The following is a 111212-nucleotide window of genomic DNA, read 5'->3' as shown; positions in this document are numbered from 1 at the left end:
GACGGCATAGGACTCGAAGAGGTCGGCCGCCATGCCCGCGCAGTCGCCGACGTTGTCGCCCACGTTGTCGGCGATGGTCGCGGCATTGCGCGGGTCGTCCTCCGGAATGCCCTGTTCGACCTTGCCGACCAGGTCGGCGCCGACGTCGGCGGCCTTGGTGAAGATGCCGCCGCCGACCCGCATGAACATCGCGATCAGCGCGGCACCGAGGCCGAAGCCCTCGAGCACCTTCGGCGCGTCGGCCGCGTACACCAGCACCACACAGGACGCGCCGAGCAGGCCGAGGCCCACCGTGAACATGCCGACCACACCGCCCGTGCGAAATGCGATCTTCATCGCCTTGTGCGAGACGGTGGTCAGATCCTTTTCCGGCTCGCCTGCTGCCGGAGTCGCCTCACGCGCCGCCGCGGCGACGCGCACATTGCTGCGTACGGCGAGCCACATGCCGATATAGCCGGTGGCCGCCGAGAACGCCGCTCCGATCAAAAAGAACACCGATCGTCCGGCACGCTGACTCCAGTCGTCCGCGGGCAGCAGCATGAGCAGGAAGAACACGACCACGGCGAATACTCCGAGCGTGCGCAGCTGGCGTGCCAGATAGGCGTTCGCGCCTTCCTGGACCGCCGCCGCGATCTTCTTCATGCTGTCGGTGCCCTCGCCGGCCGCGAGTACCTGGCGTACCAGGACCCCCGCGAGCACCAGTGCCGCCAGGGCGACGATCGCGATGACCACGACGAGGACGCGGTTGCCATCGGTCAGTACGGCGGCTGCGAGGTCTGTGGGATGGCCCGACTGTTGTGAGAGAGAAAGCCCCGCCATTCGTCCTCCTTGACGCTTGGGCTGAGCTCAAGATGTGGACGGGATTGTAGGTACCGGAACCTGATCAAAACAGAGCGCGATAAACGCAATCGGCCTTCTGAAGTAATGCCCTGAAAGCATTCTCGGGCGGCCTTGGAGCATGCGAATGATCGTGAACGAATTCACGCGATGAACAGCACAGGAACCACTGTAAAGGCGAGCACTGACAACCGCACATGACGAAGGGCCCCACGGGTGGGGCCCTTCGTCGAAAACGCTGTGGTTGTGACCGGTCAGACCAGGATCGTCGGCGGCGGGGTGGTCGGCCAGGTCATCTTGATCGACCCGCCGTGCTCTCCCGCGCTGACCTCGACGTCGTCGACGAGTCCACTGATGACCGCGAGGCCCATCTCGTCCTCTTCGGCTTCTCCGTCGGGGTTGCCGGGTCCAGCACCGTCCGCGCGCTCGCCCGGGACAGCGTGGGGGGCCTCGTCGCCGACCTCGATGGAGAACTGTTTCTCCTCCTCGATCAGCAGCACCTTCACCGGTGCCGAGATCCCGCCGGTCTTGTGCAGTCCGACGGCCCGGCTGCACGCCTCGCCGACGGCGAGTCTGACCTCGTCGAGGACGGCCTCGTCCACCCCGGCCCTGCGCGCTACCGCGGCCGCCACCAACCGGGCGGTCCTGACGTGCTCGGGCAGCGCGCTGAAGCGGAGCTCAACGGTGGCCATGCATCCCCCTCGCAACTACGGGCGTGCTGTCGAGGGGCTCCGGGCCGCCGAAATCCCGGGCCCCCTCGGTCTTCACTTCTGCCGAACTCTTGCCGCACTTCGGCCGGCCCGGGCCCGGGGGCCCGGGTCCGTCATCAGTCGGTGGCCGCCACCGCTTCCTCGACCGAGGTGTGAATCGGGAACACCTTGGTGAGGCCGGTGATGCGGAAGATCTTCAGAATGCGCTCCTGGTTGCAGACCAGGCGCAGGGAGCCCTCATGGGCCCGCACGCGCTTCAGGCCGCCGACCAGCACGCCGAGTCCGGTGGAGTCGAGGAAGTCCACGCCCTCCATGTCGACGACAAGGTGGAAACTGCCGTCGTTCACCAGCTCGACCAACTGCTCGCGCAGCTTGGGCGCGGTATATACGTCGATTTCGCCACCAACCCTGACGATCGTGCGATCGCCCATGGTTTCGGTCGACAGGGACAGGTCCACGGATCCTCCAGCACCTTGCTATCGAGCGGTCGCCCTCGGGGCATCTCGGCTTCAGCCCTTGGACGCTTCGCCAGCCGCGATGGCATTCAATCACTTACCGGCAGGCGTGTACGACGCCTTGGCTCCATTGTCCGTCACGCCAGTGACACACTCGGTGCCGATGGCCAAGAATCACCGATCCGATCGAACCCCGACGGACCCCGCCCCCGGGCCCGCGCCGGGCGCGGTCCTGGACCGGCTCGCGTCCGGTCCGAGCAGGGCTTCGCGCATTACTCATACGGAGCACCTGCCCCCGCGCGAGGGTCGGCATGCCGTCTGGCCGGACCGGATCCGCGCCGAAGTGGTGGCCGCCGTACGGGCCGCGGGTATCGAGCATCCCTGGGCCCACCAGGCACACGCGGCCGAGCACGCCCTGGACGGCGACTCCGTCGTGGTCGCCACCGGCACGGCCTCGGGCAAGTCCCTGGCCTATCTCGTGCCGGTCCTGTCCACCCTTCTGGAGGGCGCCGAGGCCCCGAACGGCCGCGGCGCGACCGCCCTCTACCTGGCCCCCACCAAGGCCCTTGCGGCGGATCAGTGCCGCTCCGTGAAGGAATTTTCACATCCACTGGGCCATTCGGTGCGCCCGGCCGTGTACGACGGCGACACTCCGTTCGAGGAACGCGAGTGGATCCGTCAGTACGCCAACTACGTCCTGACCAACCCGGACATGCTGCACCGCGGCATCCTGCCGTCCCACCCCCGCTGGTCCTCCTTCCTGAAGTCGCTGAAGTACGTCGTCGTCGACGAGTGCCACACCTACCGCGGGGTCTTCGGGTCGCACGTCGCCCAGGTGCTGCGCCGGCTGCGCCGGTTGTGCGCCCGTTACGGCGCCTCGCCCGTGTTCCTGCTCGCCTCCGCGACCGCCGCCGAGCCCGCGGTGGCCGCCGGCCGCCTCACCGGCCTGCCGGTCGTGGAGGTCGCCGACGACGCCTCCCCCCGCGGTGAACTGGTGTTCGCGCTGTGGGAGCCGCCGCTGACCGAGCTGCACGGCGAGAAGGGCGCCCCCGTCCGCCGCACCGCCACTGCCGAGGCTGCCGACCTGCTGACCGACCTCACGGTGCAGGGTGTGCGTTCGGTCGCCTTCGTGCGGTCGCGGCGCGGCGCCGAGCTGATCTCCGTCATTTCCCAGGAGCGTCTGGCCGAGGTCGACCGTTCGCTGGCCGGGCGTGTCGCGGCCTACCGGGGCGGCTACCTCCCGGAGGAGCGCCGCGCACTCGAACGGGCCATCCATTCGGGTGAACTCCTGGGCCTCGCGGCGACGAACGCCCTCGAACTCGGCATCGACATCTCCGGTCTCGACGCGGTCGTCATCGCCGGCTACCCGGGCACGCGCGCCTCGCTGTGGCAGCAGGCGGGCCGGGCCGGACGGTCCGGGCAGGGCGCCCTCGCCGTCCTGGTCGCCCGCGACGACCCGCTGGACACCTTCCTCGTCCATCACCCCGAGGCCCTTTTCGACCAGCCCGTCGAGTCGACGGTCCTCGACCCGGACAACCCTTACGTCCTCGCCCCGCACCTGTGCGCGGCCGCCGCGGAAATGCCCCTGACGGACGAGGACCTCGACCTGTTCGGCCCGGCCTGCGAGGGCCTGCTGCCCCAGCTGGAGGCCGCGAAGCTGCTGCGCCGCCGCACCAAGGCCTGGCACTGGACCCGCCGCGAGCGCGCCGCCGACCTGACCGACATCCGCGGTGAGGGCGGACGCCCGGTCCAGGTCGTCGAGTCCGGCACGGGCCGGCTGCTCGGCACGGTCGACGCGGGCGCCGCGCACTCGACCGTGCACGAGGGGGCCGTCCACCTCCACCAGGGCCGCACCTACCTGGTGCGGTCCCTGGACCTGGAGGACTCCGTCGCCCTCGTCGAGGAGGCCGCCCCGCCCTACTCCACGGTCGCCCGGGACACGACGGCCATCTCCGTCCTGGAGACCGACGTCGAGGTCCCCTGGGGCGACGGCCGTCTCTGCTACGGCTCCGTCGAGGTCACCAACCAGGTCGTCTGCTTCCTCCGTCGCCGGCTCATCACCGGTGAGGTCCTGGGCGAGACGAAGCTCGACCTCCCTCCTCGTACGCTGCGCACCCGGGCGGTGTGGTGGACCGTCACCGAGGACCAGCTGGACCGGGCCCGGATCAACCCGGAGATCCTCGGCGGCTCCCTGCACGCCGCCGAGCACGCGTCGATCGGCCTGCTGCCCCTCTTCGCCACCTGCGACCGCTGGGACATCGGCGGCGTGTCGATCCCGCTGCACCCGGACACGCTCCTGCCCACGGTCTTCGTCTACGACGGCCATCCGGGCGGCGCGGGCTTCGCGGAGCGTGCCTTCCACACCGCCCGCACCTGGCTGACCGCCACCCGCCAGGCCATCGCCTCCTGTGAGTGCGACGCCGGCTGCCCGTCCTGCATCCAGTCCCCCAAGTGCGGCAACGGCAACGACCCGCTGCACAAGAGGGGGGCGGTGCGGCTGCTCACGGTGCTGCTGGAAGGGGCTCCGGAGGAGAAGGAGGCAGGTGACCATGCGGCTGAGCGGCCGACGGAAGGTCCGGCTGGGCCGCCGGAGGGCCCGCCCGTGCCCTGACCCGCGCCGTGAACGGCCCCCGGCCCGACGCCGCCGTCACGTCCGAGATCTCTCCGACGACCTCGCACCGCACCAGCCGCACGCCCTGTGCCCGGGCCACCCGGCCGGCCCGGGCACAGGCCGCCGCACCTCCCTCGGCCCAGTGGTCCGCCGCCGCGAGCGCCGCCAGATCCGCACCGCCCGCCGCCCGGTGCCGGACGACGACGGCCTGCCCCAGCGCGAGGACGACACCGAACACCACGCACAGGACGGCGATCGCTCCGACGCTCCAGACGGTGGCGGATCCCTGATCCGAGGCGGCCCCTCCGCTCACTCGCCGCCGTGTCTCCCGCCCCCGCACCTCCGCCGGTCGTCTCATGTGCCCACCCCCACGGCCTCCTCCACCGACGCCACGGCTTCCTCGCGCACGGTGAACGGCAAACCCCGCAGCATCGGCGCCTCCGCCACGACGACCACCCGGACGTGCTCCGCGTCCCGGCTGACGGTGACCTTCGCGCCGGGCGGTGCCGCCTCTCGGGTCATGCGCACGACCGCGCCGGGCGGGTCCTGGCGGGCCGCCGCGCGGGCGCCCGTCCGTGCCGCGTCCACGCACTGGATCTGGGCGGCCACCACCAGCAGCCCCCAGACCAGCGCCATCGCGAACATCACCAGCACGGGCAGCACGACCGCCGACTCCGCCGTGACGAACCCCCGGTCCGCGCCCCGCTCACATGCGCGCATTGAGGGCTTCCTGCACGATGCCCTGCAGCTCCGCGCCGACCGCACCGCTGGTGACGACCTTGTAGAGCACCACCGCGAACGCGACCGCCGCCACGATTCCCACCGCGTACTCGGAGGTGACCATCCCCGCGTCCCTCCGCGCCGTACGCATCCCACACACCAGGGCACGCAGCCGTGCCCGTACCGCCTGATACATCTCAACCCCCGTAGGAAAGAGTCCGAACTTCATTTGGTTGTCGCCGACTTGCCTCACCGACCCGTCTCCGCCTCAGCCACCACCTCCCTCGAGCACCCCGCCCGCGAGCCCGATCACCACGGGCAGCACACCGACCGCGATGAACGCCGGCAGGAAGCACAGTCCGACGGGCGCGCTGACGATGACGCCCGCACGGCGTGCCCTGGCCGTCGCGGCGCGGCCCCAGTCGGCGCGGGCCTCGGTGGCGAGCCGGGCGACCGGTGTGGCGGCGGGCAGCCCGGTCACACCGGCCCGCTCGAGCAGCCGGGCCAGGCCATCGGCACCCGGGAGGGCGGCCAGCCTCCGCCAGGCGGAACCCGGCTCGCCGCCCAGCCGCACCTCCGCCGCGCCATGGACCAGCGCGTCTCCCACGGGGCCGCCCAGGGCCTCGCCGACCGCCTGGGCCGCTATCACCGGGCCGGCGCCCGCGGCGATGCAGGCGGCCAGCAGGTCGGCGGCCAGGGGCAGTTGCCGTGCCGCCTCGGTCAGGTCGGGCGCCTGTACGGCCGCGGTCGCCTCCTGCCGCTGCCGCCACCGCCACATCCCCACCGCACCGGCCAGTCCCACCGCGACACCGGCGGGCCCGCCGACCAACGCCCACCCGGCGCACGCCACGCCGACGGGAGGGAGCCATCTGTGTGCTGCCCCGCGCAAGGCGAGGCGCGGGACGGGGGCGGTCGCCTCCCGGGCCGGCAGTCCGGTCAGCCGGCGCCGCATCCGCCGGCTGCGCCGCGCTTCCACCAGCCACCGCACGGACCAGCCGAGCCCCAGCAGCGTCCCCGCTGCCACCCCCAGCCTGTGGATAACTTCCCCGCTCATGCGGCCGCCTCCGCGCCCCGCACGATCCGCAGCACCCACCACAGCCCCAGGCCCTCCAGCGCCCCGCCGACCACCAGGCAGCCCAGGCCCGCCGTGGTGTGCAGCAGGACATGGAGGGGGTCGGCGCCGAGGGCGGTGCCGATGAGGAGCCCCAGGGCCGGCAGCCCGGCGAGCATCACGGCCGTGGTGCGGGCACCCGCCAACTGGGCACGCAGGTCGCAACGTTGGTCCCGTTCCGCGCGCAGAGCCGCGGTGAGCCGGTCGAGTCCGGCCGCGAGTCCCGCGCCCTGGTCCACGGCCACCCGCCAGCACGCCGCGAGTCCCCGCAGCCCTTCAGCGCCCGGTTGCCGTGCGGCGGTCGCGAGCGCGCCCGGCACATCGCCGCCGAACCGCGCCGCCGCCAGCACCGTCGCCTGTGCGTCCGCGAGTCCGCCGCGGTCCCGCGCGGCCCGCAGCAGCGCCTCACCCGGCTGGCGTCCGGCCCGCACCTCGCCGGCGAGCGTGCCGCACAACGCGATCACCGCGTCCGCCCGGCGCTCCTGGTCCCGCCGCGCCAGGCCGGCCAGCCGGACCCGCCGCAGCAGCGGTACCCCGGCGGCCCCCAGGACGGCCGGCAGCACCGACGCCCCGAGCACCGCCAGCACCAGCCCGGCCACCGGCGCCCACCACTCGGCCCGCAGCCGCCCGCGAAGGCGCCGCAGCGCGTCAGGGCGCACCCGCCGCCACCCGGGCGGCCCGCTCCCGGCGGTCCCGCCGCCGGCGAGCAGCAGCCGCGCCCGCCGCGCCGGGTTCCGCTCGCCCAGCAGCCAGACCGCCGCTGCCACACACGCCACCGCCGCACCCGTCGACATCTCAGCCACCGCCGCCATCCCCCGGTCCTCCCCGTCCGGTCGTCAACCGTCCGCCTCCGTCCCCGCCATCGCCGGCTCCTCCCACCGGCGCACGGCCGGCCGCACCCGCCCCGCCGCCGGTCACGTCGTCGCGGAGCAGACCCCGCAGCCGTTCCCACCCCCGCTCACGCACGAAGGCCTCCGCTCCCCACCGCAGGGCCGGCACCGTCCGCACCAGTCCCGTCGGGTCCCGCTCCAGCACGTGCACCTCGGCGATCCGCCGCCGCCCGGCCCGGTCGCGTACGAGGTGCAGCACCACGGAGAGGGCGGCGGCCACCTGACTGTGCAGTGCGGCCCGGTCGAGCCCGGCGGCCGTGCCGAGCGCCTCCAAGCGGGCCGGTACGTCGGCGGCGGCATTGGCGTGCACCGTCCCGCACCCGCCCTCGTGGCCGGTGTTCAGCGCGGCCAGCAGATGCACCACTTCGGGCCCCCGCACCTCGCCCACGACCAGCCGGTCGGGACGCATCCGCAGCGCCTGGCGCACCAGGTCCTCGAGCGTGACGAGGCCCGCGCTCTCCTGGTTGGCGGGTCTGCTCTCCAACCGCACGACGTGCGGATGGTCCGGCCGCAGTTCCGCCGAGTCCTCCGCCAGGACGATCCGTTCGTCCGCTCCCACCAGCCCCAGCAGGGCGCTCAGCAGCGTCGTCTTGCCGGTGCCCGTGCCCCCGCTGACGAGGAAGGACAGCCGCGCGTCGAGCAGCGCCCGCAGCACGCGGTCCCCGCCCGGCGGCACCGTGCCCGCCGTGACCAGCTCGCCGAGTGTGAAGGCACGCGGCCGTACGACCCGCAGCGAGAGGCAGGCACAGTCCACGGCCACGGGCGGGAGCACCGCGTGCAGCCGCGTTCCGTCGGGCAGCCGGGCGTCGGCCCAGGGCCGGGCGTCGTCCAGGCGGCGCCCGGCCACCGCGGCGAGACGCTGGGCGAGCCGTCGTACGGCCGCCGCGTCCGCGAAGCGCACCGGCGTGAGCTCCAGTCCGCCGCCCCGGTCCACCCAGACCCGGTCGGGAGCCGACACCAGCACGTCCGTCACAGACGGGTCGGCGAGCAACGGCTCCAGAGGCCCGCTGCCGACCAGCTCGGACCGCAACTGGGCGGCGGCCCCCAGGACTTCCGCGTCGCCGAGCACCCGTCCCTGCTCCCGCAGGGCCTGTGCCACACGCGCGGGTGTCGGCTCGGCACCGCTCTCGGCGAGCCACCGCCGTACTCCGTCGAGCAGGCCGGCGTCCTCGGCTCCGGACACCGTGCCGGTCGCCGCGCTCATGCGGCACCCGCCTCGACGAGCGCCCGCTCCCAGAACCCCTTGCAGAAGCGGGCGAGCGGTCCGCGCGGGACGCCACCCGGAGGCGCCGTGGCCCCGTCCGGGCGCAGCAGCCCCGGCTCGACCGGCACCTCGCCGACCAGGGGTAGTCCGAGCAGCCGTGCCACCTCGCGTTCGTCGAGCCCCGGCGGGTAGGGCCCGCGGACCGCCACCCGCAGATCGCGCAGGACCATGCCGACGGCGGACGCCACCCGCCCGGCCGCCGCGACGGCCCGCAGTTCCGCGGGCACCACCAGCACGCCGACGTCCAGCTGGGTGAGGACTTCGGCGACGCCGTCGTCGACGCGGCGCGGCAGATCGACCACGACGGTGCCGCCCCGGCGCCGGGCCGCCGCGAGGACCGCGCGCACCGCCTGGGGCGGGACGGCGATCCGGTCGCCCCGGTCCCAGCTGAGCACCCGCAGCGAGTGCAGCTCAGGGAGCGACTCCTCCAGGGCGCCGCCGCCGACCCGTCCGCGTGAGGCGGCGAACGCGGGCCAGCGCAGTCCGTCGGCCGTCTCTCCGCCGAGGAGTACGTCGAGCCCGCCACCCAGCGGATCGGCGTCCACGAGGAGGGTGCGCAGTCCCTCCCTCGCGGAGGTGACGGCGAGCGCGCACGCGAGCGTGGACGCTCCGGCCCCGCCCCGGCCGCCGATGACGCCCACGGTGAGCGCGGGCCGGCCGACGCCCTCTGCGACGTCGGCGATGCGGTCGACCAGCCACTGCTCGCCGTCGGGCAGCATCAGGACGTGCTCGGCGCCGATCTCGACGGCACGCCGCCACACCCCGGAGTCGTCCGGGTCGCGTCCGACGAGGACGACTCCCCGTCTGCGCGCGGCCCCGCGCAGGCGCCGCGCCGCATCGTCGCCCACGAGGACGAGGGGCGCGGCCTCCCAGCTGCCTCTGCGCTCCGGCACCCCGTGGTGCACCTCGGGTGTCGCGCCGGCCGCCGCGCACAGGCGCAGCAGATCGTCGAGGAGCTCGGTGTCCTCGGTGACGATCAGCGGTCCGCCCTGCCGCCCTCCGGCGGCCGGCGGCGGATCGTGTGTGACGGTTCCGGCCACGGTCTCCATCCCCCTTCGCTGCATGGCTCGCGCGGCCTCCGCGGCCCCGCGATTTCCGATCGTGGGAAGAACCGACAAGGCGGCCTCCCTATGAACGGCCGACGTAAACCGGCCAAACGCCCCCGCGAATCGGAACCGGCGATGAACTCGCCGCGACCGGGGCGCGCTGGAATCACGGTGCAGCGATCTCGGATTTCGTGTGGATCTTGGTGGATAACTGTGGACGTCCCGAGGGTTGTGAATATCGTCGTCACCCATACCGGTGGCCCCCGCAGACCCCTTGTGCGACTCCCGCAGGGCAGTCCGGCGGCTACATACGGTGAAGAGTCATGCCCATGACAATCTGCTGCCCCTCGCAGCACCCCGGCAGCACTCTGACCGCGCGAAGAAGGAGAAAACCCACCCGGACATGCGACGACCCCCGCCGGGGGGGAGAGCGGGGGTCGTCCCCACGGCCGACTCGGGGGGGGAGGAGTCGGGCCGGGTTAGCACGGTCGCGAACGATCCGTGACTTCCATGGTGTACCCGAGAGCCCTCTCAGGCAAACCCACGCGCCCCACCTTACGCCGAATGGGCTGCCCCTATGCTCAGGGGCGTGGAAAACCACTCCTTGCCCCGCACCGCGGCGTTCTTCGACCTGGACAAGACGGTCATTGCGAAGTCGAGCACGCTCACCTTCAGCAAGTCGTTCTACCAAGGCGGCCTGATCAACCGAAGGGCTGTCCTGCGAACTGCATATGCCCAGTTCGTCTTCCTCGCCGGCGGTGCCGACCACGAGCAGATGGAGCGCATGCGCTCGTATCTGTCCGCGCTGTGCCGCGGATGGAACGTGCAGCAGGTCAAGGAGATCGTCGCCGAGACGCTGCACGATCTGATCGATCCGATCATCTACGACGAGGCCGCCTCCCTCATCGAGGAGCACCACACCGCCGGCCGCGACGTCGTGATCGTGTCCACGTCGGGCGCGGAGGTCGTCGAGCCGATCGGCGAGCTGCTCGGCGCGGACCGCGTGGTGGCGACCCGCATGGTCGTGGGCGACGACGGCTGCTTCACCGGCGAGGTGGAGTACTACGCCTACGGCCCGACCAAGGCCGAGGCCATCAAGGAGCTGGCCGCGTCCGAGGGGTACGACCTCAGCCGCTGCTACGCCTACAGCGACTCGGCGACCGACGTCCCCATGCTCGAGTCCGTCGGCCACCCCCATGCGGTGAACCCGGACCGTGCGCTGCGCCGCGAGGCCCTCGCGCGCGGGTGGCCGATCCTGGACTTCCACCGTCCGGTCCGGCTCAAGCAGCGCATCCCCTCGTTCTCCGTACCGCCGCGTCCGGCGCTGGTCGCGGTCGCCGCGATAGGCGCCGCGGCGGCCACAGCCGGTCTGGTCTGGTTCGCGAACCGGCGCCGGGCGACAGCCGCTTGACCTGGGAACGACCCGACGTCGTATGCGCACCCGAAAGTAAAGAAGTGCAGTCCGGGCTTCCGCTTCCTGTGAGTCAGGAGTACAAAGGAGTCAACGGCCCGCGAGACCAAGGACATCCGAGAGGATCACCTTAAATACGCATTTGGCCCCACGGACCGCGCATGAACACCGGGCACCCACGCGACGTCGACCCGTCGATTACGGGCCAGCCGCACCAGGTGACGGGCAAAGTTCCCGACCTGATGGGCATATATCGAGGACGCTTGGTAACCCGGTGCTCATGCCAGCGGCGGTACGAGATCTCGTACCGCCGCATCTCTTTTCCCGTCAGCTTTCACGCCGCTCCGCGCTGCAACGCCTCGCACACCGCCGTCGACTCGCGCGCCCCCAGCTCCACCGCCCGGCCGCAGTGGGCGATCCAGGCGGCCATGCCTTCCGGGGTGCCGGAGACATACCCGTCCAGCGCTTCCAGGTAGGCCTCGCGGCCCAGCTCGGCGTGTCCGACCTCGGCCGGGCAGACCGACTTCGGGTCCAGGCCGCTGCCGACCAGGACGATGCGTTCGGCCGTGCGCGCGACCAGGCCGTTGTGGGACGTGAAGGGACGCAGCGCCAGCAGCTCGCCGTGCACCACGGCAGCCGTCACCAGGGCCGGCGCGGAACTCCCGGCGATGATCAGCCCGCCCAGCCCTTCCAGCCTGCCGTGCGCCTCCGCCGCACTCGGCAGCGGCAGCCCGTTGAGCGGGTCGTCGACCGGCTCACCCTCCTGCCGGGGCCGCCCCACCTGGTCCGCCTTGCCGGCCGCAGCCACCAGGTGCAGCCGGGCCAGCACCCGCAGGGGCGACTGCCGCCAGATCGACAGCAGCTGCCCAGCCTCCGCGGTGAGCCGCAGGGCCGCTCCCACGGCGCGGGCCTCGTCGTCACCGCTGAAGTCCGTACGCCGGCGCACTTCCTCGAGCGCCCAGTCCGCGCCGGACAGCGCCGCTGAGCCGCGTGCCCCGCGCAGGGCCGCCTCGGAGGTGATCGCGTTGCTGCGCCGGCGCATGATCCGGTGGCCGTAGACCCGGTCCACGGCCTTGCGCACGGACTCCACGGACTCGGCCACGCCGGGCAGGTCGCCCAGTGATGCGAGGGGGTCGGCGGTCGCGCCTGCTGTACTCATGAGTACGACCCTACGCACCCCGGGGGTCCGCCCGGCGGTGGAGTGGCCTTCTTCACGCGGCTATCCCCTGGCGGCCGGAGCCTTGGGCGCCCCCTTCTGAGCCGGAGTGGGCCGACCCGCGAGGAAGGACGCCCAGCCCTGCCTCGGCGCCTCGCCTACCTTGAGCGTCCGCAGCTTCTCCAGCGTCCTGGGGTCCTGGGCGTCCAGCCAGTCCGCCAGCTGCCGGAACGAGACACAGCGCACCTCCTTCTTGGTGCACACCGCCTCGATGACCTCCTCGACGGCCCGCATGTAGGTGCCGCCGTTCCAGGATTCGAAGTGGTTGCCGATGATCAGCGGCGCGCGGTTGCCGTGGTAGGCCCGGTAGAAGCCCCCGAGCAGGCCGTCGCGCATCTGGTCGCCCCAGAAGGCGTGCTTGGCGGGGTCGCCCTGGGTGTCGGTGCCCGACTGGTTGACCATGAAGTTGTAGTCCATGGTGAGCTGCTCGTAGGAGTGGCCGGGGAACGGCACGAGCTGCATGGACAGGTCCCACAGGCCGCCCTTTCTGCCCGGCCAGACCTGGTCGTTGACGCCGCTGGTGTCGTAGCGGAAGCCCAGGTCGCGGGCCGCCCTGATGAAGTTCCGCTGCCCCTCCAGACAGGGTGTGCGCGCGCCGATGAGCTCCTTGTCGTAGTCGAAGGGGAGCGGCGACGCGTTCTTCAGGCCGGTGTTGGTCTTCCAGGTCTTCACGAACTGCTTGGCCTGGGCGATCTCGTCCTTCCAGTCCTTCACCGACCACTCACCGACCCCGCCGCCGCTGCCGCAGAAGTGGCCGTTGAAGTGGGTCCCGATCTCGTTGCCCTCCAGCCAGGCCAGGCGGAGCTGCTGCACGGTGGCGGCGATGCCACGGCGGTCGTTGAAGCCGATGTCGGAGCGGCCCGGCGAGTGCTGCGGCGGCCGGTACAGTTCGCGCTTGTCGTCCGGCAGCATGTACACGCCGCTCAGGAAGTACGTCATGGTCGCGTCGTTCTCCCTGGCGACCTTGCGGAAGTGGGAGAACAGCTTCTGGCTGTCCTCGCCCGCGCCGTCCCAGGAGAAGACGACGAACTGCGGCGGCTTCTGACCGGGCCGCAGCCGCGCGGGCCTGGGCAGGTGGGGCTGCGCGCCGGTGTAGGCGGTGGAGCCGTCTCCGATCAGCCGGACCACGCTCTTCGGCGCCTGGGCCGGCTTCGGCTTCCGCGGCTCGGGGGCTTTTTCCCGGGGGGCGCCGGTCGCGCAACCGGCGAGGGATGCGGCGCACATCGCGGCAATCAGAGAACCTGCGGCGGTCCTGCGGGTGGCGGCCATGTGTCGCCCACCTTCTTCCTTCTCTCGGGTGCCGACAGCGCCGCCAAGTTCGCATGAGAAGAAGAAGGAATTAGTACGACAAGCCGATGAAATAGCCGCTTCACCCTTATAGGTGTTCCATTCACCCATTTGCCCGCAAAATCTATGCTCGCCCTTTACTCTGCATTACGATTCGTTTACTGAGCGTTGCTTCATCCCGCCGATTCACGCCGTAGTCACGGCCGCGACCAGAACCCCGCCCCCCGAGCGGGGACCCCACGTCACGCGACCGCGCAGCCCTGGAGGAGACGGGAAAACATGTCATCCTGCGTCCCCGCACGCGCCGCCGATTCGGACCGGACCGAGCGCACCCATCCACCCCACAGCCCGCCGCCGGCCGGGCCCCGCCGATTCAGGATCGCGGGTGCCGACGTGTCGGCCTCGATCGCGGTCTTCCTGATCGCCCTGCCCTTGTCCCTGGGCATCGCCCTCGCCACCGGCGCACCCCTCCAGGCCGGCCTCGTCGCCGCCGCCGTGGGCGGGCTCGTCGCCGGACGCATCGGCGGCTCCCCGCTCCAGGTGAGCGGACCGGCCGCCGGACTCACCGTCGTCACCGCCGACCTCATCCAGCGCTACGGCTGGCGGGCGACCTGCGCCATCACCATCCTCGCCGGCCTCGCCCAGCTGGGCCTGGGCTGCCTGCGTGTGGCGCGCGGCGCCCTTGCCGTGAGTCCCGCCATCGTGCACGGCATGCTCGCCGGGATCGGCGTCACCATCGCCGTGGCCCAGCTGCACATCGTGCTCGGCGGCACCCCCCAGAGCTCCGTCCCCGGCAACCTGCGTGCCCTGCCCGCCCAGTTGGCGCACATGCGCCCCGAGGCCGTGTCGGTGAGCGTGCTGACCCTCGCGCTGCTGCTGCTCTGGCCGAGAATGCCGGGCCGGAGAGGCCGCCTGCTGCGCAAGGTCCCGGCCGCGCTCGTCGCCGTCACCGGAGCCACCGCGGCCGCCGCCCTCACCGGCCTCCGCCTGCCCAAGGTCGACCTGCCCTCCTGGAGCAACCACGCCCTGGCCGGACTGCCCGAGGGCTCCGTGCTCGGCCTCGCCGCCGCGGTGCTCACCATCACCCTGGTGTGCAGCGTGCAGTCACTGCTCGGCGCGGTCGCCGTGGACAAGCTGGTCGCCCGCCGAGAGGGCGCGTCCGGCCACGTCGGGCGCTCCGACCTCGACCGCGAACTGCTGGGCCAGGGCGCCGCCAACATCGTCTCCGGTTCGCTCGGCGGACTGCCCATCGCCGGTGTCGCCGTGCGCAGTTCGGCGAACGTGAACGCGGGTGCGGTGAGCCGGAACTCCACGATGCTGCACGGCGTTTTCGTAGTGATCGCCACACTGCTGATGGTCCCGGTCCTGGAGCTCATCCCGCTGGCCTCGCTCGCCGCCCTGGTGATGGCCATCGGCATCCAGATGGTGTCCCTGCATCACATCCGCACGGTGACGCGCCACCGAGAAGTCTGGGTGTACGCCGTCACGACCCTCGGCGTCGTCTTCCTCGGCGTCCTCCAGGGCGTGGCACTCGGCATCGCCACGGCCGTCGGGGTCGCCCTGCACCGCCTCACCCGCACCCGCATCACACACAGGGAGAGGGAAGGAGTCCACCACGTACACGTCAGAGGGCAGTTGACGTTCCTCGCGGTGCCACGTCTCAGCCGGGCCCTGCATCTCGTGCCCCACGGCGCCGCCACGGTCGTCGAGCTGGACGGTTCGTTCATGGACCACGCGGCGTACGAGACCTTGCAGGACTGGCAGAAGACGCACACCGCGCAGGGAGGCACCGTCGAGATCACCGGACGGCACCCCGGCACGCGCATCTCCGAGCCGCAGGCCTCGACCGGCTGCCGTTGCCGGCCCTGGACGCCCTGGCGCAACCACCAGTGCGAACGCCCCCAGTCCACTCCCCCCGCAGAGCACGCCCCGGCCGGCACGGACCGCTCCGCGCCGGACCTGACGGGCACCGGAGGAGCCAGTGGGCATGAACTGGCGCGTGGCATCAGCGCGTTCCAGCGCAACACCGCGCCCCTGGTGCGCAGCGAGCTGGCCCGGCTGGCGCGCGAAGGGCAGCGGCCCTCGCAGCTCTTCCTGACCTGCGCCGACTCACGGCTGGTCACGTCGATGATCACCTCCAGTGGTCCGGGCGACCTGTTCGTGGTGCGCAACGTGGGCAACCTCGTCCCGCGGCCCGGCGAGGAGAGCGGCGACGACTCGGTGGCGGCCGCGATCGAGTACGCCGTGGACGTGCTCCAGGTGCGGTCCATCACGGTGTGCGGGCACTCGGGATGCGGCGCCATGCAGGCGCTGCTGGGCTCCGAGCCCGGCAGCACCCGGACACCGCTCGAGCGGTGGCTGCGGCACGGGCTGCCCAGCCTGGAGCGCATGACCCACGACGGCCTGCCGTGGGGCGGACTCGCAGGGCGGGATCCCGAGGACGCGGTCGAGCAGCTCTGCCTGACCAACGTGGTCCAGCAGCTGGAGCATCTGCGCGCCCACGAGTCGGTGGCCCGGGCCCTGGAGAAGGGCACGTTGGAGCTGCACGGCATGTACTTCCACGTGGGGGAGGCGGAGGCGTACCTGCTCACCGACGCGGACGGCGAGCGCGTCTTCGACCGGGTCCGGGAGGCGGACCTCACGGCGTGAGCCGCCACCCGGCCAGGGTGGGCACCCCGAACGACGGCGGGGTGCCCACCCGGACACGCACGGCACCCCCTGAGCAAGATCCGGTGATCGGCGCGGCACCGGCTGAACCTTCCCTGGTCGGCGTACGTGGGTACGGATGACCCCGGTCCCGACAGCGCCGCTGACAGGTCTAAACCAATCGGCGGTCGGCCCTTGTCATCGCACCCCCGGGTCTGATGAGCTGTGGCCTGGGACACAACGGACACCCTGGGAAAGGCAGATGCCGTGAGCAACGAAAGCCTGGCCAACCTGCTGAGGGAGGAGATGGGCGAGTGAGTGAGAATCCTTCCCTCTCCAACCTGCTCAAGGAAGAGCGCAGGTTCGCACCCCCCGCCGACCTGGCCGCGAACGCCAACGTCACCGCGGAGGCGTATGAACAGGCCAAGGCTGACAGGCTCGGCTTCTGGGCCGAGCAGGCCCGTCGGCTGACCTGGGCCAAGGAGCCCACCGAGACACTCGACTGGTCGAATCCGCCGTTCGCCAAGTGGTTCCAGGACGGCGAGCTCAACGTCGCCTACAACTGCGTCGACCGGCATGTCGAGGCCGGCCACGGCGACCGGGTCGCCATCCACTTCGAGGGCGAGCCCGGCGACAGCCGCGCGATCACCTACGCCGAGCTCAAGGACGAGGTCTCCAAGGCGGCCAACGCGCTGCTGGAGCTGGGAGTTCAGGCCGGTGACCGGGTCGCCGTCTACATGCCGATGATCCCCGAGACGGCGATCGCGATGCTGGCCTGCGCCCGCGTCGGCGCCGCCCACTCGGTCGTCTTCGGCGGCTTCTCCTCGGACGCGCTCGCCACCCGCATCCAGGACGCCGACGCGCGCGTGGTCATCACCTCCGACGGCGGCTACCGGCGCGGCAAGCCGTCCGCGCTCAAGCCGGCCGTGGACGAGGCGGTCGAGAAGGCGGGCAACGTCGAGCACGTCCTGGTCGTGCGCCGCACCGGCCAGGAGGTCGCCTTCACCGAGGGCCGCGACGTGTGGTGGCACGACCTCGTGGACCGCCAGAGCGCGGAGCACACCCCGCAGGCGTTCCACGCCGAGCACCCGCTGTTCATCCTCTACACCTCGGGCACCACGGGTAAGCCGAAGGGCATCCTGCACACGTCCGGCGGATACCTCACCCAGACCGCCTACACCCACCACGCCGTCTTCGACCTCAAGCCGGAGACCGACGTGTACTGGTGCACCGCCGACGTCGGCTGGGTCACCGGCCACTCGTACATCGTCTACGGCCCGCTCGCCAACGGCGCCACGCAGGTCATGTACGAGGGCACGCCCGACACCCCGCACCAGGGCCGCTTCTGGGAGATCGTGCAGAAGTACGGCGTGACGATCCTCTACACCGCGCCGACCGCGATCCGTACGTTCATGAAGTGGGGCGACGACATCCCCGCCAAGTTCGACCTGTCCAGCCTGCGCGTGCTGGGCTCGGTGGGCGAGCCGATCAACCCCGAGGCGTGGGTCTGGTACCGCAAGAACATCGGCGGCGACCGCACCCCGGTTGTGGACACCTGGTGGCAGACCGAGACCGGCTCGATGATGATCACCCCGCTGCCGGGCGTGACCGCGACCAAGCCGGGCTCCGCGCAGACGCCGCTGCCCGGCATCTCCGCGACGGTCGTCGACGACGAGGCCAACGAAGTGCCCGACGGCGGAGGCGGCTATCTGGTGCTGACCGAGCCGTGGCCGTCGATGCTGCGCACCATCTGGGGGGACGACCAGCGGTTCATCGACACGTACTGGTCGCGTTTCGAGGGCAAGTACTTCGCCGGTGACGGTGCCAAGAAGGACGACGACGGTGACATCTGGCTGCTCGGCCGGGTCGACGACGTCATGCTCGTCTCCGGGCACAACATCTCGACCACGGAGGTCGAGTCGGCGCTCGTGTCCCACCCGTCGGTCGCCGAGGCGGCCGTGGTCGGCGCGGCGGACGAGACGACCGGGCAGGCGATCGTCGCCTTCGTGATCCTGCGCGGTACGGCCGCCGAGACCGAGGACCTGGTCGCCGAGCTGCGCACGCACGTCGGCAACACCCTCGGCCCGATCGCCAAGCCCAAGCGGATCCTGCCGGTGGCCGAGCTGCCCAAGACCCGCTCCGGCAAGATCATGCGCCGGCTGCTGCGGGACGTCGCCGAGAACCGCCAGCTCGGTGATGTCACCACGCTGACCGACTCCACGGTCATGGACCTCATCCAGGCGAAGCTGCCGGCCGCGCCGAGCGAGGACTGAGCCCGGCATAGCGGAACCGAGGAGGGGCACCCGGCAGCCATGCGCGCCGGGTGCCCCTCGCGGCCGCTGGGGAAGATCACCCCGCACACCCCGACGCACACTTAGGTAAGCTAAACAAAACGAAGCTCATAGGGGTGCCGGGAAGTCTGGTCGGCAGATAGTCGCGTCCTGCCCAGAACCGGAGGTCTCCCCAGTGCCCGCGCCCCGCTCCACCGCCCCCCGCAAGGTCCTCGGCCGGCTCTCCCTCCCCGAGCGGACCTATGTGGCGGACGCGCTGCGCACCGAGACCGTCGGCGGGGTGCTGCTGCTCGCCGCCGCGGTCGCCGCACTGCTCTGGGCGAACATCCCCGCGCTGCAGGACAGCTACCAGAGCGTCTCCCACTTCCACCTCGGCCCCGCGGCTCTCGGCCTCGACCTGTCGATCGCGCACTGGGCCGCCGACGGCCTGCTGGCGATCTTCTTCTTCGTCGCCGGCATCGAGCTCAAGCGCGAGCTCGTCGCGGGCGACCTGCGCGACCCCAAGGCTGCCGCGCTCCCCGTGGTCGCCGCCCTGTGCGGCATGGCCGTACCGGCGCTCGTCTACACCGTCACCAACGCCACCGGCGGCGGCTCCCTGGCCGGCTGGGCCGTGCCCACGGCCACCGACATCGCCTTCGCCCTCGCGGTGCTCGCGGTCATCGGCACGTCACTGCCGAGCGCGCTGCGGGCCTTCCTGCTCACGCTGGCCGTCGTCGACGACCTCTTCGCGATCCTGATCATCGCGGTCTTCTTCACCGCCGAGCTGAACTTCGCCGCGCTCGGCGGCGCCGCGGCGGGCCTGGTCGTCTTCTGGCTGCTGCTGCGCAAGGGCGTGCGCGGCTGGTACGTGTACGTGCCGCTCGCCCTGGTCATCTGGGCGCTGATGTACAACAGCGGCGTCCACGCCACCGTGGCCGGCGTCGCCATGGGCCTGATGCTGCGCTGCCACCGGAACGAGGGCGAGGAGCACTCCCCCGGTGAGCACATCGAACACCTGGTACGGCCCCTGTCGGCGGGTCTGGCCGTGCCGCTGTTCGCACTCTTCAGTGCCGGTGTCGCCATCTCCGGCGGCGCGCTCGCCGACGTGTTCACCAAGCCGGAGACCCTCGGCGTCGTCCTCGGACTCGTCGTCGGCAAGACTCTCGGCATCTTCGGCGGGACCTGGCTGACGGCCCGCTTCACCCGGGCGTCACTCAGCGACGACCTCGCCTGGGCCGACGTGTTCGCGGTGGCGAGCCTCGCCGGTATCGGCTTCACCGTGTCGCTGCTCATCGGCGAACTCGCCTTCGAGGGTGACCAGACCATGACGGCCGAGGTCAAGGCCGCCGTCCTGCTGGGTTCCCTGATCGCCGCGACACTCGCGACCGTCCTGCTGAAGGTACGGAACGCCAAGTACCGCCGTCTGTGGGAGGAGGAGGAGCGCGACGAGGACCTCAGCGGTGTGCCGGACATCTACGAGGAGGACGACCCCGCGTACCACCTGCGCCTCGCCGACATCTACGAACGCAAGGCCGCCGAGCACCGCCGGATCGCCCAGGAGAAGGCGGACGCGCGGCACGGGCTTGCCGAAGTGCCGGGCGGGGCAGGCGATGACCGCGACGGTCCGGCATGATCTGACGAGACGGTACAAAAGACGGGACCGTACGCAGTCAGGCCGTACGCAGTGCAACGACTGTGTACGAGCCGGACAGAAGACGCGGACATCGGACCGTACGCAGAAGAGGGAGACCGCGATGAGCGCACCCGACGGCAGCCCGGTCGGCGCCGAACGCACCATCGGCCAGCTGTTCGCCTCGGCGACGGCGGAAATGTCGGCGCTGGTGCACGACGAGATCGCGCTGGCGAAGGCGCAGCTCAAGCAGGACGTGAAGCGCGGCGCGACCAGTGGCGGCGCCTTCTCGATGGCGGGGGCGGTACTGCTGTTCTCCCTGCCGATGCTGAACTTCGCGCTGGCGTACGGCATCCGCACCTGGAGCGACTGGAACCTGGCGATCTGCTTCCTGCTGTCCTTCGCGGCGAACGTGCTGATCGCGGTCGTGCTGGCGCTGATCGGCGTGGTCTTCGCGAAGAAGGCGAAGAAGAGCAAGGGCCCGCAGAAGGTCGCCGCCTCGATGAAGGAGAGCGCGGGCGTCCTGCAGAATGCGAAGCCGCACCCGCGTCCGGAGCTCGCGGCGCAGGACCGGGGCCCCGAGGCGATCGAGGCTGTGGCACGCTCGTCGTCATGACGGACCCCGCCCCTTCCCCGGCACAACCGGCCTCGGCCGTACTCCTGGACGGCCCCTGGAGCCACCGTGACGTCGCCGCCAATGGCGCCCGCTTCCACATCGCGGAGCTGGGCGACGGGCCGCTGGTGCTGCTGCTGCACGGCTTCCCGCAGTTCTGGTGGGCCTGGCGGCACCAGCTGGTGGCGCTCGCCGAGGCCGGTTTCCGGGCCGTCGCCATGGACCTGCGCGGCGTCGGGGGCAGCGACCGTACGCCGCGTGGCTACGACCCCGCCAACCTGGCGCTCGACGTCACCGGCGTGATCCGCTCACTCGGCGAGCCGGACGCCGCACTCGTCGGCCACGACCTGGGCGGATACCTCGCGTGGACGGCGGCCGCGATGCGGCCCAAGCTGGTGCGGCGGCTCGCGGTCGCGTCCATGCCGCATCCGCGGCGCTGGCGCGCGGCCATGCTGCGGGACGTCAAGCAGACCCGTGCCGGTTCACACATCTGGGGGTTCCAGCGGCCCTGGATTCCCGAGCGGCAGCTCACCGCCGACGACGGGGCGCTCGTGGCCGAGCTGATCCAGGACTGGTCCGGGCCGCGCCCGCCGGAGGACGAGACGCTGGAGAACTACCGCCGCGCCATGTGCATCCCCTCCGCGGCGCACTGCGCGGTCGAGCCGTACCGCTGGATGGTGCGCTCCCTGGCCCGCCCGGACGGCATCCAGTTCAACCGCCGGATGAAGCGGCCCGTGCGCGTGCCGACGCTCCATCTGCACGGCTCACTCGACCCCGTGATGCGCACACGCAGCGCGGCCGGGTCCGGCGAGTACGTCGAAGCCCCCTACCGCTGGCGCCTGTTCGACGGTCTCGGCCACTTCCCGCACGAGGAGGACCCGGTCGCGTTCTCCGCGGAACTCATCAACTGGCTGAAGGATCCCGAACCCGACCGGTGACCGAGTGAGCGCGTCCGGTACCGAGGTGTGAACGCTTGTCCGACGAACGGCCAATTGCCTGGCGCATAGGCCAATTGGAGGCGCCGGGAGCGGTTATCGACCATGGGCCGGGGGCAGACGTCGGGGTATGGGCTGGACGCACGACTACAGTGACGCAAGCCGCAATCGCCGCTCGGCGGGCGGTGCGAACCCCCGCCGGCGAAGCGGCGTATCGCAGATGGTGACCGCGGATCCCAGGGTCGGGATTCCGCGCATCCTCCGCCGCCGGGCCCGCTGGGTCTCCGTGCGCCTGCGCCCCACACGCGACTGAGTCGCCACTCGTGTGAGTGACGCCGCGACCACCTGACCGCCCGGCCGCTCCCTTCTAGTCCCTTCTAGAGGGCGCAGCTGTCGCTGGCCACCTGCTGGTTGGCGTTGCGGCCCTTGGTGATGTCGTCCTGGATCTCGTCCACGGTGAGCGCGTATCCCGTCTCGGCGTCGTCGAGGGACTTGGCGAACACCACGCCGTAGACCCTGCCCTCCGGGGTGAGCAGCGGGCCGCCGGAGTTGCCCTGGCGGACGACCGCGTAGAGGGAGTAAACGTCGCGGCGGACCGTGCCGCGGTGGTAGATGTCCGGGCCGTTGGCCGTGATGCGGCCACGCACGCGTGCGGCACGCACGTCGTACGCCCCGTTCTCCGGGAAGCCCGCGACGATCGCGCCGTCGCCGCTGTTCGCGTCCTCGGTGGTGAACCGCAGCACGGGCGCCTTGAGATCCGGCACGTCGAGTACGGCGATGTCGCGCCGCCAGTCGTAGAGCACGACCCTGGCGTCGTACTTCCTGCCCTCGCCGCCTATCTGCACGGTCGGCTCGTCGACACCGCCCACCACGTGAGCGTTGGTCATCACACGGCGGTCGTCGAAGACGAAGCCGGTGCCTTCCAGGACCTTGCCGCAGCTCGGGGCCGTACCCATGACCTTGACGATGGAGCGCTGGGCGCGGGCGGCCACCGGGCTGTTGGCCAGGGCCGGGTCCGGGGGCTGGACGTCGGTGATCGGTTCGTTCGCGAACGGGCTGAAGACCTGCGGGAAGCCGTTCTGCGCGAGGACGGAGGAGAAGTCCGCGAACCAGGTGGCGGCCTGGTCGGGCAGCGCCTGGGAGACGCCTTGCAGCATCTTGGAGTTGCGGACCTCCTTGCCCAGCGTCGGCAGCGTGGTGCCCGCGAGGGCCGAGCCGATCAGCCAGGCGACCAGAAGCATCGCCACGACGTTGACCAGGGCACCCCCGGTGGCGTCGAGGGCCCGGGCCGGGGACCAGGTGATGTACCTGCGCAGCTTGTTGCCGAGGTGGGTGGTGAGGGCCTGCCCGATGGAGGCGCAGACGATGACGACGACCACCGCGACGACGGCGGCGGTCGTGTTCACCTCCGCGTTGTCGGTGATCGCGTCCCAGATGACGGGCAGTACGTAGACCGCGACGAGGCCGCCACCCAGGAAGCCGATCACCGACAGGATGCCGACGACGAAGCCCTGGCGGTACCCGACGACCGCGAACCACACGGCGGCGACCAGCAACAGGATGTCCAGCACGTTCACGGAGGCCACCCTGTCATGCGTGCCAGTCGAGCGGGACCTGCTTCTCACGGTCCCAGGGCCGCTCCCAGCCCGAGTAGTGCAGCAGACGGTCGATGATTCCGGCCGTGAAACCCCAGACAAGGGCCGATTCGACCAGAAATGCCGGGCCTCGATGGCCTCTGGGGTGGACGGTGGTGGCGCGGTTGGCGGGATCCGTGAGATCCACCACGGGGACGGTGAAGACCCTGGCGGTCTCGTTCGGATCGACGACCCCGACCGGGCTGGGCTCACGCCACCAGCCGAGCACCGGGGTGACGACGAAGCCGCTGACCGGGATGTACAGCCGGGGCAGGACGCCGAAGAGCTGTACGCCCGAGGGGTCGAGCCCGGTCTCCTCCTCCGCCTCCCGCAGGGCCGCCCGCAGCGGGCCGTCGCCGCGCGGGTCGCCGTCCTCCGGGTCGAGGGCGCCGCCGGGGAACGAGGGCTGGCCGGCATGGGAACGCAGTGAGCTCGCGCGCTCCATGAGCAGCAGCTCCGGCCCCCGCTCGCCCTCACCGAACAGGATCAGCACGGCGGACTGACGCCCGGCACCGTCCTCCGGCGGCAGGAAGCGGCTCAGCTGCGTCGGCCGCACCGTCTCGGCGGCGTGCACGACCGGATCCAGCCAGGAAGGCAGCCCCTCCTTGCTGACTGTCACCCGGCCGCCCTGTGTGTCGCTCGCCCGCCTCATCGCCACCCCCGTCGTCCTGCCGCATCCAACGCCCGAGGGGCCCGAGATCGTTCCGGGTCCCGCGATGATTCACCGATCGAGCGAGTGAGCCGCCCGTCCCCGCGGGCGACCCGGGCCTCTCGGCGGGCCGCAGGGGCCTCTCGGCGGGTCGTCCGGCTCTCCCGGCGGATCGTCCGGCTCTCCCGGCGGGCCATCGGGCTCTCTCGGCGGGTCACCGGACCGACGGCGCGGCCGGGCCGGCCGTCCTGGCGGCTGGTCCCGTCGTCCGCGCGGTCGAGCCGGCTCTCCCCGTGAGTGGCCCGGCCGTCGACGTGGGTCATCCGGCCCCCAGCGGAGGTGCCGGCCTGCCGCCCGCGTCCAGGTACGCCTGCGGGGGGTTGAGGCGCTGGCCGGGGAAGCCGCCCTTCTCGTACTTGAGGAGCTTCTTCGCCTTCTCCGGGTCGGTCTCGCCCTCGCCGTACGCCGGGCAGAGCGGGGCGATGGGGCAGGCGCCGCACGCGGGCTTGCGGGCATGGCAGATGCGGCGGCCGTGCCAGATCACGTGGTGCGAGAGGTCCGTCCAGTCGCTCTTCGGGAAGAGCGCGCCGATGGCCGCCTCGATCTTGTCGGGGTCGGTCTCACCGGTCCACCGCCAGCGGCGCACCAGGCGCTGGAAGTGCGTGTCCACGGTGATGCCGGGGCGGCCGAAGGCGTTGCCGAGCACGACGAAGGCGGTCTTGCGGCCGACGCCGGGCAGCTTGACCAGGTCCTCCAGCCGGCCGGGAACCTCACCGCCGAAGTCCTCCACCAGGGCCTTGGACAGCCCTATGACCGACTTGGTCTTGGCCCGGAAGAAGCCGCACGGGCGGAGGATCTCCTCCACCTCCTCCGGGTTGGCGGCGGCGAGGTCCTCGGGGGCCGGGTACCTGGCGAAGAGGGTGGGTGTCGTCTGGTTGACGCGCAGGTCGGTGGTCTGCGCGGACAGGACCGTGGCGACGATCAACTGGAAGGGGTTGGCGAAGTCCAGCTCGGGGTGGGCGTACGGGTAGACCCCGGCGAGCTCGCGGTTGATACGGCGGGCGCGGCGGACCAGGGCGGTGCGCGACTCGTCGCCCGGCGGATGGACGACGGTCCTGGCCGGCGCGGTGCCCTTGACCCGAGCCGTGGCCTTCTTGGGCGCGACGGTGACCTTCTTGGCGGCAGCGGCCTTCCTGACAGGCGCCGACGCCTCCCTGGCAGCGGACGCCACTCGCTTCGAGGACGCCGCCTTCTTGGCAGACGCCGCCTGCTTCGCAGCGGACCCCGCCCGCTTCGAAGACGCCGCCTTCTTGCCGGGCGCCTTCTTGGTGGCGGACGCGCCCTTCTTCACCGAAGCCGCCTTCCTCCCGGCGGCCGATCCCCCCGCGGCCGACTTCCCCGCGGCCGACTTCCCCGCGGCCGACTTCCCGGCGGCCGACTTCCCGGCGGCCCGCTCCCTCGCGGGCACCGCCTCCTCTGTCGCTTTCGCCGTTTTCCTGCCGCCATCGGGATCCTGTTCGCCCACAGCGGAATCTCGACGTACAACCACCCGGGCAGCCCCCTCGGCCTGTGCTCTCACCGGCGATTTGGACACCCGGCCAGCCTAAGCCCAGGCTCCGACATCCGCCCCGGCCCCTGAAGATCGGCGCCCAATTGGACCCCTGCCGCGTACCCCGGGACATGTGTGCGGCATCCTTGTGACAGATCACACTGTTTGGACCGTCCGGCAAAATGGGCACCACGGTGCCTTGGTACGCGGGGGAGCAAGCTCCCCTGAGCAGGTCGACAAGGAGAAAACTCGTGGACGACGTTCTGCGGCGCAATCCGCTCTTCGCGGCGCTCGACGACGAGCAGGCCGCGGAGCTCCGCGCCTCCATGAGTGAGGTGACCCTGGCCCGCGGCGACTCACTGTTCCATGAGGGCGACCCCGGCGACCGCCTGTACGTGGTCACCGAGGGCAAGGTCAAGCTCCACCGCACGTCCCCCGACGGCCGCGAGAACATGCTGGCCGTGGTCGGCCCCAGCGAGCTCATCGGCGAGCTGTCGCTGTTCGACCCGGGCCCGCGCACCGCGACCGCCACCGCACTGACCGAGGTCAAGCTGCTCGGCCTCGGCCACGGCGACCTCCAGCCCTGGCTGAGCGCCCGTCCCGAGGTGGCCACGGCGCTCCTGCGTGCCGTCGCGCGCCGCCTGCGCAAGACCAACGACGCGATGTCCGACCTCGTCTTCTCGGACGTCCCGGGCCGCGTCGCCCGCGCTCTGCTGGACCTCTCCCGCCGCTTCGGCGTGCAGTCCGAGGAGGGCATCCACGTCGTCCACGACCTCACGCAGGAGGAGCTGGCCCAGCTGGTCGGCGCGTCTCGTGAGACGGTCAACAAGGCCCTGGCGGACTTCGCCCAGCGCGGCTGGCTGCGCCTGGAGGCCCGCGCGGTGATCCTCCTGGACGTCGAACGCCTCGCCAAGCGCTCCCGCTGAGGCGCGCACACCCCGCCGCACGTCATCGGGCCCCGTCTCCTCACGAGACGGGGCCCGACGTCGTACCCGGACACGGTCAGATGAGCCCGTGCTCCTCCAGATAGTCCAGCTGCGCCCGGACCGACAGCTCCGCCGCCGGCCACAGGGAGCGGTCCACGTCGGCGTAGACGTGGGACACGACGGCGGCGGGCGTGCGGTAGCCGTCCTCGACGGCCGTCTCCACCTGGGCCAGGCGGTGGGCGCGGTGGGCGAGGTAGTACTCGACGGCGCCCTGGGCGTCCTCCAGGACCGGGCCATGGCCCGGGAGCACCGTGTGGACGCCGTCGTCGACCGTGAGGGAGCGCAGGCGCCGCAGCGTGTCCAGGTAGTCGCCGAGACGGCCGTCGGGGTGGGCCACGACCGTCGTGCCGCGGCCGAGGATCGTGTCGCCGGTCAGGACCGCCCGGTCCGCCGGGAGGTGGAAGGAGAGGGAGTCGGATGTGTGGCCGGGTGTCGGTACGACCCTCAGCTCCAAGCCCCCGGTGGTGATGACGTCCCCGGCGGCCAGGCCCTCGTCGCCCAGCCGCAGTGCCGGGTCGAGGGCACGCACGCGTGTGCCGGTCAGTTCGGCGAAGCGGGCGGCCCCCGCCGCGTGGTCGGGGTGGCCGTGGGTCAGCAGGGTCAGGGCGACCCGCCTGCCGGCCTGCTCGGCCGTGGCGACGACACGGCGCAGGTGCCCGTCGTCCAGCGGGCCCGGGTCGACCACGACGGCCAGGTCCGAGTCCGGCTCGGCCAGGATCCAGGTGTTGGTGCCGTCCAGGGTCATCGCCGACGGGTTGGGCGCAAGGACGTTGACGGCCCGCTCGGTGGCGGGACCCGAGAGGACCTCGCCACGGGGCTGGCCGGGAAGGGCGCTTGCGTCCGTCATGCGGGGGCTCCACCGGTCGGGGCGGTCGGGATGTGCTTGGTGAACTCGTCGTGGCCCGGCCAGGAGAGCACGATGTCGCCGTCCACCAGGCGGGCGGTGGCCAGCACGGGCGTGAGGTCACGCCCCGGGGCGTCCGCGAGCGCCTGGGCGGCGCTGCCGTACGCGGTCAGCTGGCGCAGGGTCGCGATGGTCGGCGGCATCATCAGCAGCTCGCCCTTGTCGTACCCGGCCGCGGCCTCGCCCGGGGCGGTCCACACCGTGCGGTCCGCCTCCGTGGAGGCGTTGCGGGTGCGCTGCCCCTCGGGGAGCGCGGCCACGAAGAACCAGGTGTCGTAGCGGCGGGCCTCGAACTCCGGGGTGATCCAGCGGGTCCAGGCGCCGAGCAGGTCGGAGCGCAGGACCAGGCCGCGGCGGTCCAGGAACTCGGCGAAGGACAGGTCCCGGGCGACCAGGGCGGCACGGTCGGCCTCCCAGTCCGCGCCGGTGGTGTCGCCGACGACCGAGTCGGGTGTCTCGCCGGCGAGCAGTACGCCCGCCTCCTCGTACGTCTCCCGTACGGCCGCGCAGACGATCGCCTGGGCGGCCGTCTGGTCCACGCCGAGCCGGTCCGCCCACCACACGCGCGTGGGACCCGCCCAGCGGACGTGGTGGTCGTCGTCCCGGGGGTCGACGCCGCCGCCCGGATAGGCGTACGCGCCTCCGGCGAAGGCCATGGAGGCGCGTCTGCGCAGCATGTGGACGGCGGGGCCGCTGCCGGTGTCCTTCAGGAGCATGACGGTGGCCGCGCGCTTCGGGGTGACCGGGGTGAGCGTCCCGGCCGCGAGTGCGCGGATGCGGTCCGGCCACTCCGGGGGGTACCACTGACCGTTCGCCATGGGCGCGAGGCTATCTGGTGCCGGGCGGATGTTCGAGTGGCCCCCGGGACGGATCCCGCAGTTCGGGCCGCCGGGAGGGTGCTACGCGAGCTCCACCTGGATCTCGACCTCCACCGGCGCGTCCAGCGGAAGCACCGCCACGCCCACCGCGCTGCGCGCGTGCACGCCCTTGTCGCCGAGGACCTCGCCGAGCAGCTCGCTCGCGCCGTTCAGCACCGCGGCCTGGCCCGTGAAGTCGGAGGCCGACGCCACGAAGCCGACGACCTTCACCACGCGCGCGACGCGGTCCAGGTCACCGGCGACGGACTTGACGGCGGCCAGGGCGTTCAGCGCGCAGGTACGCGCCAGCTCCTTGGCCTCCTCCGGGGTGACCTCCGCACCGACCTTGCCGGTGACCGGAAGCTTGCCCTCCACCATCGGGAGCTGGCCGGCGGTGTACACGTACGGGCCGGACTGCACGGCCGGCTGGTACGCCGCGAGCGGCGGAACCACGTCGGGCAGGGCCAGGCCGAGCTCGGCCAGCTTCGCCTCGACGGCGCCCATTACTGCTTCTCCCGCTTCAGGTAGGCCACGAGCTGCTCGGGGTTGTTCGGCCCGGGCACGACCTGGACGAGCTCCCAGCCGTCCTCGCCCCAGGTGTCCAGAATCTGCTTCGTGGCGTGGACGAGCAGCGGCACGGTTGCGTATTCCCACTTGGTCATGTGGCCGACTCTAGCCCCTGCCGCAGGGGGCCTCACGGCCGACCACGGCCCGGCCGCGGGACGGCCGCGGCCCCGGTTGTCCACAGCCTCCCGCGTAGCCCGGGCGCGAACTGGTTAGGCTCGAATACGTGAGCAGGCTCCAGGTCGTCAGCGGCAAGGGCGGTACCGGTAAGACCACGGTGGCCGCCGCCCTAGCGCTGGCCCTCGCCACGGAGGGGAAGCGGACGCTTCTCGTCGAGGTCGAGGGCCGCCAGGGCATCGCGCAGCTCTTCGAAACGGAAGCGCTGCCTTATGAGGAGCGGAAGATCGCCGTCGCTCCTGGGGGCGGGGAGGTGTACGCCCTCGCCATCGATCCCGAACTGGCCCTTCTGGACTATCTCCAGATGTTCTACAAGCTGGGGAGCGCCGGACGGGCCCTGAAGAAACTCGGCGCGATCGACTTCGCCACCACCATCGCGCCCGGCCTGAGGGACGTGCTCCTCACCGGCAAGGCGTGCGAGGCGGTGCGGCGCAAGGAGCGCAGCGGGCGGTTCACGTACGACTACGTCGTCATGGACGCCCCGCCCACCGGGCGCATCACACGCTTCCTGAACGTCAACGACGAGGTCGCCGGTCTCGCCAAGATCGGCCCGATACACAATCAGGCCCAGGCCGTGATGCGGGTGCTCAAGTCGCCGGAGACGGCCGTGCACCTGGTGACGCTGCTGGAGGAGATGCCCGTCCAGGAGACCGTGGACGGCATCGCCGAGCTGCGCTCGGCCCGGCTGCCGGTGGGGCGGATCATCGTGAACATGGTGCGGCCGGAGGTGTTGGACGCGGCCGACCTGGAACTCGTACGGACGGTCCCGCGTTCCACGGTTGCGAAGTCGCTGTCGTCCGCCGGGCTCGGCGGGGCACGGCGCGGCGGGCACGCCGAGCGGCTGGTGGACCCGCTGCTCACCCAGGCCGAGGAGTACGCCGAGCGGTACATGCTGGAGCACGAGCAGCGCGCGGTCCTCACCGAGCTGGGCCTGCCGCTGCACGAACTGCCGCTGTTCGCCGAGGGCATGGACCTGGCGGGGCTGTACGAACTGGCCCGTGAGCTGCGCGAGCAGGGCGTGTCGTGAGCCGGGCACGCCGTGGGCCACGGCACCGCACGCAGACAAGGCCCGTCATGAGTCGGAAGCAGGGGATGTCATGAGTCGTCCGGACCCGGCCCACACCCACGACCCGGCCCGCCATCTGGCCCCATCGCGTCTGCTCGACGTCGATCCGCTGCTGGCGGACCCACGGACCAGGATCGTGGTCTGCTGCGGCTCGGGCGGCGTCGGCAAGACCACGACGGCGGCGGCTCTGGGCCTGCGCGCGGCCGAGCGGGGCCGCAAGGTCGTGGTCCTCACCATCGACCCGGCCCGCCGGCTCGCCCAGTCCATGGGCATCGACTCCCTCGACAACACCCCGCGCCGGGTGAAGGGAATCGACGACTCGGCGGGCGGCGAGCTGCACGCGATGATGCTCGACATGAAGCGCACCTTCGACGAGATCGTCGAGGCGCACGCGGACGGCGAGCGGGCGGCCGCCATTCTGGGCAACCCCTTCTACCAGTCGCTCTCGGCGGGCTTCGCGGGCACGCAGGAGTACATGGCGATGGAGAAGCTCGGGCAGTTGCGGGCCAGGGACGAGTGGGACCTGATCGTCGTCGACACCCCTCCGTCCCGTTCCGCGCTGGACTTCCTGGACGCGCCCAAGCGGCTCGGGTCGTTCCTGGACGGCCGGCTGATCCGCCTGCTGACCGCACCGGCGAAGCTGGGCGGCCGGGCCGGGATGAAGTTCCTGAACGTCGGGATGTCGATGATGACCGGCACCCTCGGCAAGCTGCTCGGCGGTCAGCTCCTCAAGGACGTCCAGACGTTCGTGTCCGCGATGGACACCACCTTCGGCGGTTTCCGCACGCGGGCGGACGCGACGTACAAGCTGCTCCAGGCGCCCGGCACGGCGTTCCTCGTGGTCGCGGCCCCGGAGCGGGACGCGCTGCGTGAGGCCGCCTACTTCGTGGAGCGCCTGGCCGCGGAGGACATGCCGCTCGCCGGGCTGGTGCTCAACCGGGTCCATGGCAGCGGCGCCGAAGGCCTGTCGGCCGAGCGGGCGCTCGCCGCCGCGGAAAATCTTGAAGAGCCCGGCATTGTGGATCAGGAGGGCGGGAAAGAAGGACTTCGTAACTCCCCCGACACATACGGCGGTTCAGACTCTCCCACGTCCAAGACTCCAGATCGTGCCTCTGCCCCGGCTTCCGAGGACGGCTCCCCCGCCGAGGACGCCGACCCCGTCGAGGGCACCGCAGACACCGCGGCCACCGCGGACACCGAGCGGTCCGTCGACCAGCTCACCGCAGGCCTGTTGAGGCTGCACGCCGAACGTATGCAGTTGCTCTCCCGTGAGCAGCGCACGCGTGACCGCTTCACCGCACTCCACCCCGAGGTGGCCGTGACGGAAGTGGCCGCACTGCCCGGCGACGTGCACGACCTCACGGGACTACGCGACATCGGCGACCGGCTCGCGGCCAACGAGCGCGAGCTTCCCGGCCCCGCCGAAGACCCCGGCCTGCCCGAGGCGAGTGCCTGAGGGCAGCCCGGCGATGGTGAAGGGCCCACCAAGGGCCCTCAGACCGCGGAGCGGCTCCGGGAGGGAACCCCTCAGCTCACGGCCGCGTAGTTCTCGTAGACCGCGTCGTCGTCGAGGGGCAGGACTCCCGTGCCGCGCTCGTACTCCGAGCGCGCGGTCTCCAGCAGCCGGCGCCAGGAGGTCACCGTGGGTCGCCTGCGCAGCAATGCGCGGCGCTCCCGCTCCGTCATGCCTCCCCACACGCCGAACTCGACGCGGTTGTCCAGCGCGTCGGCCAGGCACTCGGTCCGCACCGGGCATCCGGTGCACACCGCCTTGGCCCTGTTCTGCGCTGCTCCTTGAACGAACAGTTCATCCGGATCGGTAGTGCGGCAGGCCGCCTGCGCACTCCAGTCGGTTACCCAGCCCATACCGGCGCCGTCCTCTCCCGAATCGAGGCTCCCCCACGGCGGCAGCGGCATATTCACCGCTGCCAGTTGAGGACGTTACGGAAGGTGGGCACAGCGCAACACCCCCAGCGGGCCCAATCTTGAATGGCCCGAACGGACTATGGGTAAGCGGCAGATCACCCGGGGGAGTGAGCTGACGGCATACGTAACCTTCCCGGCAAACCGGGACAGTTCAGCCACGTCACAACGGACGCCGTATGACACACAAGGCGGATTCGGACACGACCCCAACAAAAAAGTTGGGGAACACCCAGAACGATTCGGGGTCGCCGGACGTATTGATACGTGGCCTCACTGCTGTGACAGTTGAGAGCAGCTTAGGCCAACGCCTATACGCGTGTCCGGCGAATGAGAACGTAGGCTGCCCTCATGCCAAAGAAGCGCTCGGGCGGTGGCCTGTCACCCACGCAGCAGGCCGCCAAGTTCCTCGGTGTCAGTGTTCTGGCGGGAGCCGTGCTGGCCGGCATCGCGCTGCCCGCGGTGGGCGCGCTGGGACTGGCGGCGAAGGGATCCGTCGAGAGCTTCGACGAGCTCCCGGCCAACATGAAGACCCCGCCGCTGAGCCAGCGCACCACCATCCTCGACGCCGACGGCGGCAAGATCGCCACGGTCTACTCGCGCGACCGCACGGTGGTCCCCCTCAAGGACGTCTCGCCGTACATGCAGAAGGCGATCGTCGCGATCGAGGACTCGCGCTTCTACCAGCACGGCGCCGTCGACCTGAAGGGCGTCCTGCGCGCCCTCAACAAGAACGCACGCAGCGGTGAGGTCGCCCAGGGCGCCTCGACCCTGACGCAGCAGTACGTGAAGAACGTCTTCGTCGAGGAGGCGGGCGACGACCCGACGAAGGTCGCGCAGGCCACCCAGCAGACCATCGGCCGCAAGATCCGCGAGCTCAAGTACGCGATCCAGGTCGAGGAGGAGCTCGGGAAGAAGAAGATCCTCGAGAACTACCTGAACATCACGTTCTTCGGTCAGCAGGCCTACGGCGTCGAGGCCGCGGCCCAGCGCTACTTCTCCAAGTCCGCCAAGGACCTGAACGTCCAGGAGGCGGCCCTCCTGGCCGGTATCGTCCAGTCGCCCAGCCGGTACGACCCGGTCAACGACGAGGCGGAGGCCACCAAGCGCCGCAACATCGTGCTGCAGCGCATGGCCGAGGTCGGAGACATCTCCCGGGCGCAGGCGGCCGAGGCGACGAAGGCGCCGCTGGGCCTGAAGGTCAGCAAGCCGAAGAACGGCTGCATCACGGCGGTCAAGGGCGCCGGCTTCTTCTGTGACTACGTGCGCCAGGTCTTCCTGACCGACCCGGTCTTCGGCAAGACCAAGGAGGAGCGGGCGAAGGTCTGGAACCAGGGCGGCCTCACCGTGCGCACCACCCTGGACCCGCAGGCCCAGAAGTCGGCACAGCGGTCCATCAAGGAGCACGTCTACAAGAGCGACGAGGTGGCGACCGCCGCGACCATCGTCCAGCCCGGCACCGGCAAGATCCTCGCCATGGGCCAGTCGCGTCCGTACGGCGTCGACATCAAGAACGGCGAGACGACGCTCAACCTGTCCGTCAACGACGACATGGGCGGCGGCATGGGCTACCAGCCCGGTTCGACGTTCAAGCCGATCGTGGCCGCCGCGGCCCTCGAGGACGGCATGCCGGCCAACAAGGTCTACTCCTCGCCCTATCAGATGGCCTACCCGAGCCCGGTCTCGGCCTGTGACGGCAAGCGGTGGGTGAACGACAGCGGCAACCCGGCCAAGCTCGAGAACGAGAACAGCTCCGAGGTCGGCCCGTACGACATGAAGGAAGCGACCGCCAAGTCGGTCAACACCTACTACGTCCAGATGATCAGCGACATCGGCATCTGCCCGGTGACGACGATGGCGAAGAAGATGGGCGTCGAGCGGGCCGACGGCGACAAGATGCCACAGGTGCCGTCCATCGCCCTGGGCACCCAGGAGGTGTCCCCGCTGACGATGGCGAACGGGTACGCGACCTTCGCCTCGCGCGGCATGTACTGCACGCCGGTCGCCATCGAATCGGTCAGCCAGCGCGTCGGCGACCGGAAGAAGTCCCTGGAGGTGCCGAAGTCGACCTGCTCGCGCGCCATGTCCGAGAAGACGGCCGACACGATCAACACGCTGCTGAAGGGCGTCGTCGAGGACGGCACGGGGTCGAAGGCGGGCCTCGGCAGCCGTCCCAGCGCGGGCAAGACCGGCACCACGGACGAGCGCTACGCGGCCTGGTTCGTGGGCTACACGCCGAACATGGCCGGCGCGGTGTGGGTCGGCGACCCGGCGCACAAGCGGAAGATGTCCGGCATCACGATCGGCGGCCAGTCGTACGGCAAGGTCTTCGGTGGTGAGGTCCCCGGCCCGATCTGGCGCGTGATGATGTCCGGCGCGCTGGAGGGCAAGCCCGTCGAGCAGTTCAACGACGTCCACATCCCCGACGGCATCAACCGGGACCGCGACAAGAACCGCGACGACGACCGCGGCGATGAGGACGACAACGACAACGGCGGCTTCATCGGCGGCCTGGTCGGCGGCAACAACAACGGCGGCGGGGGCGGCGAGCCCCTCCCGGCGCCCTCGTTCTCCATCCCGGAGGGATTCTTCCGGGGGCAGGACAACGGGGGCGGCAACGGGAACGGCGGACGTTTCGGCTGAGCCCGACGGTGTGACCGAACAGGGCGGCCCCCACCTCCCGCGCCGGGAGGTGGGGGCCGCCCCTGCTTTCCCCTGAGGGGGTCAGCCGGCGAGCAGCTTCTTGACCACTGCGGCGACCCGGCCGCCCTCGGCCTGGCCGGCCACCTTCGGGTTCACGATCTTCATGACGGCACCCATGGCGCGCGGCCCCTCGGCACCGGCGGCCCTGGCCTCCTCGACGGCCTGGGCCACGATCTGCTGGAGCTCCTCGTCGGAGAGCTGCTTGGGCAGGTACCCGGCGAGCACCTCGCCCTCCGCCTTCTCCCGCTCGGCCTGCTCGGCACGACCACCCTGCGCGAAGGCCTCGGCCGCCTCGCGCCGCTTCTTCGCCTCCCGGGTGATCACCTTCTGCACCTCGTCATCGGAGAGCTCGCGCTTCTCCTTGCCCGCGACCTCCTCCTTGGTGATCGCGGCGAGCGTCAGCCGGAGCGTCGAGGAGCGGAGCTCGTCGCGCTCCTTGATCGCGGCGTTGAGGTCGTCCTGCAGCTTCGACTTGAGCGTGGTCATGGGATTGATTGTCGCAGGTGCGGGTGGGAAGGCGCCCTTGATTTGTGGGGCGGTGGTCGCGGTGGTCGAAGCACCGGTGCGGGCAGGGGGTTTCGGGCACCGCCCCGGCACGGGCAACGGCCCGGGTCTGACACGATGGACGTATGCGCGCACGATACGGAGTTCCCCTGGGGTTCACGGCGGCCGGCGCCGCCGGTCTGTTGTACGCGGCGGGCTTCGAGGCCCGCTCGTTCCGCCTCCGCCGGGTGACCGTCCCGGTCCTGCCGTCAGGGATGCGTCCCCTGCGCGTGCTCCAGGTCTCGGACATCCACATGGTCAGCGGCCAGCGCAAGAAGCAGCGCTGGCTGCGGTCCCTGGCGGGCCTGCGCCCCGACTTCGTGATCAACACGGGTGACAACCTCTCCGACCCGGAGGGCGTCCCGGAGGTCCTGGACGCGCTCGGCCCGCTGATGGAGTTTCCCGGTGCCTACGTCTTCGGCTCCAACGACTACTACGGCCCGAAGCTGCGCAACCCGGCCCGCTACCTGCTCGAGAAGGTCCAGGGCCGCCACGGCCTGAACGGCAACCCGCCGGCCGTCGGCGCGGTGCACAACCCGTGGGAGGACATCCGGGACTCCTTCGACGCGGGGGGCTGGCTCAACCTGACCAACACGCGCGGCACGCTCAAGATCGAGGGCGTCTCGGTGGAGCTGACCGGCCTGGACGACCCGCACATCAAGCGGGATCGCTACGACCAGGTGGCCGGCGGCCCGTCGGACGCGGCGGACTTCTCGATGGGCGTCGTCCACGCCCCGTACCTGCGCACCCTGGACGCCTTCACGGCCGACGCGTACCCCCTCATCCTGGCCGGTCACACCCACGGCGGCCAGTTGTGCATCCCCTTCTACGGCGCCCTGGTCACCAACTGCGACCTGGACACGGACCGGGTGAAGGGCCTGTCGACGCACACGGCGGAGGGCCGTACGTCGTACCTGCACGTGTCGGCGGGCTGCGGGACGAACCGCTACACACCGGTACGGTTCGCGTGTCCGCCGGAGGCGACGTTGCTGACGTTGGTGGGCCGGGAGTAGTCGGGACGGCCGGGTCGACGGGCCGCGGGTCGACGGGGCGACGGGACGGCTGGTCGACCTGACGACGGGGGGCTGTTCGACGGGGCGACGGGGCAGTGGCCGCGGAGCTACGGGGCGGTCGGGGTAACCCACACAGCCCCACCCACATCGCCCGCTATGTCCGCTTCTGTCAGCTTGGGTGGCATGACCGCCCCGATACCCAGAGACATACCGGACCTCCCCGCGATTCCGGGCACGCCCAGACTGAAGCCCTCCCCCGTCCCCGCCACGGCCGTCGTCCCCCCGTTCCGCCGGCCCGCGACCGCGGCCTTCCGCCTGCTGATCGCCCTGACGGCGGCACTGGGCGTGACACTCGAGCTGCTCCTGAGCGACTGGTCCCGAGCACTGGGCCACTTCGCGATCCAGACCAACATCCTCCTCGCGCTGGTCATGCTCGTCTCGGCCCACCGCGCCTGGACAGCCGGCCGCCCCCTGCCGGGCTCCCTACTGGGCGCGACCCTCCTCTACGTCGTCATCGCGACCCTCGTGCACCACCTGCTCCTGGCGAATCCGGGGAGCCCCTTCACTCTCACCGGCGCGGCCGCGACCCCGACGGGCTGGCCGGCCGTGGCCCACCACACCCTCCACACGGCGACGCCGATCGCGGCCGTACTGGACTGGCTCCTGCTCACGCCCCCGGGCCGGCTCCGCCTGCGCCAGGCCAGCAGCTGGCTCCTCTACCCCCTGGCCTACCTGGCCATCTCCCTCCTCCGAGGCGAAATCCTCCCCCCGGGCACCCCCGACCGCTACCTCTACCCCTTCCTGGACGTCGACCAGCACGGCTACCGGAAGGTCCTCGGCAACGCCCTCCTCCTGGGCCTGGCCTTCTACGCCTTGGCAGTCCTCCTCGTGGCGCTGGACCACGCCCGCCCGAACCCCGTCCGCCGCCGCTGGAAAACCGGATTTCGTCTCTAGCCACCGGTGGGCTAAAGTAAACGTCGTCGCCGCGACAGCAGCGACATCGGGGTGTAGCGCAGCTTGGCAGCGCGCTTCGTTCGGGACGAAGAGGTCGTGGGTTCAAATCCCGCCACCCCGACGCAGGTCAGAGGGCCAATCGCATGATCGCGATTGGCCCTCTTTCATGCCCGGGGGGCCAAACAGGGGGCCAAACGAATTTGATCAGGCCACCGCGTCGCCCTCTTCCTCGCCCTCCGCGTCCTGCCCTTCCTGATCTTCGGCAAAGATGTCGTCCATCGCTTCGGCGCCCTTCGTGATCACGGGCCTGAGCTGCTTCCGGTAGACCGCCTCAGTGGTTGCCTGACTGCTGTGCCCGACCAACAGGGCGATGGTCTCCAGCGGGATGCCGTGATCGGAGAGCAGAGACACGAAGCTGTGCCGAAGCTCTCGCGGGGTCCACTCGTGCGGCTTCAGGTCGACGCCGGGCACCTTCGCGGCCCTCGCGAGGATGGCGCGGAAGTCGCGCCGGACGTTGGCCGCATCCAACGGTTCACCGCTCCGCGTGGTGAAGACTCGGCCCGTTGGGCTCCACTCCATCCCTCTCGATGCCCGCTCCTGCTTCTGCCATCGCATGTGCTCTTCGAGGACTTCGACCACCTGTTTCGGCAGAGCGATGGTCCGCCGGCTCTTCCTGGTCTTGGTCTCGCCGTGCTTGCGCACCGAACGCCACACGGCGACGTGGGGCGGGATGCCGTCCTTCGTCTCCAGGAAGACGTGATCCCAGGTGAGGGGTCGCGCCTCCTCCGTGCGGACACCGCTGAGGAGTGAGAGCACGAGGTAGGCGTACAGCCGTGACGGGCGCGCGGCTGCGAGCACGGCTTTCGCCTGCTCCAAGTTGAGTGCCTTGCTCGGACGGCCGGGGCGCCCCTCCGGTGCGGTGACAAGTAGGGCGACGTTCCGCGCGGCCTTGTCCCGGCGCTGAGCGTGCGCGATGGAGCGGCGCAGGATGGCGAGCAGGTCACGCAGGCTCCGCGTCGCGAGGAATTCGGCCCTGCCGTCCAACCAGTCGTCGACATCGTCCGCGCTGAGTTCCTTCAGCTTGGCCTTGCCGATGAACGGGATCAGGTGCTTGTTCGCTATCGAGCGGTTCTTGCCGATGGTGCCCTTCTCGTCGCGCCCCTTCAGCCCGCGCTCCAACCAGTCGTTCACCGCGTCGGCCACGGTGTAGTTGGCCGGCGCCTTGACGCCTGTCTGCATCTCCTTTTTCAAGTCGCGGATCTTGTTGCGGACTTCAGTCTTCGTCTTGCCGTAGACCTTGGGGCGACGGCGCTTGCCGTTCGGGGCGTACCCCAGGGAAACGGCCCCGACATAGCTCTTCTTGACGGGGTCCCAGTAGATCGTGTCAGCACCGTGGCCAGCCCTTTGGGCGCGCTTCTGAGTCTCGGTCATGTTCTGTTGTGCCTCCATGGGACAGGGCCGCGCCCTGACGGACGCGGCCCTGTAGAACTGGGGTGGTGGGTAGTTCAGGCGGTGGCTTCTGCCTCGCGCTTGAGAAGTTCGACGTACCGCTCGATGTACTCCGGCGGCACGAGACGGCGACGGCCGATGCGGACGGTCTGAAGTCGTCCGAGGCGTATCTCCTCGTAGACCATCGAGCGTCCGATCCTGAGAGCCTTGGCGGCCTCTTCCGGCCGGTAGAGGAGCTGTTCGGCGGGTTCAGCGACGGTGGCCATGCGGCGGTGCCTCCTCGGCAGGGTTCCGGGGACGGTGGCCCCCTTCCTGTCAGGTCCGCTACTTCCGCTACCTCCGCTACCTCCCTGGTCAGGGGCATGATCGAGGTAGCGGATAGGCATGCGGGTAGCGGATGGAGCCGCTACCGGCCCCAGGTTTGTGACCACGGGGCGGGTAGCGGATGGGGCGTTGCGGTAGCGGATGCGGAGCGGCTTGCCGCTACCCGGAAACCGCCTCTGAGCTGCCCGGTAGCGGAGGTAGCGGAAGTAGCGCACTTTCCGCGGGGGGTGGGCAGTACCGCTGCCATGCGTCGTGCAGGTCGCTCGCGTAGTAGCCCTTCATGACGCTGCCGCCTGCCTTGATGTTGCGGGCCGCGATGGGGGTGTTGTCCGCGGTCATGTACTCCCGCAGCATCCGCGACAGCCCGCGGGCATCGAGCGGCTTGCCGCTCATGTCCGCCCATGGTGCCTCTTCGAGGCTGTGCAGCCTGTCGAGGATGGCGACGGTGGGCAGGCGGTCGATGCCGTTGAACACGTAGTCGCGCAGGTCCGTGAGCAGGCGGATGCCGATGCTGCCCTTATCGCTGGTCTTGGCCGCGTTGACCAGCTCGATACAAGCGCCGCGGGCCCGCTCCGGCCACGCACCGCCCGCGGCGTCGGCCACGGCGAGCAGGGGTTCCCAGACGTCCGCCGGTCGGTCGCTGATGCCCTCCGGAAGCTCCGGGAACACCCCGTCGACCAGGTGGCGCACGGACTGTGCCCAGGTGGCGAGCCGGTCGCGCAGCGCGTGGCCTTCCTTCTCGTGGATGCGCTGACGGAACGGCTCTACCTGCTCGTTCGGGGCGCGGCGGCGCATGCGGACGATGACCGAGCGCGTGAGGATCGTGTCCGGCAGCGAGCCGAGACCAGCGACCGCGACCCCGCAGAACGACGGGAACTCCTGTACCTGCTGGTTGGAGCCGTCCCCCACGCAGCGCCACATGACGCCGGAGCGCCGGTGACCGGCGTTCAGGAACCCGCGGAGCTGCTCGTTCTCTCCGGCCTTGGGCCCGAAGACGGTGTCGATCTCGTCGAACAGGATCGTGGGCCGTCCCTCCATCCCCGAGACCGCGCGGAAGAGTGCGGAGGCGGAGGCGTTGACCGCGACCATCGGTTGCGGCACGAGGGTTTCCACGATCTCCAGCGCGCGCGACTTACCCGAACCCGGCTCCGGCGACAGGAACGCGAGCCGCGGTGTGGAGTCGAAGCAGTCGAGCAGGTGCGCGTGCGCGTCCCACAGTGTCACGGCGACGTACGCGGCTTCGAGGGGGAAGATGTTGAAGCGGCGGTGGAAGGCTTCGACCTCATCGAGCAGTGCGGAGCCGTCCATGGCGGGTGCCAGCGGATTGGCGCTCATGCCGCCTGCCTCCCTTCCTGGTTGGTGCGGAGCGGGCATACGTTGCGGTGGGCGGTGTGGTCGTCGATCAGGGCGAGCACCTTCGTGTGACCGACGGCGCTGCGGTCCCTGCCGCAGAGGCACTTCGAGGTGGCGGTAGGCACGGCGCCGCGCGGTGCGCAGATGCACAGCCACGCGACCGGGAACCGTCCGTCGCCCGAGTGCGGGTCAGGACGAAGAGCAGAAGGGACGCCCTTGCGGGCGGCGCCTTTCGGCTCGCCCACGGCCGGAACGAGCGCAGCTTGTGCGGCGGCGTGCGGGCCGGTCGGGGTGGCGGGAAGGCTCTTCAGTGGGGGGCGGGAAGGGGTGCTCATGCCGCCCTCCGCTGACTGTTGCGGGCAATCGACCAGTTCAGACCGCTGCGAATGGTCGCCTCGCAGGACCGCGGCGACAGACCGGCCTGCTCCCCCGCCCACTGAAGAGCCTCCTCAACCTGCTCCCTGGGGAGGTCGCCCCACGCGATGAACCGTCCCAGGGCTCGCGCCGCACGGAGCAAGGTGGCGTTGCGCTCGCCCTCCGGAGCCTGCCGCACGGACGCGGTTTCCGCGTTCAAGCCCGCTGCGGCGTAGCTGGAGGCTCGAACGGCCGACGGTGCAGCCGTTAGTGCCCGCGGGTTCTGACGAGTCGCCAGACGAGCGCTGAGCCATTCCGGCAGAGGTGCGGGCGGCACGTCGTTGATGACCGCGTAGGCACCCGTGGGGGTGAGGCTGCCGGGGGCGACGACGTAGCCGCCCCACGCGCGGGTGTCGATGCGCTTGCCGAGTCGTCCGGCCGTGTTGCCGAGCCGGACGCCGGGCGGGGTGGTGAAGTACAGGTGGACCCCGCCGCTCGCGGTCCGCACCGTGCGGGTGGTGGGGACGGCGTGCCCGGCGCGCTCGCAGAGCGCCGTGAAGGTCGTCACGCCGTTAGGCGTGTCCGTACTGCTCTTGCGCTTGGGCATGTCGAGGTCGACGACGACCAGCCCGGACGGGCCAGTCGCGATGCCGACGTTGAACGGCAGGTCGCCCCACGCGCGGCGGATGCGGTCGGGGTCGATGGTGGCGCGCTCTTCCCACTTGCGGTGACCGCCGGCGCAGTCCCCGATGCCGGGGCAGACGTCTTCACCGTGCAGGGCCGGACGCTTGTCGCCGGGACGGAGCGGAAGGACGGCCCATCCCCGCTCCGCGGCGTCCAGGGCAGCGAACAGGAGGTGACGGTTCATGCCGCCACCCCCAGCGCGTTGGAGGTGAGGAAGGCACGGCCGATCCACTCCGTGTAGGCGGGCGGGATGGCCTCGGTCAGTTCCTCGCGCACGTCGGTCCATGTGATGCCCATCGCGGCCTGAAGCTCCGGGATGGACGGCTTGCCCCCGCCGTTGCCGTAAGCGGCGACGTACGGGCCGTCGTAGAACCGGCCGTGCCGGTAGCCGCGCACCCGCCCACGGTGCGGGACGTGCGCCGGCTGCTCGATGGTCCAGCCGCCCAACTCGAAGTTGCGGTGACGGATGACCCCGAGCCCGAACATCTCGCCGCACAGGGTCAGGTCTTTCCGGATCTCGGCACGGCCGTTGGGCTGCTCGATGACGTACGGCAGACCGGTCTTGTCGAGCAGGTCGCGGGTGGGCGCCACGAGGTCTTCGTGAGCGCCGCCCCATCCTTGGGAGGCGTTGGTTCCCACGGTGAGGGCACATCCGTGCTGACAGGGCGGGGACGCGTGCACGAACGCGTACCGCTCGATGTCACCGGACAGGATCAGCGCGGCGAGCCGTTCGAGCGCGTCACCCCGGTAGCACGGGAAGGGGTAGTTCGGCCGGTCGGCGATGTCGACACCGTCCACAACGAATCCGGCGCGGGCGTAGCCCACGGCGGCGCCGCCGGCGCACGAGAACAGATCGAGCAGGTGCGGCCGGAGCCGACCGCGCCTCATTGTAGTGGCATGGGCCGGACGGCCCTCGCCGAATGACGCTCGTTGGGTCATGCTGGATGTCTCCTGCTCTCTTGGAGGGACTGGAGAACCGGGGCGGGCGCAGGCTTTGGAGAGACGGCGCCCGCCTCGGGCGTAGCTAGCTGTGGAAGTGGTTGCGCTTGAAGACGGCCTTGCGGAGGTTGACCGTGGTCCCGCTGCGGTGGCTGCTCGCGCTGAACACCTGCACGGCGACCCAGCCGCCGAAGATGACGGCGGCGAGGGTGATGAGCTGAGTGATGAGCGCGGTCAGCGCGGTGATGAACGCGGTCAGCAGGAACAGTCCGCCACAGACGGCGCCGAAGCCGATGCCCCCGAGAGCGATGTTCACTGCCGCGCGGGAGACGGGCGGCTTAGCCGCGACCGGCTCGGGCTTGGCGGGTTCGAGAGCGTAGCCGGTGACGACGCGGCCGTCCGGCAGGACGATGCTCGTCACCGCCGGGATCGTGCCCGGCTGCACCGGCACGACCGGCGTCGGCGGCAGCGGGGCGAGCGGAGTAGGCCGGTGGACTTCCACGGTCGCCTCACGACGGCCGGTCACGAGGGGCTTGACGGGCTCGTTCATGGTTGAGGTCTCCTGTCAGCCGAGGTCGTTGAGGGTGTCGGCGCACGCCTGCACGAGGTTGTGGATGGGCTCGTACGCACCGGTCCCGGCGGCGAAGAAGCCGAAGAGGAACAGGACGAGTGCCGCGCCTCCTCCGGCGGACTTGGTCTTGACGGCGAGGGCGGAGGCGGCGCCGAACAGCAGCACGGCGGAGATGTTGAGGATCATTGGGAGCCTTCCGGTCAGGGGGTGTCGGTACCGGCGCGGTAGATGCGGGCCCAGCGGTTGTAGAGCCAGCGGCCGACGCGTATGCGCTTGCCGGTGGCCTTGCAGCGGCGGCAGTCCTTGCCGCGCTTCATGCGGCCCTTGCGGTCGGTCTTCATGGCGAAGCCCCAGCCGTTGCACTTGCGGCAGTTGCCGAACGGCGAGGCAGCACACACCGCGACGTAACACAGCGTTACGCCAAGAACCAGGGTGATAGCGAGCAGGGCAGAGGTCATGACGGGCCCTTCCAGGCGGGTTTCAGGGGTTTCCGCAGGTGGGCCGCTATCCGCTAGCGGCCTGATCAGAGCGGGTTTGGGGCGCTAGCGGGGCCGCTAACGTTAGCGGGGTGTGCCGCTAGCGCTAGCGGCCCCGGAGCCTCAGCCCGCGTCCCGCTTTCCGTCACGCTCCGCAATCGCAGCGACGATGTGGGAGCGGTCGATGCCGCGCCGGTTGACGACCTTGCCCTTCACGCGGCGGCCCACCTGGATGGTGGACACGCCGTGCGGCTTCAGGGCCGCGGCCAGTCCCTCGGGGTCCCAGCCTTCGTAGACCTCCTCGCGCAGCTCTGCGAGCCGGGCGACGACGGTCTCGGACCACACCTTGGGCTCATCGGCCGGCACTACGGCGAGGATGTCGCGCAGCAGGTCATACGCGCTGGTGACCGGCTCGGGTGCCTCGCCGAGCGCGTGCCCGGACAGGGTGCCCGCTTCCTCGCGCAGGCGGCGGGCGCGGGCGCCGATGGTGTCGGCGTCGCGGCCGTCGACGTAGATGGCGCGCACGATCCGGGCGTCGGAGCCTTCACCGACGAAGTAGTGAATGCCCTTGTCACCCCAGGCGAACATGGTCGCCCGCACGCCGCGCTTGTACGCGGACGTGCCGAGCACCATGTCGTTTTCGAGCTGGCCCATGACCTTCAGGCACCAGCGGGCCGACGCGTTCGCGCTGATGCCGGTGGGCAGTGCCTTGGCGTCCGGGCGCTGCGTGGCGAGCAGCAGCACAATGCCGGTGGCCGGACCGCGCTTGACCAGGTCGGTTGCGATCTCCTCGAACTCCTTGGCGTGCTCGGGGTGCTCGAAGAGCACCTGGCACTCATCCACGCCGATCACGATCGGGTGCAGACCTAGGGAGCGCTTGTCGGCAAGGGCGCTGGTCACCTTCGACTCCGGGCAGACGTCCCGCGGAAGCGAGCGGATCACCTTGGTGCGGCGCCGCAGTTCCTCGCGCAGCGCTCGGAAGTCGTTCAGGCAGTACTCGATGGACTCGTCGTCGTCGCCCGCGGCGTGGCGGTGGGAGACGGCGTCGCCGACCGGGTCGAGGTCGCCGGTGCCCTTCATGTCGTAGGTGTGCAGCTCCGCCCGCGGGTCCAGCGCGGCGATGAGCAACAGCAGGCGGAGCAGGAAGGTCTTGCCCATGCGCGGGATGGCGCCGATGACGCCCGCGATGTACATCAGCGTGGCTTCGACCCAGCGTCCGCGCTGGTCGGTGCCGTAGGCGACCGGCTTGAACAGGTCGACCGAACCCGACTTGAGCAGCGGCCACTTGGGCTGCTTGGCGCGGGACATGTCCTGGTCACCGACCCAGAGCACGAGGTGACCGGTGTGCTCATCCGGCACCGCCTCGGGCCACACACAGCCCAGCGGGCGGCGTAGGCCGGAGGCGAGCCGGTCGCGACGCTCGATGACGTCGGTCACCGTGACGCCGTACGGGAGGTTGCCCTCCGCGCGCCAACCGGGGCCGTCTCGGGTGATCGGGGCGGTGAACTCGAACCCGTCCCGTCCTTTGGCCTGCGCCTGGTTGATGGCGGGGATGCCGAGCGCCCCGAGCGCACGCAGCACGATGTCACTGGTGAGCTTGACCGCCTTGGGCAGTTCCACAGCCCTGTGGATGACCGGTGCGTCCGCCTGCTGGCCGGCGTAGCCGAGCGCCATCACGATCGCGCTTACCGATACGGCCTGAAGCCAGCCGGGGGCGAGCACGTACATGGCGAGCGCGGCCCCGAGCCCAACGAACATCGCGAGCACCGTCACGAGGGTGCGCAGTCGGACGCGTCCGTCGCGCTGCCGCGACAGCTTCAGGTACTCCGCGGCGTCCTCACGGCGGACCGCGGCGAGTCGGACCGGCTCGCCCTCGCGGTCGGCCACCCACCGCATCGTGCCGCCCACGAACCGGGCGGCACCGGTCGGGGCTTGCAGGGCGAGCCGGGCGGCGTAGACCGGGGCACGCAGCGCGTGATAACCGGCAGCGTGCGCGTAGTGGCGGGCCACCCACGCCGTGGCGGTCCGCAGCTCCGCGACCGACCGCAGCCACACGGGAACGACCGCACGGCGCTGTGCGCCGCGCAGCCGACCGAGGTAGCCCGGACCGGTCGCGGTCGGTGTCGGTTGGTCGACCATCACGGGTGCGGTCGGGTCGGCCGACTCGGCGCCCGACCGCGCGGTGTCGGAGTCGGCCGACGGGTCGGAGTCGGGTCGGGTAGTCGGGTCGGCCGACTCAGTACGGGCCGACCGCGCCTTGTCGAGGTCGACTACCTCGCCCCCGGAGTCGGCGCTCATCTCCGCTTCGAGTCGGTCGAACAGTTCGTTGTCGTCGTCGGGGTGCTTCACTGAAGGTCCCTTCCAATGGGAGGAAGGCGGGGCCGGTCCGTCGCTGTAGGAGGTGAGCGGACGGGCCCCGCCGGATCGTTGTGCGGTGTGTTCAGGCGGCGCGCTGTTCCTCGGGGTAGGCGCACGGCACGCACATGCCGAGCGAGGTAGGGATGACGTATCCGGCGTCCTGTCGGCAGGCCGGACAGACACGGCGGGCGCGGTTCGCCTTGGCGAGCGCGGCCCACTTGCCCGGTGTCATCGGCCGGACGGGCTTGGCTCGGTCGACGCGGTAGAGGTAGGCGACCAGCGGGCCGCGCCGGTAGCGCGGGCGCAGCACCTGAGCCGCGATGGGCTGCCCACCGGGCCGTAAGCCGCGGGCCCGTAACTGCCGTTTGGTGGCGAGTCCGTCGGGGGCGTAGCGCCACGGGTAGGTGGGCAGTCCGTGCCTCGCGCCGGTCGGGTCGAAGCACTTGGCGAACATCAGGCAGCCTCAGCCGTCGTGCCGTCGCCCTGCGAGTCGTCCACGGAGTGCAGTGGACGGCTGTCGGCGCGCTCTGCCTTCAACTGCTCGCGCAGCTTGCGGGCGTTGGCCTGCGAGACGTGCACGGCGGTGCGGATGCGGTCCGCGGTCAGCTCCGCCTCGGTCCACTCCGCGGTGGCCGAGCGCGCCTCAGTCAGCAGCTCTTCGAAGGTTCGCTGCGTCTTGGCCTTGCCCTTGGCAGAGGGCCGACGGCGCGGGCGCTGCTTGGGCTCAGCCATGGGTGCCGGCGGATTCTCCACCGGGGGCGGTGCGGGCGTCTCCTGCTCGGCAGCGGGGGCCAGGTCGCCCATGCGCAGCATCACGCGCTCGCGCCGCGGGGTCTTCGAGCGCCACTTGCGGCCGTAGCGCTCGCGCAGGTCCGCGCGGGCCAATTGCCGCTCCTTCTCCCGCGCTAGCGCCTCGGAGTAGGAGGTGACCTCCCACAGCGTCATGCGGCGCCATAGCGCGAAGGTGGAGGGGAAGGCGAGCAGCCAGCGGGAGAACCGGATCTTTTCCATGCGGCGACCGGTGGCGGCGCCGATCCGCACGGCGTAGATGTGCGCGCCGATCTCGGAGAACACCACCCACAGCAGCGGCATGGTGCCGTGCGCGACCTTGGCCGACAGGGAGTGTCCGGCCGCGATGTTCAGCCCGCACGTGATCAGCGTGAGCGCCCAGGGCACGAACCGCACCCACGCGAGCGCCATATCCATGCGGATCAGCAGCAGGTTGGCGACGGTGAACACGGGGATGGCCACGTCGATCCCGACCGGCAGCATCCACGGCTCGCCGAATCCCCAGCGGGCCGCGGCAGCGGAGACCGCGTCGAAGGAGGAGATCAGACCGAGCGCGCCGACGCCGGCAGCGGCGAGCGCTCCGAGTCCGGCGAGCCCCATTTCCGGGCGGGTCAGCGGCGGCACGGCCGGACGCTCGATGGTCTGCGTCGTCATGCCGCCATCCCCTTGCGCATCGCACGGTGTCGGGCGGGGCGCGGCAGCGGGATGACGTCGAACAGCTCCGGGTGCGTGTCGATGACCTCGGCAGCGATCCGGGCGACGTCGTCGGCAAGGCCGGGGTTGTCGGCGAGGATGTCACGGGCCGCGTCCAGGCGGGCCGCGCGCTCCTGCTCGTTCTCGCCCTCGACTCCGAGCCACAGCTCAACCGGGGTGCCAAGGGCAAGCTCGATGAAGTCGTTCGCGGAGACGGCCTGATGACCGCCGATGTACGCACGCATGGCAGGGCTCCTGAAGGTGGAGGGACAGGAAGACCGCCGGGGCGGGCGCAGGCTTTGGAGAGACGGCGCCCGCCCTGCGGCGGAAGGGAAAGTCAGACTCGAAAGTCGTTGTGGACACCGGGCTCCGGCTCCCCTCAACCCCGTCCGTACGGGACCGCTCCGCAGAGCTCCCGGACGGACGAGGCGAGCAACCGGCGCGGCGCTATCCGCCGCGATTCGGTGGAAGGTGACCGGTTGGCCGCGGCACTCCGAGGTGCTCGCGGACCGGGGATGGAACGGCGCCACCGTGCCGGTCGATCACGGCCGCGCCCATCGCTTTCGTCGACTCACTGCCACTCCTTTAGGCGTCTGAACAGGGGATACGCACTGCAAGGGGGACTGTGTCCCCACCCTCCGGCCGTTGCTCGCGGTCACCGGGCCACCTCGCCAGTCGGGCCGAAGCCCTGTCCCCTGGCCTTTAGCGGGATTGCAGCGTCCCCGCCCTATGCATTCGTGCAGGTCAAGCGGCTGTTTCCCGAGGATTCGGGAGGCGCCGCTCGTTGACTAGCTTGCACTAGTCTGCTGTGGTTCACAACCCCCGTGGGGTGATGCGCGCTAGTTCGCTGTGATGGGTACGCTCAGAGCATGACTGTCACAGGAGGGCCGAAGCCGAAAGCGGTGCAGGTCGCGGACGCACTTCGCGACGACATCAAGAAGATGAAGCCGGGAGACAAGCTCCCGTCACAGCGAGAGCTGATGGACCGATTCGGATTCGCGAGCCAGACCATCCAGAACGGCTTGGCCGCGCTCCGATCCGAAGGACTGATCGTCTCTGCCGGGAACCTCGGCAACTTCGTCAGCGAGGGGGCTGCCCCCACCAGCGACGTGCGCGACGACATCAAGGAAATCCGCTCCCAGATTCAGGCGTTGACTGAACGGGTCGTAGCGCTCGAAGAGCGTTCCGCCCCGGGTGGTGCGTGATCTGCAACCAGCATGCGAGGAAGGGGAGTTGTGTCGTAAGTGACAGCCAGGGGACGACGAAGCGGAGGTGGGGACATGTCCAGTGACACCCCTGTGTCCCCTTCCCTGTCCCCCTGGCTCGCGGGTGAGACTCGGAGTAGGCACTCGGAGGAGGGCACATGACCGACGACAGGCCCGCATGGGCGCGGCGCATCGCTGCCGAACGAGCGGCCCGTGACTGGTCGCAGCGTGACGCGGTAAGGGCGCTGCGGGCGCACGCTCCCACGGAGCTGCCCGCAGAGGACAGCATGATTCGCCAGTGGAAGCGCTGGGAGTCAGGCCAGACGCCGAACGACTTCTACCAACCGATCATCGCGGCCCTCTTCGGCACCGTGACTCACGCGCTCTTCCCGGCGCCCTCACGGCGGGATGGAGACAGGGAGATCCTGGCAGCGTCCGGCATGGAGACGCTGGAGATCGTGAGCCGTCTCAACCGGTCCGACGTCGACAACGCCACGCTTGATGCCCTGCGGATCACGGCGGACCGGCTCGCCTCGGAGTACCCGTTCATGCCGAGCGAGCAGCTTCTCATCGAGGGACGGCAGTGGCTGCGCCGCGTCGTCGACCTCCACACAAAGAGCCTCACGCTCGCACAGCACCGCGAAGTGCTCGCACTGTCTGGTTGGCTCGCCCTACTCGTCGGCTGTGTCGAGTACGACACGGGCGCACGCCACGCGGCCGAGTCGACGCGACAGGCTGCACTCTCGCTCGCGACCGAGGCTGACCATGCGGAGGTCGCCGGGTGGGCGCACGAGATGCGGGCCTGGTTCGCTCTCACTACCGGCGACTACCGGGGCGTGATTGCAGCTGCTCAGGCCGGAGCCGAGAGGGCTCCGCACGCTGGCGTTGCCGTACAGCTCGCTGGCCAGGAGGCCAAAGCGTGGGCGCGGATCGGGGACCGCCGGCAAGTCGAGGTGGCCTTGGACAAGGGACGGCGTTTGCTCGAAGGGATGCCGTACCCCGAGAACCTGGACAACCACTTCGTGGTGGACCCAGCCAAGTTCGATTTCTACGCGATGGACTGCTACCGCCTGGTCGGCGAAGACAAGCTTGCGCGCACGCTCGCCGAAGAGGTGCTGAAGGCAGGAACTGACTTCGACGGCACCGAACGCTCACCCATGCGCAACGCGGAAGCGCGCGTCACGCTCGGAGTCACGGCGGCGCGTGAGGGCGACTTGGAGCAGGCACTCATCATGGGTGAGCGGGCCCTCGAAGGGGACCGTCAGTCGATTCCGTCGCTCATCATGACCAGCCGCGAACTCGCTGCCGAGATGAAGCGCCGGTATGCCGCAGAACCCGCAGCACAGGACTACCTCGCACGACTGCACGCGCTCGGCCAAGAGAAGCCTGGGTTCTTGCCACAGTGAGCGCTCACAGCGGCACTAGAGGAGGGTGTTCGCTTCCTGATGTTCGCGAATGGTGAGCCGATCGCGACCCTGCAAGTGGATGACTTCGCCGACCAACCTTGCGCACCGCCGCTCAGGGGCCCTTTCCAGCGCCCGACCGGAAGGATACCTGCTCTACGACGTGATTAGGCGAAGATCTGGACGCCTGCCACCGGTTTCCTGTCGACCGCCGTCCAAGGCCAGCGGAACCAGGCCAAAGACGTGCAAGTTGAGTTCATCTAGCGTGAGGCTCAAGTCATGGGCCATAGCGGACGACGAGATATGATTGGCCCTAAGCGTCGTGAAAACCTTGCTCAGCAACTGAGAAGTCTCTCGCGGAATTCCGTTTGGCTCCCCGGACCTGTAGCCCATCTGCGATAGATGCTTGATCGTGTTCCTATAGCTCCACTCTGAAATTAGGTCAAGGTCTCGCAACCTGTAAGCGAGAGCTACCGCTGCCACCTTCCACTTCAATTTTGCGCTAAGGATTCTAGTGGAGTCGGCTTGGTGAAGCATTTGAGCGAGAATCCCCGCTTGCGGCATCAGGAAGGCGGAGGCGAACTTCTGCGCTTCCTGTTCCGCTTCGGGCCCGTGTGGAATCCTATGCTCGGAATGCAGAACGAGGTGCCCGAGTTCGTGCGCTGCATCGAACCTTCCGCGTTCGCCACTCTTTTCGAGGTTCAAGACAACGAATGGCTTAGTCCTGTTCCAGCGGAAAGAGAACGCATCAACGGCACTGCAATCAGCAGCCAAAGAGAAAACGCGGACGCCGTGCGCCTCCAGAAGGTGCACCATGTTGGGGATGGGGGCTTCGCCCAGCCCCCACAGTGCACGCACCCGTTCAGCGGCCTGCTCGGGCGCTAGATGCGGGAGAGTGGGAACGTCAGGCGTCGGCAGGTCAAACCGCTCTTCGACCCAGCGATTAATGTCGACCACGATCCGGCCGGCGCCGCGAGCGGCATCCCGGTCCAACGCACTGATCTTGGACAGGGCGCGGAAGCTAACGGCGTCTACTTCGATTTCCTCCACGTCGGACGCGGAGAAGAAGGCCACTGGTAGCTCCAGTGCTTGGGCCAGTGTTTGCAAAGTCTCCGCTGTCGGGTTCTTGTGCCCATTTTCGTAAGCGGTGAGGCTGCGTACCGAGATTCCTGACTCCCTGGCGAGGCTGGCAAGCGTCATGCGACGCCTTTTCCGAGCAAGCACCAACCGTGAGGAAGTCAGCATAATCTCTTCTTCTCCTGACTCGTGGAGTCTCTAGTCTACATGACCCCCTTGAACTGCACGGGCACGACCACCGCTTTCTCTACGGGGGCTTCATCGAGCTTCTTAATGTCGTACTTCGGCCCAGTTAGCGGGTTATCCGTCAGGATAATCCGCTCGCGCCAGGTATCGACATAGTCGTCGTGCATGTCAACTGGCAGGGACAGTTCGAATAGCAAACCGCTCTCGGTGGACTTGTAGAGCAGGAACCAGGTGGGAATTTCAAACAGCGGCAGCTGTTCAAAATTCCGCTGAACGAGCTGGCGAATCGCCGAACCTTTTGGATTCTTCGCCCGCACTTCACCGGACCAGCTTGCTTTTTCATCCATCACCTTTCCTGCCCCGCTGATGGCGGTGATCGCCATCAGGCCGGAGGGGTGGAAGGTTCTGAGGATGTTCTGGGCGTTGCTGTAGGTCCAGCCCTGACGTTGCAGCCGCTCCCGGAAGAGCCGGTTCGCGCGGGACCAGAAGGTGAACCCGGCCATGCCGGGCGCGTCCAGTTGCGTGCTCAGGCGAGCCTCTGCGGCTGCACCCTTCAGCGGCTCGTACAGGTCGCTGGGGGTGAGGCCAAGCGTCCGCAGACGTTCCACAGCCTGCACGCCAATGTGGCAAACGGGTTCCATGCGGCCTCCGTTGGGGGTCGGTTCCAAGAATCGTACCTCAAATGAGGGTCGATTTTTGGAACTTGGTGAGGTGCTGGTCAGTAGGTGACGGCACCTCACCAACGCCAGTTCCGGGCGCACTTCGACCGCGTCGGGGGCAACGTGCATCGCTCGGCTCGGCGAGCGGCGGCTCCCTCGTGTCGCGCTGATCCAACTCCCGGACGGACAAGCCCCATCGGTCGTACCGTCACAGCACCGACCCACCCGAGACGACCAGGAGAGAGCGTGATCGAGTACGTGGCCCGATCCGGGCCCCCCGAAGCCAGGAACTGCCCGGCCTTCATCAGCGACGCATGCCGCCAACAGGTCGCCGGCGCAGGCATCGTCACCTGGGCCACCGCCATCGGAGACGGCCGCACTAACGGGGGAATGCAGTGACAGGCAAGCAGCTCACACCGCAGAACGCGACGGTCACCACCGCAACCATCCAGGTGCAGGCCCTGACCATCGGCAAAAAGCAGGTCACCCTCGCTGTCTTCCGGCAGCTCGAAGACGAAGCAATCATCAAGCCCCTCGACGCTGGCTTGGCTGGCGAACCCTGGGGGCGCGTCAACTACCACCCAGACAAGTGCGCCGACGAGAAGGAGCACATCCATGTCGTCTGGCAGAAGGGCGACGAGCTGCGCCGCGCCACCGTGTACGCACCGTCAGTTGCCGCGTACAAGCACCCGACCGCCGGCCTGTACGTCGAGGCCCTCATAGCCGAAGGGCTCGATCACAGGGACCCCCGAGCCAGCAGCGCTGGGGGAGCTGATCGCATTCAGGTGGTGAAGGCTGGGCGAGAGGGCGGAGCGGGCCTCACGCGCTTCACATACCACGGCGTGCAGTTCCACGGGCCAGTCCGGTCCGACTTCCTCACCGTGTTCCACAACCACTACTTCCGGCGCGACGAGGGCGAGAACCTCTGGCACCGAGTACGGCATGTGGCTGGCCCCGAAGCTACGTCGGAGAGCATCGCCACCGGCCTCCCAGCCCTCGCCTACAACACCTCGTGGCGACAACTGAAGGATCTTCCGCAGCTGTTCATCGCGGTCTAACAGCACGACGGCGGGGCCCGACCGAACCAGGCCTCGGCCACCTCCCCACTCTCCAGCCCCTCATCTGATCAGCGCAGATATAGCAGTCAGCTACCCCACATGGGGGGCCAAACAGGGGGCCAAACGCAGCGACTCCGCCGAAACGGTCCCGGACGGTAATGGACAGCACCGGAGCCGAACGAGCAGGTCGGGGGCCCTGAATCAAGGTCACCAGGGTCGCAATCGCGTTCGGGACGAAGAGGTCGTGGGTTCAAATCCCGCCACCCCGACAGAGAAACACCAGTTCAGGGCCGGTGCTGAGAGATCAGCACCGGCCCTGAACTGTTCTCCAGAGGCTCTCTGGAGAAATCCTGGAGAAGATCTTGGAAATCGTCTCCAGACCAATGCCCTACCCGCGAGCCCTCAGCAGTGCATCCAGAGCAGCCACGGGCGAGCCGGGGCTCATCGCCCGGCGCGCGTCCAACGTCTCCTCCCACATTCCGGTGAGCGCGGTCGTCAGCGACTGCCGCATGCCAGCCGTGATGTGGTCATAGCGGGACTGCACCGAGCCGTCCTCGTGCCCCATGCGTTCGTCCATCAGCTTCGGCGGGGTTCCCACCTCTCTCATCAGGGTCTTGTGCGTATGGCGCAGCCCGTGCGGCGTCAGCCCCGGAGCGATCGGCACCCAGCACGCCTCAGCCCGCTTGGAGGCTCCTCGCCCACGCGCGGGAATCCCGGGCCACGGCTCAGCGATGACCGGCACAGGGTGCTCTTCCTGGTTGCCGCGTCCGGGGTACCGTCCCGTGGCGGCAGGTCGAAAGAGCCAGGTGGCGAAGCCCGAGCGTCGCCAGTGTGCGGCCAGCTCCCCCGCCCCCGCGTTACGCACGTACCCGAGATCGGTGATGGCATCCAGCACCTTGAGGCGAGTCGGCTCCGCCACAGCGCCAGGGCGGTTGAGGACGTTGGACACGGTGCCTGTCGAGACGCCGGCGCGGCGAGCGACGTCGACCAGCTTTGCTCCCGGACGGCTCACAGAGCCATTGGCAGCGCCGTGGCCACGGAAGACGTAGGCCAGTCCGTGGCACTCACAAGGCTTCGGTTTCGTCCGGGCGATGTGGCTCGCAACCAGTGCCGCGAGGAAATCCGGAGCGTCAATGTCCCGGTAGGAGTCGTCCTTGGGCGGGCAACGGTGCAGTTCGCCGGTGTCCAGCTCGTAGAGCTGCCACTCAACACGAATGCTCGTCGGCCGGACGAACTCGGTCTCAAGGCCAACGATCTCGCCCCAGCGCATGCCTGTGTAGCCCTTGAGGATGCCGCCAACGAACTCATCGTCCCGGCCGGACAGCAGCGCCATCCTTTCGGCGAGCAGCAGAATGCCGAGCGCTGTGGTGACAACCTTCTCCGGGCCACGGTTGCGGGAGCGGCCGGCGCGCTTCCCTCGTCCGCGCCGCTTGGTTGCCGGGTTGGAATCGCGCAATCCCTCGTCAACGGCGTCGGCAAGGATCAGGTGCAGTGTCGCCCGCCATGTCTTGACGCTGGTAGCCGCGTAGGGAACGGCGCGTTCGCGCTTCTCCCAAGCGGCAATGTCGGTGCTCAAGATGTCGGCAATGGCGAAGTCCTCGAACGCAGGGAGCAGGTGCTCCTCGATGTGCCGCCGGTAGTTCTGCATGGTGGACGCCGCCAAGTCCTGCGCGGCGTACCAGCGGTTCACGTAAGCGCCAAAGGTGATCCGCTCAGGAGGCGCCTTCTTCGTTCCGGCCAACAGCTTCGCTTCTTCGGCGTCCGCCGCCTTCTTTGCCGCTGCCTTGGTCCGGAAGCGGATGGCGTCACCATCGGCATCGCGCACAGTGGCGTACTTGCCGGGCGCGAGCTTGTACCGGCCGCGCCAGTAGCTGCCGAGGTTCTCGGCGTAACCCAACTTGCTCTCCCTATCGGCGGGGTTGCCGCCCGGCTGGAGGGCCGGGCGGCACACGGAATCAGGCTGCGGTGGACTGCGATTGGCCGTGTCGCGCCCTGCGCGGGGTCCTTGCCTTCAGCGAGGTGACGGACACCGCTGCGGTGGCCGCCCGGCGGCGCGGCGCTTGTGAGACTGGTACGGCAGCGCTACTGCCTTCGGTGGGACGGCTCTCGAAGATGCGCGTTATCTCTGCAACGTGGTCAGCGGTGAACCGGTAGCTGCCCCCGGGCTTGGTGAAGGGAATGCGTCCCCTCCGGGCCTGTTCCTTCACCCACCACTCAGAGCAACGGAGAGCATGGGCAACATCCGCAGCAGAGTAGAGCTGAGGCAAGTCAGTGATCTTCTGACGCACTTTCATTTCTCCTCTTGGGCTCGCTTCGGGGGTTCCGACGCTTGGACCTGTCCGAGGTTCGGATTTCTGCGTCATCGCGTCACGCACGTCATTTGTGGCTCTGACCTGGAGTTATGCGGTGACGCGGGCAGTTCGGGGCGTGTCACAGGGCGGGGCGGGGTTCTGTCACCTGTGACGCGGATGACGGGCGGTGACGCAGGTTTTGGCCGTCTGCGTCACCGCTGTAGCCGCTGGTCAGGGATCGGTTTCGTGTGGCTGGTGACGTGGGTGACGCAGGGTCTCTTCTCCTAGGAAAGAGACGGGGTGGTGTCTGTGATGGTGTGGTGCGGCTCAGGACGTGAATGCGGAGCCGCGCAGCGGCACGTCTATGCGGCGGCACGCCGCCGGAACAACAAGAGGAGCACCAGTTGCCGGCCGGGGGGTGCTCCTCTTGCTTGTCCGCGCCGCGCCGGTGGCGGGTCAGAACGCCGCTTCCTGCTGGTGGGGGGCGAGCGCGGCGGCGCGGGTCATCTCGATGTAGCGGGCGGCGCTGGTGCGTCCCCAGTCGATGAGCACGCCGCGTGCGGCAAGGGTCGGTTGCAGCCGCTTGAGCCGGTCGGAGAGGACCTTGCCGGTGGTGGGCCAGCCCTTGGGCAGGGGGCGGCACTCCTCGCCGCTGTAGAGGGTGGTGAGGCAGTGCAGCCACTCGGAGGACGTCATGCGGACTTCCGCGCCCGCGTCGAGTTCGGCGGCGTGCTTCAGGACCGTCTGTGCCAGCAGGTCTCCTTCGATGACGTCGTCGTTGAGGTCGTCGAGGCTGGCTCGGTAGGCGGCCAGCGAGGCGAAGCCGGTGGCCGCGTCGAGCTGCGCGCACAGGTGGGCGAAGTCGGCCATGCGCAGGTCGGTGGGGGTGTCCGCCTGAGCGGCCCGCACCTTGACCGTCAGGTCGAGCAGGGAGCCGAGAACGACGGGGAGGATCTCTGCGTATTCCGTCCACAGCTCTGCCTCGGTGCGCCGTACCCGGGGCCGCACGAGGCGGAGCGGGAGAAGGCGTTCGGCGAGGTCGGGCCGGATGACGCCGACGTCGATACCGGTCAGCAGCATGGGGCGCCGGTATCGGGAGCGGACGACGTCACCATCGGTGAACAACGCGCGCTTGATGCTCTCAGCACCGGTCACGATGCAGCACATCAGGTCGGACAGGTCCGGGGGCAGGTGGGAGAGGTTGTCCAGGGCGGTGACCCATCCGGCAGCCACGGCCGTGATCATGTTCTCCTCGTCCTTCGGCGCTCGGCGCAGGTCGCCGTTCATCCCTTCGATGATCCGCACGAGCATCCGGCCGCCGGTGGACTTGCCCGCCCCCTGGGGGCCGGTGAGGAAGGGTGCGGGGACGGGCACGGACGGTTCCAGGCAGCCGATCAGCCAGGCCAGGGCCAGGCATTCGGTCTCGGCGCCGGCGAAGTTGCACAGGCCGAGCAAGAGGTCGATGCCCTTGCCGTTGGTGTCCTTGGCGGGCAGGGGGAGTTCGCCGGTGAGCTGGGTGCGCCTCCAGCAGACTTCCTGCGGGTCGGGGGTGCGGATGTCCCAGCCCGTGGGGTGGATACGGACGGACTGGCCGTCGGTGCGGCCCAGGTCGAGCCAGGTCGCGCCGTCGAATCCGGGCGCCACGCGGATGTGGGTGGGCTGGACGTCCTCGGTCAGGGCGAGTGCTTCGATCAAGTCCAGTGCCTCCTTGAGTGCCGTGCCGTTGAACACGCCGATCCCGTCCTTGAAGAGGCCGACCATGAGTTCCTGCCGGTGGCTGCCGGTGGTGCCCTGGGAGCGGATGGGACGGGCGACGGGGTGGCCGTTCTTCTGCGCGTAGACGGTGCCGTCGATGGTGCGGAAGTACCGGAAGTGCGCTTGCGCGTAGTCGGTGATGACCTTGCGGGCGGGAGTCTTCTCGTCGTCGTCGGACACGGTCACATCCCCAGTGCGGTGCGGGCGTTGGTCCACGCGTCGGTGCAGTGCCGGGCCGATTCCCCCTTCGCCTGCGCGGCGGTGAACAGCCGCGCAACGTGGCCGTCGGTGAGGCAGCCGCACCGGCCGTGCGTCGACAGCACAGCGAGGAACGTGCGGTAGACCGTGGCGTGCACGCCGCTGGTGGCCTCGGTGATGCGCTGCTCCGCCATGGTGATCCCACGGTCCAGGTAGGCGGGTGTGCGGTGTCGGCATTCTCCACTTTTGCCCCTCAGGGGCACTGAGAGCGTCTGTGGCGCCCTGCGAGCCGGGGTCGGCTCCTTTACTGCCAGGGCGCGTACAGCGTCCGGGAGAGCGGCCGTGACGCCCACGCCCGGACCGAGCCAACGGACGTACTGCATAAGGGACTTGATGTCGACGCCGGGCCGGACAGCGTTCGAGGACGCCATGGTGCCCCGGTAGATCCAGTGCTCACCCCGAGTGGTGCGCACGGTGCGGGTGGCGGGCAGGCTCGCACGCGCCCACGCGATGGCGTCGGCGTTGTCGAGGTCGACGACGGTGAGGCCGGCGCCGCCGGGATGGTAGGCGACCGCCGCCGCTTCCCGCCACACGCGTGCCCACGTCGGCGAGTTGATGACGCGGGGGTCGAGGGTGGCGGCAGCCCAGCCGTGGCAGGGCGACGGGCAGGCGCAAGAGCCCGCAGTCTTCATGTTCGGCCGGCCGCCGCACGCGTTGTCCGCACAGGAGCGGCAGTTACCGAACGGCAGCTTGCCCGCCCGCAGGGGCAGGGGCGGGACGCCGGAGGCGGCGAGCCGCAGCGCGGTGCGCAGATACTCGTTCACGCCGCCACCCCCAACGCGGGGGTGAGGGTGTCGAGGAAGGCGCGGCCGATCCATTCCGTGTAGGCGGGTGGCAGGGCCTCGCGCAGCCGGAGGTGATCGGTGGACCAGTCGATGCCCTTGGCCGCGCGGATCTCCTCCACGGTGGCCTTGCCCCCGCCCTCGCCGTAGGCGGCCACGTACGGGCCCTCGCGGTACTCGCCGTGGCGCCAACCCCGCACGTACCCACGGTGTTTGGGGTGGGCGGGCTGTAGGGTCGTCCAGCCCCCGAGTTCGAAGTAGCGGTGCATGAGCACGGCGAGGCCGAACTGTTCCCCGCACAGGCGGATGTCCTTGCGCACCTCGGAGCCGGGCACGTTCTCCATGACCCACGGCCGGCCCGTGGCTTCCAGCGCGGCGCGGGTGGGGGCGATGAGGCGAGGGTAGGTGCGGCCGATGGCCGCGTTGCGGGCCTTGTTGGTGCCCTTGGTGGGGGCGCCCTCGCCCTGGCAGGGCGGGGAGGCGTGGATGAAGTCGAACTCGTGGCCGTGGGCGCGGATGAACTCGATCGCGTCGCCCTGGTGGAAGGCGTCACCCTGGTAGTCGGGCTGTGTCTGAAGGTCGACGCCGGTGATGTGGCAGTTGCCGAACGCCCGCCGGTATCCGGTGGTGGCGCCCCCGATGCAGCAGAAGGCGTCCAACACCCGCAGGGGTTCGAGCAGGGCGAGCAGTCGCCCGATGGGGGTGGGTTGCGTCATCCTGGATGTCTCCAGTTCCTTGATGGGTGACTGGCTGACAAGGGCGACCCCGCGACTTTGGCGAGGCGAGGGGGTCGCCCTTGGCGTAGCTACTGGTAGAAGCGGTTGCGCTTGATCACGGCCTTGCGGATGTTGACCGTGGTCCCACCCCGGTCACCGCTCGCACTGAGCACCTGCACGGCGATCCAGCCGCCGAAGATCACGGCGGCCAGGATGACGAGCTGGGTGATGAGCGCAGTGAGCGCAGCGATGAACGTGGTGAGCAGCAGCAGCCCGCCACACACGGCGAGGAACCCGACGCCCCCGAGGGCGACGTTCACAGCCGCGCGGGAGACGGGCGGCTTGGGCACGACCGGTTCGGGCTGCATTGGGGTGAGGGCGTAGCCGGTGATGACCCGCCCGTCCGGCATGACGATGGACGCGACCGCCGGAATGTGCCCCGGCTGCACCGGCACGGCCTGCTCGGGTGCGGGGGTGATCGGGGCGGGGGTGTGGACTTGTACGGCCGTCGTCTCGTGTCCGGCGGTCCGGCGGTGGGTGGTGGGTTCGTTCACGGCCGGTGGCTCCCTTCAGTTGCCGAGGGCGGACAGGGCGTCGGCGGACGCCTGCACGAGGTTGTGGATCGGCTCGTAGGCGCCGGTTCCGGCGACGAAGAAGCCGAACAGGAACAGCACCAGGGCGGCGCCGCCCCCGGCGGACTTCGTCCGCACGGCGAGGGCGGAGGCGGCGCCGAAGAGCAGCACGGCGGAGATGTTGAGGATCATCGGGTGCCTTCCGGGCGGGGGGTGTCGGTGCCGGCGCGGTAGATGCGGGCCCAGCGGTTGTAGAGCCAGCGGCCGGTGCGGATGCGCTTGCCGGTGGCGTGGCAGCGGCGGCAGTCCTTGCCGCGCTTGAGACGGCCCTTGCGGTCGGTCTTGAGTGCGTGGCCCATGCCGCGGCAGCGTCGGCAGTTGCCGAACGGCGAGACCGCACACAGTCCGCCGTAACTGAACGTGACGGCTATCAGGCAGGCGATAGCGGCCAGGATGGGGGTCATGAAGGGCCCTCCAGGCGGGTTTTCAGGGGTTTTCGCTGGTGGGGTGCTATTCGCTAGATCACAGGTGGGAGCGCGGATGAGGTGCTAGCGAGGGTGCTACCGGTAGCAGGGGTGCCTGCTACCGGTAGCAGCGGATCGGGCCTATGCCGCGCCCGGCTTTTCGTTACGCTCCGCAATCGCCTTGAGGAGATCGGCGCGGGTGATGCCGCGGCGGGTGGTGCGGGTTCCGTCGTCGGTGGTCCCGGCGACGTCGCGGGTGCGGATGCCGTGGGGCTTGAGCGCGCTGGTGACGTTCTCGCCCTTCCAGCCGCCGTAGACGTCGGGCCTCAGTTCGGCGAGACGGGCGGCAATCCGCTCGTTCCACACCCGCTCTTCCTTCTCCGGGACCACGGCCGCCACGTCGGCAAGCAGGTCGTAGGACGGCCCGGTCACCGCGTCGGCAGCCTCCCCGAGGGCGTAGCCGGACAGGAGTCCCGCCTTCTCACGGACGGTGCGGGCGCGGGCGGCGATGGCTTCGGCACCCGGCGCGTCCACGAACGTGCTGGAGACGATCCGGGCATCGGAGCCCTCACCGACGAAGTAGTGCAACCCCTTGTCACCCCACGCGAACATCGTTGCCCGCACCCCGCGCTTGTAGGACGACGTGCCGAGGACCATGTCGTTCTCGGTCTGGCCCATGACCTTCAGGCACCACCGTGCGCCCGCGTTCGCGCTGATCCCGGTGGGCAGGGACTTCGCGTCGGGCCGCTGGGTGGCCAGCAGCAGCACGATCCCGGTGGCCGGGCCGCGCTTGACCAGGTCGGTGGCGATCTCCTCGAACTCCTTGCCGTAGTCGGGGTGCTCGAACAGCACTTGGCACTCATCCACCCCGATCACGATGGGGTGCAGTCCCAGGGACCGCTTGGAGGCAAGGTCGCTGGTCACTTTCGACTCCGGGCAGATGTCCCGCGGCAGGGAGCGGATCACCTTGGTGCGGCGGCGCAGTTCCTCGCGCAGGGCCCGGAAGTCGGCCAGCGCGTACTGAAGGGTTTCGTCTTCCTCACCGACGCCGTGCCGGTGGGAGACCTTCTCCCCGACCGGGTCCAGGTCGCCGGTGCCCTTCATGTCGTAGGAGTGGATCTCCGCCCGCGGGTCGAGTGCGGCGATGAGCAGCAGCAGACGCAGAAGGAACGTCTTGCCCATACGGGGGATCGCCCCGATCACCCCGGCGATGAACATCAGGGTGACCTCAACCCAGCGCCCGCGCTGGTCGGTGCCGTAGGGGACGGGCTTGAACAGGTCCACGGTGCCCGACTTCAGCAGCGGCCAGAGAGGCTTGCGCGAGCTCTTCAGGTCCTGGTCACCGACCCACAACACGAGACGGCCGGTGTGCTCATCCGGCACCGCTTCGGGCCACACACAGCCCAGCGGCCGGCGCAGACCGGAAGCGAGCCGGTCACGGCGCTCGATCACGTCCGTGACGGTCACCCCGTACGGCAGGTCACCTTCCGCGCGCCAGCCGGGCCCGTCGCGGGTGATCGGCGCGGTGAACGTGAACCCGTCCCGCCCCTTGCTCTGTGCCTGGTTGATCGCCGGAATGCCCAGCGCACCCAGCGCACGCAGCACGATGTCACTGGTGAGCTTCGGCGCTTCGGGGAGTTCCACAGCCTTGTGGACGACCGGCGCGTCCGCCTTCCGACCGGCCGACCCGAGCGCCAGCACGAGGGCGCCAGCGGAGAGGGCTTGCAGCCAGTCGGGGGCGAGCACGTAGATTGCCAGCGCCGACCCCAGCCCGACGAACAGGGCCAGCACGGCAACCAGCGTGCGCAGCCGCACACGGCCGTCACGCTGGCGGGACAGCTTCAGGTACTCGGCCGCGTCCTCGCGGCGCACCGCGGCGAGGCGGACGGGTTCGCCCTCGCGGTCGGCGACCCACCGCATCGTGCCGCCCACGAACCGCGCGGCGCCGGTCGGCGCCTGCAGGGCGAGCCGCGCGGCATACACCGGGGCACGCAGCGCGTGATACCCGGCGGTGTGGGCGTAGTGGCGGGCCACCCACCCAGAGGCGATCTTGAGTTCCGACAGCGACCGCAGCCACAGCGGGACGACCGCCCGGCGCTTGGCTCCGGCGAGCCGACCGAGGTAGCCGGGACCGGTCGCCTTCAGCGTCGGCGAGTCGACCGACACCGGCGTACTCGGGTCGGCCGACTCGATGCCCGACCCGCCGGTGCGGGAGTCGGCCGACCGGTCGGCGTCCGGTCGGGCGCCGGGATCGGCCGACTCGGCACGGGCCGACCGGGCGGCGTTCAGGTCGACCACGTCCCCGCCGGAGTCGGCGGCGAGTTCGGCTTCCAGTCGGTTGAAGAGTTCGTTGTCGTCGTCGGGGTGCTTCACTTGGAGTCCTTCCACTTTTCGGGTGTGAGGGAGAGCGGGCCCGGCCGACGCTGTAGGAGGTGAGCGGTCGGGCCCGTCAATCGTGGGGGCGTTCTAGGGAGTGGCGGGGAACAAAATGTTCCACCTCGTTTTCAGGCGGCGCGCTGTTCCTCGGGGTAGGCGCAGAGGATGCACATCCCGAGCGAGGTAGGGATGCAGTAGCTGTAGGTGATCTGGCAGTTCGGGCAGGTGCGGCGGGCCAGCATCGCCAGCGCGAGCGCTCCCCACTTCCGGGACGTCATCGGGCGGACCGGCTTGGCGCGGTCGACGCGGTAGAGGAAGGCCACCTGCACCCCCGCCTTACGGCCGCGGTGCGTGCGCATGATCTGCGCGGCCACCTCTTGCCCGCCGGGGCGCAGCCCGCAGGCGCGCAGTTGGCGGCGGGTGGCGTAGCCGTCCGGGGCGAAGTGCCACGGGTAGGTGGGTATCCCGAACCGGGCCCCCGAGGGGTCGTAGCACTTGGTGTAGGCGGACATCAGACCGCCACCCCCACCACGGGCCCCTCAGTGCGGGCACCGGTGCGGCCGGAGCGGCGTCCGGCGATCGTGGCGAACAGCCGTCCCAGGCCCGCCCGGCGGGTGCCGGAGCGGGCTTGCTTGGCCGCGTACATCGCCTCATCCGCCCGGCGCAGCAGCCCGGACAGGTCGTCGGCGGGGAAGTCCGCGGCGCGTACCCAACCCAGCGAGACGGTGGTGTGCACGGCGGGGTCGTGGCCGTCGACCGGGCGGGCCAGCACGCCGTGCAGCAGGGTCAGCATGTCGGCGGCGGTGCCGTGTGCGTCGATGAGAACGGCGGCGAACTCATCGCCCCCGAGACGCCCGGCGATGCCGGACCGGCCCACGTGGTGGGCGAGCCGGTCCGCGGTCGCCTTCAGCAGCACATCCCCCGCGGCGTGCCCGAAGTGGTCGTTGATCTGCTTGAACTTGTCGACGTCGGCGAGGACAACGACCGCCCGCGGGTCCTTCAACAGGGCGGTCGCGCGGCGGGTGAACCCGTCCCGGGTGACCAGACCCGTCAACGGGTCCCGGCGCGCGGTGCTCAAGCAGCGGTGCAGCCACCGCACGTGAACCACCCACCCCGCCAGCAGGGGCAGCACGGCTAACAGGACCGTGGCCAGGGTGCTCATGCCGCCACCCCCTCAGCCTCAACCGGAACGGCGTCCGCCGGACGCAGCACGCGAGACTCCGCGCGTTCGGCGAGCAGGGCGTCACGTACCTGCCGCGCCGACGCCGACCCGCACCGCAGCGCCTTCCGCAGCGCTTCGGCGTTGACCGCGTCGTCCGTCCAGTCGGCCGTCATCGCGCGGGCTTCAATCAGCAGTTCGGCGGCGGTGCGCGGCACCGGAGCGGGCTTGGCCTTGCCCGGCCGCTTGCGCGCCGGACGGGGCGCCGCGGGCTCCGGCGGCTGCGCTGTCTCCGGGACCGGGTCGATTTCTGCCGGCGGGGCGGCGGGGGCGAGTTCGCCCATGCGCAGCATCACGCGCTCACGCCGCGGCGTCTTCCTGCGCCAGCCGCGGCCGTACCGCTCGTGCAGGTCCGCACGGGCCAGCAGCCGCTCACGCTCACACGCCAGCGCCGCACTGTAGGAGGTGACCTCCCACAGCGTCATGCGCCGCCACAGCGCGAACGTCGACAGCGGCGCCAGCAACCAGCGGGAGAACCGGATCTTCTCCATGCGCCGGCCGGTCGCGGCGCCGATCCGCACGGCGTAGATGTGGGCGCCGATCTCGGAGAACACCACCCACAGCAGCGGCATCGTGCCGTGCGCGACCTTCGCCCACAGTCCATGCCCGGCGGCGACGTTCAGCCCGCACGTGACCAGGGTGAGCACCCAGGGCACGAACCGCACCCACGCAAGCGCCATGTCCATCCGGATCAACAGCAGATTGGCCACGGTGAACACCGGAATGGCCACGTCGATACCGACCGGCAGCATCCACGGCTCACCGAACCCCCACCGCGCCGCGGCAGAGGACACCGCGTCGAACGAGGAGATCAGACCGAGCGCGCCGACACCGGCCGCGGCCAGCGCGCCGACACCGGCGAGACCCATTTCCGGGCGGGTGAGCGGCGGCACGGCCGCACGCTCCATGGTCTGCGTCGTCTCGATGGTGGTCATTCCGTCACCTCCCGGCGGCGGTCCTCGGCACGGCTGCGCTGGTTCGGCTGCGTCCGTGGGGCGCCCTCGCACCAGGCGAACGGCGGGATGTCGTCCGCGGCGGTGAAGACACGGAGGGCGGCGCCCGCCGGGGCGCGGGGCAGGGCGTAGACCCTGCCGCGCTCCAACGACGCCAGCAGTCGGGCCCCGTGGTGCTCGCAGCCGTCCGCCCCGTCGTTGTACTGATCCAGCACGGTCACGACGGCCGGGCCGTCGCACGGGGTCGGGTCGTCGTGGTGAGCGGCCGGGCAACGGACGGTGTCGGTCATGCCGCACCCCCTGCGGTGAGCAGGGCGGCGGCGATGAGCAGGGCGCCGCCGGCAAGGGTGAGGTTGACTGCCCGACGCAAGCCGCGGAACTTGGCCACCGCGAGGCGGGAGAGGCCGCCGATGTCGGCGGCCAGGTCGCGGGCGTCGGTGACTTCCTTGATCTCCTCGGCCGTGAGCGTGGCCCACAGCGGGAACCCGTGGCGGCCGGACAGATTCGGCCTCACCGACAACAGCAGCAGCCCCGCCGCACCCACCAGCGCCACCAGACCGGCGCCGCCGGCGACGTAGGCGGGCACGGTCAACGGGAGCTCCCGCGCGACGGTCCACATGCCGGCCAGCACCGCGCCGACGAACGCCAGTAGCAGCGCGGTCTTGCTGTCAGTGCGGGTGATCTCGGCCTTCACCTCAGCGAGGGCGGCCGTCAGGTTCTGCTCCCGGGTGGCGCTCACGCGGCACCCCCGGCAAGGCTCGCACCGGCCGTCTGGTTGATCATGGCGACGCGGGCGGCCAGCGCCCTGCGGCGGGCCCGGCGGATGCGCCGCTCGTCGAACTCGGTCGGGACACGGTCAAGGGTCGTGATCTGCGCGTCCAACAGGTCGACGTCCGCAAGGATCACGGGCATCTCCCGGTCGATCGCGTCGAGTTCGGCGTTCGTCGGCTCGATGAAGTCGGCGAACGCGGTAACAGCGTCCTGAACAGTAACGATGGGGTCCATGGGGTCGTGTTCCTCTCGGACAGGAACGGCCCGTCGCGGTCCCCGGGGTGCCACCCGGGGACCGCTCGCCGTTGAAACCGGTACATCCGGCTCCCCTCAGCGCTGCTCGTACGAGACGAGCAGCGGAGGCAACCGGCCGCCGCACGGATGCGGCGAAGGTCAGACATGCGCGGACCTGAGCCGCGCTGGACACCTTTTGCGGGAGGTGACGGCCCGTACTGTGCGATATGGATCTGTGCCTCAGTCCCGCTCCTCCGAGGAATCGCATCTCGGTCTCTTCGCGCGGCGTGCGTGCCCTTGGGCAGATCCGTTCTTTTGAGTCGGCACGTGTCCCTGACGGGAGATGACCGACTGGTCTCCACTCGCCTCGGCCGGAGTCGTCACGGCCGTCGTATCTGCGGTGGATCACGCTGTGGAGTTGTCGAGCGCCGTCACGGGTGAAGCCCTTTCGGGCCGCCCGTTTCGGCGTGACTTCAGATTGACCTAGGTCAATCTGCCTGTCAAGAGGGTCCGTCGGAGGATCAGAGATTGACCTAGGTCCGGTTACTCTCGATGCCATGGACCAGAGCCCCGAAGCGCCCAAGCAGACGCCCACGGCCAAGGAGATTGCGGCGGAGTTCCGCGAGAAGATCGCGGGCCCTGATCGCGAGTACGAGCCGGGCGACCAGCTCCCAGCCGCTCGCAAGCTCGCCAAGGAACTTGGCGTGCAGCTCATGACTGTTCAGAGCGCGTTCGGTCAGCTCCGTGACGAGGGGCTGGTTCTCACTCAGCAGGGCCGCGGGACGTTCGTCCGCGATCCTTCTGTGCCCCTCGGCAGCGAGCCGGGCAGTAGCCCGGCGTTCACCGCCCTGGCCGCAGAACTCAGCACGATTCATGACGCCCTGCGCCTACTTGGCGAGCGCCTTGATCGCCTTGAGCGGCTTGTGGGTAGCGAGACTCCACCGTCGCCGTGAGTTCGTCCGCGCGCCTCAGCAGTCGTTCGACCTTGGCGCGGGCTTCGCTCAAACTCGCTTTGATTAAAGCGAGTTCGGCGGGAGTCATGCCTTCCAGCTCGCCGCTTTGCTCATTGATCCCTGGCATGCCAATGAGGATGTGGCCCGGAACGGCCGAGGACCCGGACAGTCTGTCCGGGTCCTCTTTCCTTGCAGGTCAGGAGGGTTGACGGTTCGTCATTGGGTTGCCGCGTCCACCGCATCCAGTACAGCTGACCACGGGAGTGCGCGCCCCGCCGGCGCTTCTCGCGGCTCGTACAGCGACCACACTTCCGGGCCGTAGACAACGTGCACGCCTCCCTCCCGAAGGGTGTCGATGTGGCGTTGCCACGCCGGATGGCGAGCGTGCGCCGCGTTCACCCTCGGGAAGACGACGACAGGCAACCCGAGCGTGCCGATAGCCTCGCCTACCTGCGTCAGAGCCTGGTTGTCCATGAGGCCGGTGGCCAGCTTGGCGACCATGTTGGCCGACGCGGGCGCGACCACGTAGCAGTCAACCGGCGGGTGTGGTCGGGTCTCACCGGGAAGCCGCGGCTCATCGCGCACGGGCAGGCCGGTCAGTTTCTCCAGCCGCTCAACCTCGCCGCTGAGCCGCAGCCACTGACCCGCAGTCGGCGTGAGCGTGACGGCCACCTGCCACCCGCGATCCATCGCGGGCCCTACGAGACCGGTACGCAGTGCCTCTACGCCTCCGGCCGCAGAACCGACGACCCCGAGCACTCCACGCCTGCCTGAACTCACTGCACCGCCCTGCACCGCTGAGCCATCACGAACACCTCGGATGAACGCGAGCCACCGGTAACCGGAGACTGCTTGATCAGGTCCCGGAGCGTCTCGCGCACCCTGGGATTGTTGCGTACGAGCTGAGGCGACGTGCGCTCAGCCGTTCGGAGCGCCGTGAACGCCTCATCACCCTGTCCGGCGAGCGAGAGGGCGCGCGCGTAGTCGATCCGGTGCGAGACGCTGCGCTCCTGCGGCATGTGGTCGACGTTGATCCGTCCGTTCTCCACCACGTACGAGACGTTGTCGAGATCCAGCTCAACGGACAGGCGGTGAAGCAGCACGTTCGTGGGCCCGAAACCGGTCTGCCAGTAGTTCTCATCCGACCCGAGATCGTCCGCGAGTTCCTCGGCTCGGTTCAGCAGGCCCGTCGCGGTGGGGCGGTCCTGGTGACGAGCGGCCGCTACAGCGGCGCGCAGGTGGATCATGCCCAGCAGGCTCAGCGCTGCCGGGTCGTTCTCGTTGACCTGCGACGCCAGCCATGCGGCGGCCGTGTTGCCCAGTTCCAGCGCGTCGTCATACCGACCGTTGGCCAGCAGAGCGTGCGTGCCGGAACGCGCGGCCGATGCCAGAACGAGCGGGTCGTCCGACTCGTCAGCGGCCCGCATCGCGCGCTCGGCAGCAAGCCATGAGATGTCCGACTCACCGATCTTTGCGAGGGTCGTTGCCGCCAGGTGGTGTGTGCGAGCCGACACGGCCCAGCATTCGCTCCGGTCGTCGCCACGGCGTGCCGCTCGCTCCTCCAGCTCTTGCGCGGTCTGTAGCAGCGCCGGAAGGGCCGCGATGACGCTTCCGAGCAGCCCTCCCTGGTAGTCGTTCCATGCCTGCTCCACGCGCACGGCCACGGGGGCGGGGGTCGGGAGCTGTACCTCAGCCTCGGGGCCGAAGAGCAAGCGCGACAGCCGTCGCGGGCTCATGAGCGCATCGCGCACGGCGGGAACGTCGTCCTGCTGCCTCTCGTCCTCCATGAGCACGGTCTGACCGAGTAGGTCCCCGAGGGGCACGCGCAGGATGCGCGCCAGCTCGGCAAGCATGTCGATACGGGGCGGCTTCCGACGCCCTGTTTCGATCTTCGCCAACCAGTCGGTGCTTCGGCCGACCAGTCCAGCCAAGACCTCTTGCGTGTAGCCCCGACGCTTGCGGTAGAACGCGATCCGCTCGCCGATGCTGAGGTGATCTCCGAGACCACGCATTGCGTGCTGCCTCCTGCTGGTTGTGAGGGGCCGGTTTCACGGTACAGAGCCGGTGATGGGGCGGGTAGCGGGCCTTGACCACTACCCGAGCTAGTACGAGCGTGAGGGGCTGAGAGCGAGGAGACCCGGACACTCTGTCCGGGTCTCTGATCTCGCATTTCGAGTTGGGCCGCCCCACGGAGTGGTGGTTGAGGAGGGTGGACGTCTAACGGGCTGTCAGTGGTGATGCCTACCCTTCCGTCATGCGCAAAGGTGCGATCAGCCGAGATGGTGTTCTCAAGGCCATAGCCGAGTACGACGATTGGGGCCGTGAGCGGTTCCTGGCCGAGTACGGGTACAAGCCGGCGACGGGGTACCTCCTTCTACACGAGGACCGAACGTACGACTCGAAGGCCATTGCCGGGGTGGCCCACAAGTTCGATCAAGGCCGAGCGCTGGAGTCGGATGAGTTGAGCGGGGGAAGGTCGCACGCCGCCAGGTGGCTTGCCCGACTCGGTTTCGTAATCCGTTCGTCCCGAGATCCCGACTGGACGCGGGACGAGATCATCCTTGCCTGCGATCTGGCGATGGCCAACGGCTGGAAGCGACTGGAGTACAACGACCCACGCGTAATCGAGCTGTCTGCACTCCTTCAGGCCATGCCGATCCACCCTGCAGAAGTGCGTACCGATCGGTTCCGGAACGCCAACAGCGTGGCTCGCAAGACCGTCGACATCACGTGCCGACACCCGGACTACCGCGGGAAGCCCACGAACGGCAACGCGCTCGATGTCGAGGTCCTGAACGACTTCCTTGCCCGGCCGGCCGACATGGCGAAGGTGGCCCAGCACATCAGGGATGGCCTCACCGCAGGTGAATTCCAGGCCCTACCGCCGGAGGCCGAGGAGGAAGACGACTACAGCGCGCCCGAGGGCAGGTTGCTGATACGCCGCCACAAGAGCCGCGAGCGGGACAAGGGACTGCGTAAGAGGAAGATTGCTGCCGTCCTGCGCCAGGGCCGCCGGCTGTCCTGCGAGGCATGCGGCTTCGACTTCGAGGCGACGTACGGTCCGCGGGGCGCCGGATACATCGAGTGCCATCACGTCGTGCCCTTGCACGAGGCAGGCGAGGGGCGGACCAAGCTCAGTGATCTCGCCCTCATCTGCGCCAACTGCCACCGGATGATCCACCGCCGCGCGCCGTGGCCCACGCCCGGCGCCCTTCGGTCCCTCATCCAGGAGACAAGGGACGGGGCCGGAGCAAGCATCCCGTCCCAGCAGGTGCCCGAGCCGAGTTGATCGTGACCAGACCCTCGCAGGTCTGCGCGCGAAGCAGGCGGAGGCGAAAATCAGCCAACACCCTACGTTATATTACTCGCCGGTATATGACCTGGGGGGCATACAACTCTCCGTAATGCAATCTCTTCTAGCATTACCCATGACGCCCGGTATCCGTGGTCGTGGACGAATGATCCGAGAGTGATCGCACCACGCAGGACGCACCCTTAGCGCCGGCTAGCATCGGTCTGGTCACAACGGAGCCCACCTGACCGCGCATGCTGGCAGGCCGAGCGGCAGGTGGGCCACTGAACCCGGAGGCTCAGACATGAGTTTGCCCCTTGCCGAGCGCTGCGTGTCAAACCCGCGTCAGCAACTCGCAGTGATCACGGTCATCGTCGTAGTCGTGCTCGCTTCGCCGACGTGGGCCGAGATTGTCGGTGCGTACGCAGATGCAGCAACGTTCCTCGCGCTCTGTCTCGCAGCGGCCGGTGCAGCTACGAAGTACAGCAACCACCCCGACCGTAGGTGACTCTCAACGGCTGCCATCAGTGACCTGACCAGTTGAGTAGACCTCAGCAACTTCCCAGCCCGTAGTTCGCATTGAGGGGGCTGAGCCTCAACAAGACCCAGACGGCCCTGGTACAGCCGGGGCCGTCTGTGGGCCGTCCGAGGGCAGCCGACGACGACAGACGACGACAGTTGCCGACCGCTCTCCCCCTGCTCAGAGGCGGGACATCAGGTACCGCCGCAGGTGCTGATTCCCGAAGGTAAGTTGAGGAACTCCAGAGCTTCGGCGCAGGATGTACGCCCATGACCTCCAGCTCCCGCAGCACCACGGCGTAGCCGTACAGCTCGCAGCCCACGAGGCCAAGGCGTGGGCGCAGAAGCTCGCGTCACGCTTGGCGTTACGGCGGCCCGTGAGGGCGACCTGGAACAAGCGCTCATCATGGGCGAACGCGCCCTCGAAGGGGACCGGCAGTCGGTACCGTCGCACATTATGACCAGCCGCGAACTCGCCGCGGAGATACGGCGACGGTACGGCTCCGAACCGGGCGCAGGACTACCTCGCGCGGCTACGCTCACTTGCTGACCAGAAGCCTGGCTTCATGCCACGATGAGCGCCCAGACTGACTGGCTGCCCCCCCCCCGGACCAAGATCAGACCACTCTCACGACTCAGGGTTGTCCATGTCGATCTGTCCACTCAAAGTGTTGAGAGCCAGCTGTTCGGAGTTGGCTCTCAACAGAAGACTGATTGCCGTCTGACGATCTTCTTCATCACCAAGCCGCAGTTCAAGACTAACGCTTGAGGCAACAACCTTCCCCTTTAGTGACTTCTTGTTGAGAATGGTCGCCATTCCGTGGATCAATTTGCTCTTCAGGCCTACCAACTCTTTAGCGTGCCATTTATCCGAAAAGCCGTAGGTTGCCTCACGGAAGAGAGTATCTGCTTTTATGACGAGGCAGTCAGGAACCTCTGCCTGCCCGATCACTGCGACACCTGCTAGGTAGAATCGCTCTGTGAGGATCTTGCGGCAGTAGAGCCGTTCATCCGGCGTTTGATTCTCGTCCGTGGTCGGATCGAACGGAATGAAGTACAAGGGGCGAGCATCGCCGGATGCGCCAGAGGCAATGAGTACAGGGCCCAAGATCGATCGAGCATGGTCCTGCTCCGGGATTTCACTCAACGTCAGGTGCGCCCAAAGGCCCTTATCATCAATCTCAAGGCCCAAAGTTCCGTAGATGGCAACATTGAATCCTTGCTCAGATACTTCTGCTGCTATGTCACGCAATGCGTCAAGCTGGCGCTCGCAATCCTCTTTGGCCAGTACGTACGCAACAATCGCATGACCGTTCACTCCAAGTGCCGAGTTGGCGTCAAAGCAAGATATCAGCAGTTTTCGCGCTTGCTTGGTTGTTGAAGACTCGGCACCAAAGCTAGTTGTCTTGCATTCCAGGACGAGATGGTCACCTGAACTGATGTGGTGCAGGAGGACATCTGGCTCCGGCGGGTTAGCACCTAATCCCAGCTCAACCAACTTTGGCCGAAGTGCGGCGTTGAAAGCCAGCTTGGCGCCGAGGGAACGCAACCTATAGCCAACGTCGTAGTACGGGCGACTACCGTTCTCGACAGGCGCAGATCTGGTTACGAGCCAGAGGCACGAATTTACCTGGAACACTGGATCGCGTGTAAGCAAGGGCCCCCCTGGCCTTAAACCGCCACATCCTCGATCAGGGCACCGTATTCCGTGTCCCCGATATAAGCTTTCACTTTCGGATCAATGAAACGCTGAATATTTGAAACCAGACGGTTGATAGAGTTTCCGCACGTCCCATGCGGTAGGACAGCGACGACTCGATCCTGAGTCAGTTCGAGGACGAGAGGCTGCCATAGGTGCTGGTCAATCGCATTGGCATGTACCTTCGTGTCACTGAGCCACGTGGGGTATCCCGTGATACGGAACCGATTTCGGCGATTATTGAACAGGTTGATTATCCAGCGCTTGAAGACGTCTTCAGGCAAGCTCTTACTGAAAATGATCTCAGCTACGGATCCGAACCCGGATTCACCGAGCGCTCCTGCCCCTGACAACCAAAGCTGTTGTTCGACTCGCTTCGTGAGTGCCCGATAGAGATCGGTCACGCCATAAAGCGTCGCTCGGTGATCGGAGAAGGAGTCACTTCGATTGGTCAGTTTCCCATCAAAATAAAGATCGTGCCCGCCTCGCCCTTGTCCCGGGATACGCAATTGCGTGATCGACGCGAGAGGCGAATATTGCTCTTGCAGCGGGTTCATCTTTTGATTGATGACTTCAATTCGGTCTACCATCGTGAAGCGCGACGCGCGCCTCTCTTCGGGTAGATATTCTCCCTCTTCAGCCTCCGGCGCATCGTACACCGACTCGTGCTCGAAGGTAATTTTCCCGTATCTCCTGCCGCTATTGTTACTCAGCACCTGAGACCAGAGAGACAGGAAACTCTGAGACGAGAGCCAAAGGTGATCCAAGAAAGGATTCACTGATACAGCCGAATGGACCAATTGATCTGATTGGTTGGACGGCAGGAGGGTGTATAGCGCGAGATAGCGGGAGTCTACCTCTTCGAGCAAGGCGACGTGCTCGCCGGCGTCAGTCGCAATCAGGTAGGTGTCAGAGTCGTGTTTTAGAGGTACTGCCTTCAGGTTACTTCGTTCAAAAATCTGAGGGACTGGGGGTCGATCGGACGGCCTACCGCTATCGACGGTTTCGAGCAGATACGTCTTCTGCAAGCCAGCCTTTAGCTTCTTATCTTGAAGTTCCTGAACCTGCTGCTCCACGCCTCCGAAATAGTCGAAATAATCGGTTTGGCGTTCATACTGGGGCAGCAAGGCATTCTGCGGAACTTTCATGCTTCCCCCTTATATCTTCGCGTAGCTTATAAAGCTAAGGCGGCCATTTTACATCGAGAAGAGGATTTTGCATAGATGTTGACTCGATTGGATTAACTGCCTGTTCGTAGGTTTGAAGGGGCAAAGGGCGGGGTCATGCCGTGCAGCGGGCCGGAGAAGCACAGCGCCACGCTGCGACATCCGGCCATCCCTCAGCGGGAGTGAGTGGCTGCCATCCGACGGAGGTAGAGATGCGAGGTCATGATGGCGCCGAGTTTGGAGTGGACCTTGCCAGGTGTGAACGAAAACATGGCCGATCGGCGATCAGACAGGGCGATCGAGTACGAGGAGAAGGCTCTCGGGTACGGGCTGGCTGCCGTTGCTAGTGCTCTCCTAGAGGTGGCCGCAGCCATACGCGAAGCCGGCAGCGAGGTCGCCGGTGCGCTGCGTGAGCAGTAGCGGTAGACGGATATCGGGTCGGTCTTGATCGCCCGCCAGCCGTCTACTACGGCGCAGGTTGGCGCGCGGACGGCAGAGGCAGCGAACCCACCCAGCGTTGCCATGCCTCCATGGAGAAATCCTGGAGACGATCTTGAGACAACGACCCCGGAGTGCCGCCGGAGACCGACACATCCCGACACTCTGACCTGCATCTTTGGCATGATTCACAGGTCGGCGATCTTCCAGGGCCTAATTCGGGACGAAGAGGTCGTGGGTTCAAATCCCGCCACCCCGACAGAGAAACACCAGATCAGCCACCTAGGAACGTTCCTAGGTGGCTGATCTGTTGGACGCCCCGGGAGCTCCGTGTGCAACAGTGCGGCCGATCAGCCCCACGGGCACCGAGTAGCGGTTCGTACGGACACTGACCTGCGCGTATCGGTCCACCCGGAGACTGAACAGCCGGCCTGCCTCGAACGGCTCGTCCGGCAACGGCTGCAACAGCGGGCGTTCGACGGTGAAGTACTCGCCGATCGTCCGGGGCCGCGACCGGATGCGGCGGTCGTCCTCGGCATCCCACCGCTCGACCATGGCGTTGAGCTCGGCGTGCTCGACCGCCGGCCGGGCCTTGGCCCATCAGCCGGTCACCAGCACCCGGCCGCCGGCGGGCAGGGCGAGGTGAAACGCTCGGGGTCCACTCAGCTCGTCCTGCCGGCCGTCGTCTGTGCAGAGGGCCACGCGCAGGAAACCACTTCGGCCGCCGCTTCCCGGAGGTCGGTGACGGCCCGGCTGGGACCTGACCAGAGCGCTGAACCAACGAGGCTGAGGCGGTCACCGGCCCGGGTCTCAGCACGCGAGGCGGTCCGGGTCTGTCGGGCGATCGGCCGCTGCTTCAGAGCAGGTGCCGCAGGACGTCACCGAGGATTGCCACACCTTCGCTGATGGCGGTGGGCGTGCTCGCTGCGTAGCCGAGGACCAGCCCGGGGCGTGGTGGGTGTTGGCTATGCCATGACAGTGGCTGCACCTTCACTCCCTGCGCAAGCGCGGCGGCAGCGAGGTCGGTGTCGGCGAACTCGGCGTCGAAGGAGATCATCAGGTGCAGGCCCGCTGCGGCGCCGTGTACCTCCGCATCTGGAAGGTGGGTTCTGATCGCATCGACCATGGTGTCCCGGCGACGGCGGTGGCGTGTGCGCAGGAGCCGCAACTGACGCTCCATCTCACCTGATTCCATGAACTGAGCGAGCACCAGCTGCGGCAGTGCGGCGTTGCCCAGGTCGGCGAACCGTTTGGCGGCTACCAGAGCATCTCGGTATTCCGGCGGTACAAGGACCCAGCCGATGCGCAGTGCGGGGGCGAGGAGCTTGGATACGCTCCCGGCGTAGCAGACGTGGTCGGGGAGTACGGATCGCAGGGCAGGGACCGGAGGCCGGTCGTAGCGGTGCTCGGCGTCGTAGTCGTCCTCAATGATCAGTCCGTCGTTTTCGGAGGCCCAGGACATCAGTTCACGACGCCGTGCCCCGCTGAGCACCACTCCGGTCGGGAACTGGTGCGCGGGAGTCAGTAAGACCGCTCGAGCGGCCGCGTCGCGCAGGACGTCGACGCGCACGCCTTGGGAGTCGACCGGGACCGGCGGAGTGTCCAACCGCTGATTGTGCAGGTGCTGGCGGGCCCCGAGTGATCCCGGGTCCTCCACGGCCACCGCGGAGATGCCGTGGTCGCGCAACACCTGGCCGAGCAGACTGAGTGTTTGGGCGGTGCCGGCGACGATGAGTATGTCGTCTGGATCCACCCTGATCGCGCGGTTGCGGGCAAGCCAGTGGGCAATGGCGTGACGCAACGCAGGTGTCCCGCGCGGGTCTCCGTACCCGAGGTCGGACGCCGAGAGGCTCGATAGTGCGGAGCGTTCGGCGCGCAGCCAAGCAGATCGCGGAAACGCGGCAAGGTCAGGCGTGCCCGGCGACAGATCAATCCGGGCGGGTGCCGCTCGCATCGAGTCGAAGATGTCCGCGCCGGGTACGGCGGCGAACAACGCACCCGGCGGCGGCGAAGCCACCGGCCTGGCCTGGGGCGCTTCCGGTGGCGCGGCGGGAGCGGCGACGACGATCGTTCCGTTGCGCCCGTGTCCTGCCGCGTGCCCGTCTTCGATCAGCCGTTGGTATGCCTCCGTGACCACGCCACGGGACACCCGCAGCTCGCCGGCCAGAACGCGGGTGGCCGGCAGCTTGCTCCCTATCGGCAAACGGCGATCCGCTATCGCGAGCCGAAGCTGTTGGGCCAGCCAGTCGGATCGCTTGCCCACCGGCGCATCAAGGATGTTCAGCTGGAGGAAATCAGACCCGGAGACTATGGACTGGTCAGGTGGGCGTCGATTGGACCTGTTCATCGGACCATAGTCGCAGCAGGGTGGCCGTATGGATACAGCGATGGCATCTCCTGAAGCGAGAGCGACGGCCGGCTACGTGCACGGGTACTCCGAACGCGAGGCGGCTCGGCTCGGCGACCAGGCGGACACTTTGGCGGCGTTGGTGCATGCGGGCACGGCCTATCCGGCTGGCAGCCGGGTATTGGAGATCGGCTGCGGGGTTGGCGCCCAGACGGTCCACCTGGCCCAAGCCAGCCCCGGGGCGCGCATCACCGCTGTCGACCACTCCGCTGATTCCCTTGCACAGGCCCGTGCCCGTGTCGCTGCCCAGGCGCCAGGGGCGGATGTGGAGTGGTATCACGCTGATCTGGCAGAACTCCCTTTCCCCAACGCGGAGTTCGACCATGTCTTCGTCTGTTTCGTCCTGGAGCACCTTGCGGACCCCCGGCGAGCGCTGGCGGCACTGCGGCGCGTGCTGCGGCCTGACGGCACCATCACCGTGGTCGAAGGGGATCACGGTTCGGCGCTTTTCCATCCCGACAGCGAGTACGCCCAAGCAGTGATCGAATGCCAGGTCCAGCTGCAGTCAGTCGCCGGCGGGAATGCCCTGATCGGCCGACAGTTGCAACCGCTGCTGACCCGGGCCGGATACGACAACATCGTGGTCCGTCCTCGCACGGTCTACGCCGACCAGACCCGGCCCGCACTGGTCGACGGCTTCACCCGCAACACATTCATCGCCATGGTTGAATCCGTCCGGGATGAGGCACTGACCGCTGGGCTCACGACCGCGGCCCAATGGGATCGCGGGATCACGGACCTGTACCGCACCGCGCAGGCCGATGGAACCTTCCACTACACGTTCTTTAAGGCTGTCGCCGTGAATCCGTCCAACGGCGGCACCGTGGGCCAATGATCGTCACCATCGCTCTCAGCACTTGTGCCACACGTGTTGCACACGACATGTCGCCCACACGTGCGCCGAGCTGCACAAATTGGCTTCCACTCGCCTCGCGCCACACGGTTACCCCCAGAGAACCCATGTCCTCCAGGTGGTAGGTCGAACCGCATCGAGTGGTCCTCGGTAGCACTGGCCACGGAGACCGGCACGGTGACCAACCCGAAGCTGATTGCCGCATGGTCAATGCCAGGCAGAACACCGATGCGGGCAAGGCCCTCAGGGCCAGCACCTCCAGGCACCGCCCTGGTGGACGTTGAGTACCACCTCTTCCAGACACGCCGACTGGATGAGGGAACGGGGCGGCGGCGACCTCCGACTGACGGGACAGGGCTTCAAGGCCGAAATTCTGGGGCCCTGCAACCGTTTTCGTGCGACGATCTACAGGCCCTCTCGGGCTCCACCCTGCCGCAGTTCCGATTCCCCGGAGAGTTCATGCGCCGCGCCCACCTCCTCTCCGCTGCTGTCCTCCTGCTGTGCACCGCCTGTTCCGGCGGTGCGGACAGTGACGCGGAGGAGAGTGCGGAGAAGAGTATGGATCACGGGGCGGCCGTGCGTGCCGCGATCGAGAGGACGAGCGCGGACAGCGCCCGCGTGGACGAGAAGATCGAGCTGAAGTCTGCCGACAGCCCCAGAACGTACGTGTTCACGATCGCCGGCGCGTTCGACTTGGCAGGTGACAGGGGCCGGCTGACGGTGGATTTCGAGGACAGTGGCATGGACCCCGTCGAGGAGGTCTTTGTCGGCGACACTGTCTATGTGCGGGCTTCGCGGGAGTTGGGCGAGGACAGGTGGGCCTCGGCCGTCCGCAGCGAGGCACTCACCCGCTATTTCCTGCGGGCGCCGCTGAATGACCCGGAGCACCTGCTGCGCCAAGTGAAGGCGATGCGGCAGGTGTCGAACGAGGGCAAGGAACAGGTGAATGGCGCCCCTGCGATGCACTACCGGGGCACGATCGACCACGCCACCGCGACGCTCCGGATGACGGCGGAGACGAAGCGAGGGCTGAACGACCTGCGCGATAAGCTGGGCGACGACATGCCCGTCTATGCGGACGTGTGGGTCGATGGGAAGGGACGCGCCGTTCAGGTCCGGCTGTCCTGTTTCGGCGGTGTGAAGGCCATGACGACGATGACGCTGTCGAACTTCGGGACGCCGGTGAAGGCCAAGGCGCCGTCGGCCGAGCAGATCGTCCCTGTGACGGCGGGTGAGGATGTCCTCCTGGCCTGAGCGGGGGGGCGAGCGTGGCACGGGCTCCTGGGAGGCGTCAGACCAGAGGTCGGCGGCGGGGACGAAACCGGCGAGGGGCTGAGTCTTCCTGGGGCAGGTGCGGAGCAGGGCGTGGATGCACGCGAGCCGCACCGGTGACCTCCGCGACCGCCACCACCCACGAACCGGCGAAGGAGATCGCCGCCGAGAAGGACGTGACGCCGGCTCAGCTGGCCATCGCCTGGGTGCTGGCCCAGGGCGAGGACCTGGTGCCGATCCCGGGTACCAAGCGTCGCACCTATCTGGAGCAGAACGCCGCCGCCGTCGACATCGACCTGGCGGAGGACGACTTGGCCCGCATCGAGGCGGAGCTGCCCGAGGCGGCCGGTGAACGGTACGACGAGGCAGGCATGCGGTCCGTCAACCGGTAGTAGGCGGAGGGGGCGCGCACATCACACGGGGGCTCCGTAGGGAACGCGGGGCGGTCATCGATCTCCTGAGCGCAGTTGTGCGATGTGAGCTTGCCCCGGCACACATACTTCGGGCAACGGCCTCCAGGCGGTCGGCCTCACGCCGGAGTTCTCTGGCCTTGCCCAGCCACATGGGCTCGTTGTCAGTTCGCGGTCCGGCCGTAACGGAATCATGTTCGGTGTCCTCACCTCTTCAGGACGAGCCCGAACGACCAAGGTTTGTTCACTTAGGGGGGCGTCACCACGACACCTCGCGGACGTCGGCCCGGCTCTGCGGCTGGATCGTGGCGGTGATCTCCGACCGGTGGCGGCTCGCCGAAAACGTCACCGCGAGCGTCTGCGCCTCTGTGCGGCTCGTACTCACCGTGAACCCCCGGTTCGGAACCGCCGAGATCAGGCACACCGCGTCGTCGCCGAACCGCACGGTGGCCTTGCCGCCCTCGGACGGCACCGTGTAGACACCGGCGCCGCCTTCCTGGCACCCCGAGCCGTCCGCGCCAGTCGGCGCCTCAGGGGTACTGGTGCGGGCCGAGGGTGTCGGCGTGGGCGTCGGGCTGGGATCGGTCGCCGGCTGGCTGCTTCGGGGCGGGGGGCCGGGCCTGCGGCTGCTCGCCGACGGACTCGGGGAGGGCTTCGCGGTGGTGGGGCTGGGCCGCGGGGACTTCAGAGGCTCACTCGGCGCGGACTGCGCGACCGGCGCGGTCGGCCGGGTCGACCCCACCACGAAGTGAATCGTGAGGATGACAGCGGTGACACTGGCTGCCGTGCAGGCCAGCCATATAAACAGGTAGCGCAGGAGGCGGGACACGGCACCATAGTGACGCACCGGCTAACGTGCCTGCTCATGGCCTCTGTACTTGTCGTCGAGGACGACCCCGTCATCCGGGCCGCGCTGATCGAGGTCCTGACCGGGCACGGCTACGCGGTCAGGACCACCCACCAGGGTTTCGAGGCGCTGCGCGAGATCACCCAGAGCCCCCCGGACATCGTGGTGCTGGACCTGGGGCTGCCCGATCTCGACGGCCTCGACGTGCTGCGCATGATCCGGGGCATTTCCCGCGTGCCGGTCCTGGTCGCCACCGCCCGTGACGACGAGAGCGAGATCATCCGGCTGCTCAACGCGGGGGCCGACGACTACCTGGTCAAGCCGTTCTCCGGCGGCCAGCTCGCCGCCCGGCTCGCCGCCGTGCTGCGCCGGTCCGTGCCCGCTGACGTACAGGCGGCCCGGCGGCCCGTCCTGCAGGTGGCAGACCTGCGCATCGACCCGACCGCGCGCACCGCGCACCTGGCCGGCCGGGAACTGCCCCTGACCCGCCGCGAATTCGATCTGCTCGCCTACCTCGCCGCCCACGCCGACCAGGTCGTCACCCGGCAGCGCATACTCGCCGAGGTGTGGCAGCAGCCGTACGTCGAGGACCAGACGGTCGACGTCCACCTCTCCGCGCTCCGCCGCAAAATGGGCGAGAAGGCGCGAAAGCCCCGCTATCTGCGCACGGTTCGCGGCCTGGGCATCAAGCTGGTCAGCTCGCCATGAGACGTGCCCTCGCCGGGATCGCCCTGGCCGTCACCTCGATGGTGGCCCTGTCCTTCCTCATCCCCCTCGCCCTCCTCGTGCGCGAACAGGCACGGGACCGGGCCACCACGGCCGCCGAGCAGCGGGCGTCCGCCCTGTCTCCGGTACTCGCCCTCACCACCCGGCGCACCGACGTGCAGCAGGCCGCCGCCGAGCTCGGCTCCTCCGACCAGCTCGTCGTACGTCTGCCCGACGGCGGCTTCGTCGGCACCCCGCACGCGCCCAGGGACGCGCTCGACCGGGCCGTGCGCGGGCGCGAGACGCTAGCCGTGGACACCGCCGGCGGCTGGGTCTACCTCCAGCCCGTCGTCCTGCAGGGCGACCGGGTCGCGGTCGTGGAAGCCTTCGTGCCCGCCGCAGACCTCACCCGGGGCGTGGCCGCGTCCTGGGGCGTCATGGCGCTGCTCGCGCTGGGTCTGGTCGGCGGCTCGGTACTGGTCGCCGACCGGCTCGGCGCCCGCGTCGTCAGGTCATCGCGCAGTCTCAAGCGCGCCTCACTGGCGCTCGGCTCCGGCGACCTGGACGTTCGTGTCGAGCCCGACGGCCCGCCCGAACTGCAGGAGGCCGGTGCGGCGTTCAACACCATGGCCGACCGCGTCCTCGACCTGCTCGCCGTGGAACGCGAGCTGGTCGCCGACCTCTCACACCGGTTGCGCACCCCGTTGACGGCTCTCTACCTGGAGGCCGACCGGATGGGGTCGACACCCAGCGCCCGGCGGGTCGCGGAGGCGGCCGGCCAACTGGAGAGCGAACTGGACTCGATCATCGCCGCGGCCCGTACACCGCTGGCGTCGGCGCAGTCGGCCCGTGCGGCGGCCGGCGCGGCGAAGGCCTGCGACGTCGCCGAGGTGGTCGCCATGCGCCTGGACTTCTGGTCGGTCCTCGCTGCCAAGCAAGGACGACCCCACGAGCGCTCCCTCACGCCGCGATTGGTGCCCGTCGCCTTCACCGAGGATGACCTCGCGGCCGTCGTCGATGCCCTCATCGGCAATGTCTTCCGGCACACCCCGGAGGGCACCGCCTTCGCCGTGCGCGTGGAGCGGGCTGATCGGCACGTGTTCCTCACGGTCGACGACGCGGGACCGGGCGTGGCGGACCCCGACGCAGCGCTCACGCGGGGTGTGAGCGTCGGAGGCTCGACAGGGCTGGGCCTGGACATCGTGGCCCGGGCCTCCCGGGCGGCGGACGGCGAACTGACGATCACCCGGGCGCCATTGGGCGGCGCCCGGGTGAGGGTGTCGTTCGTACTGGCTGACGCGGGCGGGGCCGGCGGCGGGGTGCGGTGACCGGGGTCAGCGACCGGCGCCGAAGTTCTGCGTCCACCAGGGGCCGCCGTCGCCGAAGTGGACGCCCACGCCCAGCTCATTGAAGGAGCAGTTGAGTATGTTCGCGCGGTGTCCGGGGCTGTTCATCCAGGACTTCATCACCGAGGCTGCGTCCGCCTGGCCCCGGGCTATGTTCTCGCCCAGGGTCGACCACTGGTACCCCGCGGCCTCGACCCGGGTCGTCATCGTCGAGCCGTCGGGGCCGGTGTGGGACATCACGCCGCTGCTCGCCATGACGTCGCTGTAGTCGTCGGCGGCCCGGGTAAGTCGGTCGTTCGCCGTGACCGGCGAGCATCCCGCCGCGGCCCGCTCCTTGTTGACCATCGCGAGCACCTGGCCCTCGGGTCCGCCACCAGACTCAGAACCCGACCCGGAGCCCGATCCGGTGCTGCCCGACCGCACGCCGCCGGAACCCCTCGCCGCCCCGCCGCCGCTGCCCTTCGCCGTCGTCCCCGCGGGTGCCTTCGACGCGGGAACAGTCGTCTTCCGTGCACGCGGGGTAGGGCTCGCCGACTGCTTCCGCTTCTCCTTCGCCTTCGCGCTCGGCGAACTGCTCGCCGTAGTGCTCGGGGTGGCCGAAGCAGAGGCGAGCGGCGCCGCACTGCCAGCGGGGTCCCCGGCGCCCGGCGTCCTGTCCGTGCTGTTCGCGACCACCCGGTCTGACGCGTCACCGTCCTCGCCGCTGACGACGGCCACGGTGATCCCGACGCTTGCGATCGCAGCGACGGCTCCCATGGCCAGCGCGCGACCGCGCGTCTTCGGCCCACCGCGGGGGCGGGCGTGGAAGCGGGACGAGCGAGTGGCTCGGCGGGAACCCATGCAGGACACCTCGGTCTGTCGGTCGGCTGACTCGGCCCCGTGTCCGGTGGCCGCGATCGCAGCCACCGGACCTGTGGGGGGTGTTCGAGAGCCTAAGACCCGGCCAGGGCAGAGACATGCGTTCGAAGGCCATCTTCAAGAAGCCTTAAGAGAGCCGCCAAAGTCCGCTGAGGAACGGTTGGAAGCGTCCCGGCCTGTCACGCGCCAGCCTGGTCTCCACCGCCCCCTCAACCAGGACACCATCTACTGGTACAAGCCCTCACGCAGCGGAGCTGCCGCATCTCCCGCCTGGCCGGCCGAGCTGGCCATCGCCCTGCTGTGGGTCGAGGAGAAGAAGGCCCAGGGCATCGTGGCGCCGAGCCTTGACCGCCTGGCCCGCGAACCGGTGGTGCAGGAGGCGGCCCCAGCCCAGTGCCGGCAGCATGGCGGCGGACGGACTTGGGTCGCCCGCCGTCGGCAGCCATCTTGGGGGCACCGGCGGAGGCCGCTCTCGCCGTGCGGCAGAACCGTGCCCGGAGCGGCAGGGCTGCGGGAGGGTGAGGCAACGGGTGTTGGGGCGAGAAGCCGGTGGCCAGGTCGGTCGAGAGGCTTGTCCGTGCCCTTGCGGGATGCGCTCGGATAGAGGCCCAAAAGCAAATGCACTTGGATCAACTGCACCACGTTCATGGGCAGTGCGCGGCGTGCTGATGAACTCCTTCTCCGAGTACGTGTTGAGCAGCGTGTCCGGACCGGGAAGGATGGCTGGAGCCGTGGACGGGTCAGACGGTGACGACGACTTTGCCCCGTGAGTACCGGCCCGACGCGAACTCGGCGAGGGCCCTGGGGGCGTCGTCCAGGGGGTAGGTGGCCGCGACCTCGACGGACAGGGTGCCCGCGGCGACGCGCTCGGCGAGACGCTGCAGCTTCCCTTCGGGCGCCGACATCCGCACGTACACGACGGTGATGTCGCGGTCGAAGGTCTCTGGGCCCATCAGTGTGGACAGCAGCCGACCGCCGTCCTTGACCGCGTCCGCCGTGTCCAGGAGGGCGGGACCGCGATTGACGAGATCCAGTACGACGTCCAGCCGTCCGCCGGCCAGCCGCTGGGCCTCCTTCACCGGATCGGTCGAGGTGTAGTCGATGACGTCGTGCGCACCGAGGGAGCGCACGTAATCGGCGTCGGCGGGCGCAGCCGTGGCCAGCACCCGCAGACCCGCCTGCGCCGCCAGTTGCACGGTGAAGGAACCGACGCCGCCGGTGGCCCCGATGATCAGGATCGTCCGGCCGGCCTCGGCCTCGGCCGCCGCCATGTTGCACTCGGCGGTCAGGGAGGTGGCGGGCAGCGCGGCACCGCGCACCGCGTCCAGGCCCGTTGGCCGCTTGGCCACGTTCGGGCCCACTGCGACCGTCGTGTACTCGGCGATGGTGCCCGGGTGGAAGTGGGTGTAGGCCACCACGGCGTCGCCGATCTCGTAGCCCGCGACGCCCTCGCCGACGGCCTTCACGACTCCGGCGGCGTCCATGCCCACGACGAAGGGGTGCTCGACCGGCATCATGGCGCGCATCGCGCCGGTCACCAGGGCGCCGTCCAGAGGGTTCAGGCCCGCGGCTTCCACTTGTACGAGCAGCTCACCGGGGCCCGGACGGGGATCGGGCACTTCGGTGACGACGAGCTGGTCCAGCGGGCCGTAGGACGGGGCGACAAGTGCTTTCACGGGTCTTACTCCTCCACAGGTGGATGCGATGGGTCCAGCTTTGCGCCAGGGAGTGCGGCAGGTACCCGTCATTCCGGCCGGAACGGACTGCTCGAAAGAGCAGGCCGATGGCGGCGAACGCTCATTAGGGTGGGTGGTCATGGAAGCTGGTGACTGGTCGGACCCGGCGCAGGTGCTCGGCGCCGCGAAATCCGTACTCGAGGTGCCGCCGGAAGGCACCGCCGAGCGGCTGTCCGCGGTCCTCTCCGGGCCGCTGCCGCACCGGGCGCTGGCCGTCCTCACGGGTGACTGCTCGCGCTCGCCGATGCGCAGGGTCGGTGAGCCAGGTGTCGCCGACCGGATTTCCAGCGCGGAACTGGCCCGGCTGGCCGGCGCGGTGGACGTCGGTATGCCGCGCTTCGCCGTCGCCCTCATCGGTGGGGAGGAGCGCCGCGTGCTGTCCGTGGCCTCCGCCCCGCATCAGCGCTCCGGGGCGCTGCTGGCCGTCGTGATGACGGACGGCCACGAACCGGCCCCGGGCACCCGGCAGTTGGTGCAGCAGCTGTGGGACATCATCTCGCTTCAGCTGTCCGGGTACGCGGCGCAGGCCCACCCCGTCCCGCTGGCCGGGAACCGGATAGCAGCCCAGGAACGGGCCAGGGTCATCGCCGAGTTGACCGACGCGCACACGGCGGCGCTGTCCGCGCTCCTCGGTGCGCTGCGCTCCCGCACGCTCGACGACGCAGCCGCCCGGCGTACGGCCGCGGACATCGCGGTCTCCGCGCTCATCGAGCTGCGCGCCGCCGGAGATCTCGACCGGTCCCTCACCGAGGAGACCGGGCAAGGGGCCTTCGCCCGCCTTGAAGAACGTCTCGCCCCTCTCACCAGATACAGCGAGGTGACCCTCGAGCTCGTTCCTCCGGATCCCGGTCTGCGAACGCGCCTGCTTCCCAGCGACATCGCCCATGCCGCGCGTGCTGTCGCACGGGGCGGCGTGCTGCTGATGCTGGAACAGGACGGGATCGGCCGTATCCGCGTCCAGTGGAAACTCACCGGTGCCGGGCTGCTGATCTCCCTCCGGGACGACGGGCCCGGAGGGCTCGCGGCGGACGCGCTCACCATGCACCGGCTCGCGGACCGGGTCGCGTCGCTCGGCGGCGAGGTGGCCCTCGACGCGGTGCCGGGCTGGGGCACGCACATCACCGTCGAACTGCCGCTTACCGCCCGGGAGGCCCCGTCGGCCGACGCCCTGCATGCCCTGAACCCGCGCGAACTGCAGGTTCTCGAGCAGATCACCGAGGGACACCGCAACCGGAACATCGCCGAAGCGCTGCAGATCAGCGAACACACCGTGAAGTACCACGTCCGCAACATTCTGGAGAAGCTGAAGGTCGATTCACGTGGCGAGGCCGCCGCCCTGGCCCGGGGGGCACGGCGCTCACTGGTGTGACCCGGTACGAGGGCGGGGGCGGCCGCGCCACGAGCCGCTTCGGCTTCGATCGCACTGCTTCAACCCGGCAGCTGACGCCGGCCCAGGTCCTTGTGCCAGGCCGACGCCGAAGGCGAGTTGCGCTACAGCGCGGTGGAGGCCGATCTGAAGCACCTGCTGGCGGAGTACGGCCCCGCGCGCGGGTCCACCCCCGCCTACCCCCTCCACCACCTGGCCAACGACGAGGTGTGGGAGGTGCGCACCGACCGCGGTCCCGGCAGCCCCGGCACCGCTGTCACGGAACTGCGGGCCAGCGGAGCCACCGGGCGCCTGGCCCCCGGCCTGCGCGCGGCACTGCACCGCGAGCCCTCACTCCTGGGCCGCATGGCCAGGGTCCTGCTGGACATGCATTTCCCACCCTCGCTCCACCCGGACCTGTGCGATGCGGTGGGCCTGGAACTGGAGCCGGCGGAGACCGACGCCCTCACCGCCCTCGAGCGACGCCGGCGCGACCGCCGTATGCGGGAGTTGGTCCTGACCGCCTACGAGTGCCAATGCGCCTTCTGCGGTTACGACGGCATGATCGGCAGCGCGCCCGTTGCGCTGGAGGCCGCACACGTGCGCTGGTGGGCCTACGACGGCCCGGACGACGTCGGCAACGGACTGTGCCTGTGCTCCCTGCACCACAAGCCCTTCGACAAAGGCGTCCTCGGCATAGGCGACAGCCACCGCGTCCTGGTCTCCCAGCACTTCGTCGGTCGCAGCGCCACCGCCCGCGATCGGGTAACCGCACTCGCCGGCCGCCCGCTCATCGGCCCCCAGCCCGGCATTCGGCCCGTCGCGGCAACCCACCGCACCTGGCACACGAGCCAGGTCTTCAAGGGCTCCCCACGCCCGAGCGCCGCTTGACTTCGTGTCGGACTCTGGTTCGACGGGTCCAGCTCGACCGCGTGAGAACTCCGCCTTCGGCTCAGGTACGGGCGAGTTCCGCGGCGCCGAAGGAGACGTCGAAGCGGTCGCACCAGATGCTGACGCTGCTGTAGCGGGCCGAGTCCACGCCTTCGGGCAGGGCGTAGTTCTGGCTGCCCTTGTTGCCCTTGAGCTTGCCTAGGCTGACGTACTTCCCATCGTCGAAGACGTGCCAGCCGGCCTGACCTTCCCTGACCGGTGCGTCGGTCAGCCACACGCGCAGGTCGGGACCGTTGCTGGTGTCGAGGTTCTCCAGCCGCACAGTGTGGGTGCCGTCGGCCAGGCGCAGCAGCCGCACCGTGCCGGAGGTCTCGTGCTCGTGGCTGATCAGTTCGCCGCGCGCCAGCGTCACCGATCCGGCCGGGGCCGGCGGGGAGGGTTTTCTGGACGACGGCGCCTCGGCAGGCGTCTTCGAGGCGTCCACGGTCACGGGCAGCGCCTCCTGGACCGTCTCGTCCTGCCACAGCTTCCACGGCTGGAACCAGTACAGCCCGAAACCGGCTCCGGCGACCGCCATCACCAGCACGCCGACCGTCAACGTCCTGCCTCGCGCGCGTCGTTCCCGCCCCATAGCCCCTGCCCTCCCGAGGAGTGATTCGTCTCTCGACCATTCAACGGGCGGGGCGGCCGTCGTGGGCTGCCTGGCCGATGACGAATTCCTTACGGCTCACCGGGATGAGCTGGGTGGCCACCGGTGGCGCTGCCGCTGTGGCAGTGCCGCTAGGACAGCAGCCCGGCCAGCGTGCCCGCCAGGGTGAGGGTGAGGAAGAGCGCGCCCCAGGCCATCGCGTGGCGTATGGAGCGGTACTTGAGCCAGGCGGCGCGGGAGAGAGTCTCCGGCCGGGTCTCGTCGGCCGTGCCCGGCCCGGGCCTCGCGGCCAGGCTCAGGAGGACGAGGGAGGGGGCGCAGGCCGCGCAGCCGGTCCATACGAGGAGCTGGGGTACCACGGCGTACTGAGCGGGCGTGATGACGCCGACGGTGATCGCGCCGAGGAGGGTGGTCAGGGCCGCGCCGAGGACGGCCAGGGTCAGTCCGGCCCGGCTGTCGGCCTTCGCGAGTTTCTCGCGGGCCTCGGCCAGCAGCGCCCGATTCGGTTCCGTCGCCGCTCGCTCGCCTTCGAGTGTGGTCATGCGTGCGTCGCCCTCCCCTCGCGGTTCAGCGGCTTTCCCGAGTACCCGGGAAGAGGTGTGTCACGCCGGAGTTCACGTGTTCCCCGTCTCGTCGTAGGGGTCGGTCGGCGCGGGAACCGGCTTGGCCCTGGTGACCTCGAGGTACGGGATCGGACCGTCGTTGACCGGGTCCTTGGTCCGGCGGGGCGTGTAACGGCCGGTGATCTCCAGCCAGGTGTCCGGGGCGAGGACCGGGGGCAGGTTGCCGGTCAGGGCGATCTTGACCGGCTGGGCGTCCGCCGCGCAGCAGTTGAGGCCCATGCGGACCAGGTGGGGGGCGCCGGAGCGGTCCAGTGTGACGAAGCCGGTGATCTTCAGCTCGCGGTCGCGGAGGGAGCGGCCCTCGTCGTAGACCGCGCGTCCGGCGTAGTCGGCCACACCGAGGCGGAAGGGGCCGTCGGCGGGGAGGTCCGGGAAGCCGAAGGGCTTGGTCAGGGCCGTGCCGGTGTGGGAGGCGCTGTAGGAGCCGAGGGCCGGCGGGGCGACCAGGATCAGGGCGAGGACGGGGAGGGCTAGGAGCCAGGAGATGCGGGGCTCGTGGTGGTGGTGCTGTCGCGAGTCCGCGCGGCGGCGGTCGTACCAGAGTGTGGCCGCCGCCGTCGCGATCAGGACGACGCCCGCGAGCAGGACCAGGGGGCGCAGGCCGGACTTGACGTAGCGCAGGTAGAGGTCGGTGGTGCCGGCGTGCAGGAGTGTCGCGCCGAGCAGGAAGAGGAGGGCCGACTGGGCCACGCGGTTCACAGCAGCACCGTTCCGGTCAGGGCCGACACGACGACGGCCAGGGCGAAGGTCGCGGGGGCGAAGCGCAGGGCGAAGGCGCGGCCGAAGGTGCCCGCCTGCATCGCGAAGAGCTTCAGGTCGATCATCGGCCCCACGACCAGGAACGTCAGACGGGCCGTCAGGGAGAACTGGGTGAGGGAGGCCGCCACGAAGGCGTCCGCCTCCGAGCAGATGGACAGCAGGACGGCGAGCGCCGCGAGGGCCAGCACCGAGAGCACCGGGTTGCCGGCTGCCGCTTGCAGCCACTCGGCCGGTACCACCGCCTTCAGCGTCGCCGCGGCCATGGCGCCGACCACCAGGAATCCGCCCGCGTGCATGACGTCGTGCCGCACGGAGCCCCAGAAGGCGGCCCCCTTGCCCTGGTTCTCGTCCGTCGTCCTGGCCGGGGGCCGCAGCCAGTCCGTGCGGCCGAGGCGGTGCCAGAGCCAGCCCATCGCGCAGGCCACGAGCAGGCTCGCCACGAAGCGGGCCAGCACCATCTCCGGGTCGCCGGGGAAGGCCACGGCCGTCGCCGTCAGCACGATCGGGTTGATGGCGGGTGCGGAGAGGAGGAAGGCCAGGGCCGCGGCGGGGGTGACCCCTCGGCGGACCAGGGCTCCGGCGACCGGCACCGACGCGCATTCGCATCCCGGCAGGACGGCGCCGGCCGCGCCCGCGACCGGGACCGCCAGGGCCGGGCGTTTCGGCAGCGCCCGGGCGAAGAAGGACGGCGGTACGAACACCGCGATCGCCGCCGACAGCAGCACTCCGAGCACCAGGAACGGCAGCGCCTGGACCATGACCGCGACGAACACCGTCATCCAGCTCTGCATCACCGGTGCGGACAGGGCGGCGCGGATGGGGTCCTGGAGCATCACGGCCGTGAGGAGAAGGAGGGTGAGGAGGAGGGGTGGGTTGAGGTGCCTGCCGTCTTCCGGCCCGTCGGCCGATGACGATTCCGGCCCGTCGCCCGGGGACCATGCCGGTCCGTCGCCCGATGCCGGCTTGGTGGGCTCGTTCCCGGGGGTCTCGTCGGTTGCCTGCGGGGCGGGTTTCGTGGTGGCCACGGGCCCGGTACCTCCGGTCGTGCGCACGGGTATTGCCTCCCCTTCCATACGGCCGGGTACCGGCGGCCGTTCAGCCACCGCTGTTCCGTTCTGGCACCAGCCGCACCGGTGAGGCAGTCTTCTCCCTTGTGGGGAGCGTTCCGAACCAAGGTCAGCCAGGTGATCCGGCCACGCACATGATCGTGTGCGGTGACGACGGGCTCGCGCACCGGCTGGCCGCCGAACTCCGAGGCGTCTACGGCGAACAGGTCACACTCGTCGTGCCGCCCTCGGGGCGCCGGGTGCGGCAGCCGGTGGTCGGACGGGCCCGTGCCGCCTCGGCGGCCCTGATCGACCGGGTCAGCGCTGCCGTCAACCGGGCGGGCGCGGGGGGTGCCGCGGGCGGAGCCGAACCGTCCGCGATCGAGCAGGTGGTCGAGGCCGCCGAGGTCACCGAGGCGGTGCTCACCGACGTGGGCGCCGACCGGGCCGCGGCGCTGGCGCTCGTGTACGACGACGACGAGACCAACATCCGCGCCGCCCTCACCGCCCGTCGGCTCAACCCCCGTCTCAGGCTCGTACTCCGGCTCTACAACCGGCGGTTGGGTCAGCACATAGAGGAACTGCTCGACCAGACGGCCGCGGTGGCCTCCGGGACGGAACCGGGTGCGGGACTCGACACCTCGACGACCGTGCTGTCCGACGCCGACACGGCCGCGCCCGCGCTGGCCGCCACGGCCCTGGTCGGCACCAGCAAGGTCGTACAGGCCGAGGGGCTCTTCCTGCGGGCCGTGGAGCGGCAACCGCCGCGGCCGGGTGAGGTGGCCGACCCGGGCCTGTGCACCCTGGCGCTGCTGTCGGCGACGAGCAACGACCCTGCGGGCGCGGACGGTTCCGAGGGCAGCGGGGAACAGGGGCCGCAGTTGCTGCCGGACGAGACGGCGGTGGCGGCGGCGACCGGGCGCGGGACGGTGGTCCTGGAGCAGGTGTCGTACTCCGGGCCGTCACTGCCCGCCGGACGGGGCGGTGTGCCGCCGTTCGCCTCGCTGTTCTCGCGTCGGCTGCGATGGTCCCTGGCGGGGCTGGTGGGGTGTGTGCTCGCGCTCGCCGTCGCGTTGACGATCGTGACCGGTGAGGATCCGCTGTACGCGACGTACGTGACCCTGCTCGATCTGTTCGGCATCAACGATCCCGCGTTCCACGAGTCGACCGGTGAGCAGGTGCTTCAACTGCTGTCGGGGCTGGTCGGGTTGCTGCTGCTGCCGGTGCTGCTTGCCGCCGTGCTGGAAGCGCTGGGCACGTTCCGCAGTGCGTCCGCGTTGCGGAAGCCGCCGCGAGGGCTCGGCGGGCATGTGGTGCTGCTCGGGCTCGGGAAGATCGGGACGCGGGTGCTGACGCGGTTGCGCGAGCTGAACACTCCCGTGGTGTGCGTGGAGGCCGATCCGGAGGCGCGGGGGATCGCCACGGCACGGCGGCTGCGGGTGCCGGTGGTGATCGGGGACGTCACGCAGGAAGGCGTGCTGGAGGCCGCGAAGATCCATCGCGCGCATGCGCTGCTGGCGCTGACCAGCGCCGACACCACGAACCTGGAGGCCTCGCTGTACGCCAGGTCCGTACGGCCCGACCTGCGGGTGGTGCTGCGGCTGTACGACGACGACTTCGCGACGGCCGTGTACCGGACGCTGCGGGCCGCGCACCCGTTCGCGCTCACCCGGAGCCGGAGCGTTTCCCATCTGGCCGCGCCCGCGTTCGCCGGGGCGATGATGGGGCGGCAGATCCTGGGGGCGATCCCGGTGGAGCGGCGGGTGCTGCTGTTCGCGGAGGTGGATGTGGCCGGGCATCCGCAGCTGGAGGGGCGGACGGTGGGTGAGGCGTTCCGGGCCGGGGCGTGGCGGGTGCTGGCGCTCAACACGGCGCCCTCCGGGGGGCGGCGCGGTGACGCGGAGGGCGCGGAGGAGGCCAGGGTGCCGGCTTCGGGGCTGGTGTGGGATCTGCCTCCTACGTATGTGCTGGGTGCTGGGGACCGGGTGCTGCTGGCGGCGACTCGGCGGGGGCTTGCGGAGTTGCTGGGGCGGAGGCGGCGGGAGCGGGCGGGGGCGTGACGCCGAGCGGTGCTTCTCAACGCTCGGCGTTACAAGGTGCCCGGCGTCGGTCTGAGGCCGGGGCGCTGCGCAACCCGGGCGCTACGGGGTGCCGCCCGCCCACCTTCCCCCAAGCTCTCGGCTTCGCTCGAGCAGGGGGCCCCATCGCCCCAGCGGCACGACTGCCCGCGGGTAGCGCGCGGCGGGTTGACGTCCCCAAGGGGCGCGGGGAACTGCGCGATCAGCCACGACGCACCCGCAGCCGCCACACCGCCCCCGCCTTCCGAGCTACTGGGCGCTCCCCCGCCTCTTCAGGTGCCTCTCCGCGAACTCCAGCTCCAGCCGCACCTGCTTGATCCGCTCGTCCACCACCAGCGACCCGTGCCCGGCGTCGTACCGGTACACCTCGTGAACCGCCCCCCTCGCCTCGAGCCGTTTGACGTAGTTCTCGATCTGCCGGATGGGGCAGCGGGGGTCGTTGACGCCGGCCGAGATGTACACCGGGGCCTTGACCTGGTCGACGTACGTGATCGGGGACGACGCCTCGAAACGGTCGGGCACCTCCTCGGGCGTGCCGCCGAGGAGCGTGCGGTCCATCGCCTTCAGCGCTTCCATCTCGTCGTGGTACGCCGTGACGTAGTCGGCGACGGGTACCGCGGCGATGCCGAGCGTCCACGCGTCGGGCTGGACGCCGAGGCCGAGGAGGGTCAGGTAGCCGCCCCAGGAGCCGCCCGTGAGGACGAGGCGGTCGGGGTCGGCGAGGCCGGAGGTGACGGCCCATTCGCGGACCGCGGCGATGTCCTCGAGCTCGATGAGGCCGACGCGGTGCTTCAGGGCGTCCGTCCAGGCGCGGCCGTAGCCCGTGGAGCCGCGGTAGTTGACACGGATCACCGCGTAACCGTGGTCGACCCAGGCCGCCGGGCCCGCCGCGAAGGAGTCGCTGTCGTGCCAGGTCGGGCCGCCGTGGATGTCGAAGACCGTGGGGAGCGGGCCGGTGGAGCCCGCGGGCTTCTGGACCAGTGCGTGGATGCGGCCCCCGGGGCCCTCCACCCACACGTCCTCCACCGGCACCGAGCCGGGCGACTTCATGCCGGGCGGGTCGAGCACCACACCGCCCGCCGTGGAGCGCACCGCCGACGGCTCGGCCGCCGAGGACCACAGGTACTCCACGCTGCCGTCGGGCCGGGCCGTGGCGCCGGAGACCGTGCCGGGCGGGGTCGGGATCTCCGTCAGGGCGCGGCTCGCCAGGTCGTAGCGGAACAGCTCGCTGCGGGCCTCGAAGCTGTGCGCGATGAGCAGACCGGTGCCGTCCGGGTACCACTCGGCGCTGACGTCGCCGGGAAGCTCCAGCGCCAGGTCGGTCTCCTCGCCGGTGGCGACGTCCCAGACGAGGGGCTCCCAGCGGCCTCGGCGCTGGTGGCCGATGAGGAGGCGGGTGTCGCCGTCGACGGGGGCGAAGCCGAGGACTTCCAGGCCGAGTTCACGCGTGCCGCCCTCGGTGTCGTCGAGGCCGGCGACCGCCGTGCCGTCGGGGCGCAGGACGCGCAGGGCCGAGTGCATCGCGTCGCCGTGCTCGGTGTGCTCGATGGCGATGAGCGAGCCGTCGTGGGAGAGGTCGCCGACGCCGGCCGACTCGCGGTGGCGGTAGATCTCCACCGGGTCCTCGCCGGTGCGGACCAGGTGGATGGTCGTGCCGTCCTCGTCCGTCGAGCGGCCCACCACCGCCGTACGGCCGTCGCGGCCGAGGGCGAGGCCCGCCGGGTAGGAGGCGGCGAGTCCCTCGGCGGCGAGTTCGTCCTCGCCACCCTTGAAGGGCTGGCGGCGCCAGACGCCGAACTCGTCGCCGTCCTTGTCGTCGAACCACCAGATCCACGCGCCGTCCGGCGACAGCACGCCGTCCGTCGTGCCGTTCGGCCGGTCGGTCACCTGGCGCTGTTCGCCGGTCGACCGGTCCCAGGCGTACAGCTCGTACGTCCCCGTCGCGTTCGACACGAACAGGGAGCGGTCGGGCGCGTCCTCCGCCCAGTCGGGCAGGGAGACCCGGGGCGCCCGGAAGCGCTTCTCCCAGTCCGGCATCCGCTCCTGCTGCCCCGCCTGTTCCACTCGCTCGTCCTGGTCCCGCGGATCGCGCGCGTCGGACCCGTTGCTCTCAGTCATGGCCCCAGTCTGCACGCCCTGGCCGACATTGCGCTGGCGAGGTCCTCAGCCTGTGGACAACCTCCACCGGTCCCCCCTTTCCAGTGGGTCGGCAGGGGCTGAAAGCGCGTACTGAAACGGCGCCCGGGCCGCCGGGCGGGCCCACCCCGTGGCCGGGCCCGCCCGGCAGCCCCGTACCGTATGGGTGTGTACCGGTTTCTGCTGACGCCCCGATGGTGGGGGATCAACGTCTTCGTACTGTTGTCCATCCCCTTCTGCGTCTTCATGGGGTCCTGGCAGCTGGGCCGGTTCGAGGACCGTGTGCAGGACCACCGCACCGCGACCGAGCAGGTCTCCGCCGCCCGCGACGAGGCGCCCCGGCCGCTGGCCGAGCTCCTGCCGGTGACCAAGGCCACGTCCGGCAAGCAGGTCACCGCGACCGGCCGCTACGGCAAGCAGCTGCTGGTGCCCGGCCGGGAGCTCGACGGCAAGCAGGGCTTCTACGTCCTGACACTGCTGCGCACCGACTCCGGCGAGGCGCTGCCGGTGGTGCGCGGCTGGCTGCCGGGTGCCGCCGACGCGGACCGGGCGCCCGCCCCGCCCGGCGGTGAGGTGACCGTCACCGGTGCGCTCCAGGCGTCCGAGACGCCGGGCGACAACGGCGTCAGCGCACAGGGCGGCCTGCCGTCCGGGCAGACCGCGGCGATCAGCGCGGCGTCGCTCGTCAACCTGGTGCCGTACGACGTGTACGACGCGTGGGTCACGCTCGCCGAGGGCGACTCGGGCATGAAGGCCGTGCCCGCGAGCGCACCGCCGGACACGGGGCTCGACCTGAAGGCGTTCCAGAACCTCGGTTACACCGCCGAGTGGTTCGCCTTCGTCGGCTTCGTGATCTTCATGTGGTTCCGGTTGCTGCGCCGCGAGGTGGAGTTCGCGCGGGACGCGGCACTGGGCCTGGTCCCGGAGGAGGAGCAGCAGCGGGCGCCGGCCCTCTGACCGCGGCCCCGCTGTCGACCTACGAGCCCGGCTGCCGTCTCCGAACCCGGCTGCCGTCTCCGAACCCGGCTGCCGTCTCCGAACCCCGGCTGTCGCCTACGAACCCGCCAGTACACCCGTCCAGTACACGGTCCCGGCACACGCGTTGGTCACGGTGACGGAGCCCGCGCCCGAGCCGGTCGCCGGGGTGTACGTCACCGCCACGCTCCCGTCGACCGTGCCGTCCTCCCTGACCAGCTGCGGGGCCGTGCCCGTTTCGCCGCCGGTGGAGGTGCCGCCCGGGTCCGCGCTGTTCTCCGAGGGTGTGGGGGTGGGGCTGGGGTCGGAGCCGCCGACGCTGCCGCCGCCGCTGCTGCCGCCGGCCGGGGGGCAGGTCTCCGACGGGACCCAGGCGAACTTCACGTCGTAGGCGGCTCCCGGCGTGAGCACCAGCTGGGCCGCCTCCAGGGACGGGTCGGGCAGGCCGACCGCGGCGTCGCCGGCCACGTGCCGCGCCGTGCTGATCCTGGTGGCGTCGGCCGCGCCCTGCGGCAGCGCGCTCACCGAGCCGGGGCCGGTGACCGTGCAGCTCGCCCCGGAGACGTTGGTGACGCGGAAGGAGCCGTAGACCGCGCCGGTGGAGTCGGGGGCGGCGCTGCTTGCCGCGGCGGGGCCGAGCTGAGCCGCGGTGCACGCCTGGATGCCGGCGGCCGTGGTGGCGGACGGGTCGGCGCCCTGGGACGTGCCGGTGGAGGCGCCCGTGCCCGGACCCGTGCCCTTGCCCTTCTCCTTCTCCTTCTTGTCGCCCTTGTCCTTGCTCTCCGGCTTGCCGGCGGTGCCGCCCGGGGTGCTCTCACCGCCGTCCGGGCCCTTGCCCTCGCCGGCGCCGCCCTGGGTCTCGGAGGCGTGGCCTATGGCCGAGGGGTTGGCGTCGGAGCCGGTGGCGTTGGAGACGTGCACGAGAGCGGGGACGGCGGTGCCGATGAACAACGCGGCGGCGGCCACGCCGACGACGGCCTGCCGCTTGCGGGTCCGCCGCTGGGGCACCGCCTTCCGCAGGTATTCGAGGGTGCCGTCGCGCGGCTCCACGTCCTGTACCGCCTGCTGCAGCATCGTGCGCAGGTCCAGCTCGTCCGAGTCGGGCCTCTCGGGGCCCTGGTCGTCGGGGCCGTGGTTCACAGTTCCGTTCCCAGCGTGCGATTGCTTCGGATGGTGCGCGTGCAGCCTTGCCGGCTCGTGCCGCTCGATGGGCTCGGGCCCGTCGGGCCCGTCACGACGCTCGCCGCCTCCGCCGTTCATGCCGGCGCCTCCATGGCCAGCCGGAGCGCCGCGATGCCGCGCGAGCCGTAGGCCTTGACCGAGCCCAGGGATATGCCGAGGGTCTCGGCGACCTGCGCCTCGGTCATGTCCGCGAAGTAGCGCAGCACCAGCACCTCGCGCTGGCGGCGCTGCAGCCCCTTCATCGCCTTGATGAGGGAGTCTCGTTCCAGCTGGTCGTAGGCCCCTTCCTCGGCGCTGGCCATGTCGGGCATGGGCTTCGACAGCAGCTTCAGGCCGAGGATGCGGCGGCGCAGCGCGGAGCGCGAGAGGTTGACGACGGTCTGGCGCAGGTACGCCAGGGTCTTCTCGGGGTCGCGGACCCGCTTGCGGGCCGAGTGGACACGGATGAAGGCCTCCTGGACGACGTCCTCGCAGGAGGCCGTGTCGTCGAGGAGGAGGGCGGCGAGACCCAGCAGCGAGCGGTAGTGCGCGCGGTAGGTCTCGGTGAGGTGGTCGACGGTCGTACCGGCCGCGACACCGTCCTCGGCGCCGTCACGCTGGTTCGGTATGCGGGCCGGCCGCGCTGCGGGCACGGGCGCGATCACCGGCATGCCACCGGGCACGCGGGGTCGGAATGCCGCCGGACGGGGCGGTCGCAGGACCGTGCCGCGTGCCGCGCTGAAGTCGAGTACCTCTGCCACGCCTGTTGGACACGCTGACCCCCGTCAGGGTTGTACGTGCCGGGCATCACTTTCACGCCGACCGTCGCCGTCGACGGTCTACCCGCGTCAGGCAGCACATCCGATGGTGCATCAAATGCCCTCATGCGTCCCGCTCTTCCCTTATATCCAAATGTGAACGGACGTCCCCACGCCCGGTCCAGGCGTCCCCACGCCTGTTGAAGCGCTCCCACGGCCGAAGGGCGACCGCAAAGACGCTCCCCGCCCTCCGCACGGTTGCGGAGGGCGGGGAGGTAATTCTTTGCTGCCGAAGCGCCTGGGACAAGTGATCAGGCCATCGACCGGATCACATGCCCTACACAGATCCTACAAACCCCCTATGACACCGGTCCGGACTTTTCGGCGCCACGAAACTTCACGAAAGCTCGGCGGCCACCACTTCGGCGATCTGCGCGGTGTTGAGCGCGGAGCCCTTGCGCAGGTTGTCCCCGCACACGAAGAGCTCCAGGGCCGTGGGGTCGTCCAGCGCCCGGCGCACCCGGCCGACCCAGGCCGGGTCGGTGCCGACCACGTCGGCGGGGGTCGGGAACTCCCCGGCGGCCGGGTTGTCGAACAGCACGACCCCGGGCGCGGTGGCGAGGATCTCGCGGGCCTTGTCCACGGTGACCTCGCCCTCGAAGCGGGCGTGCACGGTCACCGAGTGCGCGGTGATCACCGGCACCCGGACACAGGTGACGGCCACCGGAAGGCGGGGCAGCCCGAGGATCTTGCGGGACTCGTCCCGGATCTTCAGCTCCTCCGAGGACCAGCCGTCCTCGCAGGCCGTACCGGTCCACGGCACGACGTTCAGCGCGACGGGCTCCGGGAACGGCCCGGTGCTGTCGCCCACGGCCCGCCGTACGTCACCGGGGCTGGTCCCCAGTTCCGTACCGGCGACCAGGGACAGCTGCTCCCGCAGCGTGGCCACGCCCGCGCGGCCGGCGCCGCTGGCCGCCTGGTAGGAGGAGACGACCAGCTCGCGCAGCCCGAACTCGGCGTGCAGAGCCCCCAGGGCGACGATCATGCAGAGCGTGGTGCAGCTGGGGTTGGCGATGATCCCGCGCGGGCGTCTGCGCACGGCGTGCGGGTTGACCTCGGGCACGACGAGCGGCACGTCCGGGTCCATCCGGAACGTGCCGGAGTTGTCGACCACCACCGCGCCCTTGGCGGCAGCCAGCGGCGCCCACCGCTCGGCGACCTCGTCGGGGACGTCGAACATGGCGACGTCGACCCCGTCGAAGGCCTCCTCGGTGAGCGCCACGACTTCGGTCTCCTCCCCGCGCACGGCCAGCTTGCGGCCGGCCGAGCGCGGGGAGGCGATCAGTCGGATCTCGCCCCAGATGTCCGCCCGCTGGGACAGGATGCGAAGCATGACCGTGCCGACGGCTCCGGTCGCTCCCACCACGGCGAGCGTGGGCCGGCCTGATCGGCCCGTCTGCCCGGGTCCGGCCATCAGCGGCCGGTGCCTCCGTAGACGACGGCCTCGTCGCTGTCGGAGTCGAGCCCGAACGCGGTGTGCACGGCGCGGACGGCCTCGGGGACGTCGTCGGCACGCGTGACGACCGAGATGCGGATCTCGGAGGTCGAGATCAGCTCGATGTTCACACCCGCGTCGGACAGGGCCGTGAAGAAGTCGGCCGTGACACCCGGGTTGGTCTTCATACCCGCGCCGACCAGCGAGATCTTGCCGATCTGGTCGTCGTAGCGCAGCGAGTCGAAGCCGATGGCGGCCTTGTTCTTCTCCAGCGCGTCGATGGCCTTGCGGCCCTCGGTCTTCGGCAGCGTGAAGGAGATGTCCGTCAGCCCCGTGGAGGCGGCGGACACGTTCTGCACGACCATGTCGAGGTTGATCTCGGCGTTGGCGATCGCGCGGAAGATCGAGGCCGCCTCGCCCGGCTTGTCCGGCACACCGACGACCGTGACCTTGGCCTCGGAGGTGTCGTGCGCGACACCCGAGATGAGAGCCTGCTCCACCTGCTTGTCCCCTTGCTTGATCGGCTCGCTGCTGACCCAGGTGCCCTGAAGTCCGCTGAAGCTGGACCGGACGTGGATCGGGATGTTGTACCGGCGTGCGTACTCCACGCAGCGGTGGAGCAGCACCTTCGACCCGGACGCCGCCAGTTCGAGCATGTCCTCGAAGGAGATCCAGTCGATCTTCTTCGCCTTCTTCACCACGCGCGGGTCGGCGGTGAACACGCCGTCGACGTCGGTGTAGATCTCACAGACGTCGGCGTCAAGGGCGGCGGCGAGGGCCACTGCCGTGGTGTCGGAGCCACCGCGACCGAGCGTGGTGATGTCCTTGGTGTCCTGGCTGACGCCCTGGAAACCCGCCACGATCGCGATGTTGCCCTCGTCCACCGAGGTCTTGATCCGGCCCGGCGTGACGTCGATGATCCGGGCCTTGTTGTGGACCGAGTCGGTGATGACACCCGCCTGGCTGCCGGTGAACGACTGGGCCTCGTGGCCCAGCTTTTTGATCGCCATGGCCAGCAGTGCCATGGAGATCCGCTCTCCGGCGGTCAGCAGCATGTCGAGCTCGCGCCCGGCAGGCATCGGGGAAACCTGCTCGGCGAGATCGATCAGCTCGTCCGTCGTGTCGCCCATCGCGGAAACGACGGCAACCACCTGGTTGCCGTTCTGCTTCGCTTCCACGATCCGCTTGGCGACGCGCTTGATGCCCTCGGCATCGGCTACGGAGGAGCCTCCGTACTTCTGCACGACAAGGCCCACGTGCGCTCCTCGCTCAATCCGTCTCTATCCGCTCATACGCCTTCGTACTGCGGTCGGCTCAGTCTAGCGAGCGTCCGAAATCCACTTCCGCGATATCGCATGGTGAGATTTCCGGGGTACTCGCTCAGGGCTGCTCATGCCCATCTGGGCACGGGACACGCGGAAAAGTGCCCGGCGTCACAATCGCACACGGACCGGCCCCGGTGGCTCAACTTTCAAGTACTAGGGTTCGGCTGTGCGCGTACTCCTGGTGGAAGACGATGAACCGGTCGCCGAGTCCCTCAGACGCGGCCTCAAGCGCTACGGCTTCGAGGCCGAGTGGGTGACCACGGGCGAGGCGGCACTCAGGCACGAGGGACCGTACGAGGTCGTCCTGCTGGATCTCGGCCTGCCCGACACCGACGGCCTGGATGTCTGCAAGGCGCTGCGCGAGCGCGGCGACGTCCCGATCATCGTGATCAGCGCCCGCAGCGACGAGACGGACCGGGTGGTGGGCCTGGAGATCGGCGCGGACGACTACGTTTCCAAGCCGTTCGGCGTCCGTGAGGTCATAGCCCGCATTCGCGCGGTCATGCGCCGCGTACAGCCCCGTAGCTCCGCCCCGGGCTCGCCCGAGAACGGCCCCGACCGCTACGGCACCCGTCTGACCATCGACCGCAAGGCGGCCCGGGTGCGCTTGGACGGCGAGGAGGTACCGCTCGCGCCCAAGGAGTACGACCTGTTGGCGTTCCTCACCGAGGAGCCCGGTGCGCTGATGTCGCGCGAGCAGATCATGGAAGCGGTCTGGGACGAGAACTGGTTCGGGCCGACGAAGACACTGGACGTGCACGTGGCGGCGCTGCGGCGGAAGCTGGCGGGCGCGATCACGATCGAGGCGGTGCGCGGGGTCGGCTTCCGCCTGGAGATCGTCAAGGACGAGGACAGCGGCGCCTCATGATCCGCCAACTCGTCCGCAGCTACGTCCTGCTCGTCGCGGTGGCCATCGCGTTGTTCACCGTGCCGGTGGCCTTCACGCTCACGGACCAGTTGCGGGGCGACACCCAGGCGTCGGTCCTGCGCGAGGCCGACGCCATGGCGCTGCTGCTGGGCGACGGCCGGGCCGCCTCGTGCCAGGCCCTGGAGGAGATGGCCAAGGCCTACGACGACGAGATCCAGGTCACCACCACCCCGAGCTGCGCGGCGGACCTGCCCCGGCTGACCCGTGACGCGGCACTGACCAGGGCCCTTCAGGACGGCAGGCCCACGACCGACTGGGGCTCCTCCTTCATCTGGGGCCCCGAGCTGGTGATCACGGTCCCCGCCCGCGCGGCCGGCACGGACCGGGTCGTCGGCGCCGTACGCATCCTCTATTCCACGGACGAGATGACCGGCCGTCTGTGGCAGATCTGGGGCTTCCGGGCGGTCCTGGCGGTGCTGGTCCTGGGCGTGGCAGCCGTGCTCGGCGTCGTCGCGGCCCGCCGGCTCACCCGCCCGCTGCGCCAGCTCAACGACATGGCCAGCAAGTTCAGCGACGGCGACCTGACGGCCCGCTCCCCCGTGACGGGCCCTCCGGAGACCCAGACCCTGGCCCGCACCCTCAACCAGGGCGCGGAACGCCTGGACACCCTGATCGCGGCCCAGCGCATCTTCGTAGCGGACGCCTCCCACCAGCTGCGCACCCCGCTCACGGCTCTGCGGCTGTCCCTGGACAACATCGCGGACGGCGTCGACGACGAGTTCGTCCGCGAGGACGTCGAGCAGGCCACGGCGGAGGTCGTACGCATGAGCCGCCTGGTCAACGGCCTGCTGGTACTCGCCCGTGCCGAGGCCAAGGTGACGGCGGCGGAACCGCTCCCGCTGATGGACATCGTGCGGGAGCGGCTCGCCGTATGGAGGCCGGCCGCCGACGAGCGCGGAGTCACCATCGCGCTCAGGGGGAGTACCGACGGCCGGCCGTCTGCGCTGTCCAGCCCCGGTCATCTGGACCAGATGCTGGACAACGTGCTCTCCAACGCCCTGGAGGTGTCACCCGACGGCGGGACGATCACCGTGCGGCTGGACCCCGGGGGCGATGTGGTGGGGGTGTCGGTCCTGGACGAGGGCCCCGGCATGTCGGACGCCGAGAAGTCCCGCGCCTTCGACCGCTTCTGGCGGGGCCAGGGCTTGACCGGGAAGGCCGGCTCCGGCCTGGGTCTCGCCGTCGTCAAGCAGCTGGCGACGGACGACGGCGGGACCGTGTCCCTGACGGACGCCCCGGGCGGCGGCCTGTGCGTGACGATCACGCTCCGGGCCGCCCACCGCGGCTGAGGCTCACCCCTCCGGCATCTTCGAGGAGTGGTGGTTCACGATCAGCCACTTCCCGTCCCGCTGCTTCTCGTAGGCGTAGGTGTAGCGCGCCTTGACGGTGCTCTTCTCGCCCGTCTCGTGGTCGGTCAGCGCGAACTCGTACACACCGGTGTCGATGACGGTGTCCCGGTCGAGCACGTTGACGACCGACTCGACCTTCGTCCCCACCGGCTTGTTCTGCAGGAAGTGCTCGAAATAGTCGACGATCTCGGCTCTGTCCGTACGGACGTTGTTGGAGACGGTCGGCAGCAGGACCGCGTCCTTCGCGTACAGGTCGGCGACCTTGTTCGGGTCGCCGGTCCGCAGCGCGGCGTTCCACTGATCGAACAGCGAGAGTACCTGCGCCTTGGTCACCGGCTTGGTGTGCTTGGCGGACTCGCTCGCGGAGTCGGCCCCGGCAACCCCCGCCCCGAGGGCGAAGGTACCGGCGGCGGCGACCGCGACCGCGGCGGCCAGGGCTATGCGCCGGCGGACGGGGCGACGGTTCATGGCATCTCCAGTGAGTGAGAGGGAAGTTGACTTGCCTCCGCTTCCTCTGCGGTGGAAGTGACTCCAGACTCGCCTTTCACCGGTTAGGGGTCGTACAGCCCGCGTACAGGGGACGTACAGGGAGCCCCCAAATCACCCAGCGTGACGGCGAGGCGGGCGCTACCGTCTGGGGATGGAGATATCGCGCTACGTGGCGTTCAGCACGGATCCCGACGGCGGCAACCCCGCGGGGGTCGTGCTCGACGCGCGCGGGGCCGACGACGCGACGATGCTCGCGGTCGCGGCGGAAGTCGGCTACTCGGAGACCGCGTTTGTGGTGGAGGGGGACGACGGCGCCCTGGACGTGCGCTACTTCAGCCCGCTCGCCGAGGTGCCGTTCTGCGGCCATGCGACGATCGCGACGGCCGTGGCCCACGCGGAGCGGCACGGCACCGGGCGCCTGCGGCTGCGCACGGCGGCGGGCCCGGTCACCGTCACCACCGACCGGTCGGCGGACGGCACCCTGGTGGCGACCCTGGTGAGCGTCGCACCGCGGACGGCCCCCATCGAGGACGCCGACCTGGCCGAGCTGCTGGCCATCCTGGGCTGGTCCGCGGCCGACGACCTGGACCCGGCGCTGCCGCCCCGGGCGGCCTTCGCCGGAGCCTGGCACCCGGTCATCGCCGCCGCGAGCCGGGACCGGCTGGCCCGTCTGGACTACGACATGGCCGCGCTCACCGCCCTCATGGCCCGCCGGGACTGGACCACGATCGACCTGGTCTGGCGGGAATCACCCACCGTCTTCCACGCCCGCAACCCGTTCCCGCCCGGCGGTGTGGTCGAGGACCCGGCGACGGGGGCGGCGGCAGCCGCGTTCGGCGGGTACCTGAGGGAACTGGGCCTCGTGCGGGCCCCGGCCACCCTCACCGTTCACCAGGGCGTGGACATGGGCCGCCCGAGCACGATCACGGTGACGGTACCGGCGGAGCCGGACACGGGCATCGGCGTGACCGGCACCGCCGTACGGCTCTGAGCGCCCCGGGCCGGCCTCAGTCGGCGAACTCCTTCAGCGGCTCGGTGTCCAGGGCGAAGTTCACCGGGTCGGGGAGCTTGACGGTGGCGCCGAAGGGCAGCTTCTCCGCGTGACGGTAGCGGCCGTTCTCGGGCTGGTTGAACACGACGACCGACGCGTCGTCCCGGTCGACGAGGAGGTAGACGGGGATACCGGCTGCCGCGTAGCCGTCGGGCTTCTCGACGCGGTCGCGCTGGTTCGTGTCGGAGTCGTACGACGTGATCTCGACAGCCATCAGGGCGCCCTCGGACTCCGACCACTCGCCCTGACCCTTGAGTCCGCCCACCCGGACCAGCACGCCGTCGGCACGAGCGCGCCCCTTGCGGTGGCGCTCGGTCTTCAGCCCACTCTCCGCGTGCAACCACAGGTCAGGCCGATGCTGCATACACACTCGTTGCAGCCACGCAATCATCTCGCGGTGATTGCCGTCCGCCATGGGCTTGACCACGACCTTCCCGTTGATGAACTCCAGCCACACGGTCTCCGGGGCATGGCGTTCCAGCTCCTCGAACTCCTCGACGGTCATGTGCGGCCGGTGTTCGGTCCTGGGGGTCATGGCGTCGCCTCCTCGACACCATGGTGCCCTGACCGGGGCCTCCTGCACGCTCACAGCGCCCTCTCGGCCTTCGCGCGCAGGCCGCCCGCCGCCCGTACCTCGGCCGCGCGGCGTGCGACGTCCACGACCTCGTACACCGGGTCGGGGTCGGCCAGGAAGGTGGCGGGGACGTATCCGGCGTCCAGCTGACCGGCCGCCTCGGCCGCCAGGTCCGCCTCGTACTCGGCGCGGCAGTCCGGGCACATGCCGCCGCCGTCGATCTTCGTGGTCAGCTCGTCCGCGTCACAGGAGATGCAGCACATGATCACGCGGTCCACGCGGGCCCGGCGCGGTGCGGCCTTCTGCCGGATCTTCGCCTTCTTCGGGGGCATCTTGTCCTCCAGTCGTCTCCGGGCGAGGCCGCCCGGGTTGGTCACGGCGGGCGGCAGCCCGTCCGTCAGTGCCTTGGTGATGTCGCCGGGGGTGGAGCCGCGCGACAGCCACTCCCCCACGAGCGTTTCGAGGGACCGGCAGTCGGAGTCGGACAGCGGCATACGCGGGTCCGCGTCGCGGAGTTGGGCCAGGGTGCGGTAGGCGGTGCGCTCGGGCTCGGGCTCCGGCTGCTCGCCGGTCTCCTGCGGCGCGGGCTCCTCGGTGGGCTCCTCGATGGGCGCCTCGGGCTCGTCCGTCCTGGCCAGCCCGGGCCGGTAGTCGTCGGTGACGATCCGTCCCTTGCGCTCCCGCGCGAACTCCGCCCACCACTCCGGTGACCTGCGCGTACGCGACCAGTACGTCCGCGTCACCCACCGCATCGAGTTGTCCTCGACGGTGATGTGCTCCCGGATCTGCCGCGAGTGGCCGGCGTCGCTGATGCTCCGCAGCGAGGTGCGGACGGCCTGCTGGCCGTAGCGGGGGTGCACGGAGGCGATCGCCTTGTAGCCCATCGCGTGGCCCTCTTCGAGATGGTCGACGAAGACGGCGATCTCGCGGTCGCGGGGGCTCAGGTGTGCGAAGTCCGGGTCCGCGTGCGGGTCTTCGTCACCCGCGGGGCGTTTGCCGTAGCCCGTTTTGGCCATCGGGTGGGACGGGGTCGGCAGGGCAGGGCTAGGCTGTGAGTAAGCCACGATCGAGTCCGTTTCGATTCGTCGGTCAGGCCCCGGAGCCGGTGTTGGCGCACCGACCGGGGCCGATCTATTGCCGCGAACCTAGAGGCGCTTCACGCTGCGGCGCAAGCCGGTCACGGAACGTCACCCGTTCGAGGTAGGCGGCTGCAACTCACCTACAGCCTTGGTTGGTTGGGTTGGATTTTCCCAGCCCAGAAACCCAGGGAAGGGCTCGAAGCCCGAGGCTCAAGCCCCGGGCTGAACTGCGGCAACGAACGCCGCCCAGGCGGGTGCGGTGACCTGGAGCTCTGGGCTCGCAGGAAGCTTGGAATCGCGGATGTGGACGGCGGTGGACCTGGCGACTTCGACGCAGGCGCCGCCTTCGGAGTCGCTGTAGCTCGACTTGATCCAGCGCAGTTGGTCACTCATGACTGATCCACCATCCGCTCCATGAAACGCGCCGACTCATCCGGACTGAGAGCCTGCGCGCGGATCATGCTAAGCCGCTCCGTGGCGCGACTGACAGCCCCCGGATCGGCCGTCATCTCGCTCCCCAACTGACCTTCGGCGTAGGCGAAACGCTCGTGGTCACGGGTTTCCAGCAGCACCAGGGGCCCCAGAAGCGCTGCGGTGATGGCCCGGTCGAAGGGCAGGACCTGCACCACGACGTTCCTCAGGCGGGAGACTTCCAGCAGGCGGTGCAGCTGTTCCACGTCCACCTGCGAACTGCGCAGCGCAGCCTCGTAGATGACGAAGCAGAGGGCCACCGGCGGCTTCCGTTCGGTGAGGATCACCTGCCTTTCCAGGCGGGCAGCGACCCGTTCCGCCGCCGTCTCCGCATCCAGGGGCGGTACATGGTTCTCAATGAGTGCCTGGGCGTAGCGCTTGGTCTGCAACAGGCCGGGAATGTACATGGCTTCGTACCACCAGAGGCTGATCGCCTCCCGCTCCCTCTCCATGAAGTCCTGCGCCCGCGCCGGGAACTTCTCCCTCTGCAGGTACTCCTTGGCCGCGCTCAGCAAGCCCTCGGCCCGGCACAGTTCGTCGGCCGCGTCGAGGACGCGCGGTGTCGGCATGCGGACGCCCTGCTCCATGGACTTGATGGTGTCCGGGGAGTAGTTGGCGGCGGCGGCCAGTTGTTCACGGCTGACGTTGGCCTTGGTGCGCCAGCGCTTCATCTGGTTGCCGCTGTAGCGCCAGGCGACCGGCGGCTGGGAATTGGAGTCGTACTGGCCCGGCACAGCGCCCACCTCCGTCGGTTACAGCGTGGCGTGTACCACCACAGTCGCTACCGACCGTAGCCGCGCGAGCACGAGAGTGTGGCCATGAAGAACGCGATTCACCGACCCGAGTGGGTTCCGGCGGCAGGTCATCAACTCCACGTCGCGGGAGTGCACTTCGACGCGGTACGGGTCGAGGGCCTGCGGGGGGAGCTGGTCGCCGAGTGGCTGATCGAGGCGTCGGACGGGGACGCGGGGCCGATCGTGTGCGAGGCGAGCAGGTCGCGGTGGGTGTACTTCCTGCTCGCGCCCGGGGCGGTACCGGGACGCGACTGGCCGCTCGGCGTGCAGCGGTTGGGCGGTCGGGAGCCGGGTGCGGTCGCGGTCACGTACGTCGGGATCCCGGCGCTGGAGGGCGACACCTGGCCGCTCAGGTGGTACAGCGAGCCGACGCCGACCGCCCCGTACGTCGACGGGGAGGCGCTGGCCGCCGCCGTGGGCCGGTAGGCCGGTGAGGCCGGTTACGTGGCCGGGCGGATGCCGAGCGGGCCGGCGATCTCCTGTGCCATGACCCTGCCCGCCTCGAACTCCAGGGTGTCGTCGCCCATGCCCTGGTCCGTGTCCAGGCCGTCGAGTTCGGCGAGGGGCTGGTTGAGGCGGACGTGGGCGAGGATCGACTGCAGGGCGCGGAGGGTCGCGGAGGCGGTGGAGCCCCAGTTGGAGAAGTAGGAGAACTGCCACCACCACAGGGCCTCGGTGGTGCGGCCGGCGCGGTAGTGGGCCATGCCGTGGCGCAGGTCCGTGATGACGTCCGTGAGGTCGTCGGAGATACGGGCCGGAACCGGGGCCTTGCGGGGCTCGTAGGGGTCGAAGACCTCCGAGTAGACGTCGATCGGGTCGAGGAGGCGGGCCAGGTTCTCGCGGAGTTCGTCGACGTCCGGCTCGGGGCCCGAGTCGGGCTCGTAGCGCTCGTCCGGCACGATGTCCTCGTGCGCGCCGAGCCGGCCGCCGGCCAGGAGGAGTTGGGAGACCTCCAGGAGGAGGAAGGGCACGGCCGATTCCGGCTCGTCGCCCTTCGCGACCTCCGTGACGGCGACCAGGAAACTCTCGACCTGGTCCGCGATCTGAACCGCGAAGTCGTCCGGGTTCTGGTCGGTCGCGTGCAGCGTGGCGTCAGACATCTAGGAGTCGTCTCCCCTCGAAGGCGCGGCCGAGCGTGACCTCGTCCGCGTATTCCAGGTCCCCACCCACCGGGAGGCCGCTGGCCAGGCGGGTGACCTTCAGGCCCATGGGCTTGATCATGCGGGCGAGGTACGTGGCTGTCGCCTCGCCCTCGAGATTCGGGTCCGTGGCCAGAATGAGCTCCGTGACCGTGCCGTCGGCCAGGCGGGCCAGGAGTTCCCTGATCCGCAGGTCGTCCGGGCCCACCCCGTCGATCGGGCTGATCGCGCCGCCCAGCACGTGGTACCGGCCCCGGAACTCACGCGTGCGCTCGATCGCCACGACGTCCTTCGGCTCCTCCACCACACAGATGACGGCGGGGTCGCGGCGGGTGTCGCGGCAGATGTTGCACAGCTCCTCCTGCGCGACGTTGCCGCAGGTCGCGCAGAAGCGGACCTTCGCCTTGACCTCCATGAGGGCCTGGGCGAGCCGCCGTACGTCCGTTGGTTCGGCCTGGAGGATGTGGAAAGCGATCCGCTGGGCGCTCTTCGGACCGACGCCGGGCAGTCGCCCCAGCTCGTCGATCAGGTCCTGGACCACGCCTTCGTACAACGGACTGCCCTTCCCGGTTCCTCGAGGTCGTTCGCTGCGTACGGCCTCCCCGTACGTACCGTAGTTGTCCGCCGCCTCTTCGAGGAAGGCGGTACGCGTCTCAGAACGGCAGTCCCGGAATACTGCCGCCGCCCAGACCCTGGGCGAGCGGGCCCAGCTTCTGCTGCTGGAGCGCCTGCGCGTTCTCGTTGGCCGCCTGGACGGCCGCCACGACCAGGTCGGCGAGGGTCTCGGTGTCGTCCGGGTCCACCGCCTTCGGGTCGATCTTCAGAGCGCGCAGTTCGCCGGCGCCGGTGACGGTCGCGGTCACCAGGCCGCCGCCGGCCTGCCCGTCGACCTCCGTCTGCGCCAGTTCCTCCTGCGCCCGCGCCAGGTCCTGTTGCATCTTCTGGGCCTGCTGGAGCAGCTCTTGCATGTTGGGCTGGCCACCACCGGGGATCACGATCAGCTCCTTGCTCGGTACGGGTTTTCCCGTTCGGCACGAGCCTACGTGGTCGTGCCCGCCTGTGCCCCAGCACTCTTTCGAGTGACTTCCGCTCGCACCCGATATCTGATCAAGGAATACTTCCGGGCGGAAAAGCGGCGAAAGCTACATCTTCGCCACCCGTCGGGGGGTAGGAAGGGTCCGGCGCGCAGGGCACGGGATGCGTCCTGTACGTCCTGCGTGTCGTCTGTCACGCAGCGTGGTCAGTTGGGAGTGCCGGGTGGGTCAGCCGGAGATGCAGCCCGAGGGGCCGCCTCAGGGCGAACGGGGCGAGCGGGCGGCCCGGCTGCGGCCGGGCGATCTGACCGGGCGGTCCTTTCCGCTCGGGGACTGGGGCGAGCCGGCCGTACGGCTGGACGAGCTGTACCGGTGGGTGGAGAACGGGGCCTTGCGGACGGCGGCCTGGTATCTCGTGGACCGGGTGTGGAAGCGGCGGTGGGCGCGGGCGCTGCGCTGCGGGGCCGCGGTGGGGGCGGTGACCGGGGTGGCGCTGCCCCTGCTGGATCTGACCGGGATCGCGGACGGCCTCGCGCCCTGGGGGTGTCTGGCGCTGCTGCTGGGGGTCGCGTGTGTGGCCGTCGACCGGTACTTCGGGGTGACGTCGGGGTGGATGCGGGACGTGGCCACCGCGCAGGCCGTGCAGCGGCGGTTGCAGGCGCTCCAGTTCGACTGGGCGGCGGAGAGCGTACGGGAGGTTCTGGGGCCGACGGAGGGGACGGCCGCGGAGGCGGCCGAGCGGTGTCTCGGGGTGCTGCGGCGGTTCTCCGAGGATCTGAGTGAGCTGGTGCGGGGGGAGACGGCGGAGTGGGCGGGCCAGTTCCGGAGCGGGGCTGCGCCCGTGGGGGTGCAGACGGCGGTGTTCTCGGGAAGTGGGCGGGGGGCCGAGGCCGGTGGCGTGAACGGGCGGTTCTCCGTGCCGCCGGGGGGTGCGAGGCCGAACATGCCCCGGCAGCGGCCGCCGGAGCCCAGGTGACGCGGTCGTCAGACGCCGTCGTCCCGCGCGCAGAGTGTCAGGCCCTCCGGGGTCCAGCACGGCACGTGGCCGTGCGTGCGGATGACGTCCTGGCCGTTGCCCCGGGACAGGTACGTGAGGAAACTCGACGCCAGGGAGTCGGCGGGGGGCCGGCCGTAGGTGTAGGCGTACTCGATCTCGCGGTACGGGTAGTCGCTGGTGCCGTGTTCGATGGCGTCGACGGAGGCCGGGTCGCCGTCCAGGCGCAGCGTGTGCAGGCCCTTCGCGCGGGCGGCCAGGTTGAGTTCGCTGTAGCCGATGGCGCCCGGGAGGGCGGCGACCGTGGTCAGCACCTGCTGCGTCGAGTCGAGTTCGCAGCGGATGACGGCCGCCGTCGGATCGTCCTTGTGGACGCAGTCGACGGATGAGTTGGCGATCTCGCCCCGGCCCAGCACCCGGCGCTGGAAGACCTGTCTGGTGCCGGAGTTGGCGTCCCTGCTGACCAGGTGCACACGGAGGTCGGGGCCGCCGAGCTGCCGCCAGTTGCGGATCTCGCCCCGGTAGAGGCGCCGTACGTCGTCCGTGGACAGGTTCTTCAGGTGTACGTCGTCGTGGACCACGAGCGTGAAGACCGACACCGCCACCCGGTTCTCCCGGAGTGCGGGCAGGCCGGCGGGCTTGGGGCCGTCCGACAGGGCCACCACTGGCGGGGAGCCCTGCCCGTCCCGTGCGGCCCGGGCGCCGGCCGACGCGAGCTCCCGCAGCCCGGCGGTCGACCCGTGCGTGTCCACTTCGATGGCCGGGTCGCCTCCGCAGTCCCGCTCGTACTTCCGGGCCACCTCGCGCAGGACGGGCGCGAACGCGGTGGAGCCGGTGAGGGTGAGCGTGCCGCTCGCGCAGCCGATCGGGGGCGGGGTGTCGTCCTGGGCGACGACGATCGCCGCCAGGGTGACCACGCTCGCGGTGAGCGCGATGGTGATCAGCCGCGCCGCGCGGCTGAACAGCGGCGGTGTGTCGTCCGGCGTGGCACTGCGGTTGGGGTGCACCTCGCCGTCGCGCAGGCCGCCGACCAGCCTTATCTCGTCACCGACATCACCGCCGGACAGCAGGACGAGCAGCTTGAAGTGGTCGCCGCGGTTGAGCGGGACGCGCGGGATGCGCAGCGTGTTGCCGTCGTGGGCGAAGCCGCGCTCCGCGGTGAAGTGGTCCATGAGGTGGTCGGTGTCCGACGGCTGCGTCACCGACACGCCGCGGACGGTACGGCCGGCGAACACCGCGGTCAGGCCGTGGACTTCGGGTCCGGTGTAGTCGTCGCGGTCGATGCCCTGCGAGCCGTCGTTCTCGATGCGCAGCAGGACCAGGGTCGCGTCGGCCATGCCCTCGTCGAACAGGCCGAGGCGGCGGTTGGCGCGGCCCGAGCGGACGTCGTCACCGATGGGGTTGTCCATCTGCACGCGGTAGCCGATGCGTTTGCGGCGCGGTACCCGGCGCTCGTACCAGACCATGACGCCCGAGGCGACGATGCCGAGTGCGGCCGTCGCGACGGCCACGACGTTCTCCGTGCTCAACCACTCCATCGTCGGTGCCCCCGCCCCCGGACGAAATCGATGTGTCCGGACACCGTAAGGGTGGGAGGAGGGGCATCAGGGAGTCGTCGGCGTGAGTTCGCCCGACGTTCAACCTCCGGGCGGGAAAGGTGCGTTGGTCACTGTCTCGTGTAGGCCAGCCGCTCCCCGCTGCTGGTGTTCACGCGCTGCAGTGTGCCGTCGGACAGGAGGGTGATCTCGGTGGCCGCGCCCGGGGTGCAGGCGGTGCGGGGCTGTCCGACGGTCACGGTGGACGGGCCGATCCTCAGCGGGCCGTCGCCGTCGGGGGCGTCGGTCAGGTCGCCCTCGAAGACGCAGTGGTAGGTGCCGCCCCCGTTCGTGGGGCCGTCCGCCACGAGGGAGAGGACCGTGTCGCCGGACTCGCCCTGCTTGATGGTGAGCCGGCGGGTGTGCTGTCCGTCGGCGTTGTCGATGGTCGTGGTCCAGGTGCCGAGGTACGCCGTCGGGATCGCGCCGTCCGAGGGGGACGCGGAGTCGCCCGGTCGTGAGGGCGCCGGGGACGGGCCGGCGGCCCGGGGTGCGCTGGTGCCCTGCGAGAGGGAGGGGGTGGGGTCGTCGGCGGCCCGGTCGCCGTCGCCGCCCTGCATCAGCGCGTACACCGAGCCGCCCGCGGCCAGCGCGACGACCAGGGCGATCGCCACCAGCAGCGCGGTGGAACGGCCGTCTCTGCGCGGCGGTTCCTGAGGCGGACCGTACGGCGGGTTCGTGCCGTACGGGGGTGGGCCGTAGGGCGGGGTGGAGCCGAGGCCGCCGTAGGCGGGGTGGTGCGACGGTGCGGCGCCCTGGGGGCCGGGCTGGGGGTGCTGTTGGGGGTGTTGCTGGGGGTAGCCGTACGC

112 protein-coding genes, 1 tRNA gene and 2 pseudogenes (1 of these 115 running past the window's edge) are annotated in these 111212 nt (G+C 69.9%); 36 read left to right on the top strand and 79 right to left on the bottom strand.

Going from position 1 to position 111212, the window contains the following annotated elements; genetic code table 11:
• The 3 genes from IE97_RS0111130 to bldG all read right to left on the bottom strand — a co-directional run.
• Positions 1–819: the start of a sodium-translocating pyrophosphatase gene (locus tag IE97_RS0111130; RefSeq protein ID WP_030235846.1), read on the bottom strand. The gene continues 1587 nt to the left of window position 1, outside the view; the window shows 819 of its 2406 coding nt (coding positions 1–819); it begins with the start codon at positions 817–819; the stop codon falls past the left edge of the window.
• A 272-nt stretch (positions 820–1091) separates the two neighbouring features.
• Complete coding sequence (locus tag IE97_RS0111125) at positions 1092–1529, bottom strand: ATP-binding protein (RefSeq protein ID WP_030235842.1); 438 nt, start codon at positions 1527–1529, stop codon at positions 1092–1094.
• 134 nt (positions 1530–1663) lie between these two features.
• The gene (gene bldG, locus IE97_RS0111120; protein WP_003991900.1) at positions 1664–2005 is read right to left on the bottom strand and encodes an anti-sigma factor antagonist BldG; all 342 of its coding nucleotides are present in this window, start codon (positions 2003–2005) and stop codon (positions 1664–1666) included.
• A 79-nt stretch (positions 2006–2084) separates the two neighbouring features.
• Between bldG and IE97_RS0111115 the strand changes: the two genes are divergently transcribed.
• A complete protein-coding gene (locus IE97_RS0111115; protein WP_078603172.1) occupies positions 2085–4613 on the top strand; it encodes a DEAD/DEAH box helicase in 2529 nt (842 codons plus the stop codon).
• Here the strand turns inward: IE97_RS0111115 and IE97_RS40105 are convergent.
• The 7 genes from IE97_RS40105 to ssd form a co-directional block, all read right to left on the bottom strand.
• A complete protein-coding gene (locus IE97_RS40105) occupies positions 4504–4971 on the bottom strand; it encodes an Rv3654c family TadE-like protein (RefSeq protein WP_078603171.1) in 468 nt (155 codons plus the stop codon). The genes IE97_RS0111115 and IE97_RS40105 overlap by 110 nt on opposite strands.
• Positions 4968–5333, bottom strand: a complete 366-nt coding sequence (locus IE97_RS0111110; RefSeq protein WP_030235835.1) for a TadE family type IV pilus minor pilin — start codon at positions 5331–5333, stop codon at positions 4968–4970. Before IE97_RS0111110 ends, IE97_RS40105 begins: the two co-directional genes overlap by 4 nt.
• A complete protein-coding gene (locus IE97_RS40100) occupies positions 5320–5529 on the bottom strand; it encodes a DUF4244 domain-containing protein (protein ID WP_030235832.1) in 210 nt (69 codons plus the stop codon). The genes IE97_RS0111110 and IE97_RS40100 overlap by 14 nt, the downstream gene beginning before the upstream one ends.
• A gap of 72 nt (positions 5530–5601) precedes the next feature.
• Positions 5602–6387: a type II secretion system F family protein gene (locus IE97_RS0111100; RefSeq protein ID WP_030235829.1), complete on the bottom strand. Its 786-nt coding sequence runs from the start codon at positions 6385–6387 to the stop codon at positions 5602–5604.
• Entirely contained in the window at positions 6384–7256 is an 873-nt protein-coding gene (locus IE97_RS0111095; protein WP_030235824.1) for a type II secretion system F family protein, read from the bottom strand. The genes IE97_RS0111100 and IE97_RS0111095 overlap by 4 nt, the downstream gene beginning before the upstream one ends.
• On the bottom strand, positions 7240–8538 hold the full coding sequence (locus IE97_RS0111090) for a TadA family conjugal transfer-associated ATPase (RefSeq protein ID WP_030235819.1): 1299 nt from the start codon (positions 8536–8538) through the stop codon (positions 7240–7242). Before IE97_RS0111090 ends, IE97_RS0111095 begins: the two co-directional genes overlap by 17 nt.
• Entirely contained in the window at positions 8535–9647 is a 1113-nt protein-coding gene (ssd, locus tag IE97_RS0111085; RefSeq protein WP_030235816.1) for a septum site-determining protein Ssd, read from the bottom strand. Before ssd ends, IE97_RS0111090 begins: the two co-directional genes overlap by 4 nt.
• A gap of 574 nt (positions 9648–10221) precedes the next feature.
• On the opposite strand from ssd, the gene IE97_RS0111080 reads away from it, so the two are divergent.
• Positions 10222–11055, top strand: coding sequence for an HAD family hydrolase (locus tag IE97_RS0111080; RefSeq protein WP_030235813.1), 834 nt, complete (start codon positions 10222–10224; stop codon positions 11053–11055).
• A 334-nt stretch (positions 11056–11389) separates the two neighbouring features.
• On the opposite strand, the gene IE97_RS0111075 is transcribed toward IE97_RS0111080, so the two are convergent.
• A complete protein-coding gene (locus IE97_RS0111075) occupies positions 11390–12214 on the bottom strand; it encodes a hypothetical protein (protein ID WP_030235808.1) in 825 nt (274 codons plus the stop codon).
• 60 nt (positions 12215–12274) lie between these two features.
• Positions 12275–13540: a hypothetical protein gene (locus IE97_RS0111070; RefSeq protein ID WP_030235806.1), complete on the bottom strand. Its 1266-nt coding sequence runs from the start codon at positions 13538–13540 to the stop codon at positions 12275–12277.
• A 297-nt stretch (positions 13541–13837) separates the two neighbouring features.
• Between IE97_RS0111070 and IE97_RS0111065 the strand changes: the two genes are divergently transcribed.
• The 6 genes from IE97_RS0111065 (at position 13838) to IE97_RS42875 (ending at position 21965) form a co-directional block, all read left to right on the top strand.
• Positions 13838–16207, top strand: coding sequence for a bifunctional SulP family inorganic anion transporter/carbonic anhydrase (locus tag IE97_RS0111065; RefSeq protein WP_030235801.1), 2370 nt, complete (start codon positions 13838–13840; stop codon positions 16205–16207).
• Between the two features lie 311 nt (positions 16208–16518).
• Positions 16519–18477 carry an acetate--CoA ligase gene (gene acs / locus IE97_RS0111055; protein WP_030235797.1) on the top strand — a complete coding sequence of 653 codons (1959 nt, stop codon included), beginning with the start codon at positions 16519–16521 and terminating at the stop codon, positions 18475–18477.
• Between the two features lie 193 nt (positions 18478–18670).
• The gene (gene nhaA / locus IE97_RS0111050; protein WP_030235792.1) at positions 18671–20107 is read left to right on the top strand and encodes a Na+/H+ antiporter NhaA; all 1437 of its coding nucleotides are present in this window, start codon (positions 18671–18673) and stop codon (positions 20105–20107) included.
• Positions 20108–20228: 121 nt separating this feature from the next.
• Complete coding sequence (locus tag IE97_RS0111045; RefSeq protein ID WP_030235790.1) at positions 20229–20720, top strand: phage holin family protein; 492 nt, start codon at positions 20229–20231, stop codon at positions 20718–20720.
• Positions 20717–21655: an alpha/beta fold hydrolase gene (locus tag IE97_RS0111040; protein ID WP_030235787.1), complete on the top strand. Its 939-nt coding sequence runs from the start codon at positions 20717–20719 to the stop codon at positions 21653–21655. Before IE97_RS0111045 ends, IE97_RS0111040 begins: the two co-directional genes overlap by 4 nt.
• Positions 21656–21782: 127 nt before the next feature.
• On the top strand, positions 21783–21965 hold the full coding sequence (locus IE97_RS42875; RefSeq protein WP_078603170.1) for a hypothetical protein: 183 nt from the start codon (positions 21783–21785) through the stop codon (positions 21963–21965).
• A 64-nt stretch (positions 21966–22029) separates the two neighbouring features.
• Here the strand turns inward: IE97_RS42875 and IE97_RS0111035 are convergent, their stop codons facing one another.
• The 3 genes from IE97_RS0111035 to nth all read right to left on the bottom strand — a co-directional run bounded on the left by IE97_RS0111035 (position 22030) and on the right by nth (position 25286).
• Complete coding sequence (locus tag IE97_RS0111035) at positions 22030–23229, bottom strand: MarP family serine protease (RefSeq protein WP_030235783.1); 1200 nt, start codon at positions 23227–23229, stop codon at positions 22030–22032.
• Between the two features lie 13 nt (positions 23230–23242).
• The gene (locus tag IE97_RS0111030; RefSeq protein WP_030235780.1) at positions 23243–23938 is read right to left on the bottom strand and encodes an NUDIX hydrolase; all 696 of its coding nucleotides are present in this window, start codon (positions 23936–23938) and stop codon (positions 23243–23245) included.
• Positions 23939–24254: 316 nt separating this feature from the next.
• On the bottom strand, positions 24255–25286 hold the full coding sequence (gene nth, locus IE97_RS0111025; protein ID WP_078603183.1) for an endonuclease III: 1032 nt from the start codon (positions 25284–25286) through the stop codon (positions 24255–24257).
• A gap of 449 nt (positions 25287–25735) precedes the next feature.
• On the opposite strand from nth, the gene IE97_RS0111020 reads away from it, so the two are divergent.
• Positions 25736–26410: a Crp/Fnr family transcriptional regulator gene (locus tag IE97_RS0111020; protein WP_030235771.1), complete on the top strand. Its 675-nt coding sequence runs from the start codon at positions 25736–25738 to the stop codon at positions 26408–26410.
• A gap of 76 nt (positions 26411–26486) precedes the next feature.
• Here IE97_RS0111020 and IE97_RS0111015 read toward each other — a convergent pair whose 3' ends face one another.
• The 4 genes from IE97_RS0111015 to IE97_RS41385 all read right to left on the bottom strand — a co-directional run bounded on the left by IE97_RS0111015 (position 26487) and on the right by IE97_RS41385 (position 28893).
• Positions 26487–27317: an MBL fold metallo-hydrolase gene (locus tag IE97_RS0111015; RefSeq protein ID WP_030235766.1), complete on the bottom strand. Its 831-nt coding sequence runs from the start codon at positions 27315–27317 to the stop codon at positions 26487–26489.
• Positions 27314–28192, bottom strand: a complete 879-nt coding sequence (locus IE97_RS0111010) for an NUDIX hydrolase (protein WP_030235763.1) — start codon at positions 28190–28192, stop codon at positions 27314–27316. Before IE97_RS0111010 ends, IE97_RS0111015 begins: the two co-directional genes overlap by 4 nt.
• Before the next feature lie 81 nt (positions 28193–28273).
• Positions 28274–28735 (bottom strand): RidA family protein, encoded by a 462-nt coding sequence (locus IE97_RS0111005; protein ID WP_030235760.1) that lies wholly within the window; start codon positions 28733–28735, stop codon positions 28274–28276.
• On the bottom strand, positions 28735–28893 hold the full coding sequence (locus IE97_RS41385; protein WP_003991873.1) for a DUF4177 domain-containing protein: 159 nt from the start codon (positions 28891–28893) through the stop codon (positions 28735–28737). Before IE97_RS41385 ends, IE97_RS0111005 begins: the two co-directional genes overlap by 1 nt.
• Positions 28894–29021: 128 nt before the next feature.
• Between IE97_RS41385 and IE97_RS0110995 the strand changes: the two genes are divergently transcribed.
• Positions 29022–29999: an ArsA family ATPase gene (locus IE97_RS0110995; protein WP_030235756.1), complete on the top strand. Its 978-nt coding sequence runs from the start codon at positions 29022–29024 to the stop codon at positions 29997–29999.
• Between the two features lie 70 nt (positions 30000–30069).
• Positions 30070–31494, top strand: a complete 1425-nt coding sequence (locus tag IE97_RS0110990; protein WP_030235752.1) for an ArsA family ATPase — start codon at positions 30070–30072, stop codon at positions 31492–31494.
• 71 nt (positions 31495–31565) lie between these two features.
• Here the strand turns inward: IE97_RS0110990 and wblA are convergent, their stop codons facing one another.
• Complete coding sequence (wblA, locus tag IE97_RS0110985; protein ID WP_030235748.1) at positions 31566–31904, bottom strand: transcriptional regulator WblA; 339 nt, start codon at positions 31902–31904, stop codon at positions 31566–31568.
• Positions 31905–32312: 408 nt separating this feature from the next.
• Between wblA and IE97_RS0110980 the strand changes: the two genes are divergently transcribed.
• Positions 32313–34604, top strand: a complete 2292-nt coding sequence (locus IE97_RS0110980) for a transglycosylase domain-containing protein (protein ID WP_030235744.1) — start codon at positions 32313–32315, stop codon at positions 34602–34604.
• Between the two features lie 81 nt (positions 34605–34685).
• Here IE97_RS0110980 and IE97_RS0110975 read toward each other — a convergent pair whose 3' ends face one another.
• Positions 34686–35150, bottom strand: coding sequence for a GatB/YqeY domain-containing protein (locus IE97_RS0110975; protein ID WP_030235742.1), 465 nt, complete (start codon positions 35148–35150; stop codon positions 34686–34688).
• A 143-nt stretch (positions 35151–35293) separates the two neighbouring features.
• Here IE97_RS0110975 and IE97_RS0110970 point away from each other — a divergent pair, with 143 nt between their 5' ends.
• The 3 genes from IE97_RS0110970 (at position 35294) to IE97_RS0110960 (ending at position 37295) form a co-directional block, all read left to right on the top strand.
• Positions 35294–36220 (top strand): metallophosphoesterase, encoded by a 927-nt coding sequence (locus tag IE97_RS0110970; RefSeq protein WP_030235734.1) that lies wholly within the window; start codon positions 35294–35296, stop codon positions 36218–36220.
• A 183-nt stretch (positions 36221–36403) separates the two neighbouring features.
• The gene (locus tag IE97_RS0110965; protein WP_030235731.1) at positions 36404–37174 is read left to right on the top strand and encodes a Pr6Pr family membrane protein; all 771 of its coding nucleotides are present in this window, start codon (positions 36404–36406) and stop codon (positions 37172–37174) included.
• Positions 37175–37221: 47 nt separating this feature from the next.
• Positions 37222–37295 (top strand) — tRNA-Pro (locus IE97_RS0110960).
• Between the two features lie 83 nt (positions 37296–37378).
• Here the strand turns inward: IE97_RS0110960 and IE97_RS0110955 are convergent.
• The 13 genes from IE97_RS0110955 to IE97_RS0110900 all read right to left on the bottom strand — a co-directional run bounded on the left by IE97_RS0110955 (position 37379) and on the right by IE97_RS0110900 (position 47409).
• Entirely contained in the window at positions 37379–38605 is a 1227-nt protein-coding gene (locus IE97_RS0110955; protein ID WP_030235727.1) for a site-specific integrase, read from the bottom strand.
• Between the two features lie 74 nt (positions 38606–38679).
• Positions 38680–38889 carry a helix-turn-helix domain-containing protein gene (locus tag IE97_RS0110950; RefSeq protein ID WP_030235725.1) on the bottom strand — a complete coding sequence of 70 codons (210 nt, stop codon included), beginning with the start codon at positions 38887–38889 and terminating at the stop codon, positions 38680–38682.
• Between the two features lie 217 nt (positions 38890–39106).
• Positions 39107–40282 carry a DUF3631 domain-containing protein gene (locus IE97_RS0110945; protein ID WP_030235721.1) on the bottom strand — a complete coding sequence of 392 codons (1176 nt, stop codon included), beginning with the start codon at positions 40280–40282 and terminating at the stop codon, positions 39107–39109.
• Complete coding sequence (locus tag IE97_RS40085) at positions 40279–40635, bottom strand: hypothetical protein (RefSeq protein ID WP_078603168.1); 357 nt, start codon at positions 40633–40635, stop codon at positions 40279–40281. Before IE97_RS40085 ends, IE97_RS0110945 begins: the two co-directional genes overlap by 4 nt.
• A complete protein-coding gene (locus IE97_RS0110940; RefSeq protein ID WP_030235717.1) occupies positions 40632–41522 on the bottom strand; it encodes a bifunctional DNA primase/polymerase in 891 nt (296 codons plus the stop codon). Before IE97_RS0110940 ends, IE97_RS40085 begins: the two co-directional genes overlap by 4 nt.
• The gene (locus IE97_RS0110935) at positions 41519–42226 is read right to left on the bottom strand and encodes a DNA cytosine methyltransferase (RefSeq protein WP_030235710.1); all 708 of its coding nucleotides are present in this window, start codon (positions 42224–42226) and stop codon (positions 41519–41521) included. The genes IE97_RS0110940 and IE97_RS0110935 overlap by 4 nt, the downstream gene beginning before the upstream one ends.
• A gap of 136 nt (positions 42227–42362) precedes the next feature.
• Positions 42363–42827, bottom strand: a complete 465-nt coding sequence (locus tag IE97_RS0110930; RefSeq protein ID WP_030235707.1) for a hypothetical protein — start codon at positions 42825–42827, stop codon at positions 42363–42365.
• A 15-nt stretch (positions 42828–42842) separates the two neighbouring features.
• A complete protein-coding gene (locus tag IE97_RS0110925; RefSeq protein WP_030235704.1) occupies positions 42843–43034 on the bottom strand; it encodes a hypothetical protein in 192 nt (63 codons plus the stop codon).
• A gap of 14 nt (positions 43035–43048) precedes the next feature.
• Positions 43049–43306 carry a hypothetical protein gene (locus IE97_RS0110920; RefSeq protein WP_030235701.1) on the bottom strand — a complete coding sequence of 86 codons (258 nt, stop codon included), beginning with the start codon at positions 43304–43306 and terminating at the stop codon, positions 43049–43051.
• A gap of 141 nt (positions 43307–43447) precedes the next feature.
• Positions 43448–45673: a cell division protein FtsK gene (locus tag IE97_RS0110915; protein ID WP_030235695.1), complete on the bottom strand. Its 2226-nt coding sequence runs from the start codon at positions 45671–45673 to the stop codon at positions 43448–43450.
• A gap of 91 nt (positions 45674–45764) precedes the next feature.
• Positions 45765–46136, bottom strand: coding sequence for an RRQRL motif-containing zinc-binding protein (locus IE97_RS0110910; protein ID WP_030235691.1), 372 nt, complete (start codon positions 46134–46136; stop codon positions 45765–45767).
• Positions 46136–47125, bottom strand: coding sequence for a DUF2637 domain-containing protein (locus IE97_RS0110905; RefSeq protein ID WP_030235688.1), 990 nt, complete (start codon positions 47123–47125; stop codon positions 46136–46138). The genes IE97_RS0110910 and IE97_RS0110905 overlap by 1 nt, the downstream gene beginning before the upstream one ends.
• Complete coding sequence (locus IE97_RS0110900) at positions 47122–47409, bottom strand: hypothetical protein (protein ID WP_030235684.1); 288 nt, start codon at positions 47407–47409, stop codon at positions 47122–47124. The genes IE97_RS0110905 and IE97_RS0110900 overlap by 4 nt, the downstream gene beginning before the upstream one ends.
• A 624-nt stretch (positions 47410–48033) precedes the next feature.
• Here IE97_RS0110900 and IE97_RS0110895 point away from each other — a divergent pair.
• Positions 48034–48369 (top strand): winged helix-turn-helix domain-containing protein, encoded by a 336-nt coding sequence (locus IE97_RS0110895; protein WP_234331801.1) that lies wholly within the window; start codon positions 48034–48036, stop codon positions 48367–48369.
• Positions 48370–48527: 158 nt separating this feature from the next.
• Positions 48528–49775, top strand: a complete 1248-nt coding sequence (locus IE97_RS0110890) for a hypothetical protein (protein WP_030235678.1) — start codon at positions 48528–48530, stop codon at positions 49773–49775.
• A 153-nt stretch (positions 49776–49928) separates the two neighbouring features.
• Here the strand turns inward: IE97_RS0110890 and IE97_RS0110885 are convergent, their stop codons facing one another.
• Both IE97_RS0110885 and IE97_RS0110880 read right to left on the bottom strand, forming a co-directional pair.
• On the bottom strand, positions 49929–51017 hold the full coding sequence (locus tag IE97_RS0110885; protein WP_030235675.1) for a helix-turn-helix domain-containing protein: 1089 nt from the start codon (positions 51015–51017) through the stop codon (positions 49929–49931).
• 35 nt (positions 51018–51052) lie between these two features.
• A complete protein-coding gene (locus tag IE97_RS0110880) occupies positions 51053–51676 on the bottom strand; it encodes a hypothetical protein (RefSeq protein ID WP_030235672.1) in 624 nt (207 codons plus the stop codon).
• Positions 51677–51940: 264 nt separating this feature from the next.
• Between IE97_RS0110880 and IE97_RS42035 the strand changes: the two genes are divergently transcribed.
• Positions 51941–52093 carry a hypothetical protein gene (locus tag IE97_RS42035; RefSeq protein WP_158708269.1) on the top strand — a complete coding sequence of 51 codons (153 nt, stop codon included), beginning with the start codon at positions 51941–51943 and terminating at the stop codon, positions 52091–52093.
• Complete coding sequence (locus IE97_RS0110870) at positions 52090–52752, top strand: hypothetical protein (protein WP_030235669.1); 663 nt, start codon at positions 52090–52092, stop codon at positions 52750–52752. Before IE97_RS42035 ends, IE97_RS0110870 begins: the two co-directional genes overlap by 4 nt.
• 388 nt (positions 52753–53140) lie before the next feature.
• Here the strand turns inward: IE97_RS0110870 and IE97_RS0110865 are convergent, their stop codons facing one another.
• The 15 genes from IE97_RS0110865 to IE97_RS0110795 form a co-directional block, all read right to left on the bottom strand.
• Complete coding sequence (locus tag IE97_RS0110865) at positions 53141–54649, bottom strand: tyrosine-type recombinase/integrase (protein WP_030235667.1); 1509 nt, start codon at positions 54647–54649, stop codon at positions 53141–53143.
• Positions 54650–54707: 58 nt separating this feature from the next.
• Positions 54708–55046 carry a helix-turn-helix domain-containing protein gene (locus tag IE97_RS40080; RefSeq protein WP_030235665.1) on the bottom strand — a complete coding sequence of 113 codons (339 nt, stop codon included), beginning with the start codon at positions 55044–55046 and terminating at the stop codon, positions 54708–54710.
• Positions 55047–55499: 453 nt separating this feature from the next.
• Positions 55500–56984, bottom strand: a complete 1485-nt coding sequence (locus tag IE97_RS0110855; protein ID WP_030235663.1) for a hypothetical protein — start codon at positions 56982–56984, stop codon at positions 55500–55502.
• Entirely contained in the window at positions 56981–57874 is an 894-nt protein-coding gene (locus IE97_RS0110850; protein WP_420706076.1) for a bifunctional DNA primase/polymerase, read from the bottom strand. Before IE97_RS0110850 ends, IE97_RS0110855 begins: the two co-directional genes overlap by 4 nt.
• A complete protein-coding gene (locus tag IE97_RS0110845) occupies positions 57817–58554 on the bottom strand; it encodes a DNA cytosine methyltransferase (protein WP_030235656.1) in 738 nt (245 codons plus the stop codon). Before IE97_RS0110845 ends, IE97_RS0110850 begins: the two co-directional genes overlap by 58 nt.
• A gap of 89 nt (positions 58555–58643) precedes the next feature.
• Entirely contained in the window at positions 58644–59108 is a 465-nt protein-coding gene (locus IE97_RS0110840; protein ID WP_030235652.1) for a hypothetical protein, read from the bottom strand.
• A 15-nt stretch (positions 59109–59123) separates the two neighbouring features.
• The gene (locus IE97_RS0110835; protein ID WP_030235647.1) at positions 59124–59318 is read right to left on the bottom strand and encodes a hypothetical protein; all 195 of its coding nucleotides are present in this window, start codon (positions 59316–59318) and stop codon (positions 59124–59126) included.
• Positions 59315–59590: a hypothetical protein gene (locus IE97_RS0110830; protein WP_030235643.1), complete on the bottom strand. Its 276-nt coding sequence runs from the start codon at positions 59588–59590 to the stop codon at positions 59315–59317. The genes IE97_RS0110835 and IE97_RS0110830 overlap by 4 nt, the downstream gene beginning before the upstream one ends.
• A 141-nt stretch (positions 59591–59731) precedes the next feature.
• Positions 59732–61963, bottom strand: a complete 2232-nt coding sequence (locus tag IE97_RS0110825; RefSeq protein ID WP_030235639.1) for a cell division protein FtsK — start codon at positions 61961–61963, stop codon at positions 59732–59734.
• 131 nt (positions 61964–62094) lie between these two features.
• Entirely contained in the window at positions 62095–62478 is a 384-nt protein-coding gene (locus IE97_RS0110820) for an RRQRL motif-containing zinc-binding protein (protein WP_030235632.1), read from the bottom strand.
• On the bottom strand, positions 62478–63128 hold the full coding sequence (locus IE97_RS0110815; RefSeq protein ID WP_037844203.1) for a GGDEF domain-containing protein: 651 nt from the start codon (positions 63126–63128) through the stop codon (positions 62478–62480). Before IE97_RS0110815 ends, IE97_RS0110820 begins: the two co-directional genes overlap by 1 nt.
• Complete coding sequence (locus tag IE97_RS0110810) at positions 63125–64120, bottom strand: DUF2637 domain-containing protein (protein ID WP_051704917.1); 996 nt, start codon at positions 64118–64120, stop codon at positions 63125–63127. Before IE97_RS0110810 ends, IE97_RS0110815 begins: the two co-directional genes overlap by 4 nt.
• Positions 64117–64428: a hypothetical protein gene (locus tag IE97_RS0110805; protein ID WP_063752192.1), complete on the bottom strand. Its 312-nt coding sequence runs from the start codon at positions 64426–64428 to the stop codon at positions 64117–64119. Before IE97_RS0110805 ends, IE97_RS0110810 begins: the two co-directional genes overlap by 4 nt.
• Positions 64425–64877, bottom strand: coding sequence for a Pycsar system effector family protein (locus tag IE97_RS0110800; protein WP_030235620.1), 453 nt, complete (start codon positions 64875–64877; stop codon positions 64425–64427). The genes IE97_RS0110805 and IE97_RS0110800 overlap by 4 nt, the downstream gene beginning before the upstream one ends.
• Positions 64874–65143 (bottom strand): DUF6284 family protein, encoded by a 270-nt coding sequence (locus IE97_RS0110795; RefSeq protein WP_030235616.1) that lies wholly within the window; start codon positions 65141–65143, stop codon positions 64874–64876. Before IE97_RS0110795 ends, IE97_RS0110800 begins: the two co-directional genes overlap by 4 nt.
• 557 nt (positions 65144–65700) lie before the next feature.
• Here IE97_RS0110795 and IE97_RS0110790 point away from each other — a divergent pair.
• Positions 65701–66096 carry a GntR family transcriptional regulator gene (locus IE97_RS0110790; protein ID WP_030235613.1) on the top strand — a complete coding sequence of 132 codons (396 nt, stop codon included), beginning with the start codon at positions 65701–65703 and terminating at the stop codon, positions 66094–66096.
• Positions 66097–66312: 216 nt separating this feature from the next.
• Here the strand turns inward: IE97_RS0110790 and IE97_RS0110785 are convergent, their stop codons facing one another.
• Positions 66313–66855 carry a flavoprotein gene (locus tag IE97_RS0110785; RefSeq protein ID WP_030235609.1) on the bottom strand — a complete coding sequence of 181 codons (543 nt, stop codon included), beginning with the start codon at positions 66853–66855 and terminating at the stop codon, positions 66313–66315.
• A 17-nt stretch (positions 66856–66872) separates the two neighbouring features.
• The gene (locus tag IE97_RS0110780) at positions 66873–68108 is read right to left on the bottom strand and encodes a helix-turn-helix domain-containing protein (protein WP_030235605.1); all 1236 of its coding nucleotides are present in this window, start codon (positions 68106–68108) and stop codon (positions 66873–66875) included.
• A 242-nt stretch (positions 68109–68350) separates the two neighbouring features.
• Between IE97_RS0110780 and IE97_RS0110775 the strand changes: the two genes are divergently transcribed.
• Positions 68351–69385 (top strand): HNH endonuclease, encoded by a 1035-nt coding sequence (locus IE97_RS0110775; protein WP_030235601.1) that lies wholly within the window; start codon positions 68351–68353, stop codon positions 69383–69385.
• A 1150-nt stretch (positions 69386–70535) separates the two neighbouring features.
• On the opposite strand, the gene IE97_RS42030 is transcribed toward IE97_RS0110775, so the two are convergent.
• The 4 genes from IE97_RS42030 to IE97_RS0110760 all read right to left on the bottom strand — a co-directional run bounded on the left by IE97_RS42030 (position 70536) and on the right by IE97_RS0110760 (position 75557).
• The gene (locus tag IE97_RS42030; RefSeq protein WP_158708268.1) at positions 70536–71456 is read right to left on the bottom strand and encodes a hypothetical protein; all 921 of its coding nucleotides are present in this window, start codon (positions 71454–71456) and stop codon (positions 70536–70538) included.
• A gap of 122 nt (positions 71457–71578) precedes the next feature.
• Positions 71579–72754, bottom strand: a complete 1176-nt coding sequence (locus tag IE97_RS42025) for a hypothetical protein (protein ID WP_158708267.1) — start codon at positions 72752–72754, stop codon at positions 71579–71581.
• 750 nt (positions 72755–73504) lie between these two features.
• The gene (locus tag IE97_RS0110765) at positions 73505–73765 is read right to left on the bottom strand and encodes a Mu transposase domain-containing protein (protein WP_030235594.1); all 261 of its coding nucleotides are present in this window, start codon (positions 73763–73765) and stop codon (positions 73505–73507) included.
• Between the two features lie 301 nt (positions 73766–74066).
• Positions 74067–75557, bottom strand: coding sequence for a PLP-dependent aminotransferase family protein (locus IE97_RS0110760; RefSeq protein ID WP_030235590.1), 1491 nt, complete (start codon positions 75555–75557; stop codon positions 74067–74069).
• 40 nt (positions 75558–75597) lie between these two features.
• Between IE97_RS0110760 and IE97_RS0110755 the strand changes: the two genes are divergently transcribed.
• From IE97_RS0110755 to IE97_RS42870, 3 genes are all read left to right on the top strand, one after another.
• On the top strand, positions 75598–76452 hold the full coding sequence (locus IE97_RS0110755) for a methyltransferase domain-containing protein (RefSeq protein WP_037844201.1): 855 nt from the start codon (positions 75598–75600) through the stop codon (positions 76450–76452).
• A gap of 636 nt (positions 76453–77088) precedes the next feature.
• Positions 77089–77724 carry an LppX_LprAFG lipoprotein gene (locus tag IE97_RS0110750; protein ID WP_234310697.1) on the top strand — a complete coding sequence of 212 codons (636 nt, stop codon included), beginning with the start codon at positions 77089–77091 and terminating at the stop codon, positions 77722–77724.
• A 14-nt stretch (positions 77725–77738) separates the two neighbouring features.
• Positions 77739–78134 carry an aldo/keto reductase gene (locus IE97_RS42870; protein WP_234331799.1) on the top strand — a complete coding sequence of 132 codons (396 nt, stop codon included), beginning with the start codon at positions 77739–77741 and terminating at the stop codon, positions 78132–78134.
• A gap of 277 nt (positions 78135–78411) precedes the next feature.
• Here the strand turns inward: IE97_RS42870 and IE97_RS0110740 are convergent, their stop codons facing one another.
• Positions 78412–78624, bottom strand: a complete 213-nt coding sequence (locus IE97_RS0110740) for a hypothetical protein (RefSeq protein ID WP_030235579.1) — start codon at positions 78622–78624, stop codon at positions 78412–78414.
• Between the two features lie 91 nt (positions 78625–78715).
• On the opposite strand from IE97_RS0110740, the gene IE97_RS42865 reads away from it, so the two are divergent.
• The 3 genes from IE97_RS42865 (at position 78716) to IE97_RS0110725 (ending at position 81032) form a co-directional block, all read left to right on the top strand.
• Entirely contained in the window at positions 78716–78904 is a 189-nt protein-coding gene (locus IE97_RS42865) for a hypothetical protein (RefSeq protein ID WP_234331798.1), read from the top strand.
• A 113-nt stretch (positions 78905–79017) separates the two neighbouring features.
• The gene (locus IE97_RS0110730; protein ID WP_030235570.1) at positions 79018–79707 is read left to right on the top strand and encodes a response regulator transcription factor; all 690 of its coding nucleotides are present in this window, start codon (positions 79018–79020) and stop codon (positions 79705–79707) included.
• Positions 79704–81032 (top strand): sensor histidine kinase, encoded by a 1329-nt coding sequence (locus tag IE97_RS0110725; protein ID WP_030235567.1) that lies wholly within the window; start codon positions 79704–79706, stop codon positions 81030–81032. The genes IE97_RS0110730 and IE97_RS0110725 overlap by 4 nt, the downstream gene beginning before the upstream one ends.
• A 6-nt stretch (positions 81033–81038) precedes the next feature.
• Here the strand turns inward: IE97_RS0110725 and IE97_RS43725 are convergent, their stop codons facing one another.
• Together IE97_RS43725 and IE97_RS0110715 are read right to left on the bottom strand one after the other, a co-directional pair.
• A complete protein-coding gene (locus tag IE97_RS43725; RefSeq protein WP_420706075.1) occupies positions 81039–81395 on the bottom strand; it encodes a CAP domain-containing protein in 357 nt (118 codons plus the stop codon).
• Positions 81396–82648: 1253 nt separating this feature from the next.
• On the bottom strand, positions 82649–83584 hold the full coding sequence (locus tag IE97_RS0110715; RefSeq protein ID WP_030235564.1) for an NADP-dependent oxidoreductase: 936 nt from the start codon (positions 83582–83584) through the stop codon (positions 82649–82651).
• 139 nt (positions 83585–83723) lie between these two features.
• On the opposite strand from IE97_RS0110715, the gene IE97_RS0110710 reads away from it, so the two are divergent.
• Together IE97_RS0110710 and IE97_RS0110705 are read left to right on the top strand one after the other, a co-directional pair.
• A complete protein-coding gene (locus IE97_RS0110710; protein WP_030235562.1) occupies positions 83724–85013 on the top strand; it encodes a helix-turn-helix transcriptional regulator in 1290 nt (429 codons plus the stop codon).
• A 96-nt stretch (positions 85014–85109) separates the two neighbouring features.
• Positions 85110–85901, top strand: a pseudogene (locus tag IE97_RS0110705) (phosphorothioated DNA-binding restriction endonuclease); the annotation flags it as partial.
• A 61-nt stretch (positions 85902–85962) separates the two neighbouring features.
• On the opposite strand, the gene IE97_RS0110700 reads toward IE97_RS0110705, so the two are convergent.
• The 4 genes from IE97_RS0110700 to IE97_RS0110685 all read right to left on the bottom strand — a co-directional run bounded on the left by IE97_RS0110700 (position 85963) and on the right by IE97_RS0110685 (position 88957).
• A complete protein-coding gene (locus tag IE97_RS0110700; RefSeq protein ID WP_030235557.1) occupies positions 85963–86532 on the bottom strand; it encodes a DM13 domain-containing protein in 570 nt (189 codons plus the stop codon).
• A 149-nt stretch (positions 86533–86681) separates the two neighbouring features.
• Positions 86682–87092: a hypothetical protein gene (locus IE97_RS0110695; RefSeq protein WP_030235554.1), complete on the bottom strand. Its 411-nt coding sequence runs from the start codon at positions 87090–87092 to the stop codon at positions 86682–86684.
• 72 nt (positions 87093–87164) lie between these two features.
• Entirely contained in the window at positions 87165–87872 is a 708-nt protein-coding gene (locus IE97_RS0110690) for a TIGR03943 family putative permease subunit (protein ID WP_030235551.1), read from the bottom strand.
• On the bottom strand, positions 87869–88957 hold the full coding sequence (locus IE97_RS0110685; RefSeq protein WP_078603180.1) for a permease: 1089 nt from the start codon (positions 88955–88957) through the stop codon (positions 87869–87871). The genes IE97_RS0110690 and IE97_RS0110685 overlap by 4 nt, the downstream gene beginning before the upstream one ends.
• A 176-nt stretch (positions 88958–89133) precedes the next feature.
• Between IE97_RS0110685 and IE97_RS0110680 the strand changes: the two genes are divergently transcribed.
• Entirely contained in the window at positions 89134–91038 is a 1905-nt protein-coding gene (locus IE97_RS0110680) for a potassium channel family protein (RefSeq protein ID WP_030235544.1), read from the top strand.
• Positions 91039–91305: 267 nt separating this feature from the next.
• Here the strand turns inward: IE97_RS0110680 and IE97_RS0110675 are convergent, their stop codons facing one another.
• Positions 91306–93174: a prolyl oligopeptidase family serine peptidase gene (locus IE97_RS0110675; protein ID WP_030235541.1), complete on the bottom strand. Its 1869-nt coding sequence runs from the start codon at positions 93172–93174 to the stop codon at positions 91306–91308.
• Positions 93175–93360: 186 nt separating this feature from the next.
• Between IE97_RS0110675 and IE97_RS0110670 the strand changes: the two genes are divergently transcribed.
• Positions 93361–94149, top strand: a complete 789-nt coding sequence (locus tag IE97_RS0110670) for an SURF1 family protein (RefSeq protein ID WP_324605885.1) — start codon at positions 93361–93363, stop codon at positions 94147–94149.
• Positions 94150–94245: 96 nt separating this feature from the next.
• Here the strand turns inward: IE97_RS0110670 and IE97_RS0110665 are convergent, their stop codons facing one another.
• From IE97_RS0110665 to IE97_RS0110650, 4 genes are all read right to left on the bottom strand, one after another.
• The gene (locus IE97_RS0110665; protein WP_030235534.1) at positions 94246–95307 is read right to left on the bottom strand and encodes a hypothetical protein; all 1062 of its coding nucleotides are present in this window, start codon (positions 95305–95307) and stop codon (positions 94246–94248) included.
• 116 nt (positions 95308–95423) lie between these two features.
• Positions 95424–95999 (bottom strand): SigE family RNA polymerase sigma factor, encoded by a 576-nt coding sequence (locus IE97_RS0110660; protein WP_010032008.1) that lies wholly within the window; start codon positions 95997–95999, stop codon positions 95424–95426.
• A 484-nt stretch (positions 96000–96483) separates the two neighbouring features.
• Positions 96484–97560, bottom strand: coding sequence for an aspartate-semialdehyde dehydrogenase (locus tag IE97_RS0110655; RefSeq protein ID WP_030235527.1), 1077 nt, complete (start codon positions 97558–97560; stop codon positions 96484–96486).
• Positions 97560–98837: an aspartate kinase gene (locus IE97_RS0110650; RefSeq protein WP_030235524.1), complete on the bottom strand. Its 1278-nt coding sequence runs from the start codon at positions 98835–98837 to the stop codon at positions 97560–97562. Before IE97_RS0110650 ends, IE97_RS0110655 begins: the two co-directional genes overlap by 1 nt.
• 235 nt (positions 98838–99072) lie before the next feature.
• On the opposite strand from IE97_RS0110650, the gene IE97_RS0110645 reads away from it, so the two are divergent.
• Together IE97_RS0110645 and IE97_RS0110640 are read left to right on the top strand one after the other, a co-directional pair.
• Positions 99073–99774 carry a response regulator transcription factor gene (locus IE97_RS0110645; protein ID WP_030235521.1) on the top strand — a complete coding sequence of 234 codons (702 nt, stop codon included), beginning with the start codon at positions 99073–99075 and terminating at the stop codon, positions 99772–99774.
• Positions 99771–101123 (top strand): sensor histidine kinase, encoded by a 1353-nt coding sequence (locus IE97_RS0110640; protein WP_030235518.1) that lies wholly within the window; start codon positions 99771–99773, stop codon positions 101121–101123. Before IE97_RS0110645 ends, IE97_RS0110640 begins: the two co-directional genes overlap by 4 nt.
• Positions 101124–101126: 3 nt before the next feature.
• Here the strand turns inward: IE97_RS0110640 and IE97_RS0110635 are convergent, their stop codons facing one another.
• Positions 101127–101651 (bottom strand): SgcJ/EcaC family oxidoreductase, encoded by a 525-nt coding sequence (locus IE97_RS0110635; protein ID WP_030235515.1) that lies wholly within the window; start codon positions 101649–101651, stop codon positions 101127–101129.
• Between the two features lie 172 nt (positions 101652–101823).
• Here IE97_RS0110635 and IE97_RS0110630 point away from each other — a divergent pair, with 172 nt between their 5' ends.
• A complete protein-coding gene (locus IE97_RS0110630) occupies positions 101824–102663 on the top strand; it encodes a PhzF family phenazine biosynthesis protein (protein ID WP_030235512.1) in 840 nt (279 codons plus the stop codon).
• Positions 102664–102679: 16 nt separating this feature from the next.
• Here the strand turns inward: IE97_RS0110630 and IE97_RS0110625 are convergent, their stop codons facing one another.
• From IE97_RS0110625 to IE97_RS0110610, 4 genes are all read right to left on the bottom strand, one after another.
• A complete protein-coding gene (locus IE97_RS0110625; RefSeq protein WP_030235509.1) occupies positions 102680–103258 on the bottom strand; it encodes a Uma2 family endonuclease in 579 nt (192 codons plus the stop codon).
• A 50-nt stretch (positions 103259–103308) separates the two neighbouring features.
• Positions 103309–104313, bottom strand: a complete 1005-nt coding sequence (locus IE97_RS0110620; RefSeq protein WP_063752191.1) for a hypothetical protein — start codon at positions 104311–104313, stop codon at positions 103309–103311.
• Between the two features lie 273 nt (positions 104314–104586).
• The gene (locus IE97_RS0110615; RefSeq protein WP_030235502.1) at positions 104587–104769 is read right to left on the bottom strand and encodes a DUF397 domain-containing protein; all 183 of its coding nucleotides are present in this window, start codon (positions 104767–104769) and stop codon (positions 104587–104589) included.
• A complete protein-coding gene (locus IE97_RS0110610) occupies positions 104766–105518 on the bottom strand; it encodes a helix-turn-helix domain-containing protein (protein ID WP_037837023.1) in 753 nt (250 codons plus the stop codon). Before IE97_RS0110610 ends, IE97_RS0110615 begins: the two co-directional genes overlap by 4 nt.
• Positions 105519–105665: 147 nt before the next feature.
• On the opposite strand from IE97_RS0110610, the gene IE97_RS0110605 reads away from it, so the two are divergent.
• Complete coding sequence (locus tag IE97_RS0110605) at positions 105666–106067, top strand: hypothetical protein (RefSeq protein WP_234310705.1); 402 nt, start codon at positions 105666–105668, stop codon at positions 106065–106067.
• A 14-nt stretch (positions 106068–106081) separates the two neighbouring features.
• Here IE97_RS0110605 and IE97_RS0110600 read toward each other — a convergent pair whose 3' ends face one another.
• The 3 genes from IE97_RS0110600 to IE97_RS0110590 form a co-directional block, all read right to left on the bottom strand.
• Positions 106082–106741 carry a DUF5063 domain-containing protein gene (locus tag IE97_RS0110600; protein WP_030235492.1) on the bottom strand — a complete coding sequence of 220 codons (660 nt, stop codon included), beginning with the start codon at positions 106739–106741 and terminating at the stop codon, positions 106082–106084.
• Positions 106734–107333, bottom strand: coding sequence for a recombination mediator RecR (recR, locus tag IE97_RS0110595; RefSeq protein ID WP_003991835.1), 600 nt, complete (start codon positions 107331–107333; stop codon positions 106734–106736). The genes IE97_RS0110600 and recR overlap by 8 nt, the downstream gene beginning before the upstream one ends.
• Positions 107334–107433: 100 nt before the next feature.
• On the bottom strand, positions 107434–107775 hold the full coding sequence (locus IE97_RS0110590) for a YbaB/EbfC family nucleoid-associated protein (RefSeq protein WP_030235486.1): 342 nt from the start codon (positions 107773–107775) through the stop codon (positions 107434–107436).
• Positions 107776–108037: 262 nt separating this feature from the next.
• Here IE97_RS0110590 and IE97_RS0110585 point away from each other — a divergent pair, with 262 nt between their 5' ends.
• Positions 108038–108790 carry an SLATT domain-containing protein gene (locus IE97_RS0110585; RefSeq protein WP_030235484.1) on the top strand — a complete coding sequence of 251 codons (753 nt, stop codon included), beginning with the start codon at positions 108038–108040 and terminating at the stop codon, positions 108788–108790.
• Positions 108791–108798: 8 nt separating this feature from the next.
• Here the strand turns inward: IE97_RS0110585 and IE97_RS0110580 are convergent, their stop codons facing one another.
• Together IE97_RS0110580 and IE97_RS0110575 are read right to left on the bottom strand one after the other, a co-directional pair.
• Positions 108799–110346 (bottom strand): substrate-binding domain-containing protein, encoded by a 1548-nt coding sequence (locus IE97_RS0110580; RefSeq protein ID WP_030235481.1) that lies wholly within the window; start codon positions 110344–110346, stop codon positions 108799–108801.
• A gap of 128 nt (positions 110347–110474) precedes the next feature.
• Positions 110475–111212 (bottom strand): annotated as a pseudogene (locus IE97_RS0110575) (serine/threonine protein kinase); the annotation flags it as partial.

Origin of the sequence: Streptomyces sp. NRRL S-455, from assembly GCF_000717875.1 — a bacterium.
GTDB lineage: Bacteria > Actinomycetota > Actinomycetes > Streptomycetales > Streptomycetaceae > Streptomyces.
The sequence above is the reverse complement of the archived record's forward strand: the minus strand, read 5'-3'. Positions and strand labels throughout refer to the sequence as shown.

Excerpts from the sequence above, each read along its gene's own strand:
- IE97_RS0110675 (WP_030235541.1), bottom strand. The coding sequence starts at position 93,174 with ATGACTGAGAGCAACGGGTCCGACGCGCGCGATCCGCGGGACCAGGAC.
- IE97_RS0110905 (WP_030235688.1), bottom strand. The coding sequence starts at position 47,125 with ATGACGACGCAGACCATCGAGCGTCCGGCCGTGCCGCCGCTGACCCGC.
- IE97_RS0110880 (WP_030235672.1), bottom strand. The coding sequence starts at position 51,676 with ATGGAACCCGTTTGCCACATTGGCGTGCAGGCTGTGGAACGTCTGCGG.
- IE97_RS0111005 (WP_030235760.1), bottom strand. The coding sequence starts at position 28,735 with ATGGGCGCCGTCGAGGCGAAGCTGGCCGAGCTCGGCCTGGCCCTGCCC.
- IE97_RS0110730 (WP_030235570.1), top strand. The coding sequence starts at position 79,018 with ATGGCCTCTGTACTTGTCGTCGAGGACGACCCCGTCATCCGGGCCGCG.
- IE97_RS0110710 (WP_030235562.1), top strand. The coding sequence starts at position 83,724 with ATGGAAGCTGGTGACTGGTCGGACCCGGCGCAGGTGCTCGGCGCCGCG.
- IE97_RS0111080 (WP_030235813.1), top strand. The coding sequence starts at position 10,222 with ATGCTCAGGGGCGTGGAAAACCACTCCTTGCCCCGCACCGCGGCGTTC.
- IE97_RS0110700 (WP_030235557.1), bottom strand. The coding sequence starts at position 86,532 with ATGGGGCGGGAACGACGCGCGCGAGGCAGGACGTTGACGGTCGGCGTG.
- IE97_RS0110660 (WP_010032008.1), bottom strand. The coding sequence starts at position 95,999 with ATGCCGGTGATCGCGCCCGTGCCCGCAGCGCGGCCGGCCCGCATACCG.
- IE97_RS0110790 (WP_030235613.1), top strand. The coding sequence starts at position 65,701 with ATGGACCAGAGCCCCGAAGCGCCCAAGCAGACGCCCACGGCCAAGGAG.
- IE97_RS0110895 (WP_234331801.1), top strand. The coding sequence starts at position 48,034 with ATGACTGTCACAGGAGGGCCGAAGCCGAAAGCGGTGCAGGTCGCGGAC.
- IE97_RS0110950 (WP_030235725.1), bottom strand. The coding sequence starts at position 38,889 with ATGGCCACCGTCGCTGAACCCGCCGAACAGCTCCTCTACCGGCCGGAA.
- IE97_RS0110830 (WP_030235643.1), bottom strand. The coding sequence starts at position 59,590 with ATGACCCCCATCCTGGCCGCTATCGCCTGCCTGATAGCCGTCACGTTC.
- IE97_RS0110780 (WP_030235605.1), bottom strand. The coding sequence starts at position 68,108 with ATGCGTGGTCTCGGAGATCACCTCAGCATCGGCGAGCGGATCGCGTTC.
- IE97_RS0110620 (WP_063752191.1), bottom strand. The coding sequence starts at position 104,313 with ATGGCCAAAACGGGCTACGGCAAACGCCCCGCGGGTGACGAAGACCCG.
- IE97_RS0110810 (WP_051704917.1), bottom strand. The coding sequence starts at position 64,120 with ATGACCACCATCGAGACGACGCAGACCATGGAGCGTGCGGCCGTGCCG.
- IE97_RS0111125 (WP_030235842.1), bottom strand. The coding sequence starts at position 1,529 with ATGGCCACCGTTGAGCTCCGCTTCAGCGCGCTGCCCGAGCACGTCAGG.
- IE97_RS0111045 (WP_030235790.1), top strand. The coding sequence starts at position 20,229 with ATGAGCGCACCCGACGGCAGCCCGGTCGGCGCCGAACGCACCATCGGC.
- IE97_RS0110615 (WP_030235502.1), bottom strand. The coding sequence starts at position 104,769 with ATGAGTGACCAACTGCGCTGGATCAAGTCGAGCTACAGCGACTCCGAA.
- IE97_RS0110680 (WP_030235544.1), top strand. The coding sequence starts at position 89,134 with ATGATCGTGTGCGGTGACGACGGGCTCGCGCACCGGCTGGCCGCCGAA.
- IE97_RS0110990 (WP_030235752.1), top strand. The coding sequence starts at position 30,070 with ATGAGTCGTCCGGACCCGGCCCACACCCACGACCCGGCCCGCCATCTG.
- IE97_RS0110900 (WP_030235684.1), bottom strand. The coding sequence starts at position 47,409 with ATGCGTGCGTACATCGGCGGTCATCAGGCCGTCTCCGCGAACGACTTC.
- IE97_RS0110930 (WP_030235707.1), bottom strand. The coding sequence starts at position 42,827 with ATGAACGAGCCCGTCAAGCCCCTCGTGACCGGCCGTCGTGAGGCGACC.
- IE97_RS0110935 (WP_030235710.1), bottom strand. The coding sequence starts at position 42,226 with ATGAGGCGCGGTCGGCTCCGGCCGCACCTGCTCGATCTGTTCTCGTGC.
- IE97_RS0110820 (WP_030235632.1), bottom strand. The coding sequence starts at position 62,478 with ATGTCCGCCTACACCAAGTGCTACGACCCCTCGGGGGCCCGGTTCGGG.
- IE97_RS0110945 (WP_030235721.1), bottom strand. The coding sequence starts at position 40,282 with ATGAGCGCCAATCCGCTGGCACCCGCCATGGACGGCTCCGCACTGCTC.
- IE97_RS41385 (WP_003991873.1), bottom strand. The coding sequence starts at position 28,893 with ATGACCAAGTGGGAATACGCAACCGTGCCGCTGCTCGTCCACGCCACG.
- wblA (WP_030235748.1), bottom strand. The coding sequence starts at position 31,904 with ATGGGCTGGGTAACCGACTGGAGTGCGCAGGCGGCCTGCCGCACTACC.
- IE97_RS40105 (WP_078603171.1), bottom strand. The coding sequence starts at position 4,971 with ATGAGACGACCGGCGGAGGTGCGGGGGCGGGAGACACGGCGGCGAGTG.
- IE97_RS0110580 (WP_030235481.1), bottom strand. The coding sequence starts at position 110,346 with ATGGAGTGGTTGAGCACGGAGAACGTCGTGGCCGTCGCGACGGCCGCA.
- IE97_RS0111100 (WP_030235829.1), bottom strand. The coding sequence starts at position 6,387 with ATGAGCGGGGAAGTTATCCACAGGCTGGGGGTGGCAGCGGGGACGCTG.
- IE97_RS40085 (WP_078603168.1), bottom strand. The coding sequence starts at position 40,635 with ATGAGCACCCCTTCCCGCCCCCCACTGAAGAGCCTTCCCGCCACCCCG.
- IE97_RS0110765 (WP_030235594.1), bottom strand. The coding sequence starts at position 73,765 with ATGGTCGAGCGGTGGGATGCCGAGGACGACCGCCGCATCCGGTCGCGG.
- IE97_RS0110695 (WP_030235554.1), bottom strand. The coding sequence starts at position 87,092 with ATGACCACACTCGAAGGCGAGCGAGCGGCGACGGAACCGAATCGGGCG.
- IE97_RS0110910 (WP_030235691.1), bottom strand. The coding sequence starts at position 46,136 with ATGTTCGCCAAGTGCTTCGACCCGACCGGCGCGAGGCACGGACTGCCC.
- IE97_RS0110600 (WP_030235492.1), bottom strand. The coding sequence starts at position 106,741 with ATGTCTGACGCCACGCTGCACGCGACCGACCAGAACCCGGACGACTTC.
- IE97_RS0110970 (WP_030235734.1), top strand. The coding sequence starts at position 35,294 with ATGCGCGCACGATACGGAGTTCCCCTGGGGTTCACGGCGGCCGGCGCC.
- IE97_RS0110815 (WP_037844203.1), bottom strand. The coding sequence starts at position 63,128 with ATGAGCACCCTGGCCACGGTCCTGTTAGCCGTGCTGCCCCTGCTGGCG.
- IE97_RS0110845 (WP_030235656.1), bottom strand. The coding sequence starts at position 58,554 with ATGACGCAACCCACCCCCATCGGGCGACTGCTCGCCCTGCTCGAACCC.
- IE97_RS43725 (WP_420706075.1), bottom strand. The coding sequence starts at position 81,395 with ATGGTCAACAAGGAGCGGGCCGCGGCGGGATGCTCGCCGGTCACGGCG.
- ssd (WP_030235816.1), bottom strand. The coding sequence starts at position 9,647 with ATGGAGACCGTGGCCGGAACCGTCACACACGATCCGCCGCCGGCCGCC.
- IE97_RS0110635 (WP_030235515.1), bottom strand. The coding sequence starts at position 101,651 with ATGAACCGTCGCCCCGTCCGCCGGCGCATAGCCCTGGCCGCCGCGGTC.
- IE97_RS0111095 (WP_030235824.1), bottom strand. The coding sequence starts at position 7,256 with ATGGCGGCGGTGGCTGAGATGTCGACGGGTGCGGCGGTGGCGTGTGTG.
- IE97_RS0110640 (WP_030235518.1), top strand. The coding sequence starts at position 99,771 with ATGATCCGCCAACTCGTCCGCAGCTACGTCCTGCTCGTCGCGGTGGCC.
- IE97_RS40080 (WP_030235665.1), bottom strand. The coding sequence starts at position 55,046 with ATGAAAGTGCGTCAGAAGATCACTGACTTGCCTCAGCTCTACTCTGCT.
- IE97_RS0110890 (WP_030235678.1), top strand. The coding sequence starts at position 48,528 with ATGACCGACGACAGGCCCGCATGGGCGCGGCGCATCGCTGCCGAACGA.
- IE97_RS0111040 (WP_030235787.1), top strand. The coding sequence starts at position 20,717 with ATGACGGACCCCGCCCCTTCCCCGGCACAACCGGCCTCGGCCGTACTC.
- IE97_RS0110920 (WP_030235701.1), bottom strand. The coding sequence starts at position 43,306 with ATGACCTCTGCCCTGCTCGCTATCACCCTGGTTCTTGGCGTAACGCTG.
- IE97_RS0111010 (WP_030235763.1), bottom strand. The coding sequence starts at position 28,192 with ATGGCGAACGGTCAGTGGTACCCCCCGGAGTGGCCGGACCGCATCCGC.
- IE97_RS0110625 (WP_030235509.1), bottom strand. The coding sequence starts at position 103,258 with ATGACCCCCAGGACCGAACACCGGCCGCACATGACCGTCGAGGAGTTC.
- IE97_RS0110755 (WP_037844201.1), top strand. The coding sequence starts at position 75,598 with ATGGCATCTCCTGAAGCGAGAGCGACGGCCGGCTACGTGCACGGGTAC.
- IE97_RS0110610 (WP_037837023.1), bottom strand. The coding sequence starts at position 105,518 with ATGAAGCGCTGGCGCACCAAGGCCAACGTCAGCCGTGAACAACTGGCC.
- IE97_RS0111110 (WP_030235835.1), bottom strand. The coding sequence starts at position 5,333 with ATGCGCGCATGTGAGCGGGGCGCGGACCGGGGGTTCGTCACGGCGGAG.
- IE97_RS0110955 (WP_030235727.1), bottom strand. The coding sequence starts at position 38,605 with ATGACCGAGACTCAGAAGCGCGCCCAAAGGGCTGGCCACGGTGCTGAC.
- IE97_RS0110630 (WP_030235512.1), top strand. The coding sequence starts at position 101,824 with ATGGAGATATCGCGCTACGTGGCGTTCAGCACGGATCCCGACGGCGGC.
- IE97_RS0110965 (WP_030235731.1), top strand. The coding sequence starts at position 36,404 with ATGACCGCCCCGATACCCAGAGACATACCGGACCTCCCCGCGATTCCG.
- IE97_RS0110655 (WP_030235527.1), bottom strand. The coding sequence starts at position 97,560 with ATGGCCGGACCCGGGCAGACGGGCCGATCAGGCCGGCCCACGCTCGCC.
- IE97_RS0110925 (WP_030235704.1), bottom strand. The coding sequence starts at position 43,034 with ATGATCCTCAACATCTCCGCCGTGCTGCTGTTCGGCGCCGCCTCCGCC.
- IE97_RS0111015 (WP_030235766.1), bottom strand. The coding sequence starts at position 27,317 with ATGACGGACGCAAGCGCCCTTCCCGGCCAGCCCCGTGGCGAGGTCCTC.
- IE97_RS0110885 (WP_030235675.1), bottom strand. The coding sequence starts at position 51,017 with ATGCTGACTTCCTCACGGTTGGTGCTTGCTCGGAAAAGGCGTCGCATG.
- IE97_RS0110760 (WP_030235590.1), bottom strand. The coding sequence starts at position 75,557 with ATGAACAGGTCCAATCGACGCCCACCTGACCAGTCCATAGTCTCCGGG.
- IE97_RS0110795 (WP_030235616.1), bottom strand. The coding sequence starts at position 65,143 with ATGGACCCCATCGTTACTGTTCAGGACGCTGTTACCGCGTTCGCCGAC.
- IE97_RS40100 (WP_030235832.1), bottom strand. The coding sequence starts at position 5,529 with ATGTATCAGGCGGTACGGGCACGGCTGCGTGCCCTGGTGTGTGGGATG.
- IE97_RS0110940 (WP_030235717.1), bottom strand. The coding sequence starts at position 41,522 with ATGAACCGTCACCTCCTGTTCGCTGCCCTGGACGCCGCGGAGCGGGGA.
- IE97_RS0111090 (WP_030235819.1), bottom strand. The coding sequence starts at position 8,538 with ATGAGCGCGGCGACCGGCACGGTGTCCGGAGCCGAGGACGCCGGCCTG.
- IE97_RS0110725 (WP_030235567.1), top strand. The coding sequence starts at position 79,704 with ATGAGACGTGCCCTCGCCGGGATCGCCCTGGCCGTCACCTCGATGGTG.
- IE97_RS0111075 (WP_030235808.1), bottom strand. The coding sequence starts at position 12,214 with ATGAGTACAGCAGGCGCGACCGCCGACCCCCTCGCATCACTGGGCGAC.
- IE97_RS0110975 (WP_030235742.1), bottom strand. The coding sequence starts at position 35,150 with ATGACCACGCTCAAGTCGAAGCTGCAGGACGACCTCAACGCCGCGATC.
- IE97_RS0111115 (WP_078603172.1), top strand. The coding sequence starts at position 2,085 with ATGGCATTCAATCACTTACCGGCAGGCGTGTACGACGCCTTGGCTCCA.
- IE97_RS0111065 (WP_030235801.1), top strand. The coding sequence starts at position 13,838 with ATGTCATCCTGCGTCCCCGCACGCGCCGCCGATTCGGACCGGACCGAG.
- IE97_RS0111030 (WP_030235780.1), bottom strand. The coding sequence starts at position 23,938 with ATGAGGCGGGCGAGCGACACACAGGGCGGCCGGGTGACAGTCAGCAAG.
- IE97_RS0110775 (WP_030235601.1), top strand. The coding sequence starts at position 68,351 with ATGCGCAAAGGTGCGATCAGCCGAGATGGTGTTCTCAAGGCCATAGCC.
- IE97_RS0111070 (WP_030235806.1), bottom strand. The coding sequence starts at position 13,540 with ATGGCCGCCACCCGCAGGACCGCCGCAGGTTCTCTGATTGCCGCGATG.
- IE97_RS42025 (WP_158708267.1), bottom strand. The coding sequence starts at position 72,754 with ATGAAAGTTCCGCAGAATGCCTTGCTGCCCCAGTATGAACGCCAAACC.
- IE97_RS0110835 (WP_030235647.1), bottom strand. The coding sequence starts at position 59,318 with ATGATCCTCAACATCTCCGCCGTGCTGCTCTTCGGCGCCGCCTCCGCC.
- IE97_RS0110980 (WP_030235744.1), top strand. The coding sequence starts at position 32,313 with ATGCCAAAGAAGCGCTCGGGCGGTGGCCTGTCACCCACGCAGCAGGCC.
- IE97_RS0110605 (WP_234310705.1), top strand. The coding sequence starts at position 105,666 with ATGAAGAACGCGATTCACCGACCCGAGTGGGTTCCGGCGGCAGGTCAT.
- IE97_RS0110850 (WP_420706076.1), bottom strand. The coding sequence starts at position 57,874 with ATGGATCGGCCGCGCCTTCCTCGACACCCTCACCCCCGCGTTGGGGGT.
- IE97_RS42875 (WP_078603170.1), top strand. The coding sequence starts at position 21,783 with ATGGGCTGGACGCACGACTACAGTGACGCAAGCCGCAATCGCCGCTCG.
- IE97_RS0110805 (WP_063752192.1), bottom strand. The coding sequence starts at position 64,428 with ATGACCGACACCGTCCGTTGCCCGGCCGCTCACCACGACGACCCGACC.